Consider the following 114,566-nt stretch of genomic DNA (forward strand, 5'->3'; position numbering starts at 1 on the left):
TATCTCGGAAGAAGAAATCCAGCAAATGGTCAAAGATGCGGAACTCAACGCCGCTGAAGACCACCGCAAGCTCGAATTGGTGCAAGCGCGCAACCAAGGTGAAGCCGCTGTCCACAGCGTCAACAAGAGCCTGACCGAGTTTGGCGACAAACTCGATGCCTCGGAAAAGGGCGCGATTGAGTCGGCAGTCAAGGCGCTAGAAGATGCACTCAAAGGCGAAGACAAGGCCGCGATTGACGAAAAAACCACGGCCCTGATGGCCGCCAGCCAAAAGCTGGGCGAAAAAATGTACGCTAATGAGCAAGCGGCCCAAGCAGCCGCCGGTGCAGCAGAAGCTGGTGCCAGCAACCATGCCCACGGTGGTCAAGGTCAAAATGCCCATGCCTCCAACGCCAAGCCTGCCGATGACGACAACGTGGTAGATGCCGAAGTGAAGGAAGTCAAGAAGGGCTAAGCGGGTAGCGCTTGCGCTGACCATACCGCCGCGCCAGGCCCCCTGTATTGTGCTGGGGTGTCCGGCGCGGCGTTCCTGTTCTAACTGGGTACCTATCCATGTCGAAAAGAGACTTTTACGAAATCCTCGGGGTGGGCAAAACCGCCTCCGACGAAGAAATCAAAAAGGCGTATCGCAAGCTGGCGATGAAACACCACCCGGACCGCAATCAGGGTGAAGCCAGCAAGGGCGCAGAAGAGAAGTTTAAGGAGGTCAAAGAGGCCTACGAGATGCTCTCTGACCCGCAAAAGCGCGCCGCTTATGACCAATTCGGCCATGCGGGCGTGGACCCCAATCGCGGCCACGGTGGCCCCGGCACCGAGGGCTTTGGCGGCTTTGCCGAAGCCTTTGGCGATATTTTTGGGGATATGTTCAACCAAGGCAACCGGGGTGGTCGGGGTGCGGGCGGACGCCAAGTGTATCGGGGCAGCGATTTAAGCTATGCGATGGAGATTTCGCTAGAAGAAGCCGCCAAGGGCAAAAATGCCGAAATTCGCATCCCCGCGTGGGAAAACTGCGACACCTGCCACGGCAGTGGGGCCAAGCCCGGCACCAGTCCCAAAAATTGCCCCACCTGCCACGGCAGCGGAACGGTGCAACTGCGCCAAGGCTTTTTTAGCGTGCAACAAACCTGCCCGCACTGCCGGGGCACGGGCAAAATCATCCCCGAGCCTTGCACGTCTTGCCACGGTCAGGGTAAGCTGAAAAAGCAAAAAACCTTAGAAGTCAAAATTCCAGCGGGCATTGACGACGGTATGCGAATTCGCAGCACCGGCAATGGCGAGCCAGGCACGAATGGCGGCCCACCGGGCGATTTGTATATTGAGATTCGCCTCAAAAAGCACGACATTTTTGAGCGTGATGGCGATGATTTGCATTGCCAAGTGCCGGTCAGCTTTATCACCGCAGCCTTGGGCGGCGAGATTGAAGTACCCACCTTGGCGGGCAAAGCGGCGATTGACATCCCCGAAGGCACCCAAGCGGGCAAGCAGTTCCGCCTGCGTGGCAAGGGCATCAAAGGGGTACGCTCGAGCTATCCCGGCGATTTGTATTGCCATATCGCTGTCGAGACCCCGGTCAAACTGACCGAGCAACAACGTAAACTGCTACGTGAGCTGGAAGAATCGCTGCAAAAGGGCGGCTCGCGCCATTCACCCAGCGGCGAGAGCTGGACGGACAAGCTCAAGCGTTTTTTTAGCTAAGGGGCTGGGGGCGTTTTAGTGGTGCAGCACCCCAGCGCCCTGGATGTGCTGCATGGCGCTGTGCAACTCAGGCGAGTTCAGCACAGCGCGCAATGGGGCCAGCGCCGGAAGGCTAAAGTAAGAGCGCAAATGGAAGCTGTCCGAGCCTAAATCGGCGTCCAAATCGTAGGCTTTGAGCGAAGCCAGTTGGCCCAAGGCCAACCTCTCGCCCAAGCCCACGCACAAATAACCCAGCGCCAGCAGGGGCGCGTGCTGGGCATCTGCCGCACTGGCGGGCGTGACCAGCACGCGGCTAATCGCGGAGACATCTTGCACCAAGGCAGCGGGCAGCTCCCATTGGTGCAAGACCAAGCTGGCCACTTCGCCAGCGGCCAAGCCAATCACCTCTTGCTCTAATTGGGCGCGGCGCAGGCGGTCTAGCATCAGCCACTCTTCTACGCCATTGCTCGGCAACAAAGAAGCCGCCGCCAAATGCCCGACAAACACCAGCACCACCTTGGTGGCCAGTGCGCCCGGTTCTGGCAAGTTCAAGCCCTTGCCCAAGTGCAGACACAGCTCGCTGGCCACAGCGCTGGCACGCCAAATGGCATCGAAAGAGCGCTGGGCCGAGGCCAGCTCGGGCCGAAACGCCTGCGCCAGCATGTATTGCAGGCAGATGTTACGCACCGTGTCCATGCCCAACAGCGTGACGGCAGGCTCGATGCTCATGACCGGCTGGGGCAGGCCATAAAACGGCGAGTTGACCATCGCCAGCACGCGCGCTGCAATCAGTGGCTCGCCCATGAGCAACTCGCTCAATTCTGCGGGGTCAGCGCGGTTGAAAAAATCGGGTTCTAGCAGTTTTTGCATCGACAAGGGCGGGCGCGGAATACCACCCACCACCGTCATGAGGGCCTTATGCCGCGCACCCGATAAATCGCGCTCACGCATCCAGTGCAAAGCCGCCAATTCTGGCGGGGTATTGGGCGGCAGCAAGACGGCACCGGCGTTGGACGCTGGACTGGTGTGGGGAAAGGCGTTCTCTAAGCCTGGCACATTCACTGCTGGGCGCTTGGCCGGCAAAATCGTGGGCGGTTGGGGGGGTGGTGCGGCCGCCTCTGGTGCGTCATGGGGCAAGCGCTCTGCTTCCATAGGACGCTGGCGGGTGGCAGGGCGTAACTTCCACCAGACCAAGGCAGCAAGAACGAGCAAAACAGGGATCAAGAACAGCAGGGCGGGCACAGGCTCAACTCCTAATAAGTAGGGCGACAAGTGGGCTATGCTAACCAGTCTGCACCAGACGAATCAAAAAATCGTTTTGGCACAGTGCCAGCAGCTGGCAGCAGAGATGGCCCAGGCTCAATACAATGCCCGCTCCTTTACGTCCACTTTTTTTGTGCCTGCATTGTGCGTCGCCTGACCCGTCCCCGCTTACTGATTTTGCTGGCTGTGCTGCTCTCATTGGGGATTGGTGCCTTGTTTATGCACGCTATCTGGACGATGCGGCAAGACCAGTGGAATTTTGCCACCCGTACCAATATCAATTTGGCCCAAACTTTGGCCCAAGCCATTCACCATACGCTAGACAGTTTTGATCAATCGCTGCAAGGGGTGGTCAGTGGCCTAGAAGATGCCCAAGTGATGGCACTGGCACCGCCCTTGGCCGAGCGCGCCTTGTTTGACCGCTCCTTGGCCATGTCTGACATTGAGGGGGTGTTGGTGTTAAACCTAGACGGCAAGGTGTTAATGGCCTCTGGCCCCCGCAAGCCAGCACCGGGCACCAGTGTCGCCCTAGAGGCTTTGGGGCTGCTGCGCGCCGGACAGGCCAGCGCATTGCATGTGGGCACCCCCATGCACAGCCCCTTTTCTGGCATGTATGTACTGCCCTTGAGCCGCCCGTACAACGGCAGCAATGGCAATCTGGCGGGTGTGGTGGTGGGTTTTATCCGCTTACAGCATTTCAATGATTTGTTTGCCTCGTCCCAGTTGGGGAGCCACAGCGGCATCAATTTATTTTTGCTCAACGGTACGGTGGTGGTGCGTTTTCCGTACAACGACCAAGATACGGGCAAATCTTTGGCCGGCACCGAGAACATGCGCCGTTTGCAATCGGCCACGCAGGGCTCTTTTTCTAACCGCGCAGTACTCGATGGCGTGCTACGCACCTATGCTTTTCACCATGTGGCCCATTATCCCTTGGTGATTAACGTCGCCCAGTCGATTGATGAGGTGCTGGCCGACTGGCGGCGCAGCGCCATGTGGCTAGGTTTTTTTGCCTTGGTGCTGATGGCGGCCTGTATTGGGCTGGCCGTATTGTCGGCGCGCGAGTTAGAACGGCGCCAAGCCATGAGCGCTCAACTGCAACAAACCCAGCATGACCTGCAAACCATCTTAGACAACCTGCCCTCCTTGGTCAGCTATTGGGACACCGATTTGCACAACCGCTTTGCCAACCGCGCCACCGAGCTGTGGTTTGGCATCACGCCCGAACAATTGCGCGGGATGCCTGCGTCCACCTTGCTGGGGCCGGATGGTTACGCCAAAGTGCAACCCTATCTGGAGCGCGCCTTACAGGGTGAAACCCAAACCTTTGAGCGCTGCATCACCGATGCCCAAGGGCAGCAACGCCACACTTACATCACTTATACCCCCGACATCGAGCAAGGCACGGTGCGCGGCTTGTTGGTGCAGTCGATAGACATCAGCGAGCGCAAACGCATGGAAGATGAGTTGTTTGAAGAAAAAGAACGCATCCGCCTGACGCTCAAATCGATTGGCGATGCCGTCCTTTGCACCAATGCCGAAGGAAAAATCACCTACCTCAATCCGGTAGCGGCACGCATGACGGGCTGGAGCAAAGAAGCCGCCATTGGGCAAGACATTGACCAAGTAGTGCCGCTGTATCTCAACAATGGGCTGCTGCTGCAACCGAGTCCACTGCACCAAGCCTTAGAGAGTGGCCTCTCTTGTGGCCCCACGCGCGGAATCGTGCTACAAGGCACGCAAGGGCAACGCTACGATGTAGAAGAATCGGCCAATCCGATTATTGACCGCCACGGCCAGCGCACGGGCGCGGTGATGGTGCTGCACGACATGACCGAAACCTTGGCCATGAGCGCGCGCATGGCCCGTTTGGCCCAATACGATGCCCTGACGGATTTGCCCAACCGCCTGCTGCTGCAAGACCGCGCCAGCCATGCACTGGCGCAAGCGCGGCGCGATGGCCGCTTGCTGGCCGTGATTTATTTAGACTTGGATGGCTTTAAGCAGGTCAATGATTGCATGGGCCACGAAGCAGGCGACCAATTGCTAGTGGAGTTTGCCCAACGCCTCAAAGCCACGGTGCGTGAATCGGATACCGTATGCCGCCAAGGGGGCGATGAGTTCGTGCTGCTGTTGCCGGGGCTGGACGATGTGGCCCACCTCGACCGACTCGCCCACAAAATACTCTCCACGTGCGATGCGCCGTTTTTGTTGGGCGGCGGTTGCGCTGGCAAGGGCGGCTGTATTGGGGTCAGTGGGGGCGTGGCGCTGTTTCCGCAACACGGCCACACCTTTGAATTGCTGGCGCGCCATGCCGATGAGGCCATGTATGCCGCCAAACGCGCCGGGCGCGGACGCTTTTATCTTTACCACGGCGAAGGGCTACCCCCCAGTGTCATTACACCGCGTGCCGCCTGATGTCGGCGCTGCTCTCGTCCTCGCCCGATTGGCTGTGGGTGCCGGTGGTGCTGGTGGCCGCTTTGGCGCAAACGGTACGCAATACCGCGCAGCGCTCTTTAACCTCTGAACTGGGCACGCTGCCTGCCACTTTGGTGCGCTTTTTGTACGGGCTGCCGTTTGCACTGCTGTATTTAGCGGTTTTGTATCTGTGGCTGCCCGCAGCGCGGGTGTTACCCAATTTCAGTGCCAGCTATGTCGGCTGGATTGCCTTGGGGGCTTTATTCCAAATTTTGGCCACAGCGGCCTTACTGCGCGCGATGGAAGAGCGCAATTTTGCCGTGGCAGTCACTTTGGCCAAAACCGAAGTGCTGCAAGTGGCCTTGTTTGCAGCTGTGTTTTTGCACGAGTTGCCCACTGCCTTGGCCCTCGTGGCTATGGCTTTATCTACCTTGGGCGTGGTGGCGCTATCGCTGCCGGGGCGCGGCCAGTGGTTGCAGTGGTCGGCTTGGCTAAGCCCTTCGGCCTTGTACGGGCTGGCGGGCGGTGCCTGCTTTGCCGTGGCGACGGTGTGTTTTCGGGGTGGAGCGCTGGCGCTGGATGCTGCCTCGCCTTGGGTGTCTGGGGCTTGGGGGGTGCTGCTGGCGCAAAGCCTGCAATCGGTGGGTTTGGGTGCTTGGGTAGCGCGGCGCAGTCCGCAGGGCTTGGCCCCATTGTGGCGCGCTTGGCGCGTGTCTTTACTCACAGGGGCAATGGGGGCAATGGCCTCGATTGCCTGGTTTACCGCCTATGCTTTACAGAACGTAGGGCCGGTACGCACACTGGGCATGATTGAGGTGGTGTTTAGCTACTTTGTCTCGCGCCGCATCCTGAGTGAACATCTGGCATGGCAAGAAAAAGCCGGAATGTTGCTGGTGGTGGCCGGACTGGTGTTGATTTGTTGGCCTTAAATCAGGCCCCAGCGTGTGCAAAAAAATACCAGCCACCATGACGGAATGGCGAAATTAATTGTATCTATTTGTAAAATATACAGCCCCAAAGCAGGGCATTTTGAGGAGGAGACCCCACCATGCGCGTCAATTTGCCCGTGACCGATCAGGAGTATGACTACCCTGCCCACAACATGCTGGTCTCTACCACCGACACCACGGGCGTTATCACGCATTGCAACCAAGCTTTTATGGATGCCAGTGGCTACACCTACGAAGAGCTGATAGGCCAGCCCCACAACCTGATTCGCCACCCCGACATGCCGCCCCAAGCCTATAAAGATTTATGGGCCACGGTGGGCCGGGGGCTGCCGTGGTCGGGCATTGTGAAGAATCGGCGCAAAAACGGTGGTTTTTACTGGGTACGCGCCAACGTTACGCCCATCATGGAGGGGGGCAAGCCCTGTGGCTATATGTCGGTGCGTACCAAACCCAGCCGAGCCGAGATTGCCTTGGCTGAAGGTTTGTATGCCCAATTGCGTGCTGATTTGGCCGCACAACGCCAAACCTTCAGACTCTACCGTGGTGCCGTGGTCTATCCCGGTTTGCGCGGTGTGTTACAGCGTATGCGACAAATGGGGGCTGTGCCCACCTTAGCGCTGATGCTGTCGGGCACAGCGGCACTGGCAACCCTACCGCGCTGGCTCGATTGGCAGGGGCCACTGGCGTGGGCCACAGAATTGGCCCTGCTGCTGGCCGGTGGCGCAGTGGTGCTGACATGGTTTCAGCGGCGCATTGTGGGCGGGATGCGCGATGCGGGCAACTTTGCGCGCGACATTGCCGCTTGCAACCTCAGTACCCAACTCGATGTAGCGCAGTTTGCCAACTCTCTGCAACCGATGGCACGCAGCCTGCAACAAATTCAGGTCAATTTGCGTGCCGTGGTAGGCGATGTACGCACCGAGATTTTGGGCTTCATGAAGGCGGCAGACCACATCGCGCAAGGCGGGCACGATTTATACAACCGGACAGAGGCGCAAGCGCACAATTTAGAGAAAACCACTGCGGCGATGGAAACCCTGTCCAGCGCTGTCCACCAAACCGCGCAAACCGCCGAGCAAGTCTCGGGCGATAGCGTGCAAAGCGCTGGCGTAGCACGCCAAGGCGGCCACGCCGTGCAGCGGGTGGGCCAAGCCATGCAAGCGATTGAGCAATCATCGCGCCAAGTGGGCGACATCATTGGGGTGATTGAGGGCATCGCCTTCCAAACCAATTTGCTGGCCCTGAATGCGGCGGTCGAGGCAGCGCGGGCGGGCGAACAAGGGCGCGGCTTTGCCGTGGTAGCGGGCGAAGTGCGCGCACTGGCCCAACGCAGCGCGCAAGCCGCCAAAGAAATTCGCACCCTGATTAGCACCTCAGCCCAACAGGTGCGCGAGGGCAACCAAGAAATGGCCCAAGCCGGACAAACCATCGACGAAGTGGTGGCCTCGGTGTCGCGGGTGAGTGAGCTGGTGCGGCAAATTAGCCACGCCACCACCGAGCAATCGGTGGGTATTGACCAAGCCAATGCCGCAATGGTGCAATTAGAGTTGGTAACACAGCAAAATGCGACTTTGGTAGAACATACTGCTGATGCCGCTGATGCGCTTAAAAATAGCTCTACGGCGCTGTCGCGTTCGGTAGAAGTATTTAGACTCGATTAAGCGCGCCCCACCTCCTCACTCCAAAGACTTGCCCCTATGCGTACCAATTTACCCGTTACGTCCCAAGAGTTTGATTATCCGGGCGAGGAGCTTTTGATGTCCACCACCGACGAAAAAGGCCGCATTACGCACTGCAATGCGGCTTTTTCGCGCGTCAGTGGCTACACCATTGAGGAGCTGATGGGCCAGCCGCACAATATGGTGCGCCACCCCGATATGCCGCCCGAAGCCTTTAAGGATATGTGGCACACCATTGGCAAAGGCCGCACTTGGGTGGGTATCGTCAAAAATAGGCGCCGCGATGGCGACCATTATTGGGTGCGCGCCCACGTCACACCGCTGATGGAAAACGGCAAACCCAAGGGTTATATGTCGGTGCGGGCCAAGCCATCGCGCGAAGATATACGCGAAGCCGAGGCCCTGTATGCGCGCGTGGTACAAGAGCGCACCAGCGGGCGGCACACGTTTTATTTGCACGCCGGACGGGTGCGCCCCACCGGCTGGCGCGACCGCTTAGGGCGTTTGCAGCGTGCCACTTTTACCGAGCGCTTGCTGGGCATGATGCTGCCGTTGTGGCTGGCCGCTTTGTTGCCACAGCAAATGGGCTGGACGGAGAGCGCAGCAGGGCAACTGGTGCAAATGGCACTGGTGTTTGCAGTTTCTGGCATCATCGTTTGGCGCTTTCATCGGCGCATTACGCTGGCGCTGGCCGATGCCAATCAATTGGCGATTGGCATTGCGGGCTGTAGCATTTCCGGGCACGAAAAGCGCATCCACGAGCGCCACCCCACAGCCTTGTTGATTGAGCGTTTGCAGCAAATACAAGTCAATTTGCGCGCCATTGTGGGCGATGCGCGCACCGAAATCAACGGCTTTGGCCGCATTGCCGACACCATTGCCCACGGTGCCGAAACACTGGCCCAGCGCACCGAGGCCCAAGCTGCCAACCTAGAGCAAACTGCCGCCTCGATGGAGCAATTGTCCAGCGCGGTGCGCCAATCGGCCGACACCGCTCAACAGGTACTGCGCGAAAGCGAACACAGCGCCAATTTGGCGCGCCAAGGGGGGCAGGCAGTCACCAAGGTCGGCCAAGCGGTGCAAGCGATAGAGCAGTCCTCGCACAAAATGGGGCAAATTATTGGCACGATAGAAGGGATTGCCTTCCAAACCAATTTATTGGCGCTGAATGCCGCCGTAGAAGCGGCCCGTGCGGGCGAACAAGGCCGAGGCTTTGCCGTGGTAGCGAGCGAGGTGCGCGCGTTGGCCCAACGCAGTGCCACGGCAGCGCGCGAAATCAAGGCCCTCATCCACGAGTCCAGCAGCCAAATTGGCCAAGGAGCCAGCCAGATGGATGCTGCGCGCCAAACCATCCAACAGGTGGTCGAATCGGTGGCCCATGTCAATGAGTTGATAGCGCACATGGGCACCGCCACGCAAGAGCAATCGCAAGGCATTGCCCAAGTCAACCAAGCCGTGAATGAGCTAGACCAAGTAACGCAAGAAAATGCGGCCCAAGTGCAAGAATCGGCCTCTACCGCTGCGGCCATGAGCAACAACGCCGGTGTGCTGGGGCGCACGCTGGCGGTGTTTCAATTGCCATAAACATGCCAGCCGCGTGCCAGCCCTTTTTATTGCCGTGCCGTGCGTATATTGCGTGGTAAAGCCTGTGGGTGGCTGGTGCGAAAGGGGTTGATGTCCAAACCGCCCCGGCGCGTGTAACGGGCATACACCGTCAGTTTGATGGGTTTGCACTGTTGGCGAATATCCATAAAGATGCGCTCGACGCATTGCTCATGAAATTCATTGTGGTTGCGAAAACTAACGATGTATTGCAACAGGCTTTCTTGGTCTATCTGGGGGCCGCTGTATGCAATCTGCACGCTGCCCCAATCGGGTTGACCGGTCACCAAGCAATTGCTTTTGAGCAGATGACTGACCAGCACCTCACTGACGGGCGGCTCGTTCAATTGGGCGCGCAACAAGTCGGGTGCCGGTTGGTAGCGCGTGCATTCAATGTCCAGCCGGTCTAGCAGCAGGCCATCGAGTTCATGCACTGGCTCACGGTCAAACAGTTCGGGCAGCAGCAGTTTGACCCCGACGGTGGCAGCGCGCTCGCTGCCGCGCCAAACGGCATCGCTGATATCGGCACGGATGCGCGCTTGCACTTCGGAGGCATCGGCAAAACGGGTGTTGTTAAAACTGTTCAGGTAGAGCTTGAATGATTTGCTTTCCACCAAGTTGGGGGTTTCGCAGGGCACGGTGATATGCGCCAGCGCCACTTGGGGTTTACCGCGCAGATTGAGCCAAGACAACTCAAACGCCGTCCACAAGTCTGCACCAAAAAAGGGCGGCTCTGCGCTGATGCCCAGTTCGTTGCGTTTATCGCGGCGTGCAATCGGAAACAGCAAACTGGGGTCGTATTGGTCGGCATAGGCGGTGGCCTTGCCCAGTTGGGAGTATTCAGGGGTGTTGGTGTGGTTGGACATAAAATTTGGGGGAAATCGCACGAAATCGTACGCTAAGCCAGTTTCCACCTGCCCTTAGTGGGGGCGCTTGCGGTGCGGTATGGACATCGTACCCACCTCACCATCCAAAAGCGCCTGATCCTGCTCGGCCTCGGGCCACAGTACCGGAAAGTAAAAGCGCAGTGCATGACGAGGAATAGCGAAACGTAAACTTCCGTAGGGCGAGTGGGTGGCCACGAATCCGCGTTGCAGCAGGGCCGATACCAGGGATGTGGCCAGGCGGTCGCCCAGACCGGTCATGGTCTTGAAATCAGCACGACCCAGCTCGCCTTGGGTGGCAAACAGATAGTGCAATGGCATTAGTGCCTCGGTACGCACGCCCGACTTCACCACAGCGGCCTCAAAAGTCAGTGCAGCCTGGATGCGGTCGCGCATCCCTTGACACCATCGCACTGCCGTCCGAAAGCCGAAGGTCATCGGCTGGCAAACCGCCGAACAGTTCCCGGTGCAACCAAGACAGCGCATCGGCGGAGTACAGCCAGCGTGCGACCTCGTCGCCCAAGACCGCCCGTTTGGCATCCAGCTCGACCTCGCAGTGGGCCTCGGTTTGGATATGGGCCACCGCCAGCCGCTGCTTGCGTGTCAAATCGCTGGCTTGCTCCAGCAAGGGCCCCATGAGCGCCTCGGATGGCAGCAGCGGTTCAAACTGGTGCGGGGAGTCGTATCGCGTGATAATTTGCGTCTTCATCTGCGACATTCTATGTACCCACATTTAGCTATGAAATAAGACTAAATGCTCTCATTTTTTGCGACATAGATAGCGGAGATAGCAGTCGTCTCAGAATTCGGAATTGGGGTCGCTTTAAAAAACGGAATTTAAAGCACGATTTTTCCGAATTCTGCGATGCCCCTAAAAGCTTTCCCAATCGCTATCGTTTTGTAGCGCAGTTTTGGCGCGCGATGCAGCAGGGGGAGGTGGCAGTGCGGTGGCCGTGGCTTTGCGCGGTGCGGGCATGGCTGCTGGCCGCCGTGCAGGTGGGCGCGGCATGGCGGGGGCGGTGGACAGGTTGGACATGCGCGGTGCAGCGGCATAGTTGCTGGCCGTGCTTGCATAGCTGCTGCGCCTGGCCCCTGAGGCTGTTGGCGGCAGCAGCCATTTCCTCGACCAAGGCGGCGTTTTGCTGCGTGGCTTGGTTCATTTGCGTCACGGCTTGGCCCACTTCAATCACGCCGGCGCTTTGTTCGGAGCTGGCGGCGCTGATTTCGCCCATGATGTCGGTCACTTGCTTGATGCTGCTGACCACCTTGTCCATAGTTTGGCCGGCCTTGTCCACCAAGGCGGTGCCTTGGCCGACGCGCTCGACGCTGTCATCGATCAGGGTTTTGATTTCTTTGGCCGCAGCCGCACTGCGTCCGGCCAAGGCGCGCACCTCACTGGCCACCACGGCAAAGCCCCGGCCTTGTTCACCGCCTTCGACCGCCACGTTGCTGGCCTGCTGCGCCAGCTGGTTGGCTGTGCGCGCGTTGTCGGCGTTTTGGCGCACCGTGCCACCCAAATGCTCCATGCTGGAGGCGGTTTGCTCTAGCGCGCTGGCTTGGCTTTCGGTACGCGCCGACAGGTCTTGGTTGCCTTGGGCGATTTGGCTGCTGGCCGTGGCCACCGATTCGGAGCCACTACGCACCGTGCCCACGACGCGGATGAGCGAGCTTTGCATCTCGTTCATGGCTACCAGCAGGGTGCCGATTTCATCGCGGTACTGGGCGTGGATGGGTTGGCTTAAATCGCCTTGGGTGATATGGTGCGCCACCTCTACCGCTTGGTGCAGCGGTGTGGTGATAGAGCGCACGATGAGTACGCTCAAGACCACGGTAGCGCCCACGGCAATCAGCACCAAAATAATGGTTTGCACCTGCGCTGCGCTGTACGCCGCAGTAGAGGCTTGCGCCGCTTTGCTGCTGCCTTGCTCGTTAATTTTTGCCAGTTTTTCTACGTCTTCTTGTAAGCTATCGAAAACTTGCTTACCTTCACCTTCAAACAGCACGCGCGCCTCTTCATTGAGATTTTGGCTGCTGAGAGCCAAGACTTTTTTATGCAGCTCTTGCAGCTGTTGCCACTTACCCAGATAGATGCGATAAATTTCTTTTTCGCTAGGCTCGGTAATCAGGGCCTCAAAGGCTTGACGGGTCTTTTCTACCGTAGCTCTGCGTTGTTCGATCAGCGTTTCTAACCGACTCATGGCCTCGGGCTGGGTGTTCATGATGTGGTTGGCCAAGGCCAAACGCAGATGGCTATGCTCAAAGCGCAGCGTTTTTACTGTCGCAACGGCGGGTAACCAAACTGAAGCAACCTCATCGGCTGCATCGTGCATTTGCCGCATTTTGAGCAGCGATGCGCCCGCCAGCAGCAATAGCAGCAGCACAATCAAGCCAAAGGCGGCCGATAAGCGGCTGCCGATTTTCCAATTTCCCATATTCTTTACCTCTGTTGTTGTTGTTGTTGGCGAAAAGATTTTTAATCTGAAACATGGCTGGGTGCGGCCAAGGCTGGGCCTGTGCGGCGCGCAACGCTGCTGCGCTGGCTGCCATTGGCCAATTGGAACACCGACACGGTTTGCACCAACTCTTGCGCCTGCACTTTCAAGCTGCTGGCAGCGGCGGCCATCTCTTCGACCAAAGCGGCGTTTTGCTGGGTTACTTGGTCCATTTGCATCACGGCTTCGCCCACTTGGGCCACCCCCGCGCTTTGTTGTGCGCTGGCGCTGCTGATTTCGCCCATGATGTCAGTGACGCGCTGGATGGCACTGACCACCTCGGTCATGGTGCTACCGGCTTGGTCCACTTGGCTGGCCCCCAGCTCTACCCGGCCCACGCTGGCATCAATCAGGGCCTTGATTTCTTTGGCGGCGTTGGCCGAGCGGCCCGCCAGACTACGCACCTCAGCCGCCACCACGGCAAAGCCTCGGCCTTGCTCACCGGCGCGCGCGGCCTCGACGGCAGCATTGAGCGCCAAGATGTTGGTTTGGAAGGCGATGCCATCAATCACGCTGATGATGTCGGCAATTTTGCGCGAGCTGTCGTTGATTTCTTTCATGGTGGCAATCACGCGGCCCACGGCCTCGCCGCCCTGTACGGCGACACCCGAGGCATGGCGTGCCAAATCATTGGCTTGGCGCGCATGGTCGGCGTTTTGCGTGACGGCAGAACCCAATTGCGACATCGAAGCGGCAGTTTCTTCTAGGGCGCTGGCTTGGCTTTCGGTACGGCCAGACAGGTCTTGGTTGCCTTGGGCAATTTGGCTGCTGGCAGTGGCTACACCTTCGGCCCCTTCGCGCACCTTGGCCACCACACCCGCCAAGCCCTGCTGCATTTGCTGCAATTGGGCCATCAGGCTGCTTTGGTCGTTGGGCTGCACCACCACCGGTTGGCTCAAATCCCCTTGGGCCACCTGGGTGGCAATCAGGGCGGCCTGTTCAGGCTCGCCACCAATCGGGCGTATCACTAAATGCTGCACGGCCCAGGCCAAGGCCAGCAGCACCAACACCAAGCTGACACTGCCCAAGCCAGCGGCCAACCAACGCTGTTGGTACACCGCCGCCATGACTTCTTTTTGCGGCACGGTAACCGCAAAAGACCAAGGATTTTTGCTATTACCGATGTGCAAGGGCACATAAATGCGCGAGACCTCTTCGTTACCCAAATGGCCGCTGGCACTTTGGGTCCGCAGTGTTTGACCGGCTGCAATCGCTTGCAGCGCCTGTGCGCGCTCGGGCAGGTTGCCTAGTGGCTGTCCAAGCCGACTGCTATCGACATCACCCAAAAAGATGCCACTGTGTGACAGCAAACTGGCATAGCCGCGCTCAAATACTTTGACTTGGGCCGTGACTTTTTGCAGGCTCTCTAACGCTAAATCGACACCCACTACTCCGACAAAACGGCCTTCGATGTGAACGGGCACCACCAAACTGGTGATAAGCATCTCTTTGCCCGCTACGGTGTATTTGTAAGGCTCTATCAGGGTTTCTTGGCCGGTTTTTTGCGGCAAGAGGTAGTAGTCACCTGCGCCCGGTTTGGTGTAATCGGTGAGGGGTTCTACCACCAGTTGACCGCTGCCACGGTTCCAGTAGGGCACATAGCGCCCGGTGGCATCGTGCCCTGGTTGGTTGGCATATTCATTGTCTTTGCCATCAAAGGCATTGGGTTCCCAGCCCGACCACACCCCCAGAAACGCCGGGTTACCCGCCAGCACCCCTTTGAGCAAGGCATCGGCGTTGGCACGATTGGCCAAGCCTGCCACCTTGAGCTGGCCCAGCGCGTGCGCCAAAGTGCGCGCTGCATCCATGCCACGCTCCAACTCGGCCGTGGCTTTGTGGCCCTCGCTGATGGCCAGTTGCTCGGTATAGCTCCAAGTGGTTTCTTGTTGCAGTTTGCCGGTTTGCTGGGTCAGTGCTGTCAGTATCAGGACATAACCTGCCAACAGAATCAGGGCGACCAGCAACAGCAATCTAGCGCGCAGGCTCAGCTTGTGGGATGTGGGCATTTTGTTTGCTCCAGAAGAAAAAATTTAACTGAACTCACGTTCGCGTAGCCATTTGGTCGCAATCCATTTCTCGCCTGCTTGCACGGGCGCGCCGCCGTGCAGGGTACGGGTACTGGGGTGGGGCAAGGGGTAGCTAAAGAACACCGCATTGCCGCGCTGCGCCATCACTTCTAGGCCCACATCGGGGAAGGTGGTGCCGCCGCCACGCTCGGGGGTGTTGAGGTACAACACAAAAGTGCCGACACGCTGGCCACCACGGGCCAAAATGCGCGGCGTACCGGGCTGGGCTGGGTCAAAATAGTCGTAATGGGGTTTGTATTCGGCACCGGGACGGTAGTGCAGCACTTGGATGCCCTCGCCGTTTTCTACCGGCCAGTGGGCCAAACGGGCCAAACGGGCTTCAATGCGTGCCATCAATTCACTCTCGCCACGCTGAAAGAACATGCCATCGCTGGTGCGGTCGGCATTGACTTCTTCGCCGCCGGTTTGGGTGGCCACGGTCAGGGAGCGTGCCATGCGTGGACGCGCCGCGTCGATCAGGGCCTCGCATTCTTCGGGCGATAGCACATTGCCCAACACCACCACGCGCGGCAGCGCCAGCGACAACAGCACCTCCACCTGACGGTCTCCGGCATCCAGATAGCTAGGGGCACCGTGCAGCACAATATCGGGGGCGGCTTGATCGGGGGCCAAAATGCCCTCGTGGTAGCCCACTTCGTTCAGGTGGGCGCGTAAGGTTTCTTCTAGGGCCTGCATCGCCACCGCTTCTTGCCAGCCGGATGCCATCATGGCCTGTATCAGTGCCGGGGCACCGATGTTGGCTTGGGCTTGGCTGACAATCCAGTGGCGCAACTCAGGCGTAATGGCAGGTGCAGCAGCGGGGCGCGCCGCTTGAACAGAGGATGCTGTGGTGGGGGTGGTGAATGGTGCCATGAGAGTCTCGCTGATGTAACATTGTCTTACATTGAGCGCCGCCGAAACACCAATCGATGAGTGTCGGAAGCGTGCGGGTCAAAAGCATAGCCTTCTGCGGCAAAGCCTAGCAATTGTTCGGGCTGGGTGGCACGCTGCACAATGGCATGGCGTGCCATCAGGCCGCGTGCGCGTTTGGCATGGAAGCTGACGATGTGGTAGCGCCCTCCTTTCCATTCTTCAAATACACATTCAACGATGCGCGCGTGCAGAGCGCGGGTATCAACGGCCTTGAAATACTCTTGCGAAGCCAAATTGAGCAGCACCGGAGCCGGTTCATGGGCCAACTGGGCTTGCAAATGTGTCGCAATTTTTGTGCCCCAAAACTGGTACAGGTTGTTGCCGTTGGGGTTTTGCAAGCGGGTGCCCATCTCTAGCCGATAGGGCTGCATCCAATCTAAGGGGCGCAGTACGCCATACAGACCACTCAGGATGCGTAGATGCTGCTGCGCCCAGTCTAGGTCGGTGCTGGCTAGGCTGCGCGCCTCCAATCCGTCATAGACATCGCCATTAAAGGCCAACAGCGCTTGGCGTGCATTGCTGGCCGTGAACTGGGGCGACCACGCGGCATAACGGGCAACGTTCAGGGCGGCCAAAGCATCGCTGATTTTCATCAGGGCCGCTAAATCTTGTGGGGCCAGTGGGCGCAAAAGGTCTATCAGCGCTTGGCTTTCGGGCAAAAAAGCGGGCAAGCTGTGTGGCCAGTCGGCGGGTACGGTGGTGTCGTAGTCCAAGGATTTGGCGGGGGAGAGCAGTATCAACATAAGCCCACTCGGCAGAAAAAAGCAGAAAAAAAGCGCCCGTCTGCATTACACAGACTGGCGCTGGAGCCATTCAGCTGCTGGCGGCCAGGTAGCAGGCCGCCAGCAGCACAGGGGCTTTAGGCTTGCGGGGCTTCTTGCTCAAACGGCAACACCAAGGCACGCAAATCGCGGCGCGTTTCTACCAACACCAAGGGGCCTTCGTCTGGCACTACGGGGGCGGGGCGTTGGCGGGGCACATGCACTGGGCGTGGTTCGGCGGCAATGGCCGCTTGTACGGCGGCTACCTTTTCTGGGTCAGATTGCACCCATTGCAGGCCGACCGCTTGGGCCAAGGCTTGCATTTCAGCCACTGGCAAGACAAAGGCTTGCACTGGCGCTGGCTGCGGGGCGACTAGTACCACCGGGGCTTCTGGCACCTCTGGCACTGCTTCTGGTGCCTCTGGCACTGCGGCGCTTGGTGTTGCTGCCACTTCCACCACTTCCACTTCCACCTCTGCTGGTGCGGGGCTGGGTGCAGGTGCAACGGCTGGCTCTTGTGGCGTTGCCGCTTCTTCGGGTGCCACCACAGCTACCACCACAGGGCTGGGGCTGGCGGCAGGCGCAAAGTAGCTGCGACGCACCGGCTGCTGCGCGTCGGCTTCTGGCAGGTCGGCCAGTACGGGCGCTGCCGGTGCGGGGGGCTGCTGCTCATCGGCGGCGGCAGACTGGGCTGCTGCTTCAGGGCGCTCTGTGCGCTCAGGGCGGTCACCACGTTCACCGCGTTCACCACGCTGGCGGTCACGGCCATAGCGATCCCGGGAGCGGCGCTCGCGGCGCTCTTCGGGGGCCGCTGGGGCTGCTGTTTCTGCATCCTCTGGGGCTGCTGCGGTTACTGGCTCGGCGCTGGCGTTGAACTCGGCGGCTTCGGTGCTGCGTGCAGAGCGCTCACGGCCTTCTGGGCGGGCAGGGCGCTCGTTGCGGTCACGGCGCGCAGACTCGTTGCGCGGGGCGCGCTCAGGGCGTGGCTCGTAGGCTGGCGCTTCGGTCACCGAATCCAATGGAGTTTGTACCACATCAAGGTCTAGCGCCTGCTCGTTGGGCGTGCGCTGCTCATTGCGGCCTCGGCTGGGGCCACGGGGTTCGCGGCGTTCGCTGTCAAAGCGTTCCGACTCACGCGGGGCGCGCGGCTCGTAGCTGCTGTTGCGGCTATCGGGGCTGTTGCGCTCAGGGCGCTCGGCACGGTCTGGGCGCTCGGCGCGCTCATTGCGGCGGCTGCTGTTAGCGCTGCGCTCGGGGCGCTCGTAGCGTTCAGCGCGCTCGGTGCGGTCTGGGCGGTCGTTGCGTTCGCCACGGCGTGGGCGCGCTTCGTTGCTGCGTTCAGCACCACGGCGCGGCTCGCGCACGCTGGCTGGGGCCGGGGCGGGTGCTGCCACAGGAGCGAGTCGGCGGCCAAAGCCAAACAAGCGCTTGAGCCAGGCAAAGAAGCCACGTTCTTGCGGTTCAGGGGCCGGGGCTGGGGCCGGGCCGGGGCGCGCTGGGCCGCGTGCTGGGCGGCTGGCTGCCTCGGGGCGCGGTGCCGCTTGGGGGGCGGGCGCGTCGGGCAGCACGCCGCGAATCAGCGGGGTTTGCTTGTTGGTAGGCTCTTGTGAGCGACGCGTGACGGCGGTCGGGTCTTCAAAGTCTTCGGCCAGCTTGTAGCTGGGTTCCACCACGTCTAAACGGGGGTCATCGTGCTTGAGGCGCTCTAAGCGGTAGTTGGGGGTTTCTAGGGTTTTGTTGGGCACCATCAGCACATTGACGCGCTGTTTCAGCTCAATTTTAGAAATTTCGGTGCGCTTTTCATTGAGCAAGAAGCTGGCCACCTCGACCGGCACTTGGCAATGCACGGCGGCGGTGTTGTCCTTCATGGACTCTTCTTGGATGATGCGTAAAATTTGCAGCGCCGATGATTCGGTGTCGCGGATATGGCCCGAGCCGCCACAACGTGGGCAGGGGATGGACGAGCCTTCCGACAGCGCCGGTTTGAGGCGCTGGCGGCTCATCTCCATCAGGCCAAATTTGCTGATAGTGCCAAACTGCACCCGCGCCCGGTCTTGGCGCAAGGCATCGCGCAGGCGGTTTTCTACTTCGCGCCGATTCTTGCTTTCCTCCATGTCGATGAAGTCAATCACCACCAAACCACCCAAATCGCGCAGGCGCATTTGGCGCGCTACTTCGTCTGCCGCTTCGAGGTTGGTGCGTAGCGCCGTTTCTTCGATGTCGCCGCCCTTGATAGCACGCGCCGAGTTCACATCCACCGACACCAGCGCCTCGGTGTGGTCAATCACGATGGCACCACCGCTGGGCAATTGCACCGTGCGCGCATAGGCCGATTCAATTTGGTGCTCAATTTGGAAGCGCGAGAACAGCGCGGCATCGTCGCGGTAGCGCTTGACGCGGCTGGCATGTTCGGGCATGACGTGCGCCATGAACTGCTGCGCCTGTTCATAAATGTCGTCGGTGTCGATGAGGATGTCACCGATGTCGGCATTGAAATAATCGCGAATGGCGCGAATCACCAAGCTCGATTCTTGGTAAATCAGGAACGCCCCCTTGCCCGCCTTGGCCGCGCCGTCAATGGCGTTCCAGAGTTTGAGCAGGTAGTTCAAATCCCATTGCAACTCAGGCGCGGTGCGGCCAATACCGGCGGTGCGCGCGATGATGCTCATCCCGTTGGGGTATTCGAGCTGGTCCATCGCCTCTTTGAGTTCAGCCCGGTCTTCGCCCTCAATGCGGCGCGAAACACCACCACCGCGTGGGTTGTTGGGCATCAGCACCACATAACGCCCGGCCAAGCTGATGAAAGTGGTCAGGGCGGCGCCTTTGTTGCCACGCTCTTCTTTTTCGACTTGGATGAGCAGCTCTTGGCCTTCGCGAATGACATCGTGGATGCGCGCTTGGCTAGGTGCAACACCCGAAGCAAAGTATTGCTTAGAGATTTCTTTGAACGGCAAAAAGCCGTGGCGGTCTTCGCCGTAATCGACAAAGCAAGCCTCTAGGCTAGGCTCCACGCGCGTCACCACCGCTTTGTAGATGTTGCCCTTGCGCTGCTCGCGCCCTTCAATCTCGATTTCATAATCCAGCAACTTTTGACCATCGACAATGGCCAAACGGCGTTCTTCGGGCTGGGTGGCGTTAATCAGCATCCGCTTCATGATGCGTTTCCTTTTTTGACTGGGGCCGCCAGCGCCGCAACCGAGGTTGCCGGGCTACCGACCCATGATTCCAAACAACAGGCCCACGATGGGCCAACGATGCCTGAACTGACACCTTGAAACGAGGGGGAATTGCCGGGTATGCCGTGGGCCGCTGGACGGGGTTAGCGCAGCGGCGGCAACAGGGGCGGGTGGATGGGAGCGGGCCTGAAAATCTGTAGCTTTGCCATTACAACAATGGCTGCTGGCGCAGGCAGGATAATAGGCACTGGCAGGCGATTGCACGCCCATAGCGGCGGCATAAGCCATCGCTCTAGGGTCTGAAACAATATTGCCAGCGTCAACATATTCGCTTTGATCCGCTGGCAGTTGCGCCCCCGTGGGGTGAACTGCCAGATGGGGTATTCCGTATCTGTATTTCAAGGGTATCAGTCTGCCGTGCATCATGCGGGCCAAGGCAGGCAACTGGCCTGCTATCTGCGTGCATGATGCCCACTGGCATCGACCTGCCTGCGCGGGGCAAAATGGCCGTGTGGACTAAACTCCAGACGAATCAACCACTTACAAAACACTGCACAGGTGACCAAGATTATAGGCGGCAAAACCCCACCAGCCCGGCATAGGGATAGCCCTTGCCCCCCCGTTTCTACCCCAGCTGGCACACCAGCGGCGCGCCAGTTGCTGGTCGATGCCGACTCTGGCGGCCAGCGCTTAGACAACTTTTTGATGCGCCACCTCAAGGGCGTACCCAAGACCCATGTCTATCGCATCATTCGCAGTGGCGAAGTCCGCATCAACAAGGGCCGCGCCAGCGCCGATACGCGCGTGCAAGCAGGCGACAGCGTGCGCCTGCCGCCAGTGCGGGTGTCAGAAAAAATGGCCGACAAAGCCGCCCACCCGGCCCCGGCGCGCGAGTTTCCGTTGCTGTACGAAGACGAGCATCTGCTGGCCATTGACAAGCCCGCTGGCGTGGCCGTGCATGGCGGCAGTGGCGTGAGTTTCGGCGTGATTGAGCAATTGCGCCAAGCGCGGCCCCAAGCCAAGTTTTTAGAACTGGTACACCGCCTGGACCGCGAAACCTCGGGCATCTTGTTGGTGGCCAAAAAGCGCAGCGCCCTCACGCACCTGCAAGACCAATTCCGCGAGCGCGAAACCGGCAAAACCTATTTGGCGCTGGTACAAGGGCTTTGGCCCGCCAAGCTCAAGGTGATTGACACCCCATTGCACAAATACCTGCTGCCCGACGGCGAACGCCGTGTGCGCGTCACCAGCGCAGAAGACCCGGATGGAATGCGCTCGATTACGCTGGTGAAGGTGCGTGCCACAGCGGCAGCACGTCCGGCGCAAGGTTTACCGGCCATGAGCTTGTTAGAAGTGACGATTAAAACCGGGCGCACGCACCAAATTCGCGTCCATTTGGCCGCCCAAGGCCACCCGATTGCCGGGGACGATAAATATGGCGATTTCGATTGGAACAAACGCTTACAAAAAGCCGGGCTAAAACGCATGTTTCTGCACGCTTGGCGCTTGCAATTTACCCACCCAGCCAGCGGCGAGCGTTTGCAATTGCTGGCCGAGTTGCCGCCAGAATTGCAAGCCTTTGCGCCTGCACCCGCCTGAAGTCTTTACCAATCGAGCGTGCAGCTATCGCCCACCGCATCGCGCCACACGCGCACCCGGCATGGCGCGGGCTGCATGTCGGCCAGTGCTTTGGCAATGAACAGGCACAGGTTCTCCAGCGTGGCCGGGCCAAGGTTGGGCACTTCGTCCAGCAGGTGGTGGTCTAGTTGTTCGCGCAGCAGCGCTAAACGCTGGCGCAGATGGCCAAGGTCTATCACCATGCCAGTGCTAGGGTTGCGTGGCCCCGAGATAAACACTTCGGCATGGTAGGTGTGGCCGTGGATGCGGCGGCTGCCTTCGGCCTCTATCTCGCGTTGCAAGGTATGGGCCGCATCAAAGAAAAAACGTTGGCTAACGGTCAGTTGCATGGTGGTGTCTGAAAAAATCTTAACGAATGCCAGTCAGTTTGTGCGTTTGCAGGCTCAAGCGCCAAGCCGGGCGCTCTAGGCAGGTGGCAATACACAAGGCAATGTGTTCGGCCTGCGCCGCATCGTCCAAGGGCTGCAAAAAGCGATGGGCAAACGGGCCGCTGGCTTCTAAAGCATCCAAATCCAAACCAGCTTGCGGCCAGACCACTTTCAGCTCTTGGCCTTGCCGTTGCACCCAATCGGTGCCCGCTTTCGGGCTAACGCACAGCCAGTCAATGCCGGGCGGCGCAAGCATGGTGCCGTTGGTCTCGACCGCAATCCGAAACTGCTGGGCGTGCAGCGCTGCAATCAAGGCCGTATCGACTTGTAGCAGTGGCTCGCCGCCAGTTAAAACGACCAAACGATGGGTGCTGTCATGGGCTGGCCACAGGGCTGCAATTTGCGCCGCCAAAGCATGGGCGCTGTCAAATTTGCCACCCAAGGTGCCATCGGTACCGACAAAATCGGTATCGCAAAAGCGACACAGCGCGCTGGCCCGGTCTTGGGGACGGCCTGTCCAGAGATTGCAGCCCGCAAAACGGCAAAAAACGGCAGGCTGGCCTGCTTGGGCACCTTCGCCTTGCAAGGTATAAAAAATTTCCTTAACGGAGTAACTCATGGATGGGTGCTGGAACGGTTATATCTTTGCGTAGCGCGATGTGGCAACGGCTTGCGAGTCTATGCCATACTGCCCGCAAAATAATGCCCCCTTGCAATGCCCACACTGGCCAGCTCTTTGCTTGCACCACCAACATGCCCGCCCACCCCTCTGCCAAGCTTGATTTTTCTGACCCGCACGCTGGCCCCACAGCGCCACGCTTACGTCATGTGTTTGCCAAACCACGGCAGGTCTTGAGCGCCCACCATGCAGCAGAGGTGCCGGGGCTACTCAACGCGGTACAACAGGCGGCGCAGCAGGGCGCTTGGTGCTTGGGTTACTTGCGCTACGAGGCCGCCGCCGCTTTTGATGCAGCTTTACAAACGCACCCAGCCAGCGGCCCGCTGGCATGGTTTGCGCTATATGAGCCGCCCCCCCTTTGGCCAGCGCTAGATGGCAAAATCAGCACAACCAGCCCTTCATCGCCTGATTTGCACTGGCAGCAAACCCTCAGTCGCCCCAGCTTTGCTGCCGCCGTGCAGCAAATTCAGCAAGCGATTGCAGCAGGCGAGTATTACCAAGTCAACTACACCACACAATTGCAAGCCGCCCTCAAGCAACCGGCGCAACCGGCAGCAGCGCTGGCCCTGTTTGCTGCCTTGCAACGCGCGCAACCGGGCGGCTATGCGCTTTATTTGGATACTGGGGTTGAACAAATTTTGTCGGTATCCCCCGAGTTGTTTTTCGATTGGCACCAACAAACCGCTGGCGGTCAGATACTGGCCCGCCCCATGAAAGGCACCGCGCCGCGCGGCAACACCCCAGAGCAAGATGCTGCCCAAGCTGCCGCTTTGCGTGCCAGCCCAAAAGAGCGCGCCGAAAACGTGATGATTGTCGATTTACTGCGTAATGACCTATCACGCATGGCCAGTCCCGGCAGCGTGCAAGTGCCACGCTTGTTCCATACCGAAGCCTTGCCCAGCGTCTGGCAGATGACCTCGGACGTGCAAGCCCGCACCCGCGCTGGCACCACGCTGGCCCAAGTCTTTGCTGCGCTGTTTCCGTGTGGCTCTATCACCGGAGCGCCCAAAGTGCGCGCCATGCAAGCCATCAAACAACTAGAGACTACGCCGCGTGGCATTTATTGTGGTGCCTTGGGTCTGGTGCGCCCAGACGGCGCGGGCGGTATCCGCGCCACCTTCAATGTACCGATTCGCACCGTGGTGCTGCAAGGCCAGCACGCCTACTGTGGCATTGGCAGTGGCATCACCGCCAGCGCCCAAGCCGGGGCAGAATGGCAAGAATGGCGTTACAAACGCACTTTTGTGGAGCAAGCCAGCATGGCTTTTGATTTGTTAGAAACCTTGGCCCTAGAGCAAGGCCAATGGCGGCACGGCCACGCGCATTTGGCCCGCTTGCACGGTGCTGCACAGTATTTTTCTTACCCTTGGGATGCCGCCCAAGTGCAACAATGCCTCAACGATTTGGCCCAAGCCCACCCGACAGGCCGTTGGCGCGTGCGCGTGCTGCTCAATGCCCAAGGACAAGCCAGCGCCCAAGCCTTTCCCTTAGAACCCACTCCGGCCAAAGTGCAATTGCAATTGGCATCCCAGCACTTGCCCGAGGCCGATAGCCCCTTTGTGCGTTACAAAACCACCCGCCGAGGACATTACGATGCCTTTGCGCCCACCGTTGCGGGCATCTACGACACCATCTTGTACAACGAGGCCGAGCAAATCACCGAATGCACCCGTGGCAACCTGGCCATGCTGTTGGATGGTGAGTGGGTCACACCGGCATTGGACTGTGGCTTGTTGCCGGGCGTGGGCCGTGCCGTAGCCTTGCGCGATGGGCGCTTGCGCGAAGCGGTAGTGCGCCGCCAAGATGTGCCGCGCATCCAAGCCTGGGCCTTTTTGAACAGCCTGCGCGGCTGGATAGCTGCCGATTTGGTCTAGTACCCAACAAAAGCCCAACAAAAAAGCCAACCCGCCGGGTTGGCTTTTGAGAGAAAAACATGGTGCGGCTGGCGGGGATCGAACCCACGACCCTTGGCTTCGGAGGCCAATACTCTATCCACTGAGCTACAGCCGCTCACAGATTGGCGCAAGGCCAATCTCGCGCATTATCGCATGGCTGCAAGCCCTGCCAGCGCACCGTCCCCAGCAATCGCTGGCGCTTGCGCGCCAGCAGCAAGGATGCACCCATATAATCCGGGGTTATTTTTCAGCCTACCCACTTCCCCCGATCTTTGCGAGGACGTCATGCGCGCCAATCCCCACAAAAAACACCCCCACCGCTCCCGAGGTTCGCTGTCTTCCGTCATGCTAACGCTGGTGCTGCCCGTTGCCGTGGTAGTTGCCTTGATCGCCACGGCCTACGTCAAGACCAACCCCACTGAACCCAAAAGCCGCCTAGACAACAACGAGCAAAGCGTGGCCAGCCGCATCCAAAAAGTGGGCACCGTGGCCATCCGCGAGGCCGCCAAAGCCCTGCGTAGCGGCGAAGAAGTTTATACCGCCCAATGCTCGGCCTGCCATGCTGCGGGCACCGTGGGCGCACCCAAGTTTGGCGATGCGGGTGCTTGGGGTCCCCGCTTGGGCGCAGGTTTTGATGCCTTGGTGCAATCGGCCCTCAAAGGCAAAAATGCGATGGGTGCCCAAGGCGGTGGCGAGTTCAATGACCTCGAAATCAGCCGTGCCGTGGCCTATATGGCCAATGCTGGCGGCGGCAAATTTGCCATGCCCGGCCCCGCAGCTGGCGATGCACCCGCTGCCCCAGCGCAGTAAACATCCCCCGATTAGCACAAAGGCCGGCTTTATGCCGGCTTTTTTCTTTGTTATCCCCGCTTTTTTAATCCACCATGACACCATCCCCAACCCCAGCAGCCCCCACCCCCCAAGCCATCACCGTGCATGAAGCATCGCGCGTCCTAGAAGTTGCGTTTTCAGATGGCGCCGTGTTTCGTATTCCATTCGAGTTGATGCGCGTGGCCTCGCCCTCGGCCGAAGTGCAAGGCCACGGCCCCGGCCAAGAAACCTTGCAAACCGGCAAACGGGATGTGACGCTGCTGGCCCTAGAGCCGGTGGGCCATTACGCCGTACAACCACATTTTTCCGATGGCCACCGCAGTGGCATTTTTACTTGGGCCTATCTGTACCAATTGGGCCGCGACCAAGAACAACTTTGGCAAAATTACTTGCAACGCTTGGCCGCCGCCGGATTAGAGCGCGATGCCCCCATGCCCACGCGCAATACCGCTGGCAGTGGCAACAGCGGCTGTGCCAGCCAGTAAAGTGCGCTTTTTACCACCACCCCCGCGCGCCATACCCGGAAAGTTTGCAGGGTTGTCGCCACAGCAGATAGCATCAGCACCATGAGTACCACCCATTTTGGCTTTGAATCGGTTGACGAACGCGAAAAGGCCCAGCGCGTGCGCGGCGTATTCAACTCCGTTGCCCCCAAATACGACCTGATGAACGACCTGATGTCCGCCGGACTGCACCGCGTTTGGAAGGCTTACACCATCATGGTGGCCAACCTGCGCGAAGGCAGCCAAGTGCTAGACATTGCCGGGGGCACTGGCGATTTGGCACGCGCCTTTGCCAAAAAAGTAGGCAGCAGTGGCCGCGTGGTACACACCGACATCAACGAAGCCATGCTGCGCGTAGGGCGCGACCGGCTCCTAGACGAAGGCGTGGCCCTGCCCACCTTGGTTTGTGATGCCGAGCAATTGCCATTTCCGGATAATCATTTCGATGTGGTCAGTGTTGCTTTTGGCCTACGCAACATGACGCACAAAGACGAGGCACTGGCCGAGATGTGCCGCGTACTCAAACCCAAGGGCAAATTGTTGGTGTTGGAGTTCTCCAAAGTGGCCCAACCCCTGAGCAAAGCCTACGATTGGTACTCGTTCAACGTACTGCCCAAGTTGGGGCAACTGATTGCAGGTGATGCCGACAGCTACCGCTATTTGGCCGAATCCATCCGTATGCACCCCGGCCAACAAGAACTTAAAACCATGATGCACGAAGCTGGTTTTGGCCATGTCGACTACCACAACCTGACTGGTGGCGTGGTAGCGCTGCATGTTGGCATCAAGTGTTGAACCCAAGGAGAAAGCACCCATGAAAAAACTCTGGCCCGCCCTGCTGCTGGCAATCGCTGTCATCGTGGCCCACCCCGAGGCTGAAGCCAAACGCTTGGGCGGTGGCAAATCGGTCGGGCAACAATCCAGCAACGTCACCCAGCGCGAAGCCACACCCGGCGCGCCCACACAAAACTTCAACCAAGCCGCCCCGCGCCCAGCCAACGCCGCACCTGCAGCCCCGGCTGCGGCCCCCAAGAAGCCTTGGGGCGCTATGCTAGGCGGCTTGGCCGCTGGTTTGGGCTTGGCTTGGCTGGCGCACTCCTTGGGCTTTGGCGAAGGGTTGGCCCAATTTCTGATGTTTGCTCTGCTGGCCGTCGCCGTGTTGGCCGTGGTCGGGCTGGTGCTGCGTAAACGCCAAGCAACCAATACAGCCAGTGCTTTGCCGTTTGCCTTTCAGGGCGCAGGGGCTGGCGCACCCGGCAATGCGCCGGTGTTGCGCGACTACAACCCGGATAAAGTGGGCAACGATGCCTCGGCGCGCCCGTGGGAGCGCAACAGCATGTCATTCGAAAACAGCCGCCCTGCCTCTGGTGGCTCCATGATTGGCTCGGCACTGTCGGGTTCACAAAACTGGGGCATTCCAGAAGGTTTTGACACGGCCGGTTTCGTCGAAGCAGCCAAACGCAACTTCATCACCCTGCAAGCGGCTTGGGATCGCTCCGACGTGACCACCCTGCGCTCCATGATGACCGATAGCATGTTGGCCGAAATCCGCAGCCAACTGGCCGAACGCGAAACCCACCGGGGCGAGCAGCAACCCAACCAAACTGATGTGGTGATGTTAGAAGCCCAATTGCTGGGCATTGAAGACTTGGGCGATGCCTACATGGCCAGCGTCGAGTTCTCCGGCCTGATTCGTGAAGAAGCCTCAGCTGGGCCTAATCCATTCCGCGAAGTATGGAACATGACTAAGCCCAAAACCGGCAGCAGCGGCTGGTTGGTGGCTGGTGTGCAAGCCTTGCAATAACAACACCAGCGCAACGCTGGGTGCGCTTCAGGAATAATCGGGGACTATGGCAACACCACAGTCCCCTTTTTCTATTCTTGGCAGCGTTTTCGAGCGCCTTGCCCCCGGGCTTGTCCCGCCCCCTTGGCTGGTACACGAGGTGCAGCACCGCGCCGTGCTGCTGCTCAACCATGTGCTACAGCAAGAACCTGCGGCGATGGAGCGCCTAGAGCGCCAGTCTGGGCGCATCGTGCAGGTGCAATGGCGACACTTTTTTGTCACATTGCAAGTCACACCCGCAGGTTTGTTCGATACCGCTGATGACGACATCACCCCTGATTTGCGCCTAGAGGTCATGCAAGACTCGCCCTTGGGTTTGGCCCAATTGGCACTGCGTGGCGAGCGCCCCGCAGTGCGGATTGATGGCGATGTGCAGTTTGCCGGAGACATCCAATGGCTGTCCGACAACCTGCGCTGGGACATCGAAGAAGACTTAGCCCGCCTGCTGGGCGATGTGCCTGCCCGTACCCTGTGCGACGGTGCGCGTGGCTTAGCGCAAGCCTTGCGCCAATTTGTCGGCAACCGCATGGCAGCGGCACAGGGCATGGACAGCGCCGCAGCACACAGCCCCGGTGCAGCACCCACTTGGTCGGACGACCGCACCATCCCATGAACCGCTGGTTTCGGGGTGCTACCATCGTTTGGGTAGCGCTGCGTTATGGTTTAGATGAACTGGTGCTGAATAGCTTTCAGCACCGCTGGCTGCATTTGCTGGCGCGTGTGGTCTCGGTCGGGCGCAACCTGCGCGCACCGCGCGGCCAGCGCCTGCGCGAAGCCTTGGAGCGCCTAGGGCCGATTTTTGTCAAATTTGGCCAAGTGCTTTCTACCCGGCGCGATTTGCTACCACCCGACATTGCCGATGAATTGGCCTTACTGCAAGACCGCGTACCGCCGTTTGACTCCAACGTGGCCGTGGCCACGATTGAACGCGCCTTTGGCAAACCCTTGGCCGAAGTGTTTGTCTCGTTTGAGCGAGTGCCGGTAGCCAGTGCCTCGATTGCCCAAGTCCACTTTGCCTCCCTGCGCGATCGGCACGGCCAATTGCACGAGGTAGCAGTCAAGGTGTTGCGCCCCGGTATGTTGCCCGTCATTGACAAAGACTTGGCGCTAATGAAAATGATGGCCGGTTGGTTAGAAAGCCTATCCAGCGATGGCAAACGCCTCAAACCGCGCGAAGTCGTGGCCGAGTTTGACAATTATTTACACGACGAGCTGGATTTGGTGCGCGAAGCCGCCAACGCGGCCCAACTGCGGCGCAACATGGACGGCTTGGACTTGGTGTTGATTCCAGAGATTTACTGGGACTTTTGCCACCCCGAAGTCATGGTGATGCAGCGCATGTACGGTGTGCCCATCAGCCAAGTGGACAAACTGCGCGAGGCCGGGGTGGATATTCCCAAACTGGCACGCGACGGCGTGACTATTTTCTTTACCCAGGTGTTCCGTGATGGCTTTTTCCATGCCGATATGCACCCCGGCAATATCCAAGTCAGCTTGGCCCCAGAAACCCTAGGGCGCTACATCTCTTTAGACTTTGGCATTGTCGGTTCCCTGACCGAGATTGACAAAGAATATCTGGCGCAAAACTTTACTGCGTTCTTCCGGCGCGACTACAAGCGCGTGGCCGAATTGCACATTGAAAGCGGCTGGGTACCGCCAGAGACGCGCGTCAATGACCTAGAAGCCGCCATCCGCACCGTCTGCGAGCCTTATTTCGATCGCCCACTGAAAGAGATCTCCTTGGGCATGGTATTGATGCGGCTGTTCCAAACCTCACGGCGCTTCAATGTCGAAATCCAACCGCAACTGGTGCTGCTGCAAAAAACACTGCTCAACATTGAGGGCTTGGGCCGCCAGCTCGACCCCGAGCTAGACTTGTGGAGCACCGCCAAACCCTTCTTAGAGAAGTGGATGCTCGACCAAATGGGGCCACAGCGTCTGTGGCAAGAGTTGCGCGCCCAAGCACCGCATTACGCCAAACTATTGCCTGCGCTCCCACGCCTGCTGTACGAGCAAATGCAGCAACGCAGCGCCAAAACCACAGCCCCGAGTGAGCTACAACAACTGCTGCAAGAACAACGCCGCACCAATCGCTTATTGCAAGCCTTGCTGTATAGCGGCGGCGGTTTTGTGCTCGGCCTATTGGTGATGCAATTCATTATTCGGGTGCGGGTGTTTTAGTTTGGGCGCTTGCCCGCATAATGCGCGGCATTTTTCACTTCCGGCTTGGCGGAGTTGCCCATGCTGATTACCTTCATCGCTCTGTATTTGCTGGCCTCCATTGCTGTGGGCCTGTTTGCTGCCACCAAGGTACATAACACCGCCGACTACGCCGTGGCAGGGCGCAGCCTGCCGCTGGCGGTGGTGATTGCCACCACCTTTGCCACCTGGTTTGGCTCGGAAACGGTGCTGGGCGTGTCCGCCCGGTTTGTTGATAAGGGTTTGGGGGCGGTGGTGGAAGACCCGTTTGGTGCTTCGATGTGTTTGGTACTGGTGGGGCTGTTTTTTGCCTACAAGCTGTACCAGAAAAACCTGATTACGCTGGGCGATTACTACCGCCAGCGTTATGGCCGTGCGGTAGAAGTACTGTGTTCCATCATCATTATTTTTAGTTACTTGGGCTGGGTGGCGGCGCAAATTACCGCCTTGGGTTTGGTGTTTAACCTGCTCACGCAGGGGGCCATGTCTATTACTGTGGGCATGGTGGTTGGCACGCTGGTGGTGCTGGTCTATACCCTGTACGGTGGCATGTGGTCGGTCGCCCTGACCGATTTTGTGCAAATGATTGTGATTGGCTTGGGCCTGATTGCCATTGCTTGGTTTGCTGCTGATTTGGCCGGTGGGGCCGACAAGGTGGTGGATTTCGCCGCGCGCGAGGGCAAGTTCCAATTCTTTCCGCAAGACGGCGGTTTTAAAGAGTGGAGCTTCTTCATCGCTTCGGCCATCACTATGATGTTGGGTTCAATTCCACAGCAAGACGTGTTTCAGCGCGTGATGTCATCCGACAGCGCGCGCACCGCCCGCATTGGCCCGGTGATTGGTGGCTTGCTTTATCTGCTGTTTGCCTTTATCCCCATGTTTGTCGTGGCCTCGGCGGTGCTCATCATGCCCGACACCGCCCGTGCCTTGTTGCAAGACGACCCACAAAAGATTTTGCCCACGCTGGTGATGGAACGCATGCCCTTGGTGCTGCAAATTGCCTTTTTTGGTGCTTTGCTGTCGGCCATCATGTCCACGGCCTCGGCCACCTTGTTGGCCCCTTCCACCGCTTTTGTCGAAAACATCTTGCGCAATCTGCGCCCCGGCATGAGCGATGCCCTGACGCTCAAGGCCATGCGGATGTCAGTATTGGTATTTACCGCTTGTGTGCTTACCTATGCTATCACCATGCAAGGCACCTCCATTTACGAGATGGTGTCGGGCGCTTACCAAGTGCCACTGGTAGGGGCTTTTATCCCCTTGGTGTTTGGCCTGTACTGGCAGCGCGCCACCACCCAAGGGGCTTTGCTGGCGGTGGTATTGGGCTTGGGCGTTTGGTTGCTGTTCATTGCCAGCCCGATGCTGTCTGAGGCTTTTCCACAGCAGTTAGCGGGCTTGTTGGCCGCCTTGGTGGGGATGTTGGCTGGCTCTTTGCTGCCGCAGTTCATCCCCGACCACAAGGGCCATGTGCCACACTACCAAGGCAGCCCAGCCCACTAAGCTTTGGGGGTTAGCGCAGTGACACCGCAGCGTCAAGAGGGCAGCCTATAATTGAAGGCTTTGCACTTTCAGTCCAGGCCCAAAGTAATATGCCTATTTATGCCTACAAATGCGGCTCCTGTGGCCATGCCAAGGATGTGCTGCAAAAAATGTCCGATGCGCCCCTCACGCAGTGCCCGGCTTGTGGCGCCGACAGCTTCAGCAAACAAGTGACGGCGGCCGGTTTCCAGCTCAAAGGTTCGGGTTGGTACGTGACCGACTTCCGTGGCGGCAGCGGCGGCACTGCCGCACCCGCCACCAGCGATAAAACCGGCGCTACTACCGATACGGCAACCCCCAGCAGCACCGAGGCGGCCAAGCCGACCCCCACCACCGACAGCGCCAGCAGCGCCGCCCCCCCTACCAAAGCCTAAAGTGTTGCCCATGTCTGCCCTACGCAAATGGCTGTTCACCGGCCTGCTGGTGATTGTTCCTGGAGCGATCACGCTATCGGTGCTCAACTGGATTGTGGGGCTGCTCGACCAAACGCTGCTTATCCTGCCGCAAGACTGGCACCCCGACAAAGTATTGGGCTTTCATATGCCCGGCTTTGGGGTGCTGCTCACACTGCTGATTTTGCTTACCGTGGGCGCTTTTGCCAGCAATTTTGCTGGCCGTAAATTGGTGCAGTGGGGCGATGCGGTCGTGCATCGCATTCCGGTGGTGCGCTCGATTTACTCCAGCGTCAAGCAGGTATCGGATACGCTGTTTTCTGAAAGCGGCAATGCCTTTCGCACGGCAGTGCTGGTGCAGTGGCCACGCGAAGGCGTTTGGACGCTGGGCTTCATCACTGGCGCACCGGCAGGAGAAGTAGCCAGCTACCTGCGCGACGAGTTTGTCAGTGTCTATGTGCCCACCACGCCCAACCCCACGGGCGGTTATTTTGTCATGGTGCGTAAAAGCGAATGCGTCGAGCTGGAAATGAGCGTCGATGCGGCGCTGCGCTACATTGTCTCTATGGGGGTGGTAGCCCCTGTTGATCCCTTGGCGGTGGCTGCGGCCCAGCTACCCCCCAACCCCTAACGCGCCTGCAACGGCGCTGGAAGTTTTGTCATGGCTATGCGCTCCCACTATTGCGGTCTTGTGACCGATGCCCTGTTGGGCCAAACCGTTACCCTGTGCGGCTGGGTGAACCGTCGCCGCGACCACGGTGGTGTGATTTTTATTGACCTGCGTGACCGCGAAGGCTATGTGCAGGTGGTGTGCGACCCTGACCGCCCCGAGATGTTCCAAACCGCCGAGAGCATCCGCAACGAGTTTTGCGTGCAAATCAAAGGTTTGGTGCGCGCCCGCCCCGAAGGCACGACCAACGAGAACCTCAAAAGCGGCAAAATCGAGGTGCTGTGCCACGAGTTGAACGTGCTGAACCCGTCGGTGACACCTCCGTTCCAAATTGACGAAGACAACCTGTCCGAAACTACCCGCCTGACGCACCGCGTGCTGGACTTGCGCCGCCCCTACATGCAGCGCAACATGATGCTGCGCTACAAAACCGCCATCCAAGTACGCAACTTCTTAGACCAAGAAGGCTTTATCGACATCGAAACCCCGATGTTGGGCAAGAGCACTCCTGAAGGCGCACGCGACTATCTGGTGCCCAGCCGCGTCCACGACGGCCAATTCTTTGCTCTGCCCCAGTCGCCCCAGCTCTACAAACAGATGCTGATGGTATCGGGCTACGACCGCTACTACCAAATTACCAAGTGCTTCCGCGACGAAGACCTGCGCGCTGACCGCCAGCCCGAGTTCACGCAGATTGACTGCGAAACCTCGTTCTTGAACGAAGAAGAAATCCGCGCCATTTTCCAGCGCATGATTACCGAAGTGTTCAAGCAACAATTGAACGTCGATTTGGGCGAGTTCCCCATCATGAGCTACCAAGAGGCTGCACGCCGCTTTGGCTCGGACAAGCCCGACCTGCGCGTCAAGCTCGAATTTACCGAGCTGACCGAAGTCATGAAGGACGTGGATTTCAAGGTGTTCTCTACCCCCGCTACCACCAAGGGTGGCCGCGTGGTAGCGCTGCGCGTGCCCGGTGGCGCACAAATTTCGCGTGGCGAAATTGACCAATACACCGAGTTCGTCAAAATCTACGGTGCCAAGGGCTTGGCCTGGATTAAGGTGAACGAAGTCGCCAAGGGCCGCGAGGGTCTGCAATCGCCCATCGTGAAAAACCTGCACGATGCCGCCATTGCCGAGATTCTCAAGCGTACCGATGCCCAAGATGGCGATTTGCTGTTCTTTGGTGCTGACAAAGAAAAGGTGGTCAATGACAGCATCGGCGCACTGCGCCTGAAAGTGGGCCACAGCGAATTTGGCAAGAAAAACGGCCTGTTTGAAGACCGCTGGGCTCCGCTGTGGGTGGTGGATTTCCCGATGTTTGAGCACGACGAAGAAGAAAACCGCTGGACGGCTGTTCACCACCCCTTCACCAGCCCGAAAGACGGCCACGAAAACCTGATGGACACCGACCCCGGTGCTTGCATCGCCAAAGCCTACGACATGGTACTCAATGGCTGGGAGCTGGGCGGTGGCTCGGTGCGTATCCACCGCGCTGATGTGCAAAGCAAGGTGTTTGCGGCGCTCAATATCAGCCCCGAAGATGCGCGCGCCAAGTTTGGCTACCTGCTCGATGCGTTGCAATACGGTGCGCCCCCGCATGGTGGCTTGGCCTTTGGTTTAGACCGCCTGATTACGCTGATGACGGGTGCTGAATCCATCCGCGACGTGATTGCCTTCCCGAAAACCCAACGCGCCCAAGACTTGCTGACCCAAGCCCCCAGCCCGGTGGACGAGAAGCAACTGCGCGAGCTGCATATCCGCTTGCGTAACCCCGATGCTGTGAAGGCGGGCTAATCCCCCCACTGCACCGGTTTGCAGGCAGAATGCAAGGGCACCTCAGGTGCCCTTTTTTTCTGGCTTCGCATGTCCATTCCTGATTTTCAAACCCTGATGCTGCCCCTGTTGCAATCGCTGGCCGATGGCAAGGTGCATGAGTTCCGGCAGGCGGTGGAGTTGTTATCGCAGCAATACGAACTGACCGAGCTAGAGCGAGCCGAGTTGTTGCCCAGTGGCCGGGCTCCACTGTTTTACAACCGCCTGTCGTGGGCCAAGACCCATCTGAAAAAGGCGGGTTTGCTAGAGTTTCCCCGGCGCGGTGCATTCCAAATCACCGATAGGGGTTTGCAGGTATTGGCCCAGCCACCCGCGCGCATTCACATGGCTTGGTTGCAGCAGTTTCCAGAATACGCCCAAGCACTGGCCTTGCCGCCTGCAAACCATCCAGCACCCAGCGCCGATGCAATGCCCACCGCCATCGACATTCCAGAGGCATCTGTGACCCCCCAAGAAGCGATTGAACAAGCCCACCAAGCCCTGCGCCGCGCCTTAGCCGATGAGGTGTTGGCCTCGGTCAAGTCTTGCAGCCCGGTGTTTTTTGAACAGTTGGTGGTGCAGTTGATGATCAAAATGGGCTATGGCGGCAGCCGCCAAGAAGCTGGGCAGGCCGTGGGTAAATCGGGTGATGGCGGTATCGATGGCATCATCAACGAAGACCGCTTGGGCTTAGATTCCATCTACCTGCAAGCCAAGCGTTGGGAAGGGGTGGTAGGCCGACCAGAAATCATGAAATTCGTCGGTGCATTGGCCGGACAACGGGCGACTAAAGGCGTATTCATCACTACGTCCAGTTTTACCCAAGAGGCCAAAGCTTATGCGGCATCCAGCCAATACCGGCTGGTGTTGATTGATGGTGCCAGATTGGCCGACTTGATGGTAGAGCATGATTTAGGAGTTTCGGTGGCGGCTATTTACCATCTGAAGCGTTTGGACTCCGATTTTTTCAGTGAGGAATAAAACCATGCCAAGAATCAAACCGCTTGTCGTGGTGCTGACATGCTTGGCCTTAGGGCTGGCAGGCTGTGGGGAGAAGAAAATCGAACTCGGCCAAGGCGGCTCCGTGGTCACTGGGTCGGCAGGCCCTCAAGGCGCTCAAGGGGCAACAGCCGAATTGGTGCGCTGCGATGCGCCCGTGGCGACAGTGGCGCTGGCAGAGAACCCACATGGCTACGTCATGGGTGCTGGTGGGCACTTGCCCGCCTCCCCGGTGCCGCTGGTCAAACTGCTGGCGCAACAAAGCGGTTGCCTGCGCGTGGTTGATCGGGCCGCCGGATTGCGTGGCACAGTGCAAGAACAAGAGTTGAAAGAAGCTGGCGTACTGCGCCAAGAGGGTTCCACCATCGCCAAAGGGCGTGGCTACGAGGCCCAATACACCCTGACTCCCAGCCTAACCTTCAGCGAACAAAATGCGGGCCAAGGGCTGGCGGGCATTTTGGCCCTGATTCCAGTGCTGCGTGACATGGCCGGGCTGATCGGGCTGGCCGAACAGGTCAAGTTCAAAGAAGCACAAACCGCGCTGCTGTTATCTGACAACGAAACCACCGAACAGGTGGCAGCAGCCACTGGTGCCGCCCGCGCGACCGATTTGGGGGTGGGCGGACTGGTGCTAGGCCAGTTGGGCGGGGCGGCTGGGGCCGGTTGGAGCAACACCAACGAAGGCAAAGTGATTGCTGCTGCCTTTTTGGATGCCCATAACCATTTGGTGCAACAACTGCGCACCCTGCAGGCCAAACCGCTGCCACCGGCCATCCCAACACGCACCGATGCACCTAAACCCTGATGAATATGTCCTCCTTGGTTTTGCCACCACGCCAGCCCGAGCATTTGCGGATTGCCACCTACAACATCCACAAAGGCGTACAAGGCATAGGCCCAACGCGGCGGCTAGAAATCCACAATTTGGGACAAGCCGTACAGCAGTTGGATGCCGACATCATTTGCTTGCAAGAGGTACGCAAACTGCACCGGCGCGAGGCCCAATACTTTGCCCACTGGCCTGATATGCCCCAAGCCGAGTTTTTGGCCCCCGAAGGCTACACCGCCATTTACCGCACCAACGCCATCACCCGGCATGGTGAACATGGCAACGCCTTGCTCACCCGCTGGCCGGTACTAGGGCACCAACACGAAGATATTTCTGACCACCGTTTTGAGCAGCGCGGGTTGCTGCATGTAGAGCTAGCGATACAAACGCGGCCCGTGCATGTAGTGGTGGTGCATTTAGGCTTGATTCCGGGCAGCCGGGTGCGCCAAATTCACCGCTTGCAGGCGTTTATCGAACGCGAAGTGCCCCGCGCCAGCCCCTTGGTAGTGGCTGGAGACTTTAACGATTGGGGCCAGCAAATCAAACGCATGTTGGCCGGTTTCGGCCTACACGAGTACGAGGAAACCCCGACCCATCGGGCCTTCACCTACCCCGCCCGCTTGCCCATCGTGCAACTAGACCATGTGTATGTGCGCGGCCTAGAGCCGCTGGGGCTACAAGTACCACGCGGGCGCAACTGGTGGCGCATGTCCGACCATTTGCCACTGGTGGCCGAGTTTCGGGTTTAAAAGCAAGTGCCTGTGCTGGATATAGCTACTGAGGAGGGCGATGGGCCGCAAATCCGCCTGCTGCAAGGGGCGGCAGAGTTCTTTCCGGCACTGATTGCGGCGCTGGATGCAGCGCACACCGACGTACAGTTTGAAACCTATCTATTTGACTTTACCGGCACCGGAACCACGGTAGCCGAGGCCTTAGAGCGCGCGGCCCAACGCGGCGTGCATGTGCGCGTGGTGGTCGATGGCGTGGGCACCGGACGCTTGCCAGCCGCATGGCGGCTACGCTTTCGGGCAGCGGGGGTACGTTGTTTGGTGTATGCACCCTTGGGCCTGTTGGGGCTGCTTTTGCCCAGTGGCTGGCGGCGATTGCACCGTAAATTGTGCGTCATTGATGGCGACACGCTGTTTTGCGGTGGCATCAACATATTGGATGATTTTCATGACCCCAACCACGGCACCCTGATAGCACCACGCTTAGATTTTGCCGTGCAACTGAGTGGGCCATGGGTGGGACGCTTGGTGCTACAAGCCAGCGACACGATGGAGCGCCTCTGGCAGCGCATGGTGGCGGTGCAAAATATACGCCGCTATCAATTGCCAGCGGCAGTGCATGCTTTGCGCGCTGCCCAAGCGGCACGCCATCGCAGCCCACCCACCCATAGCGCCGTGCCAAAAGCCAGTTTGTTGTTGCGCGACAACCTGCGCCACCGCGCCCGCATCGAAAAAGCCTATTTGCGCGCCATTGCCGCCGCACGCGAAGAAATCATCATTGCCAATGCTTATTTTTTGCCCGGACGCAAACTGCGCCGCGCCTTGGTATTGGCAGCCCAACGCGGGGTGCGCGTGCAACTGCTACTGCAAGGGCGCTACGAGTATTTTTTGCAATACCACGGTGCGCGACCGGTGTATGGCGCTTTGCTAGCCGCTGGCATCGAAATCCATGAATACGAACCCAGCTTTTTACATGCCAAAGTCGCGGTGATTGATGCCCAAACAACACGCCCGTGGGTGACGGTAGGCTCGTCCAATTTAGACCCCCTGAGTTTGCTACTGGCGCGCGAGGCCAATGTAGTCTTAGAAGACAGCCAATTTGCCCTGGCCCTGCGCCAGCGGCTGCTGGATGCCATGCAGCAAGCCGGACGTGTACTAGACCCCACGCGCTATGCCCAACGGCCTTGGCGCGTGCGCCTCTTAGACCGGATAGCCTTTGCGCTAGTACGGGCAGCTCTGTGGTTGCACGGAAAAAAATATTAAGCACTGGTACGATGAAGCCATTTACTGACCACTGGGCGCCACCATGACACCAGATACCCCCGACGCAGGCATCCCGGTCTCCGTCAAAATCCGTGAACGCATTACTGCGGCGCGCAAACGCGCGCACGCCAACGACAACATCGCCCAGTTTTTGCAACCGGGCGAATTGGAACTGCTGCTGGACGAAGTAGAAGCCAAAATGCAGGGCGTACTCGACAGCTTGGTGATTGACACCGACAACGACCACAACACCAACAACACCGCCCGGCGCGTGGCCAAAATGTACCTGCTGGAGGTGTTCAAAGGCCGCTACGTAGAGCCACCGACCATTACTGAGTTTCCGAACGCAGAACACCTCAATGAGCTGATGATTGTCGGCCCGCTAACGGTACGCAGCGCTTGCAGCCACCACTTTTGCCCCGTCATGGGAAAAATCTGGATTGGTATCATGCCCAACGAACACACCAACGTGATTGGGCTGTCCAAATACGCCCGCTTGGTAGATTGGATTATGAACCGCCCACAAATCCAAGAAGAAGCGGTGATTCAACTGGCCGACCTGATTATGGAAAAAACCCAGCCCGACGGGCTGGCGATTGTGATGGAAGCGAGCCACTTTTGCATGTCTTGGCGCGGCGTGCGCGAGCCAGATAGCAAAATGATTAACTCCGTCATGCGCGGCGTGTTTCTCAAAGACTCGGCACTGCGGCGCGAATTTTTGTCTTTGCTGCCCCGAAAGAACTAAGCCATGCTTGTCCGTTTACTCTATGCCAGCCGCGTGGCCGACACCTCACGCCAAGCGATTGAAACTATTTTGGCCCAATCGCGCGAACACAATCCCAGCAACGGCATTACTGGTGTGCTGTGCTATGGCGATGGCATTTTCTTGCAAGCCATTGAAGGTGGACGTTCTGCCGTCAATGCCCTGTATGGCCAAATTTTGCGCGACCCACGCCACCGCCAAGTCGAATTACTTTACTACCAAGAAATTACCGAGCGCCGCTTTGGTGGCTGGACGATGGGCCAAGCCAATTTGTCCAAAATCAACCACTCTACGCTGCTCAAATACTCCGAACGCCCCGCGCTAGACCCCTACGCGGTATCGGGAGAAGTATCGCTGGCGCTGCTAGAAGAGCTGATGGCTACCGCCTCCATCATTGGCCGTGCCTAAACAACACCTGCGTTTACTGGCACCGCTTGCCTTGTTGATAGGCTTGCTCACAGGCCACGGCTTAGAGGCAGCACCCGCGCCGTGGTACTACTGGCAGCACAGCAGCGGGGGCGCCCCGGTTTGCGCCCAACATGCCCCCGGCCCCGGCTGGACGGCCTCCAGCACGCCCTTTGCTGGCCCTGGTTGCCAGCGTCCCCTGCGCCGGGTAACGCCTTAGCAACTGCTGGCCGTGTGATGCCTACGTTTTCCACTGTATTCAATTTTTTTGGCGTAGCCTTGTTATTGGCCCTGACACCGGGGCCAGACAACCTGTTTGTGCTGGTGCAATCCATGCAGCGCGGTGTGCGCGTAGGCTTGGCCGTGGTGTTGGGCTTGTGTTTGGGGCTGCTGGTGCATACCAGCGCTGTGGCCTTGGGGCTGGCCGCCGTATTGGCCACGCTGCCACTGGCCTTCAGTTTGTTGCAAATAGCAGGTGCAGTTTATTTGGCATGGCTGGCTTGGCAAGCTCTGCGCCCACGCCCAGCAGGCAGCGCCAGCGCTACGGCGATTGGGCCTACCACATCCACCGCTGCCAGCCCCACGGCTTTGGCACGCATGGTAGGCCGGGGCCTGCTGATGAACCTAAGCAACCCCAAGGTATTGCTGTTTTTTTTGGCCTTTTTGCCGCAATTTACCCACCCAGCCCAAGGCAGCATTGCCAGCCAAGTTTTATGGCTGGGGCTGGTATTTATGCTGGCCACCTTGTTGGTGTTTGGTGCTATTGCCTGTTTTTCGGGGTATTTTGCCACTTTGCTGCAACGCCATGCCCACGCCCAAAGCTGGCTAGATAAATTGGCCGGGTTGGTTTTTTTAGCCTTGGCCTTGCGCCTGCTCAGCAGCGAATTGGCCTTACCTGAATGAGGCACAGGTGAGGCACGGTTGGGTTTTCCATAAAATCCGGCCAGACTAAGGAATTTGCTGTGGCTGATTTGATTGCGGTTCTCATCCGCTGGAGCCTGCGGGCCATTTTGTTGTTGCTGGGCGTATTGGTCTTTTTGGGCCTCTTGGGCTTGGGGCTGGTACTGGCACTGGTATGGAGCCTGCGCGCTTTGTGGGCGCGCCTGACCGGCCATCCCGTCACCCCTTGGACGATGCCCCTAGACCCACGCGCTGGTTGGCGCACCATGTACCAGCGTAGCCAAAATGCCTGGACAGCCCCACGCCAAGGCCAGCCCACCCCCCACAATGACGACGACATCACCGACGTGACCGAAAAGCGCGAAACCCCCGGTGAATGGCCCGAGAGCCAATTTTCACGCTTTATGCTGGAACAGTCAGATGTCACCGACGTACAACCCCGTGACCCCCAAGACCGCCCACGGCCACGCTAAAAAACACAAGGCCGCTCACACTTTGCGCGGCAGCAACTGCACCATCGCGCCAATCAACTGCTCACTCGACACCGGCTTGTGCAATAGCAGCGCGGCGGTCGATTGGGCATCGCGCAGGCGCTGGGGCGAGGTATCGCCCGTCAGGATGATGGCAGGCACTTGCTGGCCCCAATGGGCGCGCAACTGCTCTAACACCTCTTTGCCGGTTTCGCCCTCGCGCAGCCGAAAATCGGTAATGATGACATCGGGGGCAGCGTGCCCGGCCATAGGCCCCACCAGGGCCTCGCGGGCCGATGAAGCCGTGCTACAAGCGCAACCCCAACTTTGCAGCAAAGACTGCATCCCCAAACACACCGCCTCATCGTCATCAATGGCCAAGACGCGCAGGCCGACCAAGCGCCGTATCTGCTCATTGCTATCGGCATGCTCATCGAGCAGCAAGGGCCCATGCCAAGCGTCTAGCCACAGCCGAAACACCGAACCCCGGCCCACACAAGAGAATACTTCTACCTGTGTGCCCATTTCGGCCACCAAACGTTTGACGATGGCCAAGCCCAAACCCAGCCCTTTGCGCCGGTCACGCTCTGGGTTGCCCAATTGGTGGAACTCCCGAAAAATCTCTTCTTGCTGCTCGGGCGCAATACCCACCCCGGTATCCCACACTTCCAGCGCCAGCCGCGCGCGGCGCTGGCGACAAGCAATCAACACCCCGCCTTGCTGGGTATAGCGCAGGGCATTGGAAATCAGGTTACGCATCACCAAATCCACCAAAGCCCGGTCGGCCAGTGCGGCAGCCGAAGTTTCATGCGTGCGATAAACCAGCCCGGCCACATCGGCCTGACCGCCAAATTCTTGCTCTAGCGCCGACAACAGCGGCTGCACCGCAAACGGGGCACGGTGCGCCTTGACCACCCCGGCTTCTAAGCGCGAATAATCGAGCAAGGTAGTGAGCATTTCTGCCGCCGCCGCCGAAGCGCTGCGCGCATGGCCCAACACCAAGGTTTGGTGGGCATTGAGCGGACTGCGCTGCAAAGTTTCTAAAAACAAGCCCATCGCGTGCAAAGGCTGGCGCAAATCGTGGCTGGCAGCGGCCAAAAAACGCGATTTATCCTGATTGGCCTGCTCAGCGGCTTCTTGCGCCTCTAGCGCACGTTGCGTTTGGGCGCGCAATTGCACCACCAAGCGTTGGTTTTCAAATTTAATTTCGATGCTATCGCGCGCGGCTTTGGCCAGATTGCGTGCGTGCAAGCACGTCAGGCTGTAATAAACCCCCACCATCGCCATCGCAGGGATGGTGACCGCGCCTTTGGTCAGCAGCAAGGCAACCAAGGCCCCCACCACCGCACAGCTTAAATAGACAACGTAGGCCCGGTACATGGGCGCGCCCAAACCCAAAGCCCCCGAGGACACGGTACTGAGGATGCCGACGTAATACACCACCGCATCGGTAGAGTCTTGGCTAAACCACCAAATAATCAGCCCCAAACTGCCCCAAATCAGGCCCATAGCGGCCATGCACTGTATCAAGCGCCAAGCATCTTGGCGTGGCGTTTTGTGTGCGCGCGGCAAAGGACGCAAACCCGCATACACCCCAGTAACCACCACTAAATGGGTGGCAAACCACCACAAAACGGCGTACATCGGTATCACCAGCCCCATCACCCACACCGTGCCCAACGAGGTCAGTAGCGAGGCCCCCAAAGTCATGGGGAAACTGCGCCGTAACAGCACTACCTGCTCGGCCAGCATTTCATCACGGTCTGGGCCTACCACCCAATGGCACCACGCCTGCCAAGGCGAGGATGGTATCGACGAAGATGGCTCAGTAGCTGCCATCGTGTGGCACCGGCGCACTGACCAAGCCCCAGCGCTGCGCCTGCAACAGTGCAGCACTGCGGCTATTGACCCCCAATTGGCTAAAAATGGCCGCCACATGCACGCGCACGGTGTTTTCGCTCAAACCCAAATCGCGGGCAATCACTTTGTTGGGTTTGCCACTGCACAGCAGCGTCAAGACATCCAATTGCCGTGCCGTTAACGCAGGGCTGGCCGTGCCGCCCAAACCAGTCGGTGCCGGACAAGCCACTTCGGGCGGAAAACAAGGCTGCCCGGCCAAGGCCAAGGTAATGGCATTCAAAATATCTTGCGCCCCAGCAGACTTGGGCAAAAAGCCATCGGCGCCGCGCAAGCGCGCCTCGCGCACCGCATCGGGGGCCATGCTGGCCGACACCAACACAATGCGCGCCTGCGGGTAACTTTTGCGTAGCAGGTGCAGACCATCCAAACCGCTCATGCCGGGCAGCTGAATATCGAGCAGCACCAAATCCAAAGCGGGCACCGCCAAAGCACAGGCTTGGGCGATAGAACCGGCCTCTGCAATGGAGGCCACGCTGGGATGGTCTTGAACAATCAGGCGCAGGCCGGTACGAAACAAAGTGTGGTCATCGACCAGCAGCAAGGTAGCAGGCATAGTCTTTGAGTATCACGCAGAAAGACCCCATTGCATCTAGTCTTTTTGGGCGATAGACGAAGCCGGTCCATGTTTTTAGACTGGCACCTGCCGATTGAATATTGCTATCAAAACACTCGGCACGATGGCCAAATTTCAAAGGACCCTGCTATGAGCGCTCCCATAGACATCCGTACCGCCCGCTCTCATGCCCATCCCGGCCCACTGGGGGGCAACAGCGTAGAAGACATCGTGGCCCTGCATTGCAGCGAAGTGCCGCTGCTGGCCGGCATTGTGATTGAACGCCTGGACGCACAAATTGGCGTCTGGCAATACTCCTTAGACGATGGTGCCAACTGGCAAGTGGTACGCACCGATTTGCTACACCGCGAAGGCCCGATGGGCTTGGTGCTGGCGCTGGGGGCGCGCTTGCGCGTGCTGCCCTTTGGTGGCCAGCGAGGCAGTGTTCGCATGGTGTTTCATGCCGTGCCGTTTGTGGGCGGTGGCAATGGTATTTACCGCCCCTACCCCCCCTGCGACGAGCGCCCCGAAGCCCCCACCGTCACGCTGATGCTAGGGCTATCGGCCATCAATGGCGCACCCAAAGCAGTGCATGTGCCACGCCTACGCAACAAGCGCGCCTTGGCCGCTGCTGCTCGACAAGCACCCGCCCGTGCTGTCGGATAAAAGCAAGCGGCGGCAGGTAGTGGCCTTGGTGATGGCTGCCTTATTCTGGCGTGCCCATTTGTGATTGCAGGTAGTTTTGCAGACCCACTTTGTCGATGAGTTCGAGCTGGGTTTCCAAAAAGTCGATGTGCTCTTCGGTGTCATCCAAGATTTTTTGCAGCAAATCGCGCGAAACGTAATCGCGCACGCTTTCGCAGTGGGCGATGCCTTGTTTGATGGTGGCTTGCGCGCCCTGCTCTAGGCGCAAATCGCAGGCCAAAATCTCGGGCACCGTTTCGCCCACTTGCAACTTGCCCAAGTCTTGCAGATTGGGCAGGCCATCAATCATCAAGATACGGTCTATCAGCCAATCGGCGTGCTTCATCTCACCGATGGACTCGGAATGCTCTTTCTTGGCCAACTTGTCAAAGCCCCAATGCTTGAGCATCCGGTAGTGCAAAAAATACTGGTTGATGGCCGTCAGCTCGTTTTTGAGCTGGGCTTGCAAGTGGCCGATGGCTTGGGTGTCACCCTTCATGGTGCGCTCCTAGTGGTGAGAAAATAAGTTGCTATTGTGCGGCTTGCGCGTAAAACGTGCAGCATAGACAAAAGGTATCGAATCCATCGAAGCAATCCATTGGATGCACACGCTGCTTTGGGCCATACTTCGTCCTGTATCCCGTTTCAACCACCAAAAGGAAACCGCAATGTCCCTGATCAACACCCAAGTCCAACCCTTCAAAACCCAAGCCTTCCACAACGGCAAGTTTGTCGAAGTGAGCAATGAAACCCTCAAGGGCCAATGGTCGGTGCTGATTTTCATGCCCGCTGCTTTCACCTTCAACTGCCCCACCGAGATTGAAGACGCAGCGGACAACTACGAAGCCTTTCAAAAAGCCGGTGCCGAGGTCTATATCGTGACCACCGACACCCACTTCAGCCACAAGGTTTGGCACGAAACCAGCCCTGCCGTGGGCAAGGCCAAGTTCCCGCTGGTGGGCGACCCTACCCACACCCTGACCAACGCCTTTGGCGTGCATATCCCTGAAGAAGGTTTGGCACTGCGCGGCACTTTCATCATCAACCCCGAAGGCCAAATCAAGACTGCTGAAATTCACAGCAACGAGATTGCCCGCGATGTGTCCGAAACCCTGCGTAAGCTCAAGGCTGCCCAGTACACCGCCGCCAACCCCGGCCAAGTCTGCCCCGCCAAATGGAAGGAAGGCGCGCAGACCATCGCTCCGTCGATTGACCTGGTCGGCAAAATCTAAGCTGGCCTGCGCCACACTGTACTGACCCTCTAAAAACGCCCAGGTGCCTGGCGCCTGGGTTTTTTTTAGCCAAAATTTGCATTTTTCAGGAGTTTTTTCATGCTTGACGACAACCTCAAAGCCCAATTGAAGTCCTACTTGGAGCGCCTGCAACGCCCAGTGGAGCTGGTGGCCTCGCTGGACGACAGCGCCACGTCGCGCGAGCTGAAAGAACTGCTGCACGATGTTGCTTCTGTTTCCGACAAGGTGACAGTGGTTGAAAACAACGATGCGGATACACGCAAGCCCTCGTTCTTGATTACCAACCCCGGCCAAGATAGCGGTCCGCGCTTTGCCGGTGTACCGCTGGGCCATGAATTTACCTCGCTGGTGCTGGCCTTGCTGCAAGTGGGTGGCCACCCCTCCAAAGAAGCCGCCGACCTGCTGGAGCAGGTGCGCGCCTTGGACGGTGATTTCCACTTTGAAACTTATTATTCGCTCAGCTGCCACAACTGCCCCGACGTGGTGCAGGCGCTCAACCTGATGAGTGTGCTCAATCCGCGCATCACGCACACCGCGATTGATGGCGGCGTGTTCCAGCAAGAGATTGAAGCGCGCGAGATTATGGGCGTGCCGACCGTCTTCTTAAATGGCCAAAAATTCGGCCAAGGCCGCATGGAGCTGGCCGAGATTGTCGCCAAAATTGATACCGGTGCAAGCGCCAAAGAAGCCGCAAAAATCAGCGCCAAAGAAGCATTTGAAGTCTTGGTGGTGGGCGGTGGCCCCGCTGGCGCGGCGGCGGCTATTTATGCAGCACGCAAAGGCATTCGCACCGGCGTAGCCGCCGAACGCTTTGGCGGCCAGGTACTCGATACCGTGGACATCGAAAACTACATCTCGGTGCGTAAAACCGAAGGCCCCCAATTGGCCGCCGCGATGGAACACCATGTGCGCGACTATGAAGTCGATGTCATGAACCTGCAACGCGCCAAAGCCCTGATTCCAGCAGCCGAAGCTGGCGGCCTGATTGAGGTGCAATTAGAGAACGGGGCCAGCTTGCGTAGCAAGTCGGTGATTTTGGCCACGGGCGCACGCTGGCGCAACATGAACGTGCCCGGCGAGGAGCAATACCGCACCAAGGGCGTGACCTACTGCCCCCACTGCGATGGCCCACTGTTCAAGGGCAAGCGCGTGGCGGTGATTGGTGGCGGCAACTCGGGGGTGGAAGCAGCGATTGATTTGGCCGGTGTGGTGGCCCATGTCACGGTGCTGGAGTTTGCCGCCGAACTCAAAGCCGATGCCGTGTTGCAACGCAAACTGCGTAGCCTGCCCAATGTGGACATTATTTTGAATGCCCAAACCACCGAAGTGAATGGCGATGGCCACAAAGTCACCGGCATCACCTACAAAGACCGCAGCAACGAGCAAATCAAGCAGGTGGCATTGGAAGGGATTTTTGTGCAAATCGGCCTATTGCCCAACACCGATTGGCTCAAGGGCACGGTGGAACTGAACCGCATGGGCGAGATTGTCATTGATGCCAAAGGCCACACCAATGTGCCAGGCGTGTTTGCCGCCGGAGATTGCACCAGCGTGCCCTACAAGCAAATCATCATTGCCACCGGCGAAGGTGCCAAGGCGGCACTAAGCGCCTTTGACCACTTGATTCGGCACTGACCACCCTACAAGCTGCTGTTTTCCTCAACCGAACTGGTGCGCGACTTGGTATTGGGCATACAGTTCGCGCAGCTTCTCACGCAAAGAACTCATGCCGCCGCTGACGTAAACCCAATTGCCGTGGGCGGCACGCACACTGTCCACCGAGGCATGGCGGATGAAATCGGTCATGAAAAGGACAGGATTGTTGCTTTTGGATAAGGCCACCAGCTGGGTGCTGTTGCGTGCATCGGCAGGCACAAAGGCCAGTTTGGCGAATTTGAAATCGCTTTTAATCATGTGCGCCTGCCCCGGCATCAAGCCAACGATAGTGGCAGCAAAGTTTTTGCCACTTTGTTTCGGCGTGCGCTGGGGGTCTTTTTTCAGCGGGATGTCTCTGGTGTCTTGCGCGTCTTGGCTGCCCACGGCTTGGGGTGCGGCGGCTGGTGCGGGTGGGGCTACTGGAGGCACTGGAGCTACTTGAACCGCTTCAGCTACTTTAGCCGTAGCGGGTGCAAACGGCTGCGTCGGCTGCACGCTTGTGGGTGTTGCTTCTTGTACGACAACTGGAGCCGCTTGTACCGTAGCGGGCGCAATCGGCGGTGCTGCGCTGGAAAAAGGCGGCACCACCGGTTGCGCCAACAAATTAATCGGAATTTGAATCGGCTGAATCTGCGCCAAAGCTGCGGCAATTTTGCTGTGTACGTCTTTGGTCGCCTCTGCAATCATCGCGTTAATTTTTGCTTCGATTTCATGGCGCAGTGGCTCGACCAGCGCCTCCACAATCGAGCTGGCCACCGACTGGGCGATGCCGTGACATGCCGTTTGCAAGGTGCTGGTGTCTGGGCGGGTAATGTGGTCTGGCATAGGGCGCTCCGTTTGGAAAAAAGACCGATTGTGGCCCTGTTTTGCGTGCGCGCAGGCGGGCTTGGTGGGTGTCACGGAGACCTTAAACCACCAAGCAGGGGCGTGGCTGCATCTGATAGGCACCAGATAGCCGCATCTGCTGCTGTTATCTATGCGCCTGCCATTCCATAGTGGAGGTCTTGAAGCCGGGGGCGTTGTGTGCGCCCACCAGCCCTTGTTGCAAGGCCTTTTATGTCTGACCCTTCTCTTCCTCCACCTGCGCCCGTAGCGCGCAAAGTCATTCCCATCACCCCAGAGCCTGCGGCCTCGGTTCCGTTTTACGCGGCGCAGGTCAAAATTCAGCCGCGCTCTATCAAGGGGGTGCTGGCACGCTGGCGCTGGATTATGGTCTGGCTGACACAACTGTTCTTTTATATCGTGCCGTGGTTGCAATGGAACGGGCGCCAGATGTTGCTGTTCGATTTGGAGCAGCGGCACTTTTACCTGTTTGGGTGGCTGCTGTACCCGCAAGACTTTATCTACCTGACAGCCTTGCTGATTATTTCGGCGCTATCGCTGTTTTTGTTCACAGCGGTGGCAGGGCGCTTGTGGTGTGGCTTTGCCTGCCCGCAGACGGTCTATACCGAGATTTTTTTGTGGATTGAACACCATATCGAAGGCGACCGCAGCGCGCGCCTGCGTCTGGATGCTTCGCGCTGGACGACCGATAAGCTGTGGCGCAAATCGCTCAAGCAATTTTTGTGGCTGGCCGTGGCACTGTGGACAGGCTTTACCTTTGTCGGTTACTTTGTCCCCATTCGCACGCTGGCGCTAGAAGTCATGGCGCTGCAAGGTGGCTGGCAAATTTTCTGGGTGCTGTTTTATGCACTGGCGACCTATGGCAATGCGGGCTTTTTGCGCGAGCAAATCTGCAAATACATGTGTCCCTATGCGCGTTTTCAGAGTGCAATGTTTGACCCTGACACGCTGATTGTTACCTACGATGCTGCGCGCGGCGAGACGCGCGGGCCACGCAGCAAAACCATAGATGCCAAAGCGCAAGGGCTGGGCGATTGCATTGACTGCACCTTGTGCGTGCAGGTGTGCCCGGTGGGCATCGACATCCGCAAGGGCTTGCAGTACGAGTGCATCGGTTGTGGCTTGTGTGTAGATGCCTGCAACTCGGTGATGGACAAAATGCAGTATGCGCGTGGCCTGATTCGTTACACCACAGCCAATGCCTTGGCCCAAGGTTGGGGCGCGGCGCAGGTATTGCGGCGCGTACTGCGCCCGCGTGTGCTGATTTATAGCGTGGCACTGGTGGCCCTGACGGTGGCGATGGTGGCCAGTTTGGCGGTGCGGACTCCCTTGAAAGTGGATGTGATTCGTGACCGGGGTGTGCTGGCGCGGCAGGTAGGGCCAGGGCAGGTAGAAAACGTCTATCGCTTACAGATGGCCAATGCCACCGAGCAACCCCAACGCTACCGCATCACCGCCAGTGGCATTGCGGGTTTGCAGGTTGCGTCAGAGGCCGAGGTAGAAGTGCAGGCCGCCAGTTCGCGCTGGGTGGTGCTGCGCTTGCGCGCGCCCCACGATGCTCTGCCCAGCGGCCCCCATCCGGTGGCGCTAGATTTTGTCGCTTTGGGGCAGCCGGGGCTGGCGCTGCGCGAGAACACCACCTTCTTGTTGCCACGCTGATGCTATGTCTGCCCTGCACCGGCCAGTTGACCCAGCGTGGCCAAGGCCTGCTCGGTGCGGGCGTTCCAAGCATGGCCGTAGTTCAGGCGCAAGCAATGGCTAAAAGCGTGCGATGCCGAAAAGATAGGCCCCGGCGCGATGCTGATGTGCTGGGCCAGCGCCTGTTGGTGCAGGCGCAGTGCATCGCAGCCCTCGGGCAACTCGACCCACAAAAAGTAGCCACCCTCGGGCCGGGTGGCGCGCGTGCCTACGGGAAAGTAATGCCCTACCGCCTCGGCAAACTGCGCCTGCTGTGCGATAAATGTCTGGCGCAATTTACGCAAATGCTTGTCAAAGCCCCCTTGCTCTAAATACAGCGCCAGCGCCATTTGTACCGGCACCGAGGCACTGAGTGTAGTGGTGAGCTTTTGCCGTGCTACGGCACGGGCAAAGCGTCCCGGTGCGGCCCAGCCGATGCGGTAGCCCGGTGCCAAACATTTGGAAAACGAAGAGCAATGCAGCACCAGCCCTTCGGTATCAAACGCCTTGGCGGGCAGCGGACGCTGGTCGCCGAAATACAGTTCGGCATAGACATCGTCTTCAATCAGCGGCAGTTGGTAGCGCGTGATGAGTTCTACCAGCGCTTTCTTCTTGGCCGTAGGCAACAAACTGCCCAGCGGGTTCTGAAAGTTGGTCATCAGCCAACAGGCTTGGGGGCGGTGGCGCACAATGGCAGCCTCCAGCGCCGCTAAATCAATGCCCTCGCGCGGGTGGGTGGGCACCTCGATGGCTTGCAGCCCTTGGCGCTCCAACGCTTGCAAGGCGGCATAAAAGGTGGGGGATTCCACCACCACTGCATCCCCAGGCCGGGTCACGGCAGACAGGCACAGATTGAGCGCCTCCAGCGCGCCATTGGTAATCACAATGTCTTCGGCGGGCACGGCAACCCCGGCGGCCAGATAGCGCAGAGCGATTTGGCGGCGCAAACCCGCATGGCCGGGGGTGAGGTCGTCCACCGTACTCCAAGGGTCAAGCGTGCGTGCGCTGGCGGCCAGGCATTGGCCTAGGCGTTGCAGTGGATACAGCAGCGGGCTGGGAAAGGCCGACCCCAGTGGCACCACCTGCCGCGCCATGCTCGATTGCAGCACCTCAAACACCCGCTCACTCACATCGACGGCAATGGCTTCGTTGCTGGGCTGGGAGGGCCGTTCTGGCTCTGGCGGCGCACGGCGCAAGCTGGGGTTGACAAAATAGCCGAAGCGTTCACGCGCTTGCACCAAACCACGCGCTTCTAGCAGGTAGTAAGCCTGAAACACCGTGGATGCGCTCACCCCCCGGCTGGTGCAGGTATGGCGCACCGACGGCAAGCGGTCACCAGGGCGCAACAGCCCGCTATGGATAGAGCTGGCAATATCAGCGGCTAAAATTTCGTAACGTTTCATGCGGTTTTTAGGCAACAAAATGCAGCCGCGCGAGAGCGCTGCGAGTGCAGCACTGGAACCAAGTTAGCATCAGGTGCTGAAACAGGCTTAGGTAACAACCCAGTTTTCTATTTCCAGACCGGGCACTCGGGCAAATTCGCCCATGTTGTTGGTGACCAAAATCAGCCCATCGCTGCGCGCGTGGGCTGCAATATGCAAGTCATTGACCCCTATCGGCTGCCCGGCCTTTTCTAGTTTGGCCCGGATAGCACCATAGTGTTGCGCTGCTTTGCTGCCGTAAGGCAGCACCTCAAGGCGGCTACAAAAATCCTCCACAGCGGCTAGATTCTTATGAACTTGGCTGCTTTTTTCTGCGCCATGCAAAAGCTCCGACAAAGTAATGGCAGAAATGGCCATACGGTGGGCATTTTGGTTGAAGGTGGACAGCACCTCAATCGGGCGGCGCTTGAGCACATAAATAACAATATTGGTGTCGAGCAAGTAGCGCAGCATCAAAGCGCTTCCCGCTCTGTCTGCTGCTGGCTGGCGCGTTCGGCCATGAAATCATCACTGACTTCGGGGCCGTTCAGAAAAAAGCTGTCCCACGCCTGCCCCACGGGAACAATGATGCGCTCATTGCCTTTGGCCCGCACTTCTACTTTGTGGATGTGATCTGGCAAGCGCAGCGACACTGGCAGCCGAACTGCCTGTGTGCGATTGTTGCTAAAAACTGTGCTGACAAGCATAGACACCTCCTTGCATGTATATATCTTGAGTATATAGCTCTGCTGTACTACATGCAGGCAGGCTTAGTTGGCGTAATAACTGGGCTGTGCCACCGAAGTCGGTTGCGCCTTGGGCAATTCAAATGCCTTGGCAGGCAGGGCATCGGCATTCAGGGATGGAGCCGTCTGGTTGTTCATCAACATGCCGCGCAACTTTTGCAAGCTCTCTTGGAACGAGCCGGTCAGGCGCTCACCCTCGGCGCGGCTGGTGACGATGTAGGGGGTGATGGTAATGAGCAACTCGGTTTTTTCGTTGGTCTTTTTGGTCGAGCCAAACAAGCCACCCAAAATCGGGATGTCTTTAAAGCCCGGTAAACCCACCGCTTCGTTGTTGTTCTTGTTTTGAATCAAACCGGCCAGCATGATGGTTTTGCCATCTTCTACCGTGATGTCGGTGGTCACCTTGCGCTTAGAAAAGCTGGGGTATTGCGAGCCACCCGTCGAAACCGGGTTACCAATGCTGCTGACCTCTTGGGCAATGCTCAAGGACACATTGCCGGAAGAGGTAATGTTGGGTTTCACCTCTAACAAAATCCCCGTAGGGCGGTATTGCACCGAGTTGGAGGTGGAGAAAGAACTGCCGCCCAACAAAGTCCCGCTCGATGGCGTGGAGACAGTTTGGGTAATCACCGGGATTTCGTTGCCCACTTCAACCTTGGCAATTTTGCCGTCGCTGGCCAACACATGCGGGGTGGACAAAATATTGACATCGGTATCTTGGCCCAACAGGTTCAACATGCCAATCACCTGCCCGGCACTGCCAAATACCGCATAGTTCAGGCCGGAGCTGTTGCCCAACACGGCAGGCGTAGCACCACTGGCGCTGGTGGCGCGAGGAGCCAAAGCCCCTTCTAGGCCAACAAAGCCGGGCCAGCTTTTGCCGTTGTGCGATAAGGCCGATTTCAGCCACCACTCGACGCCGTATTGCAGGGTATCGGTCAGGGTGACTTCGGCCACCATCACTTGAATCAGCACTTGGCGCGGCGAGGAGTCTAGGCGCTCTAACACCTTGCGGATTTGTTGGTAATCTTGCGCCGAAGCCCGAATGATGAGCGAGTTGCTGCCCTCATCGGCAATCACTTGCACCGAGCCACCCAAGCCGGTGCCGCTACCACTGCTGCCAGCGGCGCTGGGCACATTGCCGCCGCGCTCAATGGTGCGCGTGGTGCCTGCTGCATTGGCAGCGCCACCACTGGCAGCACCCAAACCACCAGCGCCAGCACCACCGGCAGAAGCGCTACCAAAGGCTGAGCTATTGGCCGAAGGCAGACCCGAGGCCCCGGTGTTGTTGCTGGGTGCCGCCGCACCGCCAAACAACTGCTGCAAAATGTTGGCCAAATGCGGGGCGTTGCTGTTGACCACCGGATAGACATGCACATAAGCGCCCAAACCATTGCGCGGCTCGGCATCCAGGGTTTTAACCCATTGCTCGGCGGCCTGCATCAGCTTGTCGTTGGCCGTGGCGACCAGCAAGGCGTTCATGCGTACCACCGGCAGCACATACACTTTGGCGGCATCGGTGCCGGCCCAGTTGAACAGGCCCGAGGTTTTGAACAGCCCTTCCAATTCTTTGGCCATGTCGGGCGCTTCGGCGTGCGACAAGGGCAATAGCTTGACTTGGATGTGGTTGAAATAATCCACGTCCAAGGTTTTTACCATGTCGATGATTTTGTCCACATTGGCTTGCCGGTCGGTGACAATCAAATGCTTGTTGGCCGGGTCGTTGGTGATGGCCGCCTGCGGGCCGACAAAATTACGCAAAGTGTTGACCAACTGGTTAGCCTGCACAAATTGCAACGGAATAATCTGCATCACCAAAGAGGCCGGCCCCACGCCTTGCTTGGCCACCGAATCGCGCACCGCCGCAGCATCACGCAGCACTTTGTAGGTTTTGCCTTGGCGCACGATGGCGATATTGCTGGTGGCCAAAGCGGTTTCTAGGGCGCTAAAAATATCGGCCATGCTGATGGCCCCCGTACTTTTGAGCGTGATACGCCCCTGCAAAGAGGGGTCAATGATGTAGTCGAGCTTGAGAATATCGCCCAGCACCACCTGCAAGACATCGTAAATATCGGCGTTGTCAAATTTGAGTGTCACACCGGGATTGGGGGTGTTGGACAACTCCGTCCCGGCAAAGCTGGGGGCAGCTGGGGCCGCAGCGGGCACCGCCACACTGGGGGCTGTGGCACCAGCGGCACCAGCAGCACCAGCAGCACTAGGGGCGCTAGAGGCACGCAAGGCAGCACCCAGAGGGCTAGGGGCCGCAGCGGGGGTGCTGCTGCTACCCGGCACCAGCACCGGATTGGATACTGCTGGCGTTGGCGTTGGCGTTGGACTAGGTGCAGGTGCAGAAACTGGTGCAGGCGCTGGTACAGGCCGGGGTTTACCAACTCCCAACAGGGTCGAGAGCGATGTGCTGGGTGCTGCCTCTTGCGCGGGCGCGGGGGCAGCGGCACTGGGGGCAGCAGCTGGGGCGGGGGTAGCCACTTGCATCGGTTGGCCGGTGAATGGGTTGATGGGCGCCTGCGGCTGTGCCCAAACCGACGGCGTGAGCAGCACCACGCTGGGAGCCAACAAGCTGGCCAGCACCATCTGACGCAACACGGGAGGAGAGAATTTTTTCATTATGATTTGCTGGGATTCTGGGAAGGATTGGTTTTTTTGCTGCTGCTGGCCGTGACGCTGCTCCAGCCTTCGGGCATGGGTTTGAAGTGCAGACTGCTCAGGCGCAGGCGAATATCGAGCTGCTGGCCGCCGCGCTGGGGGTCGGGCACCACGCGCAGTTCCAGATTGTCCACATCAACGCGTTTCGGCAGGCGCGCCAAAGCCGCTTGCAAGCGCGGCAATTGCTGGGGCACGCCGTTGAAATGGGCGCTAATGCTGATGCGGCTGGCCACACTGTTGAGGGGCTGCTGCTGCGGCTCGTTCCATTGGATGTCAGAAAAGTAGAGCGATTGCAACATTTGTTGCACCTGGGCCTGCATTTTTTGCGTGGCCGCTGGGGCCTCGGCATCGACAAACCATTTTTGCGCCAGTGGCCCAAAATCAGGTTCTAGTTTGTCGTGGCTGGCGCTGATGTTGGCATCCAGCGCTAACACGCTTTGGTTGTTTTCTGCCGTCATTTGCTGGTCGAAGACTTCTTCACGCTTTTCTAGGTAGCCGTCGATATGCTCATCAAACAGCGATGCCAGCAGCAGCACCACCACCACGGGAAAGGCAAAATACTTGATACCGTGCTCCCGGTACACACGTTTAGCGGCACGTTTCATCATGGTTTGGCGGCTTTCTCGGGTGCGTTGCTGGCTTCGCTGCTGGCTGCCTCTGGCTCGGCGCTGGGGGGTGCCGGGGGCAGTTTTTCAGTTTGTAGATGGATGCCGATGTCTGAGCGTTCGGCCAGAAACTCGGGCACGGGCAATTCGGCAAATGGCTGGTAATCGGGCAAGGTGCGTTCTTGCAGCCATTGCAGGGCGGCAGCATCGCCGGTGCCGGCCAGTTCTACTTTTTGGCCATCCAAACGCAGATAAAGCAACGTGGCCGGTGGCGGGGGTAACACGGCCAGCAGTTGCGGCAACGGCAGGGGCGTTTGGTGGGCGGCCTCTTGGGCTTGGGCCGCTTGCACGGCATCGGCCATCCACAGGGTTTTGAGCTTGAGCAGTTTGGCCGCTTCGACCTTGGGGGCTTGCTGGCGCAGGTCTTCGTGGGTTTGCTCAATGTGGCGCTCTAGTTGGCCATCGTGCCACAACATCAGGGCCAAGCCTATCAGGCCCACGGCACCACCCACGCTGCTCCAAAAATTGATTTTTTGTACCAAATACTGCTGCGTGGCTTGCAGCACAATGCCCTCTAAGCTGGAGCGCCAAAGTTGCTCTAACAGGGCGGCCACACTGCGCGCGGGCAGGGCACGGCGCGCATGGGGCCAGTGGCTCTCATCCAACGCCGACAACACGGGGGCCGAGGCCCAGAGTTGCACATTTTGGGGAGGCACGTTTTGGGCCGGGCTGCCCAGCACACCATCGGGCAGGGCGGCCAGCTCCAGCTTGAGCAGTGCCGCCAAAACCGCACCGTCTTGCACGCTGGCCGTCTCCAATACCCGGCTACGCAGTAAAGCGCCATCAGTGGCCAAAATATGCAAACAATAGCCTCCAGCAGCTTCGCCTTCTAGCACCATACAGACTTGGCCTTTGCACTGCAAAGACAGCGGCTGGAATAATTGCGCGCGCGCAAACAGCTCTACCGTCTGCAAAGCACAGGCGGCGCTGATGCGCTCGATTTCGGCCACCCAATCTTTGTGTATCCAGAGCAAGGATTTTTGCGTGCCTTGGCCAAAGTGGTCGGTTTGCGTTAGCACGCTAGAGGCGGCAAAGGGCAGCAATGGCCCGGCTTCGCTGCTGGTGGCGGTGGGCGGCAAAATGCCCAAAATATCACCAGCCAGCACCCAGACGATTTCGCTGGCCGCCGGAATGCGCCATTGTTGGCTGCACGCACCCAAGGCCGCTTGCAGTGCAGGCAAATAGCCTTCGCCGTCGGGCAAATCGGCCCGATGGGCATGGGCTTGCTTCCAGCCCAGCCAGCCACGCTGAAAGTGCAGCACCTGCACGCCCTGTGCAGAAAGAGAGACGAGCAGTTGGTGCCGTCGTGGAGGAGGAAGGAGCCGGTTGTGCATGGGGTAAAGCGTCAAAATCCTGAAAATGGGGCCTTAGCGGTTGGTGCTGGGCGGTGCAAAGGGCAAGCTGCGCTGCGTCCATTGGTCTAGCAGCTCTAAGGTGCCGGCTTTTTTGGCCACCGTGGCCACCAAGGTGTTGCCACCGGCCACAGGCCGCGCACGCTGCACGCGCGCGCGCACTAGCAGCACCGGGGCATCGGGGCTGCTGGCGCTCAGGCCGGCAGCTTGTACCCAAGCCTGAAACTGCACCGTGGGCACCGCCCCAGCGCGCCGCCATTGGGCCAGCTGTTGCAGTTGCTCATCGCTGGCTTGGCCCAAAACTTTGAACAGTGGCAGGGGTGTGGCGTAGGGATGGACTTTTTTCTGGCCCGTACCCACCACCAGCCAATGCTGTAAACCTTGCAGATTGGCACCATTGCCGCTAGAGAGCATCTGGCGCGGAATGTCGGGCCAATCGAGCAATTCTTGCAAACTGGCAAAACCCGCACCGCCGCGCATCCGCGCCAATTCTTGCTTGAAAGCCAGCACGCGGTTGGCCAAGTCTTGGGCGGCTTCGGGCGAGGTGGCCCCCAGCAGCAGAAACAAGCGCTGCCATTCTGCCGCCGTGAGTGTATTGGCATCGGGCAGGCCGCTGCCATCTTCTAGCAGCACCTCTATTTGCAGCGCGCCTACCGCCACACTATAAGGCGTGCTGCTGAACTGCCAGCGCGGTTTTTGGCGCAGCGCCTCGTGGCGCGGGTCAGGGGGCAGGGCCTCAATGGCCAAGCTGATGGCCGCTTGCGCGATGGCGTATTGCACCGCCCCTTGCAAGGCGTATTGTTCTTGCAGCAATTCTTTTTCGCGTGCCAACAGTTGGGTATCTAGGCGCAGGGAGGCACTCACGCCCAACACCAACGTCGAGACCACCGCCAGCAGGCCCAAGGCAAATAGCAGCACATAGCCGCGTTGCCGATGGTTTGGATAAGGCGATTTAGCCCTCTTCATCAGCGCGCTCCATCCCGGTGGGCGCTATACACCACTGGCGGTGCATCGGCGTGCAAACCCGACAAGGCCAAACGCATCAGGCGTGGTGGCGGTTGGCTGGCATCCCAGCTCGCCACCCAGCGTGGCTGGGGTTTGCCTTGGGCATCTAGCCCCTGCAATAAAAAAGAAAAGGCGCACACCTGCAAGGGTGCAGCTAAAACCCAGCGTTGGCCTTCGGCCTCGGGGGTGGGGCCACGCGCTACCGGTGCGCCCGGTGGCGCGGCAGGCGGCAAGGCTTGCACTTGATAGACCAAAGCCCACGCCTTGCTATCGGCGGCTTGTTCGCAACGGTAGCGCACCCGCGCTAGGGGCAGCGGTGGCGTATCGGGTGCGCTGGTGCGGCTGCGGCTGGACATGGGCAATTGCCAAGGATGCAGGGTGTCAAACTCCAGCACAGTTGCATCGGCATAGACGCGCAAGCCCCGGCCTTGCCATTCGTGCTGCAAAATGCGCTCGGCAGCGCGCACCGCTTCACGCGCTGGGTTGCGCGCTTGGTGGCGCGCGTAAAAATCCGAGGCCATCGACAAACCTGCCGTACCCACCAGCGCCACCAGCGACGATAAGGCCAAAGCGACAATCAGCTCCAGCAAGGTAAAACCCCGCTGTGGTGCGCGCTGAACAGGGGCGGACATCATGGTGCTTAGCGCGCAGCAGCAGCGGCCGCAGGTTTAGCGGTGGCAGCAGCGGGTGGTGGGTCTAAACGGTAAGTGGCCAAACGATAAGCCTGTGGCGCGGCCTTCGGCCCCCAAAACACTTCAATCTCGACCGAATGCAATACTGACTTGAATTCGGTCAGCAGCGCTTGCTGTGCTGGCTCTAACAAAGGTACCGGGCGCACTTGAATCCGATAGCCCAAATCTATACCGGCAAAGCGTTCTTCGCCCGCATCAGCGGCCAGCAGGTAGTCGGGGTGACTCAATACCTCATCGAGTTTGGCTTGTGCCAGCGCCAGCGCTGCCGCATGGGCAGTTGATTTGGCCTCTAGGCGCGTGCTGCCCGAAATAGCGGTAAAGGCAATCGCCAGCCCGGCACCGAGCAACACCATCGCCACCAACACTTCCAGCAGGGTAAAACCTTGCTGGCGCTGGCAGGCGGGCCTAGCGGCCAGCTGGAACAGGGTCTTGTCGTTCAATGCGGCCACTGATTTTTGCCAAATGAAAAATTTGCTGCATTCCGCTGGGAGTACGGATTAAAAAACGCGCCTCGGACAGGCCGCCATCCGGGTAGAACACCAGCGGCAGCGCCGCTGTACGCTCGTCAGAGGCGGGCCGAAACTGGTAGCCGGGCGGCAGCTCTAACACCATGCGCTGCTCTTTGGATCCCAGTTGCTGCACGATGGCATGGTGCTTAAAGTCCACCAGCGCTTGCACGGTGCCAGCGCCCAACACGGCCTTGTTACGCAAGCGCTTGAGGTCCAGTTGGGTGCGGTCTATCCAGTGCTTTTCGTTGGCGCGCAGGGCCATTTTGTCCACCGAGACTATCGCCAGCCCGGTGCCAATGCCAATCAGCACCAGCACCAACAGCAGCTCTAGCAGGGTAAAGCCCGATGCTGGCCGCCGTGCCGGAGGGCAACAGGCCAAGCGGCTCACTCCCAACTGTGGATGTCGGCATTGTCGCCGCTGCCACCCTCCTTGCCATCGGCCCCGAGCGAAGACAGCTCGTAGTCGGCCTTTTCGCCCGGTGCTTTATAGACGTAAGAATGGCCCCACGGGTCTTTATCGACCCGCTTTTTCAGGTAGGGGCCGCGCCATTTCAGGGCTTCGGCTTGGTCCGCTGGTTTGTCGGACAGGGCGCGAATGCCCTGCTCGGTGCTGGGGTACTGCGACATATCCAGCCGGTAAGTATCCAAGGCCGCGCCCACCATTTCAATTTGGGTGCGCGCTGCTTTGATTTTGGACGAATCGAGTTGCCCAAACAGCCGTGGCCCCACCAAGGAGGCCAGCAGGCCCAAAATCACCATCACAATCAGCAGCTCAATCAAGGTAAAGCCGCGTGCTTGGCGCACAGAAGAAGACAGTTTTGGTTTTGAAAATAGCATCATGTGTGTCAAAGCCCGCTCACATAGGCATGTCATTGATGGAAAAAATGGCGGTCAGCATCGACACCACAATGCCGCCAATCAGGCCGCCCATCAGCAAAATCATCACCGGTTCAAACAAAGCCACCAAGTTGCGCGTGGCCTTTTGGATGTCTTTCTCGTACTGGTCGGCCACTTTAATCAGCATGGTGTCTAAAGCGCCGGACTCTTCGCCCACGGTGGCCAATTGCCCCAACAGTTTGGGAAAGAAGGGGTCAGCACGCACCGGCCCCGAAACCCCCCGGCCCTCTTGCACCGCCCGCACCAAACGGTCTAGGGCTTTACGCAGGGGGATGTGGTCGGTCAGTTCGCGCACAATCCGCATCCCAGTCAGTATCGGAACCCCACTGGCGAGCAGAGTTCCCCAGGTGCGGCACACATGGGCCAGTTGTATTTTGAGCAGCAACGGCCCCAACACCGGCAGGCGCAACAGTGCCAGTTGCCAGCGTTCGCGCCAAACCTCATCGCGCAGGGCCATGACAAAACCCGTCACCGCCAGCGCCAGCCCTATCACAAAGAAGATGCCATAGTTTTTGAGAAATTCACCGACGGCAATCAGCACCGCTGCTGGCCCCGGCAAACTTTGGTTCATGTCGGCAAAAATTTGGCCAAACTTGGGCAAGACAAACACCGTCAGGCCGAGCAAGGCGCTCATGCCAAACACAAACAGCAAAATCGGGTAGATGGACGAAGTCACCAAAAACGCGCGAAATTCCATGCTGCGCGTGTAGAACTCCACCAAGCGGTGCATCACCACCGGCAGTACGCCGCCCTCTTCACCGGCGCGCACCATGTTGATATACAGGCGCGGAAATACCTTGGGGTGCTGCATGAAGGCATCGGCCAAGGTATTGCCTTTTTCTACCTCCAGCACCACCTGCTGCATCACGGCCCGAAAGTGGGCTTGTTCTAAACTGCCGGTGCTAATGTGCAAGGCCCGGTCTAGCGGCAAACCGGCATCCAGCAAGGTAAGCAATTGCTCCGTCATGGCCAGCACATGCTTGAGGCCGACGCGCTCTTGGCCCCAACGCCCAGCGGTGGCTTTGGCGGCCGTGGGACTGACCACAGGGGCAGAGGATGCCGCTGCCACCGGCGCACGCACCGGCGGCGCTGCTGTGGCAACCGGCACAGCCCGCTCGGGGGCGGCACTCGCACTAGGACGGGGGCGCACGCTACTGAATCTCCTGCCGTGTCACGCGGGCCAGCTCTTCTAGCGTCGTCAAGCCCGCCAACACTTTACGAATGCCATCGGCGCGCATGGTACGCACGCCTTGCTCTAGGGCTTTTTTACGCACGCCCTCGGCGGGCAGTTTTTTAATGATGGCCTCTTTGATAGCGGTGGTCATGGGCAGCAACTCATAAATGCCGGTGCGCCCGGTGTAGCCCGATTGGCCGCAATGGCTGCAACCCCGCCCATGAAACAGTTGCGGCACCTGCTCAGGGGCTACGCCTTCTTCGGCCAAGAACAACAAGTCGGCCTCGGTGGGCGCTGTGGCTTCTTTGCAATGCGGGCAAATCATGCGTACCAAGCGCTGCGCCACAATCAACACCACCGAGGAGGCAATCAGGTAGCTTTCTACCCCCATGTCCATCAGCCGGTGGGCTGCGCCAAAAGAATCGTTGGTGTGCAGGGTAGAAAACACCAAATGCCCGGTCAGGGCCGATTGGATGGAAATTTCTGCCGTTTCTTGGTCGCGAATTTCCCCCACCATGATGATGTCGGGGTCTTGGCGCACAATCGAGCGCAAGGCACTGGCAAAGGTCAGGCCAATTTGCGATTTGACCTGAATCTGGTTGATGCCATCAATTTGGTACTCCACCGGGTCTTCTACCGTGATGATTTTGTTCTCGGGCAGATTCACACAGGCCAGCGCCGCGTACAAGGTGCTGGTTTTGCCGCTGCCGGTGGGGCCGGTGACCAAAATCATGCCATGCGGTTGGGCAATGGCTTGCTGCAAGGCTTGCAGGGTTTCGTCGTCTAAACCCAAAGACTCTAGCCCCATCAGGCCCGGCCCTTGGTCTAATAAACGAATCACCATGCTCTCACCATACACCGTGGGCACGGTAGAGACGCGCATATCCACCTGCCGCCCCGCCACTTCCATTTTCATGCGGCCATCTTGCGGCAGGCGGCGCTCGGCAATGTTCATTTTGGCGCGCAATTTCAGGTGCGAAATCGCCGGGGTGTACATGCGCCGGGGTGGCGGTTCGGTTTCGCACAACACGCCATCGACGCGGTAGCGCACCCGAAACTGCTGCTGTGAGATTTCCAAGTGCAAGTCCGAGGCGCGGCGCTCGACTGCGCGCAACAACAAAGATTGCACCAAACGCACCACCGGGGCATCTTCTGCCAACGCCTTCAGGGTTTCTAGGTCGTCGTCGGGACTATCGCTGCTGCTGTCCACCTCGGCTTGGGTAAAACTGTGGCTGCTGGCGTTATCGGGGTTATAAACTTGGGCCAACTGGGCCGCTATCCAAGCCTTAGGGGCCAAAGACAGCTGCACCGGCACACTAAAAAATTGTTGGAGTGCATCCAGCGCGGCCAGCCGCACCGGCACGGCACTGAGTACCTGCACGCCCCCCTCTTCTACCAAGAAGGGTAACAAACCATTGGCGCGCAAAAAATCGGGCGACAGTCCGGCTACGGGCGGTATAGGCTCTGTGGCAGGGGTGGTGGTATCGAACACTGGGGCGCGCAAGGTGCGCGCAAACTCGACCAGAAGGGCGGCCTCCGCAGCGTCCGTTGCGGTGCCGGGGAGATGGCTGCTCATGTTGAAAAAATGGGGGTAAATTCTGCCGAAGGCCCAATAAAAAATTGCACCAGCACAGCCCAAAGCCGCGCCAGTGCGCCACCAGCATTCTACCGACTTGGCACGGCCAAGCCCAACAAGCCATCGACACCATACAGCAAGGCCATGCGCCCCAGTGCCTCGGGCAGGCCCTGTACCTGCAAGGTACGCCCTTGGGCCAACAGAGTGCGACGACACTCTAACAACACCGCCAAAGCAGCGCTATCAAACTGGGCCAGGGCCGAGGCATCGAGTACACACACTGCTTGTGTCTGCTGGGCCAAGGTTTGTTGCAAACCGGCCAAAATAGCCGCCGCTTGGCGATGCGTTAGCTCGGCGGGCAAGGCCAGCGCTGGGGCCGCCTGCACCTCCTCAGCGCTTGTTGGCATTGCTCAGGTTGCGCGCGGCCAGGGTGGCAATCAGGCCATCTACTCCCTTGGCATTGATTTCTTGGGCAAACTGGGTGCGGTAGGTGTCCACCAGCCAGACACCCAGCACGTTCAGGTTGTAGATTTTCCAACCTGCGCCCACACCGGGGGTTTTTTCTAACCGATAGTCCAGCTGTACCGGGTCGCCACGGCCACGCACTTCGGTGCGTACCAGCACATCTTTGTCCTCGGGTGCAGCACGCAAGGGCTTGATGGTGATGGTTTGGTCGCTCACTTGCGACAAGGCCCCAGCGTAGGTACGCACCAACAGGGTTTTGAATTCTTCTTGCAGGCGCTGCTGCTGTGGCGCGCTGGCTTGCCGCCAACCGGGGCCTACAGCCGCAGCAGTCATGCGCTTAAAGTTGACATTGGGCATGATGGTTTTGTCCACCAACACCATAATTTTGTCAATGTCGCCGGTTTTGATGCTTTTGTCGGCGCGTACCGCATCCAACACTTCGGTAGAGAGGCGCAGGATAAGGCCATCGGGGGCTTCATCGGCAGCGCGGGCGGGCAAGCCAAAACCCAGCACCAAGGCGGCGAGTGTCGTAGTGGCCAAACGGCCTAAAAAACGGCGTTGCATGAAATCACTCTTTTCAAAAATTCGGGACTAGCGGGTTGGCTTATAGGGCTTATAGGGCTTATTCGGTTTATTGTTCAGGCTCAGGCGGCAAACTGCCATCGGCAGCCTCGTCTGCGGCACTGCGGTCCATATCGCGGTCGATACCGGCCCGCTGGCTACGCACGCGCAAAAACACATCGCGGCTAAAGCTGTATTTGTCTAAAGCAGCACCGTCAAGCATCTCGCCAGCGCGCAAAAAATTGGCGCGGGTATCCACCAAGCGCAGGGCATACAGGCTGTTGCGGCTGGGGATGTCATCCACCCCTTTGAGTAGATTGCCTTGGCTATCGACCGGCCAAGCCAAGGTATCGCGCACCGTCGATGGCCCCAGCAAGGGCAACACCAAATAGGGGCCGGGCGGCACGCCCCAGCGACCCAAAGTCAGGCCAAAATCTTGTTTGTGTCGCTCTAGGCGCATTTCGGTGGCAATATCCAACACACCGCCCAAACCAAACACGGTATTGATACCAAAGCGGAAAAAGCTGCTCATGGCGGCCTCGCCACGCCATTGCAGGGTGTTGTTGACAAACGACCAAGCATCGCCCAGATTGGCAAAAAAGTTGCTCACACCCCGGCGCGCCAGTTCGGGCACCGCTTGCTGGTAGCCGGTGGCCACGGGTTTCAGCACGGCCTCATCTACCGCGTCATTAAAGCGGCTCATGCTGCGGTTGTACGATTCAAACGGGTCTTGTGGATGTGCCGAGGGCGCACTGGCACAGCCCGCCAACACCAAAGCAGACAACGCCAAGGCTGTGCCAAGGCGTGGAGAACAAAAAGGCTTCATCAAAAAAGAGGGGGTCATGGTTGGGCACTGCCTGTGCTGGCCGGAGTCGATTCTGCGGCCTTGCTGAATAAAAATTGGCCAATCAGATTTTCTAATACCATAGCCGATTGGGTGGCCGTCACTACATCGTCGTGGGCCAAATTGGCTTCATCGGCCCCGGCTTCAATGCCGATGTACTGCTCGCCCAGCAAGCCACTGGTCAAAATTTTGAGCGAGCTGTCTTTGGGAAAGTGGTAACGTTTTTGCAGTGTCAGAGCCACTTCGGCCTGAAAAGTTTTATCGTTAAAGGTAATCGACTCTACCCGGCCCACCACCACGCCAGCGCTACGCACTGCCGCTTGGGGCTTGAGGCCACCAATGTTGTCAAAACGGGCGGTCACGCGGTAGCCCGATTCAAAGTTGAGCGAGAGCAGGTTGGCCGATTGCAAAGCCAGAAACACCAGCGCCACGGCCCCCAACATGACAAACAGACCGACCCAGACATCGTTTTTGGATTGCTGCATTCGAGACTTCTTTGCTTAGATACTGAACATGGCGGCTGTCAGGACAAAATCCAAGCCCAACACCGCCAACGAGGCCATCACCACGGTGCGCGTGGTGGCGCGCGATACCCCTTCGGGGGTGGGCTTGGCGGTATAGCCTTGCAGCAAGGCCACAAAGGTGACGGTGATGCCAAAAGCCACACTTTTGACCACGCTGTTACCCAAGTCGCTGAATACATCCACGCCGCCCTGCATTTGGCTCCAAAACGCGCCCGCATCTAGCCCCAGCATGGGCACGGCCACCGCCCAGCCACCCACTACACCCACCGCATTGAACACCAGCGATAGCACCGGCATGGCAATCACACCGCCCCAAAAACGCGGGGCCAAAATGCGCTGCACGGGGTCCACGGCCATCATCTCCATTGCGCTGAGCTGCTCCCCGGCGCGCATCAGGCCAATTTCTGCCGTGAGCGAAGTGCCCGCACGCCCAGCAAACAGCAGCGCGGTAATCACCGGCCCGAGTTCGCGCAGCAAACTAAGCGCCACCAACTGGCCTAAAGCCTCGGTGGAGCCAAAATCTTGCAAGGTGTAGTAACCCTGCAAGGCCATGACAAAACCCACAAACAAGCCCGATACCGCAATAATGGCGAGTGAATAGTTGCCCAAGAAATGCACTTGGTCGCGCACCAAGCCGAATCGGGTCAAACTGGCGGGCAACCATTGCAACAAACGGCCAAACAGTCGTGCCGCTTGGCCTATATCGGCCAGCTGGCGGCGCGCCGCCAAGCCCACATCGGCAGGACGGTACCAACTCATGCGCGGCCTCCACTGGGGCCAATGGGGCCAAAATCTTGCGCCGCATCTGGCCCCGGATAGTGGAACGGCACCGGCCCAGTGGGCAGGGCATGGACAAACTGGTGTACCAGCGGGTCAGTGCTGTGGCGCACCTGCTCCGGGGTGCCTTGGGCGGCAATCGTGCCCGGCCCCAAAATCACCACATGGTCGGCAATTTGGAAGGTGATTTCTACATCGTGCGAGACGATGATGGTGGTCAGGCCCATCGCATCATTGAGCTGGCGAATCAACTGCGCCGCCGTGCCGAGGGAAATGGGGTCTAAACCGGCAAAAGGCTCGTCGTACATCACCAATTCGGGGTCCAGGGCGATGGAGCGCGCCAGCGCCACGCGCCGCGCCATACCGCCCGAAATTTGTGCGGGCAGCAAATCGCGCGCACCGCGCAAGCCTACCGCGTGCAACTTCATCAGCACAATATCCCGAATCAAGGCTGGCGGTAAATTGGTGTGTTCGCGCAGTGGAAAAGCCACATTGTCAAACACCGTCATGTCGGTAAACAAGGCCCCAAACTGGAACAACATGCCCATGCGGCGGCGGGCTGCATACAGGGCAGCAGTGTCCATCTGGCCCACATCTTGGCCATCGAACAGCACCTGCCCTTGCTGGGCTTGTTGCTGGCCACCCACCAAGCGCAGCACCGTGGTTTTGCCGCCCCCCGAAGCCCCCATGATGGCCGTGACTTTGCCACGCGGCACTGCCAAGGACAGGCCACGCAAAATGGGTCGCTCGCCATAGCTGAAATGCACATCGCGCAGCTCGACAAACGGGGCAACAGAAGAAATAGGGGAAGATGAAAGCATGAAACAGCACAACGCAAGCCGTAATCATAGGCGCTAACGGCTGGCCTTGTATGGCATTAGGTTTTATCGGTGCAGCAGCAGCTTGTTGGCTATGATGCTGCTCTTTGCTTCGCCCCTGCGCCCGGCTACGGCAAAGGTTTTTCATGTTTGCTGCACCCGCTTCTATTGTGCCTGCTGCACGCCCCCCCAGCCCAGCCACCAGCGGCCTGCACCTGATGGCCGACCTGCATGGCTGCCAAGGTGACCTGCGCCTGATGCACGATGCCGATTTTTTGCAAAATTTTTGCCAAGCCAGCGTGCAGGCGGCTGAACTGACGGCGGTGGGGTGCTTGTTTCATCTTTTTGGCGCGCAAGGCGGCGTGACGGGCGTGGTGGTGCTGGCCGAGTCCCACCTGTGCATCCACACTTGGCCCGAGGCGGCCTATGTCACGCTGGATGTCTATGTGTGCAACTACTCTAGCGACAACCGGCACAAGGCCGAGCAGCTCTTCCATACCTTGCAGCAAGCCTTTGCTGCGCGCGATGCCCGGCTGCACCGGGTAGAGCGCCGTTGAACCAACCTGCCCTGGCATCAGGACAGATGCAGGTGGTTTGCGTGCAAGTCTAATTGGCGTGGTTGACCAAGTATTCGAGCGCTTTAACGCGGTCGGCGGTCACGTTCATCTTGCACTCAGTGCTACCCACGATACTGAGGTCAAGATTGCCCGCATAGGTAATGGGATAAAGCTCACAGTTTAAGTCGCGAAACCGTATCCAGGTACGTTGGACGGCTTGGAGTTCCTTTTTATTCTCAGGGTTATTATCCATTTTTATGATGGTCTTATAGGCCTCGTTTAAGCGGACATCCTGGCGTTTGAGTTCTGCGCTGACACATTTATCGATTTCTGTCCGGTCACTATCGGCCTTGTGCATACAAGCGTCGAATTTTTGTGACAGATTGCTTTCTTGGGCGCTGGCTGCCAAAGGCAGAGCGGCGGCAAAAATCAGGGTGATTTGAAGGAGCAAGGGTTTCATGGACTTGCCTTTTAAGGCTGGATGGGGCTTCAGACGGTCACTCAATGAAATTTTCAAGCTCTTTGGCACGCTCGGCGGTCATCCGCATCGTGCAATCACTGGCATTGACCGCGGCACTGGTGCCCCCGTCGGGGTCGTGGTAAAAGTCACAGTTTAAATCGCGAAACTTTATCCAGACCCGTTGGGTGGCTTGGAGTTGTTTTTTACGCTCAGGGGTTTGGTCAGATGCCATCAGCGTCTTATAGGCTTTGTTTAAGCGGGCATCTTGGCGTTTGAGTTCTGCGTCGGTGCAGTCCATCATTTCTATCGTGACACCACCGGACTTGTCCATGCAAGCGCTGAATTTTTTAGACAGATTGCTGTCTTGGGCGCTGGCCGCCAAAGGCATGGCGGCGGCCAAAGCAAGGGTAATGTGGAGGAAAAGGGGTTTCATTAGTTTGCGCGTGAAACCTCGGCATTCATGTCAAGGAGGTAGAGCGCGGAACGCCTAGCGCTCCTTGCTTTGGGCCGAACCTGCTCACGTCCGTTTAATAGCCCGGTTGACAGAAATGAGTGCAAGGCTTTTCACCACGGCTGGGCCTTGCGGCTCTGCCCGTAAGTTCCGACCTTCAGGTGGTAGTTGACCTGGTCAGGGCAGGAAATTGGCTTTGGCGCTCCCCCAAATGAAACACACTCACCACTTGGGTTAAAGCATCCGCTTGGCTGTGCAAAGATTCAGCTGCGGTGGCGGCTTGCTCCACCATCGCGGCATTTTGCTGTGTGGCCACTTCCATTTGCTCGATGGCTAAATGCACTTGGTCGATGCCGGCACTTTGTTCGGTGCTGGCGGCGGTAATCTCGCTCATGATGTCGGTCACGCGGCTGATGCTGGCCACAATTTGCTCCATCGTTTGGCCAGCTTGTTCTACCAAATGGCTGCCGTTTTCTACCTTGTCCACCGAGTCGCTAATCAAGGCTTTGATTTCTTTGGCGGCCTCGGCACTGCGCCCGGCCAAACTACGCACCTCAGAGGCCACCACGGCAAAACCCCGCCCTTGCTCGCCCGCGCGCGCTGCCTCTACCGCCGCATTGAGGGCCAAGATATTGGTTTGAAAGGCAATCCCATCAATCACGCTGATGATGTCAACAATCTTTTTCGACGAAGTGTTGATAGAGCGCATGGTGTCCACCACCTGCGCCACCACCTCGCCGCCTTGGGTAGCCACCTGCGAGGCCGATTGCGCTAATTGATTGGCTTGGCGCGCATTGTCGGCATTTTGCTTGACGGTGCCGGTCAGGGTATCCATCGAGGCCGCGGTTTCTTCTAGCGATGTAGCCTGCTGCTCGGTGCGCGCAGACAGCTCCAAGTTGCCAGCGGCAATTTGGCTCGATGCTGTGGCGATGGTATCGGTGCCGATGCGAACTTGCTGCACCGTGTGCAGCAAACTGGCGTTCATGTCTTTCAGAGCCTGCATCAGCTGGCCGGTTTCGTCTTGCGATTCGACGGCAATGTCCATCGTCAAATCACCGCTGGCCACATGGCGCGCCACGGCCACCGCCTCGCGCAGTGGGCGGGTGATGCTGCGCGTGGTGGCCCAAGCCAGCACACTGCCCACCAGCACCGCCACGATAGCGGCCAAGTACAGCGTCCAGCTCAGGCGCTGGCTGGCGGCTCGCGCCTGTGCGCGCACCTGCTGCTCGGCGGCCTGGTGTAACTCAACCAATTTGTTGATTTCGGCCAGCAACTGCCGAAACAGCGGATCTATCTGTTTGGACAGAATCTGGGCCACACCCTCTGTATTGAAGGCCAGCGCCTGACCGATGGCATCGGCGCGCAGGCCAGCCAAACCTTTTTCTAACTCGGCCATACGGGCAAAAATAGCTTTTTCTTCTTCGCTGGTGCCCAAATCAATTAACTTTTGGCGCGCTTGGGCGTACAGCTGGCTATGCTCTTTGAGCCGCGCCTCTTCTTTGTTCATCTCACTGACTTCAGAATGCAAGCCAATACTGCGAATGGCCACCACTGCTTCGAGTTGCTCGGATTTCATGGTGGTCGTCCATTGCACTTTGGCGCTGGCCAGCTCCAGCCCGTCAAACAACTGCTGCTCGTTGCGCGCGGTGCTGATGTTGACCAATACCACCACGGCAATGAGCAGAGCCAAGACAATGCCAAAGCCGATTTTGAGGCGCGTACCGATACGCAGGTCACTGATTTTCATAGGAAAAAGTTTCGCTAAGAAAGAAAGGCAGCAGTCAGCGGTGGAAACTGCCCAGAGGCCACTGCCCTCAACCAGCAGAGGCAAGAAAGCGCTGGCACCGCGCGCACGGGCAGCACTAGGCACTAAGAGACTAGGGCGCGTTACTTATAGATGCCGACACCAATCAGCACATCATCGACTTTTTCAACATAGGTGGATTTGGGTTCGACCACTTTGGTGATAGCGTTGGGCCACTTGTAATCGACCCAGCCTTTGCCGCTTTTTTGCGCGGTGTCAATAAAGCCTTTAACGATGAACTTGCCATCAGCGTCTTTGATTTCGAGCAAGTTTTTGCCAATCAGCTTGGCGTTGGAACCGTGGCATTTATTATTGCCTAGCATGTCGTAGCACATGACATACAGGTCTTTTTGCACAAAAGCGCCCTTGGGGTTGTTGAATTCGGCAAACGCCTTTTCTGGCCCACTGGACTTGATGAGTGCAACCCCCTTCTTGACCATTGCCATCGCCTCATCGGCAGTCCCTTTTTCCGAAGCAACAGCACTGAAGGCCAGAGTGAGGGCAGTGACACCCACTGCTACATGCTTGAGCATAGTTTTCACAGAAATTTATCCTTTTCTTGGTTTCAGACGCTGCCGTTTTGCACGCTATCTTGTGCCCATTGCACGACACAGCCATGACAAGCCGAACAGCTTACAGACTCCGCAGTATCCCACTGCGGCCTGTCTGGAACTTGACGACTGCACCTGCACCGTGCAGTCTGTGCCAAATTAATAGCGATTTTTGTAGCTAAAAAATGTACTATGCCCAAAACTTAAAAACCTATGAAAAATCCATTGCCCCATCCACTCAAAATAGGCCGTCCACTGGGCGGCTTGCTCTTCGCGCTGCTTGCCTGCACATCGGCCCAAGCCGAAGCAGATGAGGGAGCTACCGCCAGAAGGCTGAAATTTTCTGGCTTTGGCACGCTGGGACTGACCCACCACAACAACCGCGACGTAGGTGTCATTTCGTCGTTTGGGCAAGAGTCACCCGCCCATGACGGGTTTTCTGAAAACTTGGACAGCGTATTAGGGGCGCAACTCAATTGGCAGGCGGCCGATGACACCTCGTTGGTGCTGCAAGCCGTGGGCCGCGCCGGAGAGGGCATGAAGCCCCAAGTACGTATGGGTTATGTGCGCCAGCAATTTGGCCAAAATACGTCGGTGCGCTTGGGCCGCTACCGCAGCGCCTTGTACTTTGATGCCGATGTGACCGAAATTGGCTATGCCAACCTCACGGCGCGCAAACCGCTGCCGGTATATTGGATTAGCAACAACGTAGCAGCGATTGACGGCATTGATGTGCAATGGCACCACAGCAGCGGCAATGCGGGCTGGCTGCTCAATGTGTATGCAGGCGAGAGCAATACCCAGCAAAAATTTCCCTTAATCCAAGGCGATACCAAACTCAGAGACATCCGAGGCTTTGCCCTGACTTATATGCTGTCGAATGTCTCTTTGCGTGCTTCCAGAACCTGGGTCGGCAAATACGCCGTGCAATCGTCGCGGCAGGTGGAGCAAATGAACGCTGGCTTGCAGCAGGCCGCTGGCGGCTTGGCAGCGTTGGCAGCAACGCCGGTGCTGCCAACACCAGTGCGGGCCAGTCTGGCCAGCAAGGCCAGTGAAATCGCCAGCTATGCCAATCCGTTTGATAACCAGCCCATTTACACCAGCTTGGGCTTTAACGCCAATTTTGACAACTGGTCAGTTATGGGCGGCTGGGTAGGTTTTGATTCGCAATCGGCCATGATTGGCAAATACAACAGTTACAGCGTCACGGTGGGCCGTAGCATCGGCAATATCACGCCCTATATTGAGCTGGCGTACCAGCGCCGCTCCAATCCTATCTTCAATACCAATGCCTTAGGCCCCACGGGCCTGCATCCGCAGCTGGATATGGGGCTGGCCCAACTACAAGGAGCATTCTCCGAAGCCGCCCAGTTTGCTGATTTTTCTATGCGCTCAGCCAGTGTAGGGATGCGCTGGGATGTGCAAAAAGACATGGCCCTCAAGCTGCAATACGACCTCATCAAAACCCCAAGCCCCTACCGTGCTGGCGGGTTGGCCACCAGCACCTTACCCATCAACAACAAAGTGCATCTGGTTTCTGTGGTGTTCGACTTCATTTTCTAAGGACACAGCGATGAAACACCTTCACATTGCATTATTAAGCTGCTGGATGGCTTCTGGTGCCTGGGCACAAAGCGCCTTGGTGGTTATCGCCAACCCAAGCGTGGCCATAGAAAAAATAGATACCCATCAGGTTACGCAAATTTTTCTCAAGCAAATTCAGACTTGGCCCGATGGCAAGGCGATACAGCCCATCGACATCAAAGAAGGCTCCCCGCTACGCACCGAGTTTTACAGCAAAATTACAGGGCGCAGTCCGGGGCAAATGCGCGCCTATTGGGCGCGTCAGGCGTTTACGGGCATGGGTTTTGCCCCCAAAGAGTTTGCCACTGCCGACGATGTGAGCAAAGCCGTTCAGACTACGCCGGGAGCGATTGGCTACATCGACAAGAAAAGTGCCTTGGGCACGGCCAAAATCGTCTTGCAACCCAACGAATAAGCAAAAAAGCTGCCAACACTTGCCTAAGCAAGCACTGGCGGCTAAGGTAGGCCGGAGGGTGTAGCGGCTTAACGCGGCAAGCTCGATTGGCCCATCAAAAAGCTATCGACGGCACGCGCCGCTTGGCGGCCCTCACGAATCGCCCACACCACCAAAGATTGACCCCGGCGAATATCACCGGCCGCAAACACCTTGGGCACATTGGTGGCGTAGCCGCCTTGGTCTTCGGTGCTGGCGCGGGCGTTGCCGCGCGCATCTTTGTCAATGCCAAAGGCATCCAACACCGCTGCTACCGGACTGACAAAGCCCATTGCCAGCAACACCAAATCGGCCGGGTAGTGCTTTTCGGTGCCTGCAATTTCTAGCAATTTGCCGTCTTTGAACTCGACTTGCACCGTGGTTAAGCCTTTGACCTTGCCCTTTTCGCCCACAAACTCTTTGGTAGAAATAGCAAACTCGCGCACGCAACCTTCGTCGTGGCTGGAGCTGGTACGCAGCTTGAGCGGCCAATAAGGCCACACCAGTGGTTTGTTTTCTTGCTCGGGTGGCATGGGCATGACTTCAAATTGGGTCACGCTGGCCGCGCCGTGGCGGTTGCTGGTGCCAACACAGTCGCTGCCGGTGTCGCCACCGCCAATCACAATCACATGCTTGCCATCGGCGCGCAGTTGGCCTTTGAGCTTGTCACCGCCATTGACTTTGTTTTGCTGCGGCAAGAACTCCATCGCAAAGTGGATGCCGTCCAAGTCGCGGCCCGGCACGGGCAAATCGCGCGATTGTTCAGCACCGCCGGTGAGCAGCACGGCATCAAACTCGGCTTGCAGTTGCGCCGGGCTGATGGTCTCTTTGGCCCAGTTGGTGACTTTGCTGCCTTTGCCCAAACCTTCTTTCGGGTCGGCCACCAGCACGCTGGTGCGGATGGTCACGCCTTCGGCTTCTAGTTGTTTGGCGCGGCGGTCAATGTGCGACTTTTCCAGCTTGAAATCGGGGATGCCATAGCGCAGCAGGCCACCGATACGGTCGTTCTTCTCGAACAAAGTCACATCGTGACCCACACGGGCCAGTTGCTGTGCAGCGGCCATACCGGCAGGGCCAGCCCCCACCACAGCCACTTTTTTGCCGGTTTTTTGCGCGGCGGGTTGCGGCTGCACCCAGCCATTCTCCCAGGCTTTGTCGATGATGGCGTGCTCAATACTCTTGATGCCGATAGGCGCAGCGTTGATATTGACCACGCAAGCGGCCTCGCACGGGGCGGGGCAGATGCGGCCTGTGAACTCGGGGAAGTTGTTGGTGCTGTGCAGCACCTCGATGGCGTTTTTCCAATCGCCGTGGTACACCAAATCATTGAAGTCTGGAATGATGTTGTTGACCGGGCAACCGTTGTTGCAAAACGGCGTGCCGCAGTCCATGCAGCGTGCGCCTTGCACTTTGGCTTGTTCCGGTGTCAGGGCAATGACGAACTCTTTATAGTTCTTGATACGCTCGGACACGGGCAGGTAGCCCTCTTCGATGCGCTCGTATTCTAAGAAGCCAGTGGTCTTTCCCATGATGAATCTGTCCTTGAATCTGTGTTCGCGTGAAAGGCAGGGCGCTTACTTGGCGGCTACTGCGGCGGCTGGAGCAGCGGGTGCGCTGGCGGCGGGTGCTTGCTGGGCGCTACGGGCATAAATTTCGCCCAAAGCGCGTTGGTACTCGGTGGGGAACACCTTGACAAACTTGGCACGCGCAGCCGCCCAGTGATCCAGCAGATCGCGAGCGCGTTGCGAGCCTGTCCAGCGGCTGTGCGCCTCGACCAAGCTACGCAGCAATTGGTCATCGCTTTGGCCCTTGTGCCAGATGCCGGGGCTGACGCTGGCGACAAACTCTTCGTGCGGCAGCACTTTGTCTAGCTTGACCGAGGCTTTGTTGCAGCGCTGGGCAAATTGGCCGTCTTCGTCATAAACGTAGGCGATACCACCGCTCATACCAGCAGCAAAGTTGCGCCCGGTTTTGCCCAACACCACCACCGTGCCGCCGGTCATGTATTCGCAGCCGTGGTCGCCCACACCTTCGACGACTGCCGTAGCACCCGACAGACGCACGGCAAAACGCTCACCGGCCACGCCGCTGAAGAAGGCTTCGCCCGTGGTAGCACCAAACATCACGGTATTACCGACGATGGTGTTACGCACGGCTTCGCCCCGGAACTCGTGGCTGGGGCGTACCACCACCCTGCCACCCGACAAGCCTTTGCCGGTGTAATCGTTGGCTTCGCCGGTCAGGTTCAGGGTAATGCCCTTGCACAGGAAGGCCGCGAAGGACTGGCCGCCGGTCCCTTCAAAGTGGATGCGGATGGTGTCATCGGGTAAGCCTTCGGGGTGTGCCTTGGTGACAGCACCGGACAACATGGCCCCCACAGAGCGGTTGACGTTGCGCGCCACTTCCATGATACGCACTGGCTCGCCTTGCTCAATCGCGGGCTTGCAGCGCTCAATCAGCTTCACGTCCAAGGCTTTTTCTAGCAAATGGTCTTGCTTGGTAGTGTGGTAGCGTGGCACATCAGCGGGCACGCTGGGGGCAACAAACAGGCGCGAGAAGTCCAAGCCCTGCGCCTTCCAATGCTCGATGCCTTTGCGCGTGTCGAGTAAGTCCACGCGGCCAATCAGGTCATCAAACTTGCGGATACCCAGTTGGGCCATGAGCTGGCGCACTTCTTCGGCAATAAAGAAGAAGTAATTGACCACATGCTCAGGCTTGCCGGTAAACTTTTTACGCAGCACGGGGTCTTGCGTCGCCACACCCACCGGGCAGGTGTTCAGGTGGCATTTACGCATCATGATGCAGCCTTCTACCACCAGCGGAGCCGTAGCGAAGCCAAATTCATCTGCACCCAGCAAGGCACCAATCACCACGTCGCGGCCAGTCTTCATTTGGCCGTCGGCTTGCACACGGATGCGGCTACGCAGGCGGTTCAGCACCAAGGTTTGTTGGGTTTCGGCCAGACCGATTTCCCACGGGCCACCGGCGTGCTTGATGGACGACCAGGGCGAAGCACCCGTGCCACCGTCGTGACCAGCAATCACTACATGGTCGCTCTTGCACTTGGCTACACCCGCGGCCACCGTGCCCACGCCCACTTCAGATACCAACTTGACCGAGATGTCGGCGTGCGGAGCCACGTTTTTCAAGTCGTGAATCAGCTGGGCCAAATCTTCAATCGAGTAGATGTCGTGGTGCGGTGGCGGCGAAATCAAACCGACGCCGGGCACCGAATGGCGCAAGAAACCAATGTAATCCGACACCTTACCGCCGGGCAACTGGCCGCCTTCGCCGGGCTTGGCCCCTTGGGCCATTTTGATTTGCACTTGGTCGGACGAGGACAGGTACTCTGCCGTCACACCAAAACGCCCCGAAGCCACCTGCTTGATTTTGGAGCGCAGGCTGTCACCGGCTTGCAGTTGAATGTCGGACTCTACCTTGTCAGCCCCAATGATGGAGGCCAAAGTTTCGCCTTGCTGAATCGGGATGCCTTTGAGTTCGTTGCGGTAACGTTTTGGGTCTTCGCCGCCTTCGCCGGTGTTGCTCTTGGCACCAATGCGGTTCATGGCCACAGCCAAAGTAGCGTGGGCTTCGGTAGAAATCGAACCCAAGGACATGGCCCCGGTGGCAAAGCGCTTGACGATTTCAGTGGCCGGTTCCACTTCTTCCACTGGAATGGCTTTGGTGGGGTCAAACTTGAACTCAAACAGACCACGCAGCGTCATGTGGCGCTTGGTTTGGTCGTTGATGATTTGGGCGTATTCTTTGTAGGTGCTGAAGTTGCCCGAGCGGGTGGAGTGCTGCAATTTGGCAATCGCATCGGGGGTCCACATGTGTTCTTCACCACGGGCGCGCCAAGCGTATTCGCCGCCCGCATCCAGCATAGTGGCCAGCACCGGGTCATTGCCAAAGGCAGCGCGGTGGGTGCGAATGGCTTCTTCGGCAATTTCAAAGATGCCAATGCCCTCAACACGGCTGGCGGTGCCAGTGAAGTATTTGTCCACCGTCTCGCTGTTCACGCCCACGGCCTCGAACAACTGTGCGCCACAGTAGCTCATGTAGGTGGACACGCCCATTTTGGACATGATTTTGGACAAGCCTTTGCCAATCGCCTTGACATAGTTGTAAATGGCCTTGTCTGCCGACAAATCGCCGCCCAACGCTTTGTGCATCTCAGCCAGCGTTTCCATCGCCAAATAGGGATGGACGGCTTCGGCACCATAACCTGCCAGCACGGCAAAGTGATGCACTTCGCGCGCGGTGCCGGTTTCTACCACCAAGCCAGCGCTGGTACGCAGGCCAGCACGCACCAAATGTTGGTGGATGGCCGACAGCGCCAGCAAGGCCGGAATCGCCACTTGGGTGGCCGACAACTTGCGGTCGCTGATGATGAGGATGTTGGCACCGCCCTTGATTTCGTCCACCGCTTGGGCGCACAGCGAGGCCAACTTGGCCTCTACGCCTTGCTTGCCCCAGTCCAGCGGGTAAGTGATGTCGATGGTGGCGCTCTTGAACTTGCCGTGCGTGTATTGCTCGATGTCGCGCAGCTTGGCCATGCCCGCAAAGTCCAGCACCGGCTGGCTCACTTCCAAGCGCATGGGCGGATTGACTTGGTTGATGTCCAGCAGGTTGGGCTTGGGGCCAATGAAGCTGTTGAGCGACATGACGATGGCCTCGCGGATGGGGTCAATCGGCGGGTTCGTCACTTGCGCGAACATCTGGCGGAAGTAGTTGTAGAGTGGCTTGTTTTTGTCTGACAACACCGCCAGCGGGCTATCGTTGCCCATTGAGCCAGTGGCTTCTTCGCCATTCTGGGCCATCGGGGCCAGCAAAAATTTGATGTCTTCTTGGGTAAAGCCGAACGCTTGTTGGCGCTCTAGCAGTGCCAAATCCGAAGCAGCGGACGGCACGTCTGCTGGGGCAGGCAAGGTATCGAGCTTGATACGCAGGTTTTCAATCCACTGCTTGTAGGGCTTGGTGTTGACGATGTTGGCTTTAAGCTCCTCGTCTTCAATCAAGCGGCCTTGCTCTAAATCAATCAGCAACATTTTGCCGGGTTGCAAGCGCCATTTACGCACGATTTTGCCATCAGGCACCGGCAATACACCGGCTTCAGAACCCAAAATCACCAAATCATCGTCGGTGATGCAAAAACGCGAAGGGCGCAGGCCATTGCGGTCTAGCGTGGCACCAATTTGGCGGCCATCGGTAAAGACGATAGAAGCTGGGCCGTCCCACGGCTCCATCATGGCGGCATGGTATTCGTAGAAGGCGCGGCGGCGCTCGTCCATGCACTCGTGCTGTTCCCAGGGCTCGGGAATCATCATCATCACCGCTTGGCTGATAGGGTAACCGGCCATCGTCAGCAGCTCTAGGCAGTTGTCAAAGGTGGCGGTGTCGGACTGGCCAGCAAAGCTGATGGGGTAGAGTTTTTGCAGGTCTTGCGCCAGCACCGGCGAGGCCATGACACCTTCACGCGCCAACATCCAGTTGTAGTTGCCGCGCACGGTGTTGATTTCACCGTTGTGTGCCACATAACGGTAGGGGTGGGCCAGCGGCCACTCGGGGAAGGTGTTGGTAGAAAAGCGCTGATGCACCAAACCGATGGCCGAGACGCAACGCTCATCGGCCAAATCTTTGTAATACACCCCCACTTGGTCGGCCAGCAACAGGCCCTTATAGACCACGGTGCGGCTGCTCATGCTGGGCACGTAATATTCTTTGCTGTGCTGCAATTGCAGCGCTTGGATGGCAGCGCTGGCGGTTTTGCGAATCACGTAGAGTTTGCGCTCTAGGGCATCTTGCACGATGACATCGTTACCGCGCCCAATAAAGACTTGGCGCAACAGCGGCTCTTTGTCGCGCACCGTGGGCGACATCGGCATATCGCGGTTGACGGGCACATCGCGCCAGCCCAACAACACTTGGCCTTCGGCCTTGATGGCGCGTTCCATCTCTTGCTCGCAGGCCAAACGGCTGGCGTGTTCTTTGGGCAAGAAAATCATGCCGACACCGTATTCACCCGCTGGCGGCAAGGTTACGCCTTGCTTGGCCATTTCTTCGCGGTAAAGCTGGTCTGGAATTTGAATCAGGATACCCGCGCCATCGCCCATCAGCGGGTCGGCACCTACGGCACCCCGGTGGTCAATGTTTTCCAAGATTTTGAGGGCTTGGGTCACGATGTCGTGGCGCTTGATGCCCTTGATGTGGGCCACAAAGCCCAGGCCGCAGGCATCGTGCTCTTGGGCCGATGAATACAAACCGTGTTGTTGCAGATGCTGGATTTCGGCAGCCGTGGTCATGGGCGCATTCCTCGTTATTTTTGCAGGGATGTATAGATTAGTGCAATGCAGCAAAATCATGCAAGCACTTTAATTGGGGTCAGATTCCAATTATTTACAAAAAACAACAGCTTTTATTTATTTGGGGACACATCAAAAAGCATAGCAACAACACTTTATTTCTCTAGGTTGCAGGCGTGATAACCTCCCCTGCTGCTACGCTGGCCACTGGCACGCGCCGAGGCCGTCCCGGCTTGGCTTTGGTGATACGCCGTTGCGATTTTTTTTGCAATTGCGCTACAAAATCTGCGCCCCCCAAGGCCCAACCCTTGAGTGCAGCATCGGTCAGGGCAGCCTGCGTATCGGCATCCAAGCCCGCCTGCACCACATCACGGTAGGCCGCTTCGCGCGCAAACGGGGTGTTGCCCAGCAACCAATACAAGGCGTGCGCCGTGACCAACTTATCTTGGCGCAGCCCTGTGTAATGGTTGTGACTAGACCAAGGCCAATCGGACACCTGCGCCACCCTGCCCGCACGCACTGGGTTCAAATCTATATAGGCCATGCAGGCAAGCAAATAGCGTTCCGACTCTATCAGTGTGCTACGGTAACGCCCCTCCCAAAGGGTGCCAGTGCGGTTGTGGCGCTGATTGAAGTAGCGCACATAACTGCGCCCCACCGCTTGCATCATTTTGGGCAGGGCTTCGGCCGTGGTGGGCGTGGCCAGCAGGTGGAAATGGTTATCCATCAGCACATAGGCGTGCAAAGCCACGCCCCATTGCCGCGCTTGTTCGGCCAGCAAGGCCAACATGCGCTCAAAATCTTGCGGGTCGATAAAAATCGGTTGGCGGTTGTTGCCGCGCTGGATCAGGTGGTGCGGATAATCGGGCAGGGTCAGACGGGGTAAGCGGGCCATAATCAGCTCAAAAATGAAACAATGGGAATCTGACCCCGATTATTTCACGCGCTCAAGCCAAACCGCGCCCCCAGTGCTTGTTCTAAGCCAAACTCTTGCAAAATAGCACGCAGGCGCTCGGCGGCACTGCGCTTTTTTTGCCCGGTATAGCGCGCCATAATCAGCTCGTTTTTCATGCTGTGTTCCCAACCCACCAGCTCCGTCACCGTGACTTGGTAGCCGCTGGCCTCTAGGTGCAGACAGCGCAGCACATTGGTGATTTGGCTGCCCAACTCGCGCGTGTGCAGTGGGTGCCGCCACAATTCGGCCAAGGGTGTGCGTGCCAATTGCAGCGCTTTGCCTTGGCGCAAACAAGCCGCCACTTCGGCCTGACAGCAAGGCACCAACACCATCGCTTTGGCCTTCTTTTGCAGGCCAAAGGCAATCGCATCATCGGTGGCGGTATCGCAAGCGTGCAAGGCCGTGACCATGTCGATGCGCTCGGGCAACTCTGCGGCCTCGGTGCTATCGGCTACCGACAGGTTCAAAAACGCCATGCGCTCAAAACCCAAGTGCTGCGCTAATTGGCCAGACTTTTCTACCAACTCGGCACGCCACTCTATGCCGTAAATATGGCCGCGCCCCAGTGGCTTGAAATACAAATCGTAGAGGATAAAACCCAAATAAGATTTACCCGCGCCGTGGTCAGCCAAGGTGGGTGCGTGACCGTCTTTGGACAAATCTTGCAACAGCGGCTCTACCAACTGAAACAGGTGATAGACCTGCTTGAGTTTGCGCCGCGAGTCTTGGTTGAGTTTGCCCTCGCGCGTCAGGATGTGCAATGCTTTGAGCAACTCGACCGACTGGCCGGGGCGCAGTTCTTGCAATACCGCTGCCTCGGCGGCGCGCTGCTTGTCTGCTGGTGGCTTTTTGCTCATGCTGGACCTTTATCGCTGGGCTGGCCGTGCGGCACTGGGCAGCGTGCGCCCACATCCAAGGCTTTCCAACCCTCTGGGCCTAATTGGCGCAATACTTCCATATTGCGCTCATAAATCATTTCGGCCTCTGGGAAGGCTTCGACTGCCGCATCTAAACTCTCTTCGCGGATTAAATGCAAAGTCGGGTAAGGTGCGCGATTGGTGGCGTTGGTAATATCATCAACTTCGGTGCCGTCAAACTGAAACTGTGGGTGAAAGCTGGCAATTTGCAAAATGCCGCCCAAATCCAGCACATCCAGCATCTCGTCGGCCAACTCCAGAAAATCATTAAAGTCTAAAAAATCTTCCATGCAGTCTGGCAACATCAGCAGCGTAGTGTCGCGCTTCTCGGGCGAGGCTTCGGCCAGTGCTTCTAACTCGCGCTGTAAATCTTGCAACACACCGCGCCCATCGGTGGCATGGCTGACGGCATAATGGATTTGCCCTTTAACGTGTACGCCCTTGGCAAACGGGCACAAATTAAGCCCAATCACGGCGCGCTCTAGCCAGCGCACCATGTCTTGCACCACGATGGCATCGCGGGCAGCCGCATCGGTAGAAGAAACAGCCGTATTGGTAGTATCAGCAATATCAGACATCAGCAGCCTTGTTAAAGAAAACGACTTGGCTGCTGCACCAGCAATTTGGCCAGCTCATCCATTAAACCCACGGTCACCTTGGCGGCAGGCCAGACCGTGTCTTGCACGCCAAAGCCCGACACCGTCACCAAGCGGAACGCCACCATGCCTTGGTCGTGGTTGGGGGTGATGGTGACATAGCCACGCGCTTCGGTTTGGTAGTCGAAGCGGTAGGCTTGCAGGGTGTTTTTTTCCGGGTGGCGAATGTCGTGGCGTTCGTGCGGCACACCTGCGCCACGCAAATTCGCCTCTACGCGCTGCAAATCGGGCGGAAAATTAACCGTGATGGTGCCACTGCGGTTGCCGCCCGGTTTGGGCTGCAGTTTCCAACCGATGGCAATGTAATCAAACACATCGCGGTCGCGCAGTTTCTTTTGGCGTGCATCGGCGCGAAACTCTACCAACTGCATAGCTGGCCAAGCGGTTTTGCTCGCTAAGAACAGCACCGGCCCATCGGGCAGCAGCACATTGAGTTGCGGGGCCAACTCTTGCAGATAGCGCCAGGCTTCTTTGCAAGCCAACTCGGTGGCTTGGGTATTTTGCTCTACGCCTTGGGTTTGCTGCTCGCGCTGGCTTTGCACCGCGTTGGCTTGGGATTTTAATTGGTTTAAAAAGCTCATGGCCGTTGTTGTATTTAGGGGGGGATTTTCAGCACTGGCCGCGCTGTTAGGCACAGCAGGCATCTATCACTTGGCGCACCAAGGCATCGGGGGCAGCGCGCACCACGGCTTGGCCGGGGCCATCTATCAGCACAAAGCGAATTTCACCGCCTTCGGCTTTTTTGTCCACGCGCATTAACTCTAGGTAGCGCCCGGCGTTGTCCGCCGCATCCAGCACCGGGCCACGTACCGGCAAACCCGCGCGCTGTACCAAAGCCGTGAGGCGCGCCACCAAGGCGGCATCCACCAGCCCCAAACGGCAAGACAACTCTGCTGCCATCACCATGCCTGCGCCCACGGCCTCGCCGTGCAACCAAGCGCCATAGCCCATACCAGCTTCTATCGCATGGCCAAAAGTATGCCCAAAATTGAGGATAGCGCGCAGACCGGATTCGCGCTCATCTTGGCCTACCACCCAGGCTTTAATCTCGCAACTGCGGCGCACTGCATGGGCCAGTGCTGGCACATCGCGCGCCAATAAAGCATCGATATGGGTTTCTAGCCAATCCATGAAAGCCATATCGGCAATGGGGCCATATTTAATCACTTCGGCCAAACCGGCGCTAAGTTCGCGCACGGGCAAGGTGTTGAGGGTGGACAAATCGCACAGCACCAGCTGGGGTTGGTAAAACGCACCAATCATGTTTTTACCCAGCGGGTGGTTGATGGCGGTTTTGCCGCCCACCGACGAATCGACTTGTGCCAACAAGGTCGTGGGCACCTGCACAAACGGCACGCCGCGCATGTAGCTGGCGGCAGCAAAACCCGTCATATCGCCTACCACACCGCCGCCCAAGGCAAACAGCACGGTTTTGCGGTCGCAGCCGTGGCCGAGCAGAGCATCAAAAATCAAATTGAGGGATTGCCAAGTTTTGTATGCTTCGCCATCGGGCAAGGCCACCAAATGGACTTGGGCATAACGTTGCTGCAACACGGCGCGCAAACGTTCTGCATACAAAGGGGCCACGGTGGTGTTGCTCACTATCAGGGCGCTGGCAGCCTTGGGGAGTTGGGCATAAAAATTGGGCGCATCCAGCAGGCCGGAGCCAATGGCAATGGCATAACTGCGCTCGGCCAAAGCAATCGATACTTGCTGCACGCCAGCATGAACAGAGAGGGGAGAGGAGGAGGAGGAAGGATTGGCTACTTGCATGGTTAGCCAAGTGTAGGCCAGAGCGGCCTGCCCTGCCCCCTCACGGACGCAGAAAAAATGCAGTTTTCAGTCTGCCGCCGGGCATTCTGGCGCAGCGGCCACCCCCGGCGCAATCACACCGGCCAGCTCCAACTGCATGATAATCATATTGACCAAACTGGTGACCGAAGGGCGGCCCGTTTCTACCACGTAATGCGCGGCTTGGCGGTACAAGGGGTCGCGCTGGGTGTAAAGGGTACGCAATTGGCCCAGTGGGTTGGCCACTTGCAGCAAAGGCCGGGTTTTATCGTAGCGAATACGCCGGAAGATTTCTTCGGGCGTAGAACGCAAATAAACCACGGTGCCACGCTGGTGCAAGCATTGCCGGTTGGCAGGCCGTAGCACGGCACCGCCACCGGTAGAAAGCACCGCCGCCTCGGGGGCTGCGGTGAGTTCCTCCAATACTTCAGCCTCTAGGTCGCGAAAGCGGGCTTCGCTCTCGCGCTCGAAGAACTCGCGAATCGAGCAGCCGATGCGCTGCTCAATCACTTGGTCCGAGTCGATAAAGGCCACCCCCAACCGTCGGGCGAGTTGCCGCCCGACGGTGGATTTGCCGGAGCCGGGGAGGCCGACCAAAGAGATCAGCATAACCAACTCCAAACGAAGGCTTGAAGCATCAAGGGGTAACAGTGACTGCAATGGTGCTGGTGGAACCAGCAGCATCACGAATCGTTACGATAGCATTACCAGCGGCCAAACCAGTAATGCTCAGACCCGCTTGGCTAGACAACACTGCTGGAGCCACTGCACTGTTAGACGTTTCCACCCGGTAAGGCGGCACACCACCCCGGATAGAGAAAGTGCGCGAACTACCAACCAAAATAGAAGCAGTTCCATTGGGTGTGGCCTCAGTAGATCCATCCGCTGTGGTGAAAAGCGTCAGATTTTGTGGGCATGTACCCCGCATCAGATTCATATCTCCCATGCCATTGTCACGAATCGTCATAGTGCTAGTGGCAAAGGCCCCACCAGAATCTACCACTGTCAAAATAACATTGAAGAACTCACGGGGAAGGTATTTACCTTCAGCATCTACAGGATTGATACAACGATTACTCCGCGTACCCAAACCTACGGTAAAGGTATCCCCATTTACCTCCACATTCGACAAGCCCAAATCACTGGTCAAAGCACGGTAGGGTGGCTGACCACCAAACACCGTCAAGGTAATGGGTGCCAAAGAGTCTTCACCCACTTCAAAGGCGCTAGGAGCAAAGCGCAGTGAAGCTTGTTGGGCTTGGTTGGATGTGACATCGATGTTCAATGTTTGCCCACGGGCATCCGTTACTACCAAGGTAGTTTGTCCGGCACCACGCAATGCCGCTGCCACCGTGTTTCCAGTCACCGTTGCCGTAGCAACGCTGGGGTTCGAAACTACTACGGTATAAGGCGCTGTGCCGTTTTGCAAGACAAAGTACAGGGTTTCTTGCACTGAGCCAGTGGCTGCCGAAGGCGCTGCTGTCATGGGTGCTGCCGGTGCAGAAGCACCCGTCACGTTGACATTAATGGCAACGCTGCGACTTGCATCGGCTTGGTCACGCACGGTGATGGTGGCAGAACCCGTCGTAGCGCTTGCAGTAATGGTCAACTTATTGCCAGCAAGTGTGGCAGTGGCCACCGCAGAGTTGCTGGTAGCAAAATCAAACCGACCAGAGCCACCACTGAGCAGCACATCGGCTGAGGCACCCGATTGAATGGACAAGGGGCCTGAAGGCGATGCAACCAACGCACCCACAGGGGTTGTGGACACCGTTACGGTAATAGTTGCTATCTTGCTTTGATCAGCTTGGTCACGCACTGTGATGGTGGTCGTACCAACGGTAGCACCGGCAGTAATACGCACAGTATTGCCTGTCAGGGCAGCAGTGGCAACCCCGGTGTTGCTAACCGCCACATCAAACTTGCCAGAGCCACCACTGATCAGCACATCGGTTGCAGCACCAGGCTGAATAGACACTGTGGATGGTGACACCACCAACGGACTAATGGCTGCCGCAGACACCGTCACACGTACCGTGGTGGTTTTGCTTTGATCGGCCTGGTCACGCACCGTGATAGTAGCCGTGCCCGCAGTGGCACCGGCAGTAATACGCAAGGTATTGCCTGTCAGGGCAGCAGTGGCAACCCCGGTGTTGTTCACGGCCACATCGAAGCGACCAGAACCACCACTGATCAGCACATCAGCCGCTGCACCTAGCGGGAGGGACAACGTTGGCTGGGATGCCGTCAGAGAACCATTACCAGCAACCACCGTAACATTGATCGCAACTACCCGCGTAGCATCTGCCTTGTCGCGCACAGTAATTGTGGCCGTGCCTACGGCTCCGCCACCGGTGACCCGCAAAGTGCGACCGTTGAGGGTGGCTGTAGCCACTTGGGTATTGCTAACCGCCAAATCAAAGTTGCCCGAGCCGCCACTGATGAGTACATCAGCTTCTGCATTCGATACAACGGTCAAGGTGGCTGGCGATGCACCCAACACAGACGTGCCACTGGCTGTAACAGTGACAGACAGGTTTGTCGTGCGGCTCAAATCCGCTTGGTCGCGAATCGTGATGGTAGCTGTACCTAACGTACTACCCCCAACCACGCGCAGGGTGCGGCCACTCAAAACAGCAGTAACCATTTGGTTGTTGCTCACTGCCAAATCAAAGTTGCCCGAGCCACCGCTGATGAGTACGTCGGCTGCTTCAGCAGATTTAAGATTCAAAGTTTGCGGAGAGGTGGAGATGGTAGCCACAGGCCCCACCACCACCGTTACTGGCACCGTCAGCACCTTAGAGGTATCTGCTTGATCACGGATGGTAATGTTGGCCTGACCTACGGTATCACCGCCAGTGACAATAAGCACACCACCCGCAACCGTTGCAGTGGCCGCACGGGCATTGTCAGAAGAGACGACATAGCTGCCAGAACCACCAATGAGTTCCAGCTGTTTGTTTTCACCGGTGCGAACTTCGACACTGGCAGGCAGCACGGCAAAGTTGCCACAGCTACCATTGTCTTCAATGGTAACTTTGGCTGTACCGGTGGAACGGGCAGCATCTACCACGGTTAAAAGCACTTCTTTATTTCCATTCACGCAACGGCTGCCGCGCGTACCGGTTTCCAAGGTCACCGTATTGCGCTGCATACAGTTGGCCTCGCTAGGCCGCACCTGCAAGAAGGATGGATCCGAGGTAAATACGCAAGTGGCACCTTGGGCACCAAAAACGCTGAACTGGATAGGTTGGGTATCATTCTCAGATACCACCAAGGCACTGGGCGAAAAACGAATCGCCGTAGTGGCAGTATTGATTTCTACTTTCACTTTCACGGTTTGACCGGCGGCATCCATCACCGAAATTTCTAACTCGGAAGCCAGTGAACCCTTAATATGCAGTTCATCACCCTGAATGGTGGCAGTGATGGCGACTGGAATACCACCAGCAACCCGATAGGGCGGCTGCCCGCCCGAAACTTTGGCCACCGCATCCAAGCCGACAGGTATCACCAAATCGGTAGGGGATATACGCAGTTCTGGTGAACCGACCGTTAAAGTAATTTCAACTTGCTCACCCGCAGCATCCCGAATTTTGACGGTAGTAGCACCAATCGCAACGCCGGTAACTTGCAACTGATTAGCACCGATCAGTCCCACGATAGCGACATTGCTATCACCGCCTTCTACTGTGTAGGGTGCGGCACCGCCACCAATCAAAAAGCGCCGCGCCACACTAGAACCCACGCCTACCGTCAGGTTACCGGGGGCTGTGGTGTACAGCGGGATACTAGAGCCTATCTGAATATCAATTTCTACCGAAGCACCGCTGTAGTCCAGCACACTGACCTTGGCATTGCCTGCGGCTTTGGTACGGATAATCAGGGTTTTGCCATCTACTTGGCCTTCAGCCATCGCTTCGTTCGCATTGTTAATGCGATAGGGTGGCACACCACCGCTGATTTGATACTCACGCGCTACACCCACCGGAAGAATTAAAGCGGTACCAGCGGTTGTGACCAACGTAGTCTGGTTAGGGTTGGCTCCGGGAGAGCCGCCATCGCCGCCTCCACCACCGCAAGCTGCCAATGCTGTGACCAGCATTAGCATCAGGATTCTGAATATTTTTTGCATTTTTTATCCTATTGATGAAAAAATTTTAACGTTGCGCGGTGCGCTCGGTAATAATCTTGGGGGTAATAAACACCAACATTTCGCGCTTGGTCGATTCCTTGGTTCTGTTTTTGAATAAATTGCCCATCACTGGAATATCCCCCAGTAATGGCACCTTATTTTCTAAATTGGATTCTTCCATTTCAAAAATACCCCCAATGACCACGGTACCACCGTTTTCAATCAGCACTTGGGTTTTGATGTGCTTGGTTTCGATGGCAACCCCTTGGGTCGTGGTTTCACCCCGGCTGTCTTTGTTCACATCCAAATCTAAAATAATATTACCTTCGGGGGTAATTTGGGGTGTTACCTCTAATTTCAGCACCGCCTTTTTAAAGGCAATGGTGGTGGCACCGTTGGGGGCCGTCACGGCATAGGGGTATTCAGTACCTTGCTCAATCAGGGCTTTGACTTGGTCAGCCGTAATCAGGCGCGGACTAGAGACTACTTTACCTTGGCCATCTGCTTCCATTGCCGATATTTCTAAATCTAAAAAGCGGTTAGCCACCGGATTAAAAATAGACAAGGCAAAACTGGGCACCGAAGTGACCCCAGACAATTGGGCTGGAAGGTTGACAAAAGGTGTGCTGGTATTGGTGATGGCGGTGCCACCCCCACTGCTGGCAATCGCGTTATTATAAGAAGTGCCAAACACCACCCGGTTACCGCCACCAATGCCATAGCCGCCCACACCACCGCGTCCGGCACGTAAATCACTACCGCCCAGTTTTACGCCCAAGGAGCGGCCAAAGGTATCGCGCGCCTCGACAATGCGGGCTTCAATCAGCACTTGGCGCACGGCCACGTCCAAACTGGTAATCAGCTGGCGCACTTCTTCTAACTTGCTCGGTGTATCAGAGACAAAAATTTGGTTGGTGCGTGGTTCAGAAATAGCACTGCCACGCTCGGATAAAAAGCGGGTAGAGCCACCACCAGCACCACCGCCGCTAGAACCCCCCACAGATTTGGTCAGTTGTTCCACAATCGCATCGGCTTTGGCATAATTGAGCTGAAAAGATTGGGTACGCAAAGGTTCTAGTTTTTGAATCGCCAACGCGGCTTCATAATCTTTTTTGGTACGATCGTCAATTTCGTCTTTGGGCGCAATCCACAGCACATTGCCATTTTTACGCTGCCCCAAGCCCTTGGCTTCCATGATAATTTGCAGCGCTTGGTCCCACGGGACATCTTTCAGCCGCAAGGTCATGGAGCCTGACACGGTATCAGAAGTTACGATATTGATATTGGTAAAATCAGCAAATACGCCCAACAAGGCACGCAAATCAATATTTTGAAAGTTGAGCGATAATTTTTCGGCGCTATAACCCGGCCCAGAAGATAATTTGCTTAAATCGACTTTTTTCTGCCGTACTTCGACCACAAATTGGTTGTCGCTTTGGTAAGCGCTGTGTTCCCACTCGCCTTGGGCTTCGATATTCATCCGCACCCGGTCGCCCTGCTGGGTGGTGCTAATCAATTGCACCGGGGTGGCAAAATCAGCCACGTCTAAACGGCGGCGCAGCCCTTCGGGCAAGGACGAGTGCAAAAATTCTATGCTTAAACCCTTGCCCTGTTGGCGCAAATCAACGCCCACTTGGTTGTTGGGCAGGCTAATAACAATGCGCCCCGCACCATCGGCACCACGCCGAAAATCTACATCTTTAATCGGCAGGGTAGTGGTGTTTTGGTCTTCGGCAAACAGGGTTTTTTGTGCTGCTGCCGTGGTGGTGGCGCTAGATACTGGCTCTAGGGTCAGTAAAACCGATTTGCCCTGCAATTCGGTGCGGTAACTGGTGGCCTGTTTTAAGTTCAGCACCACGCGCGAGCGCCCTTGCACCTGCACCACATTGGCCGATTTGAGGTTGCCTTGGTTAATGGGTACCAAGTTGCTGCCCAAGGCGTTGGTAATTTCAGGAAAATCCAGCGCAATGCGCGCGGGCGATTGCGTGGCAAAACCTTGCGGCAAAGCGGCCAATGGCTCGCTCAAGTCGATACGCAATACCTCGGCACCGCCCTGGATAGAGCCACTGACCGATTGAATGGCACCTTGTGCCCAAGCCACGCCAGAGAGCAACGCAGCAGCAGCCACGGCCACAGCACGAGGCCATGCTGCCCCCATAGGCTTATTTTTTGGATTCATTTTTTCGCTTCCTCTTGCAGTTCTAGCGACGCTGGACGTTCTACCCAATCTCCGGTGGCATCTTGGACGATTTCTCGCAGTTGAATCGCCGTTTCGGTAATGGCGGTGATACGCCCGTAGTTTTGTCCCAAATAGTGGCCCACCTGCACTTGGTAGAGTAGGTTATCTACCCGCAGCAGGGCGGTGGGCTTGCCCACTTTGTTCAAGCTGCCCACCATCGCCATCGTGTCCAGCGGAAAAGCCTCTAGCGGCTCTTTGCGCCGTGCCAGCTCGGGGGCAATCAGGCCAGCATTGGCCGTGACTTGGGCCGATTCACGGCGCAGCGCCTGCACCAGCTTGAGCTTATCGAAAGGCTCAAGGCTGCTCTCGGCGGTGTAGGGCATGGGCTGGAATTGTTTAGGCTCGGTCAGGGGGGTGACGCGCGGCTTGGCCTGGGCGCGCTCGCGCTCCATCCAATCGCGCAGCTCTTGTTCGCCCGAGGACTCACAACCGAGCAGCCCCACGGTGCAGCAAGCCAGCATCAACAGGTGCAGGGGTTTCATTTCTTGGCTCCGGTGCTGGCTTTGCGCTGGGCCTGGACTTCTTCGGGGTCCAGGTAGCGGTAGGTGCGTGCGGTGGCATCCATGCTCAGGGTGGGGCCGTCTTTGTCTTTGGCGTTAGGGGCAATGGCAATGCTGTCCATCGTCACAATGCGCGATAGGTGGGCGACATCGGCAGCAAAGGCCCCCATATCGTGGTATTTGCCCGTCACGCGCACGGCAATGGGCAACTCGGCGTAGTAATCGCGCACCACCACCTGACCGGGGCGAAACAGCTCAAACTGCAAACTGCGGCCCAAGCCCGATTGGTTGATGTCGGATAACAAGGCGGCCATTTCGGCCTTGCTGGGCAATTGTTTTTCTAGCTGAATCACGTATTGTTGGATTTGCTCGCGCTGCTTTTTCAGGGCCTCTAAACTGACCGCCTTGAGTAGCTTTTTTTGGTAATCTTCGCGCAGGGTTTTTTCTTGCGCTTGGGCTGTTTGCAACTGGGTTTCGTAGTCCACCAGCACGGTAAACCACAGGGCCACAGCCACACCCACTGCAATAAAAATGCACAGCAGGGTGCGCGGCCACACCGGCCAGACGGAAGGGTCTTTGGTGTCTAGGTTGGTAAATTGGCGCTGCACCTCTTGTTGCAGCGCGGCAAAGTCAATTTTAGGAAGCTGCTTTTTGACCATGCTTTACTTTCCGGCCTTGGCGGCATTAGCGGCATTAGCGCTTTCTGCATTGGCTTTTTCTACTTCACTGGCGCGCATCAGCTGGAAGTTCATCTTAAAGGCGGCCACGCGGCGTTGGTCTTTGGCCCCTAAAGAGACATTGCCTGCCACAATTTCTACCAATTCGGGTTTGGTCAGCCAAGGGGTATTGCTGCTGAGGTTACGCAGCATTTCGGAGATGCGCTCGTTCGATTGGGCCATGCCCTGCATGGTGACGGTGCGGTTTTCTTGCTTGAGGCTGGTGACATAGACCCCATCGGGCAGTTGTTGCACCAACTCGGTCAGTAAATGCACCGGCAAATTGCGGTCGGCTTGCAAGTCTTCTACCGCTTTTTGTCGGGCGGTCAGGGCGGCAATTTCTTCTTCGATGGTGGCAATTTCTTTGATTTGCTCTTCTAATTTCTTGGTTTCAGTTTGCAAGAAATTATTTTTGGCCTGCTGCTCATCAATTTGCATCTGGAACCACCAATAGATGCCACCAGCAATCAATAAGCCCACCAAAAACGATGCGAACATCGTGGCTTGAAAATTCTCGCGCCGGCGTTTGCGCGCGGCTTCCCGGTGGGGAAGTAGGTTAATCAAAATCATTGCAAAAATCTCCGCATGGCCAAGCCGCAGGAGGTAAGGTAAGACGGTGCCTCACGCGCCATTTTTTTCATGCGAACGCCACTGCCAATTTCCATGCCCTCAAACGGGTTGACCACACTGCATACCGCCCCAGCGTGTTGCGTGACGGCTTCGGTCAGGCCGGGCAGGGGGGCCGAGCCACCGGCCAGCAGGATGTGGTCCACCCGGTTGTGCGGCGTGCTGGTAAAAAAGAATTGGAGCGCACGGCCAATTTCTTGGGCCAGAGTTTCGACAAAGGGCTTGAGTACCGCCGTGGCGTAATCGTCGGGCAAATCACCGTTGCGCTTTTTGGTTTCGGCCTCTTCGGGCGAGAAGCCATATTGGCGCACGATAAGCTGGGTGAGTTGGGCACCGCCAAAGGCTTGGTCGCGGTCGTAAAGCACTTCGTCGTTGCGAATCACCTGCATACTGGTGGTTAAGGCCCCGACCTCAAACAGCGCCACCACGGAATCCACGCCCTTGTTGGGCAGCGCCTCTATCAGGCGGCTGGCGGCCAAGCGGGCGGCATAGGATTCGATGTCAATAATCACGGCCTTGAGGCCAGCGGCTTCGGCCAAACCTTGGCGGTCTTGCACTTTCTCGCGCCGTGAGGCGGCAATCAGCACATCCACATCGCCGGGGGAACTTTTGTTGGGGCCAACCACACAAAAGTCTAAACTGACCTCGTCCAACGAGAACGGGATGTACTGGTTGGCCTCGGACTCTACCTGCACTTCCATTTCTTGGTCGGTCAGGCCAGCGGGCAGGGTGATTTTTTTGGTAATCACTGCCGAGGGTGGCAAGGCCAGGGCGACGTTTTTGGTGCGCGTGCCGCTTTTTTTGACCAAACGACGCAGGGCCTCGGCCACTTCGTCAAATTTTTCGATGTTGCCATCGGTAATCCAACCGCGCTCTAGTGGCTCGATAGCGCAGCGCTCCAAGACAAGGCCACCGGCCTTGTTGTGTGCCAGCTCTACCAGCTTGGCACTGGAGGAACTGATGTCAATGCCGACCAGCGGGGCGGACTGTTGACTGAACAAAGCTCCCACAGAAATCAAGATGGCTCCCCTTTATGCTGAAAAAATAGGCAATATGCTTGGCGTTTTGGCTGGATGCTATCAGTAAGATAGTTTGCCAGCAAAGACTTTGCAGCCGCTGGCTGCGCTGTTCGTTGCCAAAAGTACACGGCCCAATGGCCAAAAACTCCAGTGTGCCACTGTGCAGACCCGCCGCAAGCATAGGCCATGCAAGGCATGGTGTGCGGATTTTGATGTGGCATTTTTATAATCTGGCCCTCCATTGATTCGGAGCGTTATGCCGCCCCCCGCCTCCCCCCTTGATAGCCGCCTGCCGCCTGATAGCGCAGACACCTCAGACACCCCTTCGGCCCCACCTACGCCGCCCACTCCTGCACCCCAACGGCATTGGTTGCTGCGCTTGCTTTTATGGAGCGCTGGCTTACTGCTGGCGGGCACCTTAGCGGTGCTGCTGGTCGTGGGGGTGGCGCTGGCGATGGCCTACCCTAATCTGCCCGACATTTCGGATTTGGCCGACTACCGGCCCAAACTACCCCTGCGAGTTTATTCTGCCGAAGGGGCCTTGCTGGGCGAGTTTGGCGAGGAGCGGCGCAACCTGACACCGATTGCAGACATCCCAGAGGTGATGAAAAACGCCGTTTTGGCGATTGAAGACACCCGTTTTTTTGAGCACAACGGGGTCGATTTCAAGGGGATTTTGCGTGCTGGCATTGCCAACGTCACCAAGGTGAAAAGCCAAGGTGCATCCACCATCACCATGCAGGTGGCACGCAATGTTTATCTGTCTTCCGAAAAAACATTCACGCGAAAAATTTACGAAATCTTACTTACTTTCAAGCTCGAACACCTGCTGAGCAAAGACCAAATTCTGGAAATTTACATGAACCAGATTTTTTTGGGCAACCGCGCCTATGGTTTTGCGGCCGCAGCAGAGATTTACTTTGGCAAGCCGCTGCAACAGGTTTCGGTGGCCGAGGCGGCCATGCTGGCCGGGCTGCCCAAAGCGCCATCGGCCTACAACCCGATTAGCAACCCCAAGCGCGCCCGAGTGCGCCAGTTGCACATCATTGACCGTATGCAAGAAAACGGCTTCATTACGCCAGAGCAAGCCATGCAGGCACGCGAAGAGCAGCTGCACCTGCGTAACAACCACAGTGACGGCGGCAATACGCACGCCGAGTACGTGGCCGAGATGGCACGCCAGCTGATTTTTGCCCAATATGGCAACGAAGCCTACACCCGGGGGCTGAACGTGTACACCACGCTCAACACCTCCGACCAAGAGGCTGCCTACCAAGCCTTGCGCCGGGGCATCATGGATTACGAACGCCGCCAAGCCTACCGGGGGCCAGAAAAATTTGTCACGTTGCCCACCGACCCACAGGCTTTGGACGAAGCGATTGACGACGCACTGGCCGACCACCCCGACAATGGCGATGTGCTGTCGGCCGTGGTGCTAGAGGTCAGTGCGCGCAAAGTAGTGGCCGTGCGTGGCAATGGCGATGTGCTAGAAATCAGCGGCGAGGGTTTGCGCCCGGTGCAATCGGGCCTGAGCAGCAAGGCACCACCCAATATCAAATTGCGCCGGGGGGCCATCATCCGTGTGATTAAAACCAGCAAAAACACCTGGGAGGCAACACAATTGCCCGAGGTAGAAGGGGCTTTTGTGGCCCTAGACCCACGCACCGGGGCCATCAAGGCCCTGGTGGGGGGCTTTGATTTTGATAAAAACAAGTTCAACCATGTAACGCAAGCCTGGCGCCAGCCCGGTTCTAGCTTCAAGCCGTTTATTTATTCTGCGGCGCTAGAGAAAGGCTTTACCCCCGCCACCATCATCAACGATGGCCCCCTGTTTTTTGATGCAGGCGTGACCGGCGGCCAACCTTGGGAACCCAAAAACTACGATGGCAAATACGACGGCCCCATGACCATGCGAACCGGTTTGGCCAGATCAAAAAACATGGTTTCTATCCGCATTTTGCAAGCCGTGGGCACCAAAAACGCCCAGCAGTGGGTAACACGCTTTGGTTTTGATGCCGACAAACACCTGCCTTACCTGACGATGGCTTTGGGCGCAGGCTCGGTCACGCCGATGCAGATGGCGGTGGGCTATGCGGTGTTTGCCAACGGTGGCTACCGTATCAACCCGTGGCTGATTGCCAAAGTCACCGACTACAAAGGCAAACTCATCTCTGAAACCCAGCCCCCGGCCTTGGACAAGCAAGAGCGGGCCATTGATGCGCGCAATGCCTTCATCACCAACAGTTTGCTGCAAGAGGTGACGCGCTCGGGCACTGCCGCGCGGGCGCAATCGACCCTCAAACGGCCCGATTTGTATGGCAAAACTGGCACCACCAACGATGCGGTAGATGCCTGGTTTGCTGGCTTTCAGCCCACGCTGGCTGCCGTTACTTGGATTGGCTATGACACGCCGCGCAATTTGGGCAGCCGCGAAACCGGCGGCGGCCTGAGTTTGCCTATCTGGATTAACTTTATGGGCCATGCCCTCAAAGGCGTGCCCGTAATGGAGCCGACCGTACCCAGCGGCGTGGTGCAAAGTGGCGGTGAATGGTTTTACACCGAGTACGCGCGCGGCGCTGGCGTGGCCAGTGTAGGCACCGAGCCACGCGCCAGCAGTAGCAGCGGCAGCAGTAGTACCAGCAGCAACAGCGGCAACAGCAGCAGCAACCAAGAAGCAGCACCCCAACCGCCAGCGGCAGAGGAGCGCAACCGCATCATGGATTTGTTCCGCAATTAGGCCCCAAAATGCAAGGCCAGCCCCGCTTGGGCGCTGGCATCTTGCGTCAGCTGGGCAAAAAATTCGCCACTGCCTTTGGTGCATTGCCACTGCTGGCCGTCAAAGCGGTAGTGGTAGCCGCCCGAACGGGTGGCCAGCCAAATTTCATGCAGTGGCTTTTGCTGGTTTATGACAATTTGGCTGCGGTTGGCAAAAGTGAGCGTCACCATGCCGCCGCTGCGCTGGTTGTCTATGTCGGCCTCGGTGCTGTCGTTGATACGGTCACAAGACCGTTCCACTGCCAGTAACAATTTTTCAGCTTGGTCTAGGTATTCGAGGTCGGTCATACAATTTCATTATGTTAAAAGCGTTTCAAATTTTAGTCAGGCGCTTTGTCCTTGTTGCCAGCGTGGCAGCGACACTGGCGGCCTGTGGTCAACGCGGGCCTTTGTACCTGCCAACACCCGCTGCACCCGCTGCGCCAAGCCCTGCCTCTCCTGCTACTTCTGCCCCTTCGGTTGCTCCATGACATCCACTGTATTGCCCGGTCATCCTTACATTGCCTATCGGGGCACTGATTTATTCATTGAAGAAGTGCCTGTGGCCGAGCTGGCACAGGCGCATGGTACGCCGCTGTTTGTGTATTCCACTGCCGCCATGCAAGCCGCCTTGGCCGCATACCAACGTGGTTTTGCTGGGCGCAAAGTGCAAATTTGCTACGCCATGAAGGCCAACCCCTCGCTGGCAATTTTGCAGTTTTTTGCCCGCCAAGGCTGCGGTTTTGACATCGTCTCGGGCGGCGAGTTGGAGCGCGTGCTGGCCGCTGGTGGCGACCCCGGCAAAGTGATTTTTTCGGGTGTGGGCAAAACCCGCGCCGAGATGCGCCAAGCCCTGCAAGCGGGCATTTTGTGCTTTAACGTCGAAAGCGAAGCCGAGCTAGAGGTTTTAAGCGAAGTAGCGGTTTCACTGGGCGCACAAGCACCCGTCAGTATCCGCGTCAATCCAAATGTGGATGCCAAAACCCATCCCTATATCTCTACCGGCCTCAAGGGCAACAAATTCGGTATCGCCCACGAGCGCACCTTGGCCACCTACCAACGCGCCGCCAGTTTGCCGGGCATTCGCGTGCTGGGTATTGATTGCCATATTGGCTCGCAAATTACCGAGGCCACGCCCTATCTGGACGCTGCCGACCGGGTGCTGGATTTGATTGAGGCCATTGAGGCCGCAGGCATCCCGATTCATCATATTGATTTTGGTGGCGGCTTGGGCATCAACTACAACGGCGATACCCCCCCGGCAGCGGACGACTTGTGGGCGCAATTGCTGGCCAAAATGGACGCACGCGGTTTTGGCCAACGCCAATTTTTGATTGAGCCAGGGCGCTCTTTGGTGGGCAATGCTGGCCTGTGCGTCACCGAGGTGCTGTACCTGAAACCGGGCGAAGAGAAAAACTTCTGCATCGTCGATGCCGCCATGAACGATTTACCACGCCCGGCCATGTACCAAGCCTTTCATGGCATTGTGCCGCTGCAACAGCGTGACAACTTGGCCGCACAGGTCTATGACGTGGTCGGCCCGGTGTGCGAAAGCGGTGACTGGCTCGGGCGTGAGCGCAGTTTGGCTGTGCAACCCGGCGACCGCTTGGCGGTATTGTCTGCTGGGGCTTACTGCATGTCGATGGCCAGCAATTACAACACCCGTGGCCGCGCCGCCGAAGTGCTGGTCAGTGGCGGCAACGCCCAAGTGATTCGCCCACGCGAAAGCGCTGCCGATAGCTTCCAGCACGAGCGCCTACTGGCGGCCCTCTAAACCTTTTTTATCTCCCCGACACGGCCCGCTTGGGCCGCCCTATATGCCTATAGAACTTTACCGCGACAAAAACCATGCCTGTTATATGTTCACCGATTTGGTGGAAGAAGACGGGCAAGCCGTGCAAGCCAACCAATTTTTAATTGTGGATGACGACACCGGGGCCATCATTGACCCCGGTGGTAACTTGGCCTACAACGAGTTGTATATGGGGATGCTGAAGCATTTTCCGCCGCAAAAGCTATCCTACGTGCTGGCCTCCCATGCCGACCCAGACATCATTGCCGCGCTAGACCGCTGGCTATCGAGTACCCGCGCCTTGCTGGTGATTTCGCGCGTTTGGGAGCGCTTTGTGCCCCACTTTACCAAAGCAGGCAAAACCGAAAACCGCATGATCAGCGTGGCCGATGCCGGGGGCCGTTTGCCGCTAGGACGGCATGAAATTTGGCTGATTCCAGCGCACTTTATGCACTCGGAAGGCAATTTTCAGTTTTACGACCCGGTCAGTCGCATTTTGTTCAGCGGGGACTTGGGGGCCTCGATGGTCAACGGCAGCCAAGCTGCCCGCCCCGCCACAGATTTCAAACGCCACCTGCCCTTGATGGAAGGCTTTCACCGGCGCTACATGGTCTCGAACAAGGTGTTACGCATGTGGGTCAAGATGGTGCGCCAGCTGGATATTGCCATGATTGTGCCGCAGCATGGCTCGCCGCTGATGGGCCAAGCCATGATTAACGATTTTCTCAATTGGATTGAAAACTTGGCCTGCGGCATTGACCTCTTCGATGAGCGCTTTTACCAAGTGCCCACCGTGGCGATTGACCCGGTGGTGCGTCCATCCTGATTAAAAAGTGCCCGGATACGTGCCGCCATCGAGCAAAAAATTCTGGCCCGTCAAGTAGCCCGCGTGCTGGCTACAGACAAAAGCGCAAAAAGCGCCAAACTCGGCCGTACTGCCAAAGCGCCCCGCCGGAATGCTTTGCAGCATGGTGGCGCGCGCCTCCTCCAAGGTTTGGCCATTTTTGGCCGCTGCGCTGTGCAGCATGGACTCGATGCGGTCGGTGGCAAATCTGCCCGGCAGTAGGTTATTGATGGTGACTCCGCGCCCGGCCAACGCAGGGTTGCGGGCCAGCCCCGCCACAAAGCCCGTCAGGCCACTGCGCGCACCATTGGACAAGCCCAAAACATCAATCGGAGCCTTGACCGCGCTGGAGGTGATGTTGACAATACGGCCAAAGCCGCGCGCGGCCATGCCATCGACCGTGGCCTTGATAAGCTCAATTGGCGTGAGCATATTGGCCTCGACCGCGGCCAACCAAGCCTCGCGGCCCCACTCCCGAAAATCACCCGTGGGCGGGCCACCCGCATTCGTTACCACGATGTCAAAAGCCGCCGCTGGGCCACCGGGGGCCTTGAGTGCGGACTCGCGCCCGTGCGTGGTGGTAATGTCTGCCGCCACCGCTAACACCAGCGGAAAACCCATCGTCTGACCACGGGCGCGGGCAGCAGCTTCGCCCTGCTCTGCCAGCAAGGCCGCCGCTTGGGCCAAAGCCTCGGGTTGGCGACCATTGATTACCAAATTTACACCTTCTTGCACCAAGGCCTGCGCGCAGCCCCGGCCCAGCCCTTTGCTGGCTCCACACACCAGCGCCCACTTACCGGCAATTCCTAAATCCATTGCGTTGGCTCCTTGCAAATAGGAGCAGTATCTGCGATTGCCATCGCGCTATCGCGGCGACAGGCACAAAGCTACTGGAGTGGGCGGGAATTGACCGTCATAATGGCTGTTCAGCGTACCAAACGACAGAGGGATTTGTGGATATCACCCAGTTGCTGGCATTCAGCGTTAAAAACAAAGCTTCCGATTTGCACTTGTCCGCCGGGTTGCCTCCGATGATTCGGGTGCATGGCGACGTGCGGCGCATCAACGTCGATGCCTTAGATCACAAAACCGTACACAGCATGGTGTACGACATCATGAGCGATGCCCAGCGCAAAGCCTATGAAGAATTTTTGGAGGTGGACTTTTCGTTTGAAATTGAAGGGCTGGCGCGTTTTCGCGTCAATGCCTTCAACCAAAACCGGGGCGCGGCGGCGGTGTTCCGTACCATTCCCAGCAAAATTTTGACGCTAGAGCAGCTCAATGCGCCCAAGATTTTTACGGAGTTGGCCATGAAGCCGCGTGGCTTGGTGCTGGTGACGGGACCTACCGGTTCGGGCAAATCCACCACGCTGGCTGGTATGGTCAACTACCTGAACGAAAACGAATACGGCCACATCCTGACGGTAGAAGACCCGATTGAATTCGTCCACGAATCCAAAAAATGCTTGGTCAACCAACGTGAAGTGGGGCCAATGACGCTGTCGTTTGCGGCAGCGCTCAAATCAGCCCTGCGTGAAGACCCGGACGCCATTTTGGTGGGTGAAATGCGCGACTTGGAGACCATCCGCTTGGCCATGACGGCCGCAGAAACCGGGCACTTGGTGTTTGGTACGCTGCACACCTCCAGCGCTGCCAAAACCATTGACCGGATTATTGACGTGTTCCCAGCAGAAGAAAAAGAAATGGTGCGCGCCATGTTGTCAGAGTCTTTACAGGCCGTGATTTCACAATCGCTGTGCAAGCTCAAAGATGGTTCGGGCCGGGTAGCTGCGCACGAAATCATGATTGGCACCAGCGCTATCCGCAACCTGATTCGCGAGGCCAAAGTGGCGCAGATGTATTCCACCATCCAAACCAGTAGCAACGTCGGGATGCAAACCCTCGACCAAAACCTGTCTGACTTGGTGCGGCGCAACCTCATTAGCCCAGCTGAAGCGCGCAGCAAGGCCAAAATTCCCGAGAACTTCCCCGGCTAATGGTTTATCGGATAAAACAAACCCCCACTGTGGGGTAGTAACAGGAAGGAATTTTGGCGATGAAAAGTATTTTGAACATGTGGCGCTCTTCAGCAGACACCCCCAGCGAGACGGCGGCACAAGCTGCTGATTCTCAAGATTCGGTGTTCTTTTCTGCGGCGCTGTCTGAGCATGGCGGCGAAGAAGTCACAATGGTGCCTTGGGAAGCGCGTGCGGTAGAGGTAGGTGCCAAACGCATCTCATCTGGCCAAGGCAGCAAACTGTTGCAAGAGTTGTGCGCCAAGAACAAGTACATGGCCCAGTTGCCGCCTGAGTTGACGGCGCGCATGGGTGAATTTTTCGATTTTGCCCTGGTACCCTCCGACCGCGATGTGGTGCGCCAAGACGAGTATGGCAACTTCATGTTCTTTTTGCTTTCGGGCACGATGGCGGTCAACCGGATTCAGCCTTGGGGCGAGAAACTGTTGTTGGCGCAAACGCGCCCCGGTGATTTGATTGGCGAGATGTCGCTACTTGATAGCGGCATCCGTTTCTCGGCCTGCACCACCATGACCGAGTGCCAAATTGCGGTACTGAGCGCCCAAACGCTGGATGAAATGATGGTCAAAGACCCCCATTTGGCCGCGGCCTTGGTCGCCGTGCTGGCGCGTAAATTGTGCGTGCGCTTGCGCGCAGTCAGTGCCCACTTGGGCGAAAATCAAAAATAAAACCAATATGGATGCTGGTGCCATAGCCTCAGCATGAGGGAGTCTCCCGGATGGAACGCGATCAGGCCAGTAAATTTATCAACGACCTGCTGCGGCTCATGGTCAGTCGCAACGGCAGCGATTTGTTCATCACCGCCGAATTTCCGCCAGCTATCAAAGTCGATGGCATGGTCACGAAGGTATCGCCCCAACCTTTGTCGCCGGGCCACACCCTCACGCTGGCGCGTGCCATCATGAGCGACAAGCAGGCCGCCGAGTTTGAACGCACCAAAGAATGCAACTTTGCCATTTCGCCCGCCGGTATTGGGCGTTTTCGGGTCAATGCTTTTGTGCAGCAGGGGCGCGTGGGCATGGTACTGCGTACCATTCCCCTGACGCTGCCCACCATTGATGGCTTAGGGGTGCCGCAGGTACTCAAAGAAGTCACCATGACCAAGCGCGGCCTGTGCATCATGGTGGGGGCCACCGGCTCGGGCAAGTCCACCACGCTGGCGGCGATGGTGGACTGGCGCAACGCCAACTCTTACGGCCACATCATCACGATTGAAGACCCGGTAGAGTTTGTCCATCCCCACAAAAACTGTGTCGTGACCCAGCGCGAGGTGGGCCTGGATACCGAAACCTGGGAAGCAGCGCTCAAAAATACCCTGCGCCAAGCGCCCGATGTGATTTTGATGGGCGAAATCCGCGACCGCGAAACAATGGAACATGCCATCGCCTTTGCCGAAACCGGTCACCTGTGCATGGCTACGCTGCACGCCAACAGTGCCAACCAAGCCCTGGACCGGGTGATTAACTTCTTCCCCGAGGAGCGCCGCGCCCAGTTGCTGATGGATTTGTCACTCAACCTGCGCGCGATGGTGTCGCAACGCCTGATACCCAAGCAAGATGGCAAAGGCCGGGCAGCAGCGGTAGAGATAATGCTCAACACGCCTCTCATCAGCGATTTAATTTTCAAGGGCGAGGTGTCTGAAGTCAAAGAAATCATGAAGAAAAGCCGCAACCTCGGTATGCAAACCTTTGACCAAGCGCTGTTTGATTTGTTTGAGGCCAACATCATCACTTACGAAGATGCGCTACGCAACGCCGATTCGGTCAATGACTTGCGCTTGCAAATTAAGCTGGGCAGCCAACGGGCGCGCAGTACCGATTTGGCCGCTGGCACCGAGGACTTTGCCATTGTCTAAACGCTAGGCAGGCAGTTTTTTTCATTTTTTCTACGGACTTTTGCATGGCTGGTACCAATCCCCGTTCTTACGACGCAACGCCTTCGCGCAGGGTGGCTTTTATTGGCTTGGGTGTCATGGGTTACCCGATGGCGGCCCATTTGGCGCTGGCTGGGCACCAAGTGGCGGTTTATAACCGCAACACCGCCAAAGCCTTGGCGTGGTGCGAGGAGTATGCCCACACCGGTGGCGTGCGCCATGCGCTCACGCCGCGTTTGGCCGCACAGGGCGCGGACATCGTTTTTTGCTGTGTGGGCAACGATGATGATTTGCGCTCGGTGGTGCTGGGGGCCGATGGCGCTTTTGCAGGCATGGAGCCGGGCAGCATTTTGGTGGACCACACCACGGCTTCAGCCGAGGTAGCACGCGAGTTGTACGCTGCCGGACGCACGCTGGGGCTGCATTTTGTCGATGCGCCGGTGTCGGGCGGCCAAGCTGGGGCACAAAATGGCCTCTTAACGGTGATGTGCGGTGGCGACCCGGCCCCGTTTGCAGCGGTGCAACCGGTAGCGCTGGCGTTTGCACGGGCCTTTACCCACTTGGGCGCATCAGGGGCTGGGCAATTGGCCAAAATGGTCAATCAAATTTGTATTGCCGGGTTGGTGCAAGGCTTGGCCGAGGCCATCGCCTTTGGCCAACGCGCCGGGCTAGACATGAACCAAGTATTAGACGTGATTGGCAAGGGCGCGGCGCAAAGCTGGCAACTGGATAACCGGGGCAAAACGATGGTAGCGCGCCAGTTCGATTTTGGCTTTGCCGTGGACTGGATGCGTAAGGATTTGGGGCTGGTGCTGGCCGAGGCACGGCGCAATGGTGCTACCTTGCCCGTCACGGCACTGGTGGATCAGTTTTATGGCGATGTGCAGCGCATGGGCGGCCAGCGCTGGGATACCTCTAGCTTGATTCAGCGGTTAGATTAAGCGGTGGGCAGTGTTGCTACGGTAGCGGCGTTGCCTTGGTGGCGGCGCATCTCGGTTCGCTTTGAGGTACTGACTGCCTGCGTGGTGGTGCTGGCTATGTTGCTGCTGACGGCGCTGATGGCCTACCAGCTCAGCACCAGCGCCCGTCAGGCCATCATGACGGCCTCTAGCGATAGCGCACAGCGCATTGGCCAACTCATCAGCGAGCGCGTTCACCGCATTGTCGATCCGGCAGATGCCACCTTGCGCCTATTGGCGTTTGACCCCATCTCTAGCGCCACCAGCTTGGCCCAACGCCTACACCGCCTGCCGGTGCTGGTGCGTCTGCTCCAGCAAAATAAGCTATTGTCGGCGGTGTATGTGGGCTACCCCAATGGGCAATTTTTACTGGTACGCCCGCTGCGTAACGCCGCTTTGCGCGCGCGCATGGATGCCCCGGAAAATACGGCGTTTTTATTGCAATCCATCGCACAAGAACAGGGCCGGGGCGCACCTTTGGTGGGGCGCTTTTATTTTTACGATGCACAACTCAAGCTGCTGGCCACCTCCATCCGGCCAGACTACCATTTTGACCCACGCACCCGCCCGTGGTATGCCGAAGTGGTGCAAAGCAAAACCCAAATCCTAACCACCCCTTATGTATTTTTTACCACGCAAGAAGTGGGCGTGACCCTGAGCCAACCCAGCGAAGAAGGCGGGGCCGTACTGGGCTTGGATGTAGCGCTGACCGATTTGGGCCACGAGATTGGCAACTTGCGCCTGATGCCGCGCACCGAAATTGCCGTGTTGGGCCAAGACCTGCGCGTGCTGGCCTACCCGGATATGTCGCGCGTATTGCACTACGATGGCCACCAAACCCGGATGAGTCCCCTGAGCGAGTTGGGGGTGGCCAGCTTGCAAACTTTGTACGCGCAGGGCGTACCACAGGGCGAGTCGCGCCGCTTTGAGGCCCAAGGCGAAGAGTGGCTGGGGCAGGTGCAGCCGCTCCAGTCGCCACGCTGGAGCAACCTCAAGCTGCTCTTGGCCATACCGACAGCCGAGTTGCTGGTGGATTTAAACCAGACCTTGCGTCGCCAAGTGTTGTACTCTTTGGGGCTGCTGGCCTTGCTGCTGCCCTTGGGCTGGATGGCTGGGCGGCGCTTGGGGCGCACCTTGACCGACTTGGCGCAACAGGCCCATGCGCTGGCGCAGTTTGATTTTCGTCGCCCCGAGCGGGCAACCTCTTCGGTGCGCGAGGTGCGCGAACTCGGGCTGGTGATAGACCGCATGTCCGACGCTATCGAGAAGTTTTTGCACATCAGCTGCCACATCAGTGCTGAATCGCGTTTAGATGTGATGCTATCGAACGTGCTGTATGAACTGGTGCAGGCCAGCATTTGCAGCAGCGGTGCGGTGTATTTGGTCGATAGCGCTGGCAGCAGCCTAGAGCGCAACGCCCGCTATTGCGCCAACCCCGAAGAGCAGCCTTTGTACCCTGAGCAGCTGGGCATGGCGCACTTTATCAACTATGCCCAACCCCAAACGGGCGATTCTGAGGCGGCACCCGATACACCCGATGCACCCGCGCAACAAGTCTTGCGCGTGCAGCTGCACACACGCGGCGGCCAGCCCTTGGGGCTGTTGGTGCTGCGCCATGTGCAAGACCAGCGCGGCGGCAACGGACACTTTCGCGCGTTTGTCGAGCAGCTCTCGGGCACCTTGTCCGTGGCGATTGAGACGCGCAACCTGATTGAAGGCCAGCGCAAGCTGTTTGATGCCGTGATTCGGGTGCTGGCCGACACCATTGATGCCAAAAGCCCCTACACCGGCGGCCATTGCGAGCGCGTGCCCCAGTTGGCCGATGCCCTGATGCAGCGCATGTGCGATGCACGCGAAGGCCCGTTTGCCGAGGTCTCCATGACCGAGGCCGAGATGTACGAGTTTCGCCTAGGCGCTTGGTTGCACGACTGCGGCAAAGTCACCAGCCCGGAACACATCATTGACAAGGCCACCAAGCTAGAAACCCTCTACAACCGCATCCACGAAGTGCGTATGCGCTTTGAAGTGCTGTGGCGCGATGCCCAGCTAGATGGTTACCAGCAGCAGCTTGCTGGCGCAGACCCGGCACAGTTGCAGCAGCAACTGCAAGCCAGACAAGCACAGTTGCAGGCCGATTTTGCCTTTGTCGCCCAAAGCAACGTGGGCGGCGAGTCTATGGCGGCGGCGGATGTACAGCGCCTGCACGCTATTGGCGCGCAGTGCTGGCAGCGCTATTTTGACGACCGCATTGGCTTATCGCGCGCCGAGCATGAGCGGCTGCGCGATGTGCCACCCCCAGCACTGCCCACGACCGAGTTTTTGCTGGCCGACCGGCCAGAACATATCGTGCCTTGGGGCACCCGCCGCCCCCCAGTAGAGGCAGACAACCCAGCCAACCGCTGGGGCTTTAACATGGACTTGCCGCCCCAAGAAGTTCACTTGGGCGAGTTGCACAACCTGGCCGTGCGCCGTGGCACCCTGACCGACGAAGACCGCTTCAAAATCAACGACCACATCGTGCAAACCATCATCTTGCTTAGTGGTCTGCCGTTTCCGCCACACTTGGCGCGCGTACCGGCCATTGCTGGCTCGCACCACGAAAAACTCGATGGCAGCGGCTATCCGCGCCGCCTCAAGGGCGAGCAGCTCACGCTGGCCGACCGGGTAATGACGCTGTCGGATATTTTTGAGGCACTCACGGCCTCAGACCGACCCTACAAGCCGCCCAAAACGCTGTCTGAAGCGCTGGCCATCATGGCGCGCATGGTGAAAGAACAGCATATTGATGCCGAAGTCTTTAGGTTCTTTTTGCACAGCGGTGTCTGGCAAGACTATGCCCAACGCTTTTTGCCCGCAGCCCAATTGGACCATGTGGACTTAAAGGCGATTGAGCAGCTGCTGGAAACTTAGCGCGGGCTAGAACTGTTGCCGTTGTTGCCGCTGCCGTTGCCGCTGCCGTTGCCGCTGCCGTTGCTCACAATGTCTGGGCGCATGATTCTCATGCGCGCCAGCTCCTCTTCTGTCAGAGGCTCAAACACACGCACCACCTTGGTCACGCCGGTCACGCCGCTGGCCAAACTGGTGGCGCGTTGGGCTTCGCGCGGGGTAACGCGGCCCAGCAAATAGACCACACTGCGCTCGGTCACCACCTTAAAGGAGTTGGCCGTCAGGTCTTTGGCATCGACCAAACTCGCACGGACTTTGCCGGTGATAAAGGTATCGTTAGAACGTTGGGCCAGCGTGCTGGGCGGCATGGCGGCCAATTCATTGACCACCGCCCGCACGTTTTCTAAGCTGCCAATCAACTCTTGGGCGCGCTGGCGGTCGGCAGCGGTCGGCACCTCGCCCGTCAGCAGCACTTGGCGGTTGTAGCTGGTGATGTTGACATGCGCCCGGTCTCCGTATTGACCATGCAGCAAATTGACGGCGCGTATTTCTATGCTTTCGTCTTCTACTTGGGCACCGGTGGTGCGGCGGTCGGCAGCCACAATGCCCCCCAAAGCCACACCACCCAGCACCACTGGCGCACAGGCCGACAAGCTGGCCACCAAGGTGCTGGCCAGCAAAGCCGAAATGCCAACACGGCGCGTAAAGAAATTTTGCATCAGCCTTAGCCTTCTTCTGGTTCACCAAACAATTGTGCGTCTATGCCATCACACAGGCAGTGGATGATGAGGGTATGCACTTCTAGCACCCGTGCGGCGCGGTCGTGCGGTACACACAACAGCACATCGGTTTCGCGCAGCACCGAGGCCAGCCTGCCACCACTGCGGCCACTCAGGGCCACAATGCTCATATCGCGCTCGTGGGCTGCCTCTACCGCTGCCAGCACGCCCGCATCGTTGCCATCGACGCACAGCGCCAGCAACAAATCTCCGGCTTGCCCCAGTGCGCGCACTTGGCGGGCAAAAGGCTGTTGCGTGCTGCCCAATAAAGCACCGTTGGCCGACAAGGCCAGCGCAGCAAACTCAGGGCGTTCGCGCTCAAAACCGGCCAAACAAAAACCCACAAACTGCAAAGCATGGCCCACCGAAGGGCCACTGGCACAGGTCAACATTTTGCCGCCACCGGTAATGCAGGCCAACATGGCTTGCACCGCAGCAGCAATGGGTTGGCCTAAATTTTGCGCGGTTTGGTATTGCAAGTCGGCGCTGTCGATAAAGTGCTGTTGGATGCGTTGCTCTAGCATGGCGGGCATCATACCTTTGCGTCCTTTAACCATGAAGATTTAGCCCACATGGAAAGCGGCACGTATCCACTCTAGTTGGTCGCCATCGCCATCGAGCAGCACGGCATCGAAGCGGCACGGCGGCGGCGCTGCCAGGTGCATCAGATAATGGCGCGCTGCAAAAATAATGCGCCGCTGCTTGGCCAGATTAATGCTGGCCCCAGCGCTGCCAAAATCACGTCGGCCACGGCTACGCACCTCGACAAACACCACCGTGCCATCGGGGGCGCGCACAATCAGGTCGATTTCACCACCGCCGCGCCCCGGCGTTCGATAATTGCGTACCAGCAGCTGCAAGCCTGCCGCTTGTAAATGCGCCAAGGCGCGGTCTTCTGCCGCTTGCCCTTTTTGTTGGGCCGTAGGGCGGGCCGTGGCGGTCGATTTTTTACCGAGGAATTCCATTTGAGCGCATCTTTCGCTTCTGCTCTAAGTGCCGCGCGCGATGCAGCGGCTGCACAGCATTATCCCCAAGGCGCCTTGTATGTGGTGGCCACCCCCATCGGCAACTTGGCCGACATCACTTTGCGCGCCCTGCATGTGCTGCAACTGGCCGACACTTTGGCCTGCGAAGACACACGCCACAGCCAAAGCCTATTGCGCGCCTATGGCATCGACAAGACCAGCGCGCAAATGCTGGCCCTGCACCAGCACAACGAGCAAGAAGCTGCACAAACCGTGCTGGCACGTTTGCAAGCCGGGCAGCGCGTGGCCTATCTGAGCGATGCGGGCACGCCCGGTGTCAGTGACCCCGGCGCACGCTTGGTAGCCGCCGCGCGCGCCGCAGGCTTTCGGGCAATGCCCCTGCCGGGGGCCAGCAGCGTGACAGCGGCCCTGAGCGTCGCCGGGGCCGTGGCCCCAGCAGGTACCGACAGTGGTTTTGTGTTTGCCGGATTTTTGCCGGTCAAAAGCGCAGAACGTGCCACCAGCGTGCAAGACTTGGCCACAGAACCGCGCTGTATCGTACTGTTAGAAGCACCGCACCGCATTGCCGATTTGGCCCAAGCCTTGGCCGTGCTGGGCCAGCGCCCGGTCACGCTGGCGCGTGAAATCAGCAAACAATTCGAAGAAATCACCACCCAGCCCGCCGCCCACTTGTCCGCTTGGTTGCAAGCCGATACCCAGCGCAGTCGGGGCGAGTTTGTCGTGTTGTTGCACCCGGTCGCTGCCCCTGAAGAAGCCGACCAAGGCCAGCGGGTGTTGGAATTGCTGCTGCCCGAGCTGCCCCTCAAAACCGCCGTGCGCTTAGCCGCCCAAATCAGCGGTGCGCCGCGCAACGCGCTGTACGAGCGCGCTTTGGCCTTGCGCCAATCAGACACCAAAAATCCTGCTTAGCCATGCAAATCATTGTCCGAAGCCCCTCCCCACGCAGCGCTTGGGCGCTAGAGCAAGCGGGCATCCATCCGCTGCTGGCCCAGTTGTATGCTGCCCGTGGCATCTGCACGCCACAAGAACTCGATACCAGCTTGGCCCAACTGCTGCCGCCTCAAGGACTAAAAGGCATACAGGCGGCAGCCACCTTGCTGGCCGATGCCATCGCACAAAACCAGCGCCTGTGCATCGTGGCTGATTACGACTGCGATGGAGCCACCGCCTGTGCCGTTGCTATCCGAGGGCTGCGCCTGTTGGGCGCGCAGCAGGTCGATTATTTGGTGCCCGACCGGGTGGTGGACGGCTACGGCCTGACAGCCGCCATCGCCCAGCGTGTCAAAGAGCGCGGGGCCGACATGCTCATCACCGTGGACAACGGCATAGGCAGCCCCGAAGGAGTCGATGAAGCCCACGCTTTGGGTATGCAGGTGCTGATTACCGACCACCATTTGCCCTCCAACCAAGTGCCCGCTGCCGATGCTGTCGTCAACCCCAACCAGCCCGGTTGCAGCTTTGCCAGCAAAAGTTTAGCGGGCGTGGGCGTGATGTTTTATGTGCTGCTGGCCTTGCGCGCCGAACTGCGCCAACGCGGCCAATTTGAGGCCCACAACCAACCCCGTTTGGATGCTTTATTGCCCTTGGTGGCCTTGGGCACCGTGGCCGATGTGGTGCGGCTCGATGCCAACAACCGCCGCTTGGTGGCCCAAGGGCTGCAAAGGGTGCGCGCCGGGCAGATGCCGCCCGGTATAGCCGCCTTGTTTCGAGTGGCTGGGCGTGATGTGCGCCAAGCCAACAGCCAAGATTTTGGTTTTGCTTTGGGGCCACGTATCAACGCGGCAGGCCGGTTGGCGGATATGTCTTTGGGCATTGAATGCCTGCTGACCGACGATACCAGCCGCGCGGACGAATTGGCCAAATTACTCGATAGCATCAACCGCGAGCGGCGCGACATTGAAGGCGGTATGCGCGACCAAGCGCAAGCGCTGGCCGAGAACCTGTTTGCCGCACAAGACAGCCCGCCCCCGGCCATCACGGTGTTTGACGAGGGCTTTCATGAAGGGGTCGTGGGCATTGTGGCCTCGCGCCTCAAAGACAAGCTCCATCGCCCCAGCTTTGTGTTTGCCGTCAGTGGCGCACCGGGCAAAGAGCAAGAACTCAAAGGCTCCGGGCGCTCGATTGTCGGTTTTCATTTGCGCGATGCACTCGATTTGCTGGTCAAACGCCATCCGGGTGTCTTGTTGCGCTTTGGTGGCCATGCGATGGCCGCCGGTTGCACCATAGACCGGGCGCAGTTGGACACCTTTACCCAAGGACTGGCACAAATCGCCCAAGAGCAATTGGATGCCGCCACCCTGACGCGCCAATTAGAAACCGATGGCCCCTTGGCGGCACCCTACCGCCGCGCCGATGTAGTGGATACGCTACAACGCGAAGTTTGGGGCCAAGGCTTTGCCCCGCCCACCTTTAGCGAAGAAGTGGAAGTGCTGAGCCAACGCTTGGTCGGCCAAGACAGCAAACACCTCTCGCTCAAACTCAAGCACCAAGGCGAGCCGGTCGATGCGATTTGGTTTGGCCACACCGAGCAGCTACCCGCGCGCGTGCTGCTGGCCTTTCGGCTGGATGTGAACGAATGGCAAGGCCAACGCAAAGTGCAGTTTTTGGTGGAAGGCGCGGCAGAGGCTTAATGCTCCAAGGTTGCCAGCAGCTGGCAAAAATCAGAAGCTTTCCCAATCATCGTCGTTGGCTTTGGGCGCTGGCGCTGCCGCCAAGCGTGGCGCTGCTGAAGCGCTGCTGCGCGCCTTGGCCGCCGGTGCTGGCATGGCTGGGCGTGGCTTACTGGCCGTGGGGGCTGCTACCGCTGGGGTTTTACGGCTGGGCAAGCTGGGCGCACGCGGCGCCGGTGCTGGCGGGCGCGCTGCCGTATTGGGACGCGCTGCATTGCTGCTGTGGTAGCTGCTGCCCACATTGAACACCGACACCACTTCGGCCAAACGCTGGGTTTGGTCACGCATGGCCCCAGCAGCAGCGGCAGATTCTTCGACCAGTGCCGCGTTTTGTTGCGTCATTTGGTCTAAGTTGGTAATGGCTACATTGACTTGGGCGATACCATCGCGCTGCTCGGTGGCCGAGGCGGTAATCTCGCCAATCAAGTCGGTCACGCGGCGCACACCTTCTACAATTTCGGTCATGTTTTGACCGGCCTGGGCCACCTGCTGCGAGCCAGACTCTACATTGGCCACCGAGGCGCTAATCAATGCCTTGATTTCTTTGGCCGCCTCGGCACTGCGTCCGGCCAAGCTGCGAACCTCCGAGGCCACCACGGCAAAGCCGCGCCCCTGTTCGCCTGCACGCGCGGCTTCTACCGCTGCATTCAGGGCCAAAATGTTGGTTTGGAAGGCAATGCCGTCAATCACGCCAATGATGTCAGCAATTTTGCGCGAGCTGTCAGTGATTTGCTGCATACTGGAGACGACCTGCTCCACCACCACACCGCCGCGTTCAGCCGCTTGGGCCGCTGTGCTGGCCAGCTGGTTGGCTTGGCGTGCCGTATCTGCTGCTTGGGTGACGGTGGCCGTAAGCTGCTCCATGCTGGCCGCGGTTTCTTGCAGATTGGCGGCAGTTTGTTCGGTGCGGGCCGATAAATCATGGTTGCCAGTGGCAATTTGGCCCGAGGCCACAGACACCGCCTCTACGCCACTGCGTACATCACCCACCAAACCGCGCAGGCGGTCAGACATTTGCTGAAACGCGTGCAATAGCTCACCAAACTCATCTTGGCGCTGGGTGTCTAGGCGTTGGGTCAGGTCTCCACTGCTGATGGCATTGGCCGCTTGCACCGCTTGGCGCAAGGGTTCCATGATGGAGCGCACCAAAGCTGCCGCCAGCAGCAGGCCTACCACCACGGTCAAGACTGCAATGCCTATCCCCACCAAAGCGGCACTTTGGCGCGCCTCGTGGGCCGCTGCAATCGCCTTATTGCGCTCTTCTTCTTCTACTTTGATGTAATCTTGTACCGTTTTGACCAAGGCCATCGCTGCTGGCATAAATTCTTGCTGGGTAAAAGCAAAGGTGGCAGCGTAGTCGCCGGCCTCTTTCAGTTCGGGCACTTTTTGCAGCAATTGCCGCGCTGGCGCGCGCGCTTGGGCTACCCGTTCTAGGGCTTGCTTTTCAGCCGCGCTGCGGGCGCGCTCGCCAGCACGTTTTTGGATTTCAGAAATTTTGGCCGAATCAGCTACGTTTTTTTGTTGCAAAAATTTGTAAGCTTCGGCAGATTGCACGTTAATGGCCGCTACGGTGCGCTCGGTCACTACCTCGGTCAAGCCCAACCAGCGCGTGGCATCGGTAATTGCGCTTTCGTAATGTGAAATCTCGGCAAAAGCCTGCACCATTGCCAGCGTGGAGCGGTGCTGCACAAACACTGCCGCCCCCAGCACCAGCACCAGCAGCCCAAAAATAACGCCCCACAATTTGTGGGCAACGCGGATATTGTTCAAATTCATAAAAACGCCTTTTAGTGTCCCCAATTCTACGAAGCCTATTTTTACACCAGCAACGCCCTAAAATCATCCAGTGACCACTTACCTTAACGCCGATTTACATTGCCATTCCATCATCTCCGATGGCACCCTCAGCCCCCAAGCCTTGGCGCTGCGCGCGCGCCAGCGGGGTGTCGATTTGTGGGCCTTAACCGACCACGACGAAATCAGCGGCTTAGCCCAAGCCCAAGCCGCCGCACTGGCGCAAGGCATGGCCTTTTTAACTGGTGTCGAAATTTCGGTCAGTTTTGCCCACGAGACGGTGCATATCGTAGGCTTGGGTTTTGATATGCACGATACAGCCTTAGCCCAAGGTTTGGCCCACACCCGCGCGGGCCGCGACCAGCGCGCCCAAGACATGGCAGAGCAACTGGCCCAAGTGGGCATTGCCGGGGCTTACGAAGGCGCTTTGCGCTATGTGGGCAACCCGGCGCTGGTCTCGCGCACCCACTTTGCCCGTTTTTTGGTGGATAGTGGCATCTGCCACGACACCAATGTGGTGTTTCGCCACTACCTGACTGAAGGTAAACCCGGTTTTGTCGAACACCGTTGGGCCGGGCTGGGCGAGGCGGTGCGCTGGATTACCCAAGCCGGTGGCGTGGCCGTGATAGCCCACCCAGCACGCTACCACCTGACACCCAACGAAGAGTTTGCCCTATTCTCTGAATTTAAAGCGCATGGCGGCCAAGCGGTCGAGGTCGTTACCGGCAGCCATGCAGTGCATGAATACGCTATCTACGCCGATATGGCGCGCGAGTTTGGTTTGGCCGCCTCGCGTGGCAGTGATTTCCATGCGCCCGATGAATCCAACATAGACTTGGGCACCTTGCCTCCTTTGCCTGCCAATGTGCTGCCGGTGTGGGATTTGCTGCACCAGCGCGTGCAAAACCCCAATTGAAAGTGTGATGCTATGGCCCAATTTTTTGAAATTCACCCCGAAAACCCCCAGCAGCGCCTGCTCAAACAAGCGGCTGCACTGCTGCAAAAAGGGGCCATTTTGGCGGTGCCCACCGATTCCAGCTATGCGCTGGTGTGCCACTTAGACGACAAACAGGCGGTGGACCGCCTGCGCCGCATTCGCCAAGTCGATGAAAAACACCACCTGACGCTGCTGTGCAGTGATTTGTCGGCATTGTCCAACTATGCGCTGGTGGACAACAAACAATACCGGCTGCTCAAGTTGGCCACCCCCGGCCCCTACACCTTTATTCTGGAGGCCACCAAAGAAGTGCCCCGGCGCGTCAGCCACCCCTCGCGCAAAACCATTGGCCTGCGTGTGCCCGAGCGCAAGGGCTTGCAAATGCTGATTGACCTGCACGGCGCACCGCTGTTGGCCACCACCTTGATTGCCCCCGGCGAGACCGAACCACTCAATGATGCCCACGAGATTCGCGCCCGCTACGAGCAGCAAATTGATGCCATCATTGACGCGGGCGGCTGCCCCTCAGAGCCCACCACGGTGATTGACCTGACCCCGATGGGCAAGGGCGAAGACCCGGTAGTGCTGCGCCAAGGGCGTGGTAGCTTGTCCGCCATTGGCCTCTAAGCAGAAAGTCTGCCCCTGTGGATGATTTTTCGCAACTAATCCAGACGGTTCTGATTTACGCCCTGCCGGTGTTGTTTGCCATTACGGTACACGAGGCCGCCCACGGCTATGCGGCGCGCCATTTTGGCGACCCTACCGCTGCCATGCAAGGGCGCATTACGCTCAACCCACTCAAGCACATTGACCCGGTGGGCACGATTTTGATGCCCCTGCTGCTGTACTTTGCCACCTCGGGCGCTTTTTTGTTTGGCTACGCCAAGCCGGTGCCGGTGCATTTTGGCCGCCTGCGTAACCCCAAGCGCGACATGATTTGGGTCGCTTTGGCCGGGCCAGCATCCAATTTTGTTCAAGCCCTGTTGTGGGCAGCACTGTTGTTGCTATTAATGGCCACCAGGGTAGAAGAGCGCTTTTTTTTGGAAATGGCACGCGCTGGTATTTTGACCAATTTGGTGATGTGGGCGTTTAACCTGTTTCCGCTGCCGCCGCTGGATGGTGGCCGCATTTTGGTCGGTTTACTGCCCTGGAAGCAAGCGCATTGGTTATCGCGCATCGAGCCTTGGGGCTTTTTTATCGTGATGGGGCTGGTGCTGGCGGGTATTGTCGGCACTGTCTGGTTGCGTCCGCTGATGGCGCTGGGTTATAGCGTAATCCAACTGCTACTGACACCGCTGGCCCTGTTGCTACGCTGAAGAGGGTGCAGGCCAGTGCAATAAGCGCCACCCCATCAAGGTAGCGGGCACATCAAAAATATCGGCCAGCTCTAGCAGGTCTTGCAGCGCCATCTCTTGCACGCAATAACGCAACACCGCCTCGGGCATCAGCAAGCGCAGGGCAAACTGGTGGGCTTCGCGCTCGGTGCGGCTGTTTTCATCCACAACAAAATCTTCGGTCACCACAATGTGGCGCTCTAGGCCAGGGCGCAGGTGGTGCAACGCCACATGCCCCAAGGCTTGGGCCGTGGCATAGCGTTGCAAGGCTAGGCTGTGCTGCTGGCACAGCGTGAGGCGCGGCTGGTTTTGCAGGCTCACTTGCAAATGGGCGCAGACGCTCAGGCTGTCGCTGTAATCCAAGGCCACGCCCATGCCTTGGGCAATGCGCGCGACATCGACCGGAACCGATTGATTCCAGTGCCGCTTGAGGATGCCTTCTGCCAACATGACCATAGGCACGATTATCGGCGTTGTTGCTGGGGTGCTGGTGTGCCAATGCGTGCAATGCTCGTTACCATTGCAGCATGTTCAGTTATCGCCACGCCTTTCACGCGGGCAACCATGCCGATGTGCTCAAACACACGGTATTGATTGCCACTTTGCAACACTTGATTGAAAAAGACACCGCCTTGACGGTGCTGGATACCCATGCCGGTGCTGGACTGTACCGGCTCGATGGTGACTATGCCAAAACCAGCGCCGAAGCCACCGACGGCATCCTGCGTTTGGCCGTGCCCGCAGCCGCCCATGTGCCGCTGGCCCCCGCTCTGCAAGCCTATATGGATTTGGTGCGCGCTTTCAATACCGGCTCGGGCATCAAAATTTACCCTGGCTCGCCTTTTATTATTCAACGTTTACTGCGCGAGCGCGACAAACTCAAACTGTTTGAGCTGCACCCGTCTGATTTGCGCGCACTGGCGGGCAATGTAGCCCAGTTAGAGGCAGGCCGCCAAGTGGCCGTGCTGCACGAAGATGGCTTTGAGGGCATTAAGAAGTTTTTGCCGCCACCCTCGCGCCGTGCCTTGGTGTTGTGTGACCCCAGCTATGAACTCAAAACCGACTACGGCAAAGTGCTGGACATGGTGCAAGACAGCCTCAAGCGCTTTGCCACCGGCACCTATGCGGTGTGGTACCCGATTATTCCGCGCCCCGAAGCGCATGATTTGCCGCGCCGCCTCAAAACGATGGCACAAAAAGCGGGCAAGAGCTGGCTACACGCCACCCTGACCGTCAAATCCAGCAAAATCACCGAAACCCTGGACGGCCAAACCAAGCGCCCCGGCTTGCCCGCCAGTGGCATGTTCTTGATTAACCCGCCTTACA

Annotated in this window: 108 protein-coding genes and 1 tRNA gene (2 of these 109 running past the window's edge); 49 read left to right on the plus strand and 60 right to left on the minus strand. The window is 58.2% G+C overall.

Annotation, left to right across the window (positions count from 1 at the left end; genetic code table 11):
• Window positions 1-454 carry the 3' end of a molecular chaperone DnaK gene (gene dnaK / locus PHX60_RS05860; protein ID WP_300075764.1) on the plus strand. Its footprint begins 1,520 nt before the window's first position, so the window shows 454 of its 1,974 coding nt (coding positions 1,521-1,974); its start codon lies beyond the left edge, outside the window; its stop codon occupies window positions 452-454.
• Between the two features lie 98 nt (window positions 455-552).
• On the plus strand, window positions 553-1,695 hold the full coding sequence (gene dnaJ, locus PHX60_RS05865) for a molecular chaperone DnaJ (protein WP_300075766.1): 1,143 nt from the start codon (window positions 553-555) through the stop codon (window positions 1,693-1,695).
• Window positions 1,696-1,710: 15 nt separating this feature from the next.
• On the opposite strand, the gene PHX60_RS05870 is transcribed toward dnaJ, so the two are convergent.
• Window positions 1,711-2,886, minus strand: a complete 1,176-nt coding sequence (locus tag PHX60_RS05870; RefSeq protein ID WP_300075768.1) for an HDOD domain-containing protein — start codon at window positions 2,884-2,886, stop codon at window positions 1,711-1,713.
• 195 nt (window positions 2,887-3,081) lie between these two features.
• On the opposite strand from PHX60_RS05870, the gene PHX60_RS05875 reads away from it, so the two are divergent.
• The 4 genes from PHX60_RS05875 (at window position 3,082) to PHX60_RS05890 (ending at window position 9,568) form a co-directional block, all read left to right on the plus strand.
• Entirely contained in the window at window positions 3,082-5,355 is a 2,274-nt protein-coding gene (locus tag PHX60_RS05875) for a diguanylate cyclase (protein WP_300075770.1), read from the plus strand.
• Entirely contained in the window at window positions 5,355-6,284 is a 930-nt protein-coding gene (locus PHX60_RS05880) for a DMT family transporter (protein WP_300075772.1), read from the plus strand. The genes PHX60_RS05875 and PHX60_RS05880 overlap by 1 nt, the downstream gene beginning before the upstream one ends.
• Window positions 6,285-6,403: 119 nt before the next feature.
• Window positions 6,404-7,966: a PAS domain-containing methyl-accepting chemotaxis protein gene (locus PHX60_RS05885; RefSeq protein WP_300075774.1), complete on the plus strand. Its 1,563-nt coding sequence runs from the start codon at window positions 6,404-6,406 to the stop codon at window positions 7,964-7,966.
• A gap of 36 nt (window positions 7,967-8,002) precedes the next feature.
• On the plus strand, window positions 8,003-9,568 hold the full coding sequence (locus PHX60_RS05890; protein WP_300075776.1) for a PAS domain-containing methyl-accepting chemotaxis protein: 1,566 nt from the start codon (window positions 8,003-8,005) through the stop codon (window positions 9,566-9,568).
• A gap of 26 nt (window positions 9,569-9,594) precedes the next feature.
• Here the strand turns inward: PHX60_RS05890 and queF are convergent, their stop codons facing one another.
• From queF to PHX60_RS05930, 8 genes are all read right to left on the minus strand, one after another.
• Window positions 9,595-10,452, minus strand: coding sequence for an NADPH-dependent 7-cyano-7-deazaguanine reductase QueF (queF, locus tag PHX60_RS05895; protein WP_300075778.1), 858 nt, complete (start codon window positions 10,450-10,452; stop codon window positions 9,595-9,597).
• A 54-nt stretch (window positions 10,453-10,506) separates the two neighbouring features.
• Window positions 10,507-10,866, minus strand: a complete 360-nt coding sequence (locus PHX60_RS05900) for a hypothetical protein (protein WP_300075780.1) — start codon at window positions 10,864-10,866, stop codon at window positions 10,507-10,509.
• Window positions 10,832-11,179, minus strand: a complete 348-nt coding sequence (locus PHX60_RS05905; protein WP_300075782.1) for a hypothetical protein — start codon at window positions 11,177-11,179, stop codon at window positions 10,832-10,834. Before PHX60_RS05905 ends, PHX60_RS05900 begins: the two co-directional genes overlap by 35 nt.
• 181 nt (window positions 11,180-11,360) lie before the next feature.
• Window positions 11,361-12,902: an MCP four helix bundle domain-containing protein gene (locus PHX60_RS05910; protein WP_300075784.1), complete on the minus strand. Its 1,542-nt coding sequence runs from the start codon at window positions 12,900-12,902 to the stop codon at window positions 11,361-11,363.
• 41 nt (window positions 12,903-12,943) lie between these two features.
• Complete coding sequence (locus tag PHX60_RS05915; RefSeq protein WP_300075786.1) at window positions 12,944-14,968, minus strand: methyl-accepting chemotaxis protein; 2,025 nt, start codon at window positions 14,966-14,968, stop codon at window positions 12,944-12,946.
• Window positions 14,969-14,992: 24 nt separating this feature from the next.
• The gene (locus PHX60_RS05920) at window positions 14,993-15,901 is read right to left on the minus strand and encodes a 2OG-Fe(II) oxygenase (protein WP_300075788.1); all 909 of its coding nucleotides are present in this window, start codon (window positions 15,899-15,901) and stop codon (window positions 14,993-14,995) included.
• Window positions 15,902-15,927: 26 nt separating this feature from the next.
• Window positions 15,928-16,704, minus strand: a complete 777-nt coding sequence (gene yaaA / locus PHX60_RS05925) for a peroxide stress protein YaaA (RefSeq protein ID WP_300075790.1) — start codon at window positions 16,702-16,704, stop codon at window positions 15,928-15,930.
• Between the two features lie 116 nt (window positions 16,705-16,820).
• Window positions 16,821-19,877 (minus strand): Rne/Rng family ribonuclease, encoded by a 3,057-nt coding sequence (locus PHX60_RS05930; protein WP_300075792.1) that lies wholly within the window; start codon window positions 19,875-19,877, stop codon window positions 16,821-16,823.
• 678 nt (window positions 19,878-20,555) lie between these two features.
• On the opposite strand from PHX60_RS05930, the gene PHX60_RS05935 reads away from it, so the two are divergent.
• On the plus strand, window positions 20,556-21,497 hold the full coding sequence (locus tag PHX60_RS05935; RefSeq protein ID WP_366144335.1) for an RluA family pseudouridine synthase: 942 nt from the start codon (window positions 20,556-20,558) through the stop codon (window positions 21,495-21,497).
• A gap of 5 nt (window positions 21,498-21,502) precedes the next feature.
• Here PHX60_RS05935 and PHX60_RS05940 read toward each other — a convergent pair whose 3' ends face one another.
• Together PHX60_RS05940 and queE are read right to left on the minus strand one after the other, a co-directional pair.
• A complete protein-coding gene (locus PHX60_RS05940) occupies window positions 21,503-21,865 on the minus strand; it encodes a 6-carboxytetrahydropterin synthase (protein ID WP_300075796.1) in 363 nt (120 codons plus the stop codon).
• Window positions 21,866-21,884: 19 nt separating this feature from the next.
• A complete protein-coding gene (queE, locus tag PHX60_RS05945) occupies window positions 21,885-22,523 on the minus strand; it encodes a 7-carboxy-7-deazaguanine synthase (protein ID WP_300075798.1) in 639 nt (212 codons plus the stop codon).
• Window positions 22,524-22,657: 134 nt separating this feature from the next.
• Here queE and PHX60_RS05950 point away from each other — a divergent pair, with 134 nt between their 5' ends.
• A complete protein-coding gene (locus PHX60_RS05950; protein WP_300075800.1) occupies window positions 22,658-24,457 on the plus strand; it encodes a bifunctional anthranilate synthase component I family protein/class IV aminotransferase in 1,800 nt (599 codons plus the stop codon).
• 60 nt (window positions 24,458-24,517) lie between these two features.
• Here PHX60_RS05950 and PHX60_RS05955 read toward each other — a convergent pair.
• Window positions 24,518-24,593, minus strand: a tRNA-Arg gene (locus PHX60_RS05955).
• A gap of 170 nt (window positions 24,594-24,763) precedes the next feature.
• On the opposite strand from PHX60_RS05955, the gene PHX60_RS05960 reads away from it, so the two are divergent.
• The 19 genes from PHX60_RS05960 to PHX60_RS06050 all read left to right on the plus strand — a co-directional run bounded on the left by PHX60_RS05960 (window position 24,764) and on the right by PHX60_RS06050 (window position 40,627).
• Window positions 24,764-25,288, plus strand: a complete 525-nt coding sequence (locus PHX60_RS05960) for a c-type cytochrome (RefSeq protein ID WP_300075802.1) — start codon at window positions 24,764-24,766, stop codon at window positions 25,286-25,288.
• Between the two features lie 74 nt (window positions 25,289-25,362).
• Window positions 25,363-25,794 carry a DUF971 domain-containing protein gene (locus PHX60_RS05965; protein WP_300075804.1) on the plus strand — a complete coding sequence of 144 codons (432 nt, stop codon included), beginning with the start codon at window positions 25,363-25,365 and terminating at the stop codon, window positions 25,792-25,794.
• 81 nt (window positions 25,795-25,875) lie between these two features.
• Window positions 25,876-26,607: a bifunctional demethylmenaquinone methyltransferase/2-methoxy-6-polyprenyl-1,4-benzoquinol methylase UbiE gene (gene ubiE, locus PHX60_RS05970; RefSeq protein ID WP_300075806.1), complete on the plus strand. Its 732-nt coding sequence runs from the start codon at window positions 25,876-25,878 to the stop codon at window positions 26,605-26,607.
• 19 nt (window positions 26,608-26,626) lie between these two features.
• Window positions 26,627-27,616 carry a Tim44-like domain-containing protein gene (locus PHX60_RS05975; RefSeq protein ID WP_300075807.1) on the plus strand — a complete coding sequence of 330 codons (990 nt, stop codon included), beginning with the start codon at window positions 26,627-26,629 and terminating at the stop codon, window positions 27,614-27,616.
• 46 nt (window positions 27,617-27,662) lie between these two features.
• Entirely contained in the window at window positions 27,663-28,268 is a 606-nt protein-coding gene (locus PHX60_RS05980) for a hypothetical protein (RefSeq protein WP_300075809.1), read from the plus strand.
• Window positions 28,265-29,836, plus strand: a complete 1,572-nt coding sequence (gene ubiB / locus PHX60_RS05985; protein ID WP_300075810.1) for a ubiquinone biosynthesis regulatory protein kinase UbiB — start codon at window positions 28,265-28,267, stop codon at window positions 29,834-29,836. Before PHX60_RS05980 ends, ubiB begins: the two co-directional genes overlap by 4 nt.
• A gap of 60 nt (window positions 29,837-29,896) precedes the next feature.
• Entirely contained in the window at window positions 29,897-31,354 is a 1,458-nt protein-coding gene (locus PHX60_RS05990; RefSeq protein ID WP_300075812.1) for a sodium:solute symporter family protein, read from the plus strand.
• Between the two features lie 89 nt (window positions 31,355-31,443).
• Window positions 31,444-31,767 (plus strand): FmdB family zinc ribbon protein, encoded by a 324-nt coding sequence (locus PHX60_RS05995; RefSeq protein WP_300075814.1) that lies wholly within the window; start codon window positions 31,444-31,446, stop codon window positions 31,765-31,767.
• A 10-nt stretch (window positions 31,768-31,777) separates the two neighbouring features.
• Window positions 31,778-32,416, plus strand: coding sequence for a DUF502 domain-containing protein (locus tag PHX60_RS06000; protein ID WP_300075816.1), 639 nt, complete (start codon window positions 31,778-31,780; stop codon window positions 32,414-32,416).
• 30 nt (window positions 32,417-32,446) lie between these two features.
• Window positions 32,447-34,249 carry an aspartate--tRNA ligase gene (aspS, locus tag PHX60_RS06005; RefSeq protein ID WP_300075818.1) on the plus strand — a complete coding sequence of 601 codons (1,803 nt, stop codon included), beginning with the start codon at window positions 32,447-32,449 and terminating at the stop codon, window positions 34,247-34,249.
• Between the two features lie 69 nt (window positions 34,250-34,318).
• Window positions 34,319-35,248, plus strand: coding sequence for a restriction endonuclease (locus PHX60_RS06010; protein ID WP_300075820.1), 930 nt, complete (start codon window positions 34,319-34,321; stop codon window positions 35,246-35,248).
• A gap of 4 nt (window positions 35,249-35,252) precedes the next feature.
• Window positions 35,253-36,071, plus strand: a complete 819-nt coding sequence (locus tag PHX60_RS06015) for a curli production assembly/transport component CsgG (RefSeq protein WP_300075821.1) — start codon at window positions 35,253-35,255, stop codon at window positions 36,069-36,071.
• Between the two features lie 5 nt (window positions 36,072-36,076).
• Entirely contained in the window at window positions 36,077-36,844 is a 768-nt protein-coding gene (locus tag PHX60_RS06020) for an endonuclease/exonuclease/phosphatase family protein (protein WP_300075994.1), read from the plus strand.
• Between the two features lie 12 nt (window positions 36,845-36,856).
• Window positions 36,857-38,086: a cardiolipin synthase ClsB gene (gene clsB / locus PHX60_RS06025; protein ID WP_300075823.1), complete on the plus strand. Its 1,230-nt coding sequence runs from the start codon at window positions 36,857-36,859 to the stop codon at window positions 38,084-38,086.
• 43 nt (window positions 38,087-38,129) lie between these two features.
• Window positions 38,130-38,831 (plus strand): GTP cyclohydrolase I, encoded by a 702-nt coding sequence (folE, locus tag PHX60_RS06030; protein WP_300075825.1) that lies wholly within the window; start codon window positions 38,130-38,132, stop codon window positions 38,829-38,831.
• A gap of 3 nt (window positions 38,832-38,834) precedes the next feature.
• The gene (locus PHX60_RS06035; RefSeq protein ID WP_300075827.1) at window positions 38,835-39,257 is read left to right on the plus strand and encodes a BLUF domain-containing protein; all 423 of its coding nucleotides are present in this window, start codon (window positions 38,835-38,837) and stop codon (window positions 39,255-39,257) included.
• On the plus strand, window positions 39,250-39,474 hold the full coding sequence (locus PHX60_RS06040) for a hypothetical protein (RefSeq protein WP_300075829.1): 225 nt from the start codon (window positions 39,250-39,252) through the stop codon (window positions 39,472-39,474). The genes PHX60_RS06035 and PHX60_RS06040 overlap by 8 nt, the downstream gene beginning before the upstream one ends.
• A 17-nt stretch (window positions 39,475-39,491) precedes the next feature.
• Complete coding sequence (locus PHX60_RS06045) at window positions 39,492-40,157, plus strand: LysE family translocator (protein ID WP_300075831.1); 666 nt, start codon at window positions 39,492-39,494, stop codon at window positions 40,155-40,157.
• Between the two features lie 59 nt (window positions 40,158-40,216).
• Window positions 40,217-40,627 (plus strand): hypothetical protein, encoded by a 411-nt coding sequence (locus tag PHX60_RS06050; RefSeq protein WP_300075833.1) that lies wholly within the window; start codon window positions 40,217-40,219, stop codon window positions 40,625-40,627.
• Between the two features lie 15 nt (window positions 40,628-40,642).
• Here the strand turns inward: PHX60_RS06050 and PHX60_RS06055 are convergent, their stop codons facing one another.
• Complete coding sequence (locus tag PHX60_RS06055; protein ID WP_300075835.1) at window positions 40,643-42,463, minus strand: hybrid sensor histidine kinase/response regulator; 1,821 nt, start codon at window positions 42,461-42,463, stop codon at window positions 40,643-40,645.
• Window positions 42,450-43,097 (minus strand): response regulator transcription factor, encoded by a 648-nt coding sequence (locus PHX60_RS06060; RefSeq protein WP_300075837.1) that lies wholly within the window; start codon window positions 43,095-43,097, stop codon window positions 42,450-42,452. Before PHX60_RS06060 ends, PHX60_RS06055 begins: the two co-directional genes overlap by 14 nt.
• 150 nt (window positions 43,098-43,247) lie before the next feature.
• Between PHX60_RS06060 and PHX60_RS06065 the strand changes: the two genes are divergently transcribed.
• Window positions 43,248-43,763: a hypothetical protein gene (locus PHX60_RS06065; RefSeq protein WP_300075839.1), complete on the plus strand. Its 516-nt coding sequence runs from the start codon at window positions 43,248-43,250 to the stop codon at window positions 43,761-43,763.
• Between the two features lie 40 nt (window positions 43,764-43,803).
• Here the strand turns inward: PHX60_RS06065 and bfr are convergent, their stop codons facing one another.
• Entirely contained in the window at window positions 43,804-44,280 is a 477-nt protein-coding gene (gene bfr, locus PHX60_RS06070; RefSeq protein WP_300075841.1) for a bacterioferritin, read from the minus strand.
• Window positions 44,281-44,449: 169 nt separating this feature from the next.
• Between bfr and ahpC the strand changes: the two genes are divergently transcribed.
• Entirely contained in the window at window positions 44,450-45,013 is a 564-nt protein-coding gene (ahpC, locus tag PHX60_RS06075; RefSeq protein WP_300075843.1) for an alkyl hydroperoxide reductase subunit C, read from the plus strand.
• 99 nt (window positions 45,014-45,112) lie between these two features.
• Window positions 45,113-46,669 carry an alkyl hydroperoxide reductase subunit F gene (gene ahpF, locus PHX60_RS06080; RefSeq protein ID WP_300075845.1) on the plus strand — a complete coding sequence of 519 codons (1,557 nt, stop codon included), beginning with the start codon at window positions 45,113-45,115 and terminating at the stop codon, window positions 46,667-46,669.
• Window positions 46,670-46,693: 24 nt separating this feature from the next.
• Here the strand turns inward: ahpF and PHX60_RS06085 are convergent, their stop codons facing one another.
• Window positions 46,694-47,515 carry a hypothetical protein gene (locus PHX60_RS06085; protein WP_300075847.1) on the minus strand — a complete coding sequence of 274 codons (822 nt, stop codon included), beginning with the start codon at window positions 47,513-47,515 and terminating at the stop codon, window positions 46,694-46,696.
• Window positions 47,516-47,746: 231 nt separating this feature from the next.
• Here PHX60_RS06085 and ccoG point away from each other — a divergent pair, with 231 nt between their 5' ends.
• The gene (gene ccoG / locus PHX60_RS06090) at window positions 47,747-49,192 is read left to right on the plus strand and encodes a cytochrome c oxidase accessory protein CcoG (protein WP_300075849.1); all 1,446 of its coding nucleotides are present in this window, start codon (window positions 47,747-47,749) and stop codon (window positions 49,190-49,192) included.
• Between the two features lie 2 nt (window positions 49,193-49,194).
• On the opposite strand, the gene PHX60_RS06095 is transcribed toward ccoG, so the two are convergent.
• The 19 genes from PHX60_RS06095 to PHX60_RS06185 all read right to left on the minus strand — a co-directional run bounded on the left by PHX60_RS06095 (window position 49,195) and on the right by PHX60_RS06185 (window position 65,903).
• A complete protein-coding gene (locus tag PHX60_RS06095) occupies window positions 49,195-50,613 on the minus strand; it encodes a PLP-dependent aminotransferase family protein (protein WP_300075851.1) in 1,419 nt (472 codons plus the stop codon).
• A gap of 87 nt (window positions 50,614-50,700) precedes the next feature.
• Complete coding sequence (locus tag PHX60_RS06100) at window positions 50,701-51,105, minus strand: type II toxin-antitoxin system VapC family toxin (RefSeq protein WP_300075853.1); 405 nt, start codon at window positions 51,103-51,105, stop codon at window positions 50,701-50,703.
• Window positions 51,105-51,338 (minus strand): type II toxin-antitoxin system VapB family antitoxin, encoded by a 234-nt coding sequence (vapB, locus tag PHX60_RS06105; protein ID WP_300075855.1) that lies wholly within the window; start codon window positions 51,336-51,338, stop codon window positions 51,105-51,107. Before vapB ends, PHX60_RS06100 begins: the two co-directional genes overlap by 1 nt.
• Before the next feature lie 63 nt (window positions 51,339-51,401).
• On the minus strand, window positions 51,402-54,002 hold the full coding sequence (gene gspD / locus PHX60_RS06110; RefSeq protein WP_300075857.1) for a type II secretion system secretin GspD: 2,601 nt from the start codon (window positions 54,000-54,002) through the stop codon (window positions 51,402-51,404).
• Window positions 54,002-54,649 (minus strand): hypothetical protein, encoded by a 648-nt coding sequence (locus tag PHX60_RS06115; protein ID WP_300075859.1) that lies wholly within the window; start codon window positions 54,647-54,649, stop codon window positions 54,002-54,004. Before PHX60_RS06115 ends, gspD begins: the two co-directional genes overlap by 1 nt.
• The gene (locus PHX60_RS06120) at window positions 54,646-56,040 is read right to left on the minus strand and encodes a hypothetical protein (RefSeq protein ID WP_300075860.1); all 1,395 of its coding nucleotides are present in this window, start codon (window positions 56,038-56,040) and stop codon (window positions 54,646-54,648) included. The genes PHX60_RS06115 and PHX60_RS06120 overlap by 4 nt, the downstream gene beginning before the upstream one ends.
• A gap of 33 nt (window positions 56,041-56,073) precedes the next feature.
• Window positions 56,074-57,024 (minus strand): hypothetical protein, encoded by a 951-nt coding sequence (locus PHX60_RS06125; protein WP_300075862.1) that lies wholly within the window; start codon window positions 57,022-57,024, stop codon window positions 56,074-56,076.
• The gene (locus tag PHX60_RS06130; protein ID WP_300075864.1) at window positions 57,024-57,695 is read right to left on the minus strand and encodes a type II secretion system protein; all 672 of its coding nucleotides are present in this window, start codon (window positions 57,693-57,695) and stop codon (window positions 57,024-57,026) included. Before PHX60_RS06130 ends, PHX60_RS06125 begins: the two co-directional genes overlap by 1 nt.
• An 8-nt stretch (window positions 57,696-57,703) precedes the next feature.
• Complete coding sequence (locus tag PHX60_RS06135; protein WP_300075866.1) at window positions 57,704-58,204, minus strand: type II secretion system protein; 501 nt, start codon at window positions 58,202-58,204, stop codon at window positions 57,704-57,706.
• Window positions 58,161-58,652: a prepilin-type N-terminal cleavage/methylation domain-containing protein gene (locus tag PHX60_RS06140; protein WP_300075867.1), complete on the minus strand. Its 492-nt coding sequence runs from the start codon at window positions 58,650-58,652 to the stop codon at window positions 58,161-58,163. Before PHX60_RS06140 ends, PHX60_RS06135 begins: the two co-directional genes overlap by 44 nt.
• Window positions 58,649-59,104: a type II secretion system major pseudopilin GspG gene (gene gspG / locus PHX60_RS06145; RefSeq protein ID WP_300075869.1), complete on the minus strand. Its 456-nt coding sequence runs from the start codon at window positions 59,102-59,104 to the stop codon at window positions 58,649-58,651. The genes PHX60_RS06140 and gspG overlap by 4 nt, the downstream gene beginning before the upstream one ends.
• 16 nt (window positions 59,105-59,120) lie before the next feature.
• Window positions 59,121-60,311: a type II secretion system F family protein gene (locus PHX60_RS06150; protein WP_300075870.1), complete on the minus strand. Its 1,191-nt coding sequence runs from the start codon at window positions 60,309-60,311 to the stop codon at window positions 59,121-59,123.
• A 1-nt stretch (window position 60,312) separates the two neighbouring features.
• Window positions 60,313-61,911, minus strand: a complete 1,599-nt coding sequence (locus tag PHX60_RS06155; RefSeq protein ID WP_300075872.1) for a GspE/PulE family protein — start codon at window positions 61,909-61,911, stop codon at window positions 60,313-60,315.
• Window positions 61,912-62,000: 89 nt separating this feature from the next.
• Window positions 62,001-62,318: an STAS domain-containing protein gene (locus PHX60_RS06160; RefSeq protein WP_300075874.1), complete on the minus strand. Its 318-nt coding sequence runs from the start codon at window positions 62,316-62,318 to the stop codon at window positions 62,001-62,003.
• Entirely contained in the window at window positions 62,302-62,940 is a 639-nt protein-coding gene (locus PHX60_RS06165; protein WP_300075875.1) for a phospholipid-binding protein MlaC, read from the minus strand. The genes PHX60_RS06160 and PHX60_RS06165 overlap by 17 nt, the downstream gene beginning before the upstream one ends.
• 67 nt (window positions 62,941-63,007) lie before the next feature.
• Window positions 63,008-63,781 (minus strand): VacJ family lipoprotein, encoded by a 774-nt coding sequence (locus tag PHX60_RS06170; protein WP_300075876.1) that lies wholly within the window; start codon window positions 63,779-63,781, stop codon window positions 63,008-63,010.
• Window positions 63,778-64,266: an outer membrane lipid asymmetry maintenance protein MlaD gene (mlaD, locus tag PHX60_RS06175; protein WP_300075878.1), complete on the minus strand. Its 489-nt coding sequence runs from the start codon at window positions 64,264-64,266 to the stop codon at window positions 63,778-63,780. Before mlaD ends, PHX60_RS06170 begins: the two co-directional genes overlap by 4 nt.
• Window positions 64,267-64,281: 15 nt before the next feature.
• A complete protein-coding gene (mlaE, locus tag PHX60_RS06180) occupies window positions 64,282-65,064 on the minus strand; it encodes a lipid asymmetry maintenance ABC transporter permease subunit MlaE (protein ID WP_300075880.1) in 783 nt (260 codons plus the stop codon).
• Window positions 65,061-65,903, minus strand: a complete 843-nt coding sequence (locus tag PHX60_RS06185) for an ABC transporter ATP-binding protein (protein ID WP_300075882.1) — start codon at window positions 65,901-65,903, stop codon at window positions 65,061-65,063. The genes mlaE and PHX60_RS06185 overlap by 4 nt, the downstream gene beginning before the upstream one ends.
• A 143-nt stretch (window positions 65,904-66,046) precedes the next feature.
• Here PHX60_RS06185 and speD point away from each other — a divergent pair, with 143 nt between their 5' ends.
• Window positions 66,047-66,457: an adenosylmethionine decarboxylase gene (gene speD, locus PHX60_RS06190; protein ID WP_300075884.1), complete on the plus strand. Its 411-nt coding sequence runs from the start codon at window positions 66,047-66,049 to the stop codon at window positions 66,455-66,457.
• A gap of 49 nt (window positions 66,458-66,506) precedes the next feature.
• On the opposite strand, the gene PHX60_RS06195 is transcribed toward speD, so the two are convergent.
• From PHX60_RS06195 to PHX60_RS06210, 4 genes are all read right to left on the minus strand, one after another.
• Complete coding sequence (locus PHX60_RS06195; RefSeq protein ID WP_300075886.1) at window positions 66,507-66,917, minus strand: lysozyme inhibitor LprI family protein; 411 nt, start codon at window positions 66,915-66,917, stop codon at window positions 66,507-66,509.
• A gap of 37 nt (window positions 66,918-66,954) precedes the next feature.
• Entirely contained in the window at window positions 66,955-67,350 is a 396-nt protein-coding gene (locus tag PHX60_RS06200; protein WP_300075888.1) for a lysozyme inhibitor LprI family protein, read from the minus strand.
• A 175-nt stretch (window positions 67,351-67,525) separates the two neighbouring features.
• Window positions 67,526-69,115, minus strand: a complete 1,590-nt coding sequence (locus tag PHX60_RS06205) for a methyl-accepting chemotaxis protein (protein WP_300075890.1) — start codon at window positions 69,113-69,115, stop codon at window positions 67,526-67,528.
• Between the two features lie 140 nt (window positions 69,116-69,255).
• The gene (locus tag PHX60_RS06210; protein WP_300075891.1) at window positions 69,256-69,705 is read right to left on the minus strand and encodes a cache domain-containing protein; all 450 of its coding nucleotides are present in this window, start codon (window positions 69,703-69,705) and stop codon (window positions 69,256-69,258) included.
• A gap of 231 nt (window positions 69,706-69,936) precedes the next feature.
• Here PHX60_RS06210 and PHX60_RS06215 point away from each other — a divergent pair, with 231 nt between their 5' ends.
• Window positions 69,937-71,286, plus strand: coding sequence for a hypothetical protein (locus PHX60_RS06215; protein ID WP_300075893.1), 1,350 nt, complete (start codon window positions 69,937-69,939; stop codon window positions 71,284-71,286).
• A gap of 10 nt (window positions 71,287-71,296) precedes the next feature.
• Window positions 71,297-71,722, plus strand: coding sequence for a phosphate ABC transporter substrate-binding protein (locus tag PHX60_RS06220; RefSeq protein ID WP_300075895.1), 426 nt, complete (start codon window positions 71,297-71,299; stop codon window positions 71,720-71,722).
• A gap of 68 nt (window positions 71,723-71,790) precedes the next feature.
• Here PHX60_RS06220 and PHX60_RS06225 read toward each other — a convergent pair whose 3' ends face one another.
• The 14 genes from PHX60_RS06225 to PHX60_RS06290 all read right to left on the minus strand — a co-directional run bounded on the left by PHX60_RS06225 (window position 71,791) and on the right by PHX60_RS06290 (window position 91,597).
• Window positions 71,791-73,269 (minus strand): glutamate synthase subunit beta, encoded by a 1,479-nt coding sequence (locus PHX60_RS06225; protein WP_300075897.1) that lies wholly within the window; start codon window positions 73,267-73,269, stop codon window positions 71,791-71,793.
• 45 nt (window positions 73,270-73,314) lie between these two features.
• Window positions 73,315-78,042 (minus strand): glutamate synthase-related protein, encoded by a 4,728-nt coding sequence (locus tag PHX60_RS06230; RefSeq protein WP_300075899.1) that lies wholly within the window; start codon window positions 78,040-78,042, stop codon window positions 73,315-73,317.
• Between the two features lie 163 nt (window positions 78,043-78,205).
• On the minus strand, window positions 78,206-78,937 hold the full coding sequence (locus PHX60_RS06235) for a transposase (protein WP_300075901.1): 732 nt from the start codon (window positions 78,935-78,937) through the stop codon (window positions 78,206-78,208).
• 44 nt (window positions 78,938-78,981) lie between these two features.
• Window positions 78,982-79,854, minus strand: a complete 873-nt coding sequence (locus PHX60_RS06240; protein WP_300075903.1) for an SAM-dependent methyltransferase — start codon at window positions 79,852-79,854, stop codon at window positions 78,982-78,984.
• Window positions 79,851-80,411, minus strand: coding sequence for a DUF1415 domain-containing protein (locus PHX60_RS06245; protein WP_300075996.1), 561 nt, complete (start codon window positions 80,409-80,411; stop codon window positions 79,851-79,853). Before PHX60_RS06245 ends, PHX60_RS06240 begins: the two co-directional genes overlap by 4 nt.
• Window positions 80,412-80,503: 92 nt before the next feature.
• Window positions 80,504-81,151: a hypothetical protein gene (locus tag PHX60_RS06250; RefSeq protein WP_300075905.1), complete on the minus strand. Its 648-nt coding sequence runs from the start codon at window positions 81,149-81,151 to the stop codon at window positions 80,504-80,506.
• Window positions 81,152-81,197: 46 nt separating this feature from the next.
• Entirely contained in the window at window positions 81,198-82,343 is a 1,146-nt protein-coding gene (aroB, locus tag PHX60_RS06255; RefSeq protein ID WP_300075908.1) for a 3-dehydroquinate synthase, read from the minus strand.
• 66 nt (window positions 82,344-82,409) lie between these two features.
• Complete coding sequence (locus PHX60_RS06260; RefSeq protein ID WP_300075910.1) at window positions 82,410-82,970, minus strand: shikimate kinase; 561 nt, start codon at window positions 82,968-82,970, stop codon at window positions 82,410-82,412.
• 28 nt (window positions 82,971-82,998) lie between these two features.
• Complete coding sequence (locus PHX60_RS06265; RefSeq protein ID WP_300075912.1) at window positions 82,999-86,496, minus strand: hypothetical protein; 3,498 nt, start codon at window positions 86,494-86,496, stop codon at window positions 82,999-83,001.
• A gap of 25 nt (window positions 86,497-86,521) precedes the next feature.
• Complete coding sequence (gene pilQ, locus PHX60_RS06270) at window positions 86,522-88,654, minus strand: type IV pilus secretin family protein (RefSeq protein WP_300075998.1); 2,133 nt, start codon at window positions 88,652-88,654, stop codon at window positions 86,522-86,524.
• Between the two features lie 17 nt (window positions 88,655-88,671).
• Window positions 88,672-89,217, minus strand: a complete 546-nt coding sequence (locus tag PHX60_RS06275) for a pilus assembly protein PilP (RefSeq protein WP_300075913.1) — start codon at window positions 89,215-89,217, stop codon at window positions 88,672-88,674.
• A complete protein-coding gene (locus PHX60_RS06280) occupies window positions 89,214-89,894 on the minus strand; it encodes a type 4a pilus biogenesis protein PilO (protein WP_300075915.1) in 681 nt (226 codons plus the stop codon). Before PHX60_RS06280 ends, PHX60_RS06275 begins: the two co-directional genes overlap by 4 nt.
• Before the next feature lie 3 nt (window positions 89,895-89,897).
• Complete coding sequence (locus tag PHX60_RS06285) at window positions 89,898-90,521, minus strand: PilN domain-containing protein (protein WP_300075917.1); 624 nt, start codon at window positions 90,519-90,521, stop codon at window positions 89,898-89,900.
• Window positions 90,518-91,597, minus strand: a complete 1,080-nt coding sequence (locus tag PHX60_RS06290; protein WP_300075918.1) for a pilus assembly protein PilM — start codon at window positions 91,595-91,597, stop codon at window positions 90,518-90,520. The genes PHX60_RS06285 and PHX60_RS06290 overlap by 4 nt, the downstream gene beginning before the upstream one ends.
• Window positions 91,598-91,853: 256 nt before the next feature.
• Here PHX60_RS06290 and PHX60_RS06295 point away from each other — a divergent pair, with 256 nt between their 5' ends.
• Complete coding sequence (locus PHX60_RS06295; RefSeq protein WP_300075920.1) at window positions 91,854-94,334, plus strand: penicillin-binding protein 1A; 2,481 nt, start codon at window positions 91,854-91,856, stop codon at window positions 94,332-94,334.
• Here PHX60_RS06295 and cyaY read toward each other — a convergent pair.
• Window positions 94,331-94,660: an iron donor protein CyaY gene (gene cyaY, locus PHX60_RS06300; RefSeq protein ID WP_300075922.1), complete on the minus strand. Its 330-nt coding sequence runs from the start codon at window positions 94,658-94,660 to the stop codon at window positions 94,331-94,333. The genes PHX60_RS06295 and cyaY overlap by 4 nt on opposite strands.
• Window positions 94,661-94,671: 11 nt before the next feature.
• Here cyaY and PHX60_RS06305 point away from each other — a divergent pair, with 11 nt between their 5' ends.
• From PHX60_RS06305 to PHX60_RS06315, 3 genes are read left to right on the plus strand one after another with little or no spacing between them, the layout of a single operon-like run.
• Entirely contained in the window at window positions 94,672-94,842 is a 171-nt protein-coding gene (locus PHX60_RS06305) for a lipoprotein (protein WP_300075924.1), read from the plus strand.
• Window positions 94,839-96,125, plus strand: a complete 1,287-nt coding sequence (gene lysA, locus PHX60_RS06310; protein ID WP_300075926.1) for a diaminopimelate decarboxylase — start codon at window positions 94,839-94,841, stop codon at window positions 96,123-96,125. Before PHX60_RS06305 ends, lysA begins: the two co-directional genes overlap by 4 nt.
• A 43-nt stretch (window positions 96,126-96,168) precedes the next feature.
• The gene (locus tag PHX60_RS06315; protein WP_300075927.1) at window positions 96,169-96,969 is read left to right on the plus strand and encodes an MBL fold metallo-hydrolase; all 801 of its coding nucleotides are present in this window, start codon (window positions 96,169-96,171) and stop codon (window positions 96,967-96,969) included.
• On the opposite strand, the gene PHX60_RS06320 is transcribed toward PHX60_RS06315, so the two are convergent.
• Window positions 96,970-97,803 (minus strand): SDR family oxidoreductase, encoded by an 834-nt coding sequence (locus PHX60_RS06320; protein WP_300075929.1) that lies wholly within the window; start codon window positions 97,801-97,803, stop codon window positions 96,970-96,972.
• Between the two features lie 137 nt (window positions 97,804-97,940).
• Between PHX60_RS06320 and PHX60_RS06325 the strand changes: the two genes are divergently transcribed.
• Genes PHX60_RS06325 through PHX60_RS06345 form a run of 5 tightly spaced genes read left to right on the plus strand, consistent with a single transcriptional unit; the run spans window position 97,941 to window position 104,765 of the window.
• Entirely contained in the window at window positions 97,941-98,984 is a 1,044-nt protein-coding gene (locus tag PHX60_RS06325) for a type IV pilus twitching motility protein PilT (RefSeq protein WP_300075931.1), read from the plus strand.
• Between the two features lie 59 nt (window positions 98,985-99,043).
• Window positions 99,044-99,691: a cyclic nucleotide-binding domain-containing protein gene (locus tag PHX60_RS06330; RefSeq protein ID WP_300075933.1), complete on the plus strand. Its 648-nt coding sequence runs from the start codon at window positions 99,044-99,046 to the stop codon at window positions 99,689-99,691.
• A gap of 50 nt (window positions 99,692-99,741) precedes the next feature.
• Entirely contained in the window at window positions 99,742-100,878 is a 1,137-nt protein-coding gene (locus PHX60_RS06335) for a PilT/PilU family type 4a pilus ATPase (protein ID WP_300075935.1), read from the plus strand.
• A 44-nt stretch (window positions 100,879-100,922) separates the two neighbouring features.
• Entirely contained in the window at window positions 100,923-101,837 is a 915-nt protein-coding gene (locus tag PHX60_RS06340) for an NAD(P)-dependent oxidoreductase (protein ID WP_300075937.1), read from the plus strand.
• Between the two features lie 3 nt (window positions 101,838-101,840).
• Window positions 101,841-104,765: an HD domain-containing phosphohydrolase gene (locus PHX60_RS06345; RefSeq protein WP_300075939.1), complete on the plus strand. Its 2,925-nt coding sequence runs from the start codon at window positions 101,841-101,843 to the stop codon at window positions 104,763-104,765.
• Here PHX60_RS06345 and PHX60_RS06350 read toward each other — a convergent pair.
• The 3 genes from PHX60_RS06350 to PHX60_RS06360 are packed head-to-tail and all read right to left on the minus strand — an operon-like array spanning window position 104,762 to window position 106,485.
• Window positions 104,762-105,460 carry a BON domain-containing protein gene (locus tag PHX60_RS06350; protein WP_300075941.1) on the minus strand — a complete coding sequence of 233 codons (699 nt, stop codon included), beginning with the start codon at window positions 105,458-105,460 and terminating at the stop codon, window positions 104,762-104,764. The genes PHX60_RS06345 and PHX60_RS06350 overlap by 4 nt on opposite strands.
• Window positions 105,461-105,465: 5 nt before the next feature.
• The gene (locus tag PHX60_RS06355; protein ID WP_300076000.1) at window positions 105,466-106,044 is read right to left on the minus strand and encodes an SIS domain-containing protein; all 579 of its coding nucleotides are present in this window, start codon (window positions 106,042-106,044) and stop codon (window positions 105,466-105,468) included.
• 39 nt (window positions 106,045-106,083) lie between these two features.
• Complete coding sequence (locus PHX60_RS06360) at window positions 106,084-106,485, minus strand: YraN family protein (RefSeq protein WP_300075943.1); 402 nt, start codon at window positions 106,483-106,485, stop codon at window positions 106,084-106,086.
• Between PHX60_RS06360 and rsmI the strand changes: the two genes are divergently transcribed.
• Both rsmI and recJ read left to right on the plus strand, forming a co-directional pair.
• Window positions 106,486-107,415: a 16S rRNA (cytidine(1402)-2'-O)-methyltransferase gene (gene rsmI / locus PHX60_RS06365; RefSeq protein WP_300075945.1), complete on the plus strand. Its 930-nt coding sequence runs from the start codon at window positions 106,486-106,488 to the stop codon at window positions 107,413-107,415. It abuts the gene before it with no gap.
• Between the two features lie 2 nt (window positions 107,416-107,417).
• Window positions 107,418-109,136, plus strand: coding sequence for a single-stranded-DNA-specific exonuclease RecJ (gene recJ / locus PHX60_RS06370; protein WP_300075947.1), 1,719 nt, complete (start codon window positions 107,418-107,420; stop codon window positions 109,134-109,136).
• A 30-nt stretch (window positions 109,137-109,166) separates the two neighbouring features.
• On the opposite strand, the gene PHX60_RS06375 is transcribed toward recJ, so the two are convergent.
• Window positions 109,167-110,951, minus strand: coding sequence for a methyl-accepting chemotaxis protein (locus tag PHX60_RS06375; RefSeq protein WP_300075949.1), 1,785 nt, complete (start codon window positions 110,949-110,951; stop codon window positions 109,167-109,169).
• A 70-nt stretch (window positions 110,952-111,021) separates the two neighbouring features.
• Between PHX60_RS06375 and PHX60_RS06380 the strand changes: the two genes are divergently transcribed.
• The 3 genes from PHX60_RS06380 to PHX60_RS06390 are packed head-to-tail and all read left to right on the plus strand — an operon-like array spanning window position 111,022 to window position 113,222.
• On the plus strand, window positions 111,022-111,885 hold the full coding sequence (locus PHX60_RS06380) for a 3',5'-nucleoside bisphosphate phosphatase (protein ID WP_300075951.1): 864 nt from the start codon (window positions 111,022-111,024) through the stop codon (window positions 111,883-111,885).
• A 12-nt stretch (window positions 111,886-111,897) separates the two neighbouring features.
• Window positions 111,898-112,533: an L-threonylcarbamoyladenylate synthase gene (locus tag PHX60_RS06385; protein WP_300075953.1), complete on the plus strand. Its 636-nt coding sequence runs from the start codon at window positions 111,898-111,900 to the stop codon at window positions 112,531-112,533.
• Between the two features lie 17 nt (window positions 112,534-112,550).
• Complete coding sequence (locus PHX60_RS06390) at window positions 112,551-113,222, plus strand: site-2 protease family protein (protein WP_300075955.1); 672 nt, start codon at window positions 112,551-112,553, stop codon at window positions 113,220-113,222.
• Here the strand turns inward: PHX60_RS06390 and PHX60_RS06395 are convergent.
• The gene (locus tag PHX60_RS06395; protein ID WP_300075957.1) at window positions 113,214-113,696 is read right to left on the minus strand and encodes an ImmA/IrrE family metallo-endopeptidase; all 483 of its coding nucleotides are present in this window, start codon (window positions 113,694-113,696) and stop codon (window positions 113,214-113,216) included. The two genes, PHX60_RS06390 and PHX60_RS06395, sit on opposite strands and share 9 nt — an antisense overlap.
• 71 nt (window positions 113,697-113,767) lie before the next feature.
• Between PHX60_RS06395 and rlmJ the strand changes: the two genes are divergently transcribed.
• On the plus strand, window positions 113,768-114,566 hold the 5' portion of the coding sequence (gene rlmJ / locus PHX60_RS06400) for a 23S rRNA (adenine(2030)-N(6))-methyltransferase RlmJ (protein ID WP_300075958.1). The gene runs 95 nt beyond the window's last position; the window shows 799 of its 894 coding nt (coding positions 1-799); it begins with the start codon at window positions 113,768-113,770; its stop codon lies off the right edge, out of view.

This window comes from Giesbergeria sp., assembly GCF_028686475.1.
In the GTDB taxonomy this organism is placed as follows: domain Bacteria; phylum Pseudomonadota; class Gammaproteobacteria; order Burkholderiales; family Burkholderiaceae_C; genus Simplicispira.

Excerpts from the sequence above, each read along its gene's own strand:
- dnaJ (WP_300075766.1), top strand. The coding sequence starts at position 553 with ATGTCGAAAAGAGACTTTTACGAAATCCTCGGGGTGGGCAAAACCGCC.
- PHX60_RS05880 (WP_300075772.1), top strand. The coding sequence starts at position 5,355 with ATGTCGGCGCTGCTCTCGTCCTCGCCCGATTGGCTGTGGGTGCCGGTG.
- PHX60_RS05885 (WP_300075774.1), top strand. The coding sequence starts at position 6,404 with ATGCGCGTCAATTTGCCCGTGACCGATCAGGAGTATGACTACCCTGCC.
- PHX60_RS05890 (WP_300075776.1), top strand. The coding sequence starts at position 8,003 with ATGCGTACCAATTTACCCGTTACGTCCCAAGAGTTTGATTATCCGGGC.
- queF (WP_300075778.1), bottom strand. The coding sequence starts at position 10,452 with ATGTCCAACCACACCAACACCCCTGAATACTCCCAACTGGGCAAGGCC.
- PHX60_RS05900 (WP_300075780.1), bottom strand. The coding sequence starts at position 10,866 with ATGCGCGACCGCATCCAGGCTGCACTGACTTTTGAGGCCGCTGTGGTG.
- PHX60_RS05905 (WP_300075782.1), bottom strand. The coding sequence starts at position 11,179 with ATGAAGACGCAAATTATCACGCGATACGACTCCCCGCACCAGTTTGAA.
- PHX60_RS05910 (WP_300075784.1), bottom strand. The coding sequence starts at position 12,902 with ATGGGAAATTGGAAAATCGGCAGCCGCTTATCGGCCGCCTTTGGCTTG.
- PHX60_RS05915 (WP_300075786.1), bottom strand. The coding sequence starts at position 14,968 with ATGCCCACATCCCACAAGCTGAGCCTGCGCGCTAGATTGCTGTTGCTG.
- PHX60_RS05920 (WP_300075788.1), bottom strand. The coding sequence starts at position 15,901 with ATGGCACCATTCACCACCCCCACCACAGCATCCTCTGTTCAAGCGGCG.
- yaaA (WP_300075790.1), bottom strand. The coding sequence starts at position 16,704 with ATGTTGATACTGCTCTCCCCCGCCAAATCCTTGGACTACGACACCACC.
- PHX60_RS05930 (WP_300075792.1), bottom strand. The coding sequence starts at position 19,877 with ATGAAGCGGATGCTGATTAACGCCACCCAGCCCGAAGAACGCCGTTTG.
- PHX60_RS05940 (WP_300075796.1), bottom strand. The coding sequence starts at position 21,865 with ATGCAACTGACCGTTAGCCAACGTTTTTTCTTTGATGCGGCCCATACC.
- queE (WP_300075798.1), bottom strand. The coding sequence starts at position 22,523 with ATGAGTTACTCCGTTAAGGAAATTTTTTATACCTTGCAAGGCGAAGGT.
- PHX60_RS05950 (WP_300075800.1), top strand. The coding sequence starts at position 22,658 with ATGCCCGCCCACCCCTCTGCCAAGCTTGATTTTTCTGACCCGCACGCT.
- PHX60_RS05960 (WP_300075802.1), top strand. The coding sequence starts at position 24,764 with ATGCGCGCCAATCCCCACAAAAAACACCCCCACCGCTCCCGAGGTTCG.
- PHX60_RS05965 (WP_300075804.1), top strand. The coding sequence starts at position 25,363 with ATGACACCATCCCCAACCCCAGCAGCCCCCACCCCCCAAGCCATCACC.
- ubiE (WP_300075806.1), top strand. The coding sequence starts at position 25,876 with ATGAGTACCACCCATTTTGGCTTTGAATCGGTTGACGAACGCGAAAAG.
- PHX60_RS05975 (WP_300075807.1), top strand. The coding sequence starts at position 26,627 with ATGAAAAAACTCTGGCCCGCCCTGCTGCTGGCAATCGCTGTCATCGTG.
- PHX60_RS05980 (WP_300075809.1), top strand. The coding sequence starts at position 27,663 with ATGGCAACACCACAGTCCCCTTTTTCTATTCTTGGCAGCGTTTTCGAG.
- ubiB (WP_300075810.1), top strand. The coding sequence starts at position 28,265 with ATGAACCGCTGGTTTCGGGGTGCTACCATCGTTTGGGTAGCGCTGCGT.
- PHX60_RS05990 (WP_300075812.1), top strand. The coding sequence starts at position 29,897 with ATGCTGATTACCTTCATCGCTCTGTATTTGCTGGCCTCCATTGCTGTG.
- PHX60_RS05995 (WP_300075814.1), top strand. The coding sequence starts at position 31,444 with ATGCCTATTTATGCCTACAAATGCGGCTCCTGTGGCCATGCCAAGGAT.
- PHX60_RS06000 (WP_300075816.1), top strand. The coding sequence starts at position 31,778 with ATGTCTGCCCTACGCAAATGGCTGTTCACCGGCCTGCTGGTGATTGTT.
- aspS (WP_300075818.1), top strand. The coding sequence starts at position 32,447 with ATGGCTATGCGCTCCCACTATTGCGGTCTTGTGACCGATGCCCTGTTG.
- PHX60_RS06010 (WP_300075820.1), top strand. The coding sequence starts at position 34,319 with ATGTCCATTCCTGATTTTCAAACCCTGATGCTGCCCCTGTTGCAATCG.
- PHX60_RS06015 (WP_300075821.1), top strand. The coding sequence starts at position 35,253 with ATGCCAAGAATCAAACCGCTTGTCGTGGTGCTGACATGCTTGGCCTTA.
- PHX60_RS06020 (WP_300075994.1), top strand. The coding sequence starts at position 36,077 with ATGTCCTCCTTGGTTTTGCCACCACGCCAGCCCGAGCATTTGCGGATT.
- folE (WP_300075825.1), top strand. The coding sequence starts at position 38,130 with ATGACACCAGATACCCCCGACGCAGGCATCCCGGTCTCCGTCAAAATC.
- PHX60_RS06035 (WP_300075827.1), top strand. The coding sequence starts at position 38,835 with ATGCTTGTCCGTTTACTCTATGCCAGCCGCGTGGCCGACACCTCACGC.
- PHX60_RS06045 (WP_300075831.1), top strand. The coding sequence starts at position 39,492 with ATGCCTACGTTTTCCACTGTATTCAATTTTTTTGGCGTAGCCTTGTTA.
- PHX60_RS06055 (WP_300075835.1), bottom strand. The coding sequence starts at position 42,463 with ATGGCAGCTACTGAGCCATCTTCGTCGATACCATCCTCGCCTTGGCAG.
- PHX60_RS06060 (WP_300075837.1), bottom strand. The coding sequence starts at position 43,097 with ATGCCTGCTACCTTGCTGCTGGTCGATGACCACACTTTGTTTCGTACC.
- PHX60_RS06065 (WP_300075839.1), top strand. The coding sequence starts at position 43,248 with ATGAGCGCTCCCATAGACATCCGTACCGCCCGCTCTCATGCCCATCCC.
- bfr (WP_300075841.1), bottom strand. The coding sequence starts at position 44,280 with ATGAAGGGTGACACCCAAGCCATCGGCCACTTGCAAGCCCAGCTCAAA.
- ahpC (WP_300075843.1), top strand. The coding sequence starts at position 44,450 with ATGTCCCTGATCAACACCCAAGTCCAACCCTTCAAAACCCAAGCCTTC.
- ahpF (WP_300075845.1), top strand. The coding sequence starts at position 45,113 with ATGCTTGACGACAACCTCAAAGCCCAATTGAAGTCCTACTTGGAGCGC.
- PHX60_RS06085 (WP_300075847.1), bottom strand. The coding sequence starts at position 47,515 with ATGCCAGACCACATTACCCGCCCAGACACCAGCACCTTGCAAACGGCA.
- ccoG (WP_300075849.1), top strand. The coding sequence starts at position 47,747 with ATGTCTGACCCTTCTCTTCCTCCACCTGCGCCCGTAGCGCGCAAAGTC.
- PHX60_RS06095 (WP_300075851.1), bottom strand. The coding sequence starts at position 50,613 with ATGAAACGTTACGAAATTTTAGCCGCTGATATTGCCAGCTCTATCCAT.
- PHX60_RS06100 (WP_300075853.1), bottom strand. The coding sequence starts at position 51,105 with ATGCTGCGCTACTTGCTCGACACCAATATTGTTATTTATGTGCTCAAG.
- vapB (WP_300075855.1), bottom strand. The coding sequence starts at position 51,338 with ATGCTTGTCAGCACAGTTTTTAGCAACAATCGCACACAGGCAGTTCGG.
- gspD (WP_300075857.1), bottom strand. The coding sequence starts at position 54,002 with ATGAAAAAATTCTCTCCTCCCGTGTTGCGTCAGATGGTGCTGGCCAGC.
- PHX60_RS06115 (WP_300075859.1), bottom strand. The coding sequence starts at position 54,649 with ATGATGAAACGTGCCGCTAAACGTGTGTACCGGGAGCACGGTATCAAG.
- PHX60_RS06120 (WP_300075860.1), bottom strand. The coding sequence starts at position 56,040 with ATGCACAACCGGCTCCTTCCTCCTCCACGACGGCACCAACTGCTCGTC.
- PHX60_RS06125 (WP_300075862.1), bottom strand. The coding sequence starts at position 57,024 with ATGAAGAGGGCTAAATCGCCTTATCCAAACCATCGGCAACGCGGCTAT.
- PHX60_RS06130 (WP_300075864.1), bottom strand. The coding sequence starts at position 57,695 with ATGTCCGCCCCTGTTCAGCGCGCACCACAGCGGGGTTTTACCTTGCTG.
- gspG (WP_300075869.1), bottom strand. The coding sequence starts at position 59,104 with ATGATGCTATTTTCAAAACCAAAACTGTCTTCTTCTGTGCGCCAAGCA.
- PHX60_RS06155 (WP_300075872.1), bottom strand. The coding sequence starts at position 61,911 with ATGAGCAGCCATCTCCCCGGCACCGCAACGGACGCTGCGGAGGCCGCC.
- PHX60_RS06160 (WP_300075874.1), bottom strand. The coding sequence starts at position 62,318 with ATGCCAACAAGCGCTGAGGAGGTGCAGGCGGCCCCAGCGCTGGCCTTG.
- PHX60_RS06165 (WP_300075875.1), bottom strand. The coding sequence starts at position 62,940 with ATGCAACGCCGTTTTTTAGGCCGTTTGGCCACTACGACACTCGCCGCC.
- PHX60_RS06170 (WP_300075876.1), bottom strand. The coding sequence starts at position 63,781 with ATGACCCCCTCTTTTTTGATGAAGCCTTTTTGTTCTCCACGCCTTGGC.
- mlaD (WP_300075878.1), bottom strand. The coding sequence starts at position 64,266 with ATGCAGCAATCCAAAAACGATGTCTGGGTCGGTCTGTTTGTCATGTTG.
- mlaE (WP_300075880.1), bottom strand. The coding sequence starts at position 65,064 with ATGAGTTGGTACCGTCCTGCCGATGTGGGCTTGGCGGCGCGCCGCCAG.
- PHX60_RS06185 (WP_300075882.1), bottom strand. The coding sequence starts at position 65,903 with ATGCTTTCATCTTCCCCTATTTCTTCTGTTGCCCCGTTTGTCGAGCTG.
- speD (WP_300075884.1), top strand. The coding sequence starts at position 66,047 with ATGTTTGCTGCACCCGCTTCTATTGTGCCTGCTGCACGCCCCCCCAGC.
- PHX60_RS06195 (WP_300075886.1), bottom strand. The coding sequence starts at position 66,917 with ATGAAACCCTTGCTCCTTCAAATCACCCTGATTTTTGCCGCCGCTCTG.
- PHX60_RS06200 (WP_300075888.1), bottom strand. The coding sequence starts at position 67,350 with ATGAAACCCCTTTTCCTCCACATTACCCTTGCTTTGGCCGCCGCCATG.
- PHX60_RS06205 (WP_300075890.1), bottom strand. The coding sequence starts at position 69,115 with ATGAAAATCAGTGACCTGCGTATCGGTACGCGCCTCAAAATCGGCTTT.
- PHX60_RS06210 (WP_300075891.1), bottom strand. The coding sequence starts at position 69,705 with ATGCTCAAGCATGTAGCAGTGGGTGTCACTGCCCTCACTCTGGCCTTC.
- PHX60_RS06215 (WP_300075893.1), top strand. The coding sequence starts at position 69,937 with ATGAAAAATCCATTGCCCCATCCACTCAAAATAGGCCGTCCACTGGGC.
- PHX60_RS06220 (WP_300075895.1), top strand. The coding sequence starts at position 71,297 with ATGAAACACCTTCACATTGCATTATTAAGCTGCTGGATGGCTTCTGGT.
- PHX60_RS06225 (WP_300075897.1), bottom strand. The coding sequence starts at position 73,269 with ATGGGAAAGACCACTGGCTTCTTAGAATACGAGCGCATCGAAGAGGGC.
- PHX60_RS06230 (WP_300075899.1), bottom strand. The coding sequence starts at position 78,042 with ATGACCACGGCTGCCGAAATCCAGCATCTGCAACAACACGGTTTGTAT.
- PHX60_RS06235 (WP_300075901.1), bottom strand. The coding sequence starts at position 78,937 with ATGGCCCGCTTACCCCGTCTGACCCTGCCCGATTATCCGCACCACCTG.
- PHX60_RS06240 (WP_300075903.1), bottom strand. The coding sequence starts at position 79,854 with ATGAGCAAAAAGCCACCAGCAGACAAGCAGCGCGCCGCCGAGGCAGCG.
- PHX60_RS06245 (WP_300075996.1), bottom strand. The coding sequence starts at position 80,411 with ATGGTGCGCTGGCTAGAGCGCGCCGTGATTGGGCTTAATTTGTGCCCG.
- PHX60_RS06250 (WP_300075905.1), bottom strand. The coding sequence starts at position 81,151 with ATGAGCTTTTTAAACCAATTAAAATCCCAAGCCAACGCGGTGCAAAGC.
- aroB (WP_300075908.1), bottom strand. The coding sequence starts at position 82,343 with ATGCAAGTAGCCAATCCTTCCTCCTCCTCCTCTCCCCTCTCTGTTCAT.
- PHX60_RS06260 (WP_300075910.1), bottom strand. The coding sequence starts at position 82,970 with ATGCTGATCTCTTTGGTCGGCCTCCCCGGCTCCGGCAAATCCACCGTC.
- PHX60_RS06265 (WP_300075912.1), bottom strand. The coding sequence starts at position 86,496 with ATGCAAAAAATATTCAGAATCCTGATGCTAATGCTGGTCACAGCATTG.
- pilQ (WP_300075998.1), bottom strand. The coding sequence starts at position 88,654 with ATGGGGGCAGCATGGCCTCGTGCTGTGGCCGTGGCTGCTGCTGCGTTG.
- PHX60_RS06275 (WP_300075913.1), bottom strand. The coding sequence starts at position 89,217 with ATGAAACCCCTGCACCTGTTGATGCTGGCTTGCTGCACCGTGGGGCTG.
- PHX60_RS06280 (WP_300075915.1), bottom strand. The coding sequence starts at position 89,894 with ATGGTCAAAAAGCAGCTTCCTAAAATTGACTTTGCCGCGCTGCAACAA.
- PHX60_RS06285 (WP_300075917.1), bottom strand. The coding sequence starts at position 90,521 with ATGATTTTGATTAACCTACTTCCCCACCGGGAAGCCGCGCGCAAACGC.
- PHX60_RS06295 (WP_300075920.1), top strand. The coding sequence starts at position 91,854 with ATGCCGCCCCCCGCCTCCCCCCTTGATAGCCGCCTGCCGCCTGATAGC.
- cyaY (WP_300075922.1), bottom strand. The coding sequence starts at position 94,660 with ATGACCGACCTCGAATACCTAGACCAAGCTGAAAAATTGTTACTGGCA.
- PHX60_RS06305 (WP_300075924.1), top strand. The coding sequence starts at position 94,672 with ATGTTAAAAGCGTTTCAAATTTTAGTCAGGCGCTTTGTCCTTGTTGCC.
- lysA (WP_300075926.1), top strand. The coding sequence starts at position 94,839 with ATGACATCCACTGTATTGCCCGGTCATCCTTACATTGCCTATCGGGGC.
- PHX60_RS06315 (WP_300075927.1), top strand. The coding sequence starts at position 96,169 with ATGCCTATAGAACTTTACCGCGACAAAAACCATGCCTGTTATATGTTC.
- PHX60_RS06320 (WP_300075929.1), bottom strand. The coding sequence starts at position 97,803 with ATGGATTTAGGAATTGCCGGTAAGTGGGCGCTGGTGTGTGGAGCCAGC.
- PHX60_RS06330 (WP_300075933.1), top strand. The coding sequence starts at position 99,044 with ATGAAAAGTATTTTGAACATGTGGCGCTCTTCAGCAGACACCCCCAGC.
- PHX60_RS06335 (WP_300075935.1), top strand. The coding sequence starts at position 99,742 with ATGGAACGCGATCAGGCCAGTAAATTTATCAACGACCTGCTGCGGCTC.
- PHX60_RS06340 (WP_300075937.1), top strand. The coding sequence starts at position 100,923 with ATGGCTGGTACCAATCCCCGTTCTTACGACGCAACGCCTTCGCGCAGG.
- PHX60_RS06350 (WP_300075941.1), bottom strand. The coding sequence starts at position 105,460 with ATGCAAAATTTCTTTACGCGCCGTGTTGGCATTTCGGCTTTGCTGGCC.
- PHX60_RS06355 (WP_300076000.1), bottom strand. The coding sequence starts at position 106,044 with ATGCTAGAGCAACGCATCCAACAGCACTTTATCGACAGCGCCGACTTG.
- PHX60_RS06360 (WP_300075943.1), bottom strand. The coding sequence starts at position 106,485 with ATGGAATTCCTCGGTAAAAAATCGACCGCCACGGCCCGCCCTACGGCC.
- recJ (WP_300075947.1), top strand. The coding sequence starts at position 107,418 with ATGCAAATCATTGTCCGAAGCCCCTCCCCACGCAGCGCTTGGGCGCTA.
- PHX60_RS06375 (WP_300075949.1), bottom strand. The coding sequence starts at position 110,951 with ATGAATTTGAACAATATCCGCGTTGCCCACAAATTGTGGGGCGTTATT.
- PHX60_RS06385 (WP_300075953.1), top strand. The coding sequence starts at position 111,898 with ATGGCCCAATTTTTTGAAATTCACCCCGAAAACCCCCAGCAGCGCCTG.
- PHX60_RS06395 (WP_300075957.1), bottom strand. The coding sequence starts at position 113,696 with ATGGTCATGTTGGCAGAAGGCATCCTCAAGCGGCACTGGAATCAATCG.